Raw genomic sequence first — 87149 nt, forward strand, 5'->3', positions numbered from 1 at the left:
CGGTTGGGGCACGGTCGAGCAGATCACCGACCCCGAGTACTCCACCACCGCCTTCCTCAAGGGCCTCAAGCAGGTCGACGGCTGGCGCGACATGCCCCTGACCAAGGCCGCCCAGACCGTCCAGGTGTCCGCTTACCCGGACCACTACGCCCAGTGGGAGCAGCAGGCCGCCGACCTGGTGGCCGAGCACTGGAACAGCTGACCCGGCGGTGACCGGGGTCACGACGAACGAGCGGAAGAACCGTGACCCCGGTACCGTTGTGCAGAGCGTCGGTGTGTCCAGTGTCCCCGGGCCTCACCTAAATTGCCTTCGCGGAATACCGTTCGGCTGGAGCCGCGTCGCGCCACTCGCCGAGAGGCGACATGCACACCGACGCCCAGAGCCGCCCCGGCCATCCGGCCGGGGCGGCTCTGTCTGTGGGCTCGAGTCGCACGCCCCGGACCGCTGGCCTAGGGTTACAGGCAGAGGTGAGCCGTTCTCGACGGAGAGGGGGTGCGCGGATGGGTTTCAAGACGTTCATCCAGGGGTGGCCGGTCTACCGGCAACTCACCGGCACCGACCCGCTCGGTCGCGGCGCCGCCGCCCAGTCGGCCCGCTCCGCGGAGCTCACCCCCCGCACCGAGACCGCCGACGGCATGGCCCGCTCGGTCTGCCCGTACTGCGCGGTCGGCTGCGGGCAGCGCGTCTTCCACTCCGGCGGCAAGGTCACCCAGATCGAGGGCGACCCGGACAGCCCGATCTCGCGCGGCCGGCTCTGCCCGAAGGGCTCGGCCAGCAAGAGCCTGGTGACCAGCCCGCTGCGCCAGACCACTGTCCGCTACCGCCGGCCGTACGCGACCGAGTGGGAAGACCTCGACCTCGACGTCGCGCTCGACATGATCGCCGACCGGATCCTCGCCGCCCGCGCGGAGACCTGGGAGGACGTCGACGACGAGGGCCGCCCGCTGAACCGGACGCTGGGCATCTCCAGCCTCGGCGGCGCGACGCTGGACAACGAGGAGAACTACCTCATCAAGAAGCTGTTCACCGCGATGGGGGCACTCCAGATCGAGAACCAGGCCCGTATTTGACACTCCGCCACCGTCCCCGGTCTGGGGACCAGCTTCGGTCGCGGCGGCGCCACGGACTTCCAGCAGGATCTCGCCAACGCTGACGTCATCGTCATTCAGGGCTCGAACATGGCCGAGGCCCACCCGGTGGGCTTCCAGTGGGTGATGGAGGCGAAGAAGCGCGGCGCGAAGGTCTTCCACGTCGACCCGCGGTTCACGCGTACCAGCGCGCTCGCCGACACGTACCTGCCGATCCGTGCGGGCACTGACATCGCGCTGCTCGGCGGGGTGGTGCGTTACATCCTGGAGAACGAGCTGGACTTCCGGGAGTACGTGCTGGCGTACACCAACGCGGCGAACATCGTCAGCGAGCGGTTCGCCGACACCGAGGACCTGGACGGCCTGTTCTCCGGCTACAACCCGGACACCGGCTCGTACGACCACGCCAGCTGGCAGTACGAGGGCCACGAGGGCGACGCCAAGGTCCGGGGCACCGGCAAGGAACGCGACTCGGCCTCCGGGCTGGAGCACGAGTCACACGGCGAGCCGGTGCCGGCGCAGGCCCCGCGGGACGAGACGTTGCAGCACCCGCGTTGCGTCTACCAGATCCTGAAGCGGCACTTCGCCCGCTACACCCCGGAGATGGTGGCCCGGGTGTGCGGCATCCCGGAGGAGAAGTTCCTCGAGCTGGCGCGCGCCTGGACGGAGAACTCGGGCCGGGACCGCACCGGCGCGCTCGTCTACTCCGTGGGCTGGACGCAGCACAGCGTCGGCGTGCAGTACATCCGGACCGGCTCGATCATCCAGACGCTGCTGGGCAACATGGGCCGACCGGGCGGCGGCATCCTGGCGCTGCGCGGGCACGCCAGCATCCAGGGCTCCACCGACATCCCGACGCTGTTCAACCTGCTGCCCGGGTACCTGCCGATGCCGCACCACGCCGACCACGCGACGTTCGACGATTGGGTGAACAGCATCCGGCACCCGGGCCAGAAGGGCTTCTGGGGCGACTCGCGGGCCTTCGCGGCGAGCCTGCTCAAGGCGTACTGGGGTGACGCGGCGACACCGGAGAACGACTTCTGCTACGGCTACATGCCCCGGATGACCGGCGACCACGGCACGTACCAGCAGGTCCTGAACATGATCGACGGCAAGGTGAAGGGCTACTTCCTGCTCGGCCAGAACCCGGCGGTCGGCTCCGCGCACGGCCGGGCCCAGCGCCTCGGCATGGCCAACCTGGACTGGCTCGTGGTCCGCGACCTGTTCATGATCGAGAGCGCCACGTTCTGGAAGAACGGCCCGGAGGTCGCCACCGGTGAGATCGTGCCCGAGGAGTGCCGCACCGAGGTGTTCTTCCTGCCGGCGGCCTCGCACGTGGAGAAGGAGGGCACCTTCACCCAGACGCAGCGGCTGCTGCAGTGGCGGGAGAAGGCCGTCGACCCGCCGGGCGACGCCCGCTCCGAGCTGTGGTTCTTCTACCACCTCGGCCGGGTGCTGCGGGACAAGCTGGCCGGCTCCACCGAGCGCCGCGACCGCGCGCTGCTGGACCTGGCCTGGGACTATCCCACGCACGGTCCGCACGCGGAGCCGAGCGCCGAGGCGGTGCTCAGGGAGATCAACGGGTACGAGGTGGCGACCGGCCGCCCGCTCAGCGCCTTCGGCGAGGCCCGCGACGACGGCTCGACGGCGATCGGCTGCTGGATCTACTCCGGCGTCTACGCCGACGGGGTGAACCAGGCGGCCCGCCGCCGGTCCCGCCACGAGCAGGACTGGGTGGCCGCCGAGTGGGGCTGGGCGTGGCCGGCGAACCGCCGCACGCTCTACAACCGCGCCTCCGCCGACCCGGAGGGCCGGCCGTGGAGCGAGCGCAAGAAGTACGTCTGGTGGGATCCGGACGCCGGCGAGTGGACCGGGTACGACGTGCCGGACTTCGAGAAGACGAAGCCGCCGTCGTACCGGCCGCCGGACGGCGCCTCCGGCCCGGCCGCGCTCGCCGGTGACGACCCGTTCGTCATGCAGGGCGACGGCAAGGCGTGGCTGTACGCGCCGAGCGGCGTGCTGGACGGCCCGCTGCCGACGCACTACGAGCCGGCCGAGTCGCCGATGCGTAACCCGCTCTACGGTCAGCAGGCCAACCCGACCCGCAAGATCTACGAGCACCCGATCAACCGGATGAACCCGAGTCCGCCGGAGCCGCACAGCCAGGTCTTCCCGTACGTGTTCACGGTCAGCCGCCTCACCGAGCACCACACGGCCGGTGGGATGAGCCGTACCGTGCCGCGCCTGGCCGAGCTGCAACCGGAGATGTTCGTCGAGGTGTCCCCGGAACTGGCCGGCGAGATCGGGCTGGCGCACCTGGGCTGGGCGCACCTGATCAGCGGCCGCGCGGTGATCGAGGCGCGGGTGCTGGTCACCGACCGGCTCACCCCGCTGCGGGTGGACGGCCGGATCATCCACCAGGTCTGGCTGCCGTACCACTTCGGCACCGAGGGTCTGGTCACCGGCGACTCGGCCAACGACCTGTTCGGCATCACGCTGGACCCGAACGTCCTCATCCAGGAGAGCAAGGTCGGCACCTGCGACATCCGGCCCGGGCGGCGGCCCACCGGCCCGCCGCTGCTCGACCTGGTCGGCGACTACCAGCGGCGGGCCGGGATGACGCCGGACCGCAAGGTGCCGGTGGTGACCACCGACGCCGCAGGCGGGGACGACGCCGCCGGGAGCACCGACGAGCAGTCGGCCGCCGCGCACCAGGACGGGGATCGGGATGCCTGACGCCAACAGCCTGTACGGCCCGCTCGACCCGGCCCCGGACGCGGGCTGGGTCTCCGCGCCGCCCCGGATGGGCTTCTTCACCGACACCAGCGTGTGCATCGGCTGCAAGGCGTGCGAGGTGGCCTGCAAGGAGTGGAACGGCGTCCCCGACTCGGGTTTCGACCTGCTCGGCATGTCGTACGACAACACCGGCGCGCTCACTGCTAACTCGTGGCGGCACGTCGCGTTCATCGAGCAGCCCCGCCCGGCCGGGCACCGCACGCCGCCGTTCGCCGGCGACCCGACCGGCCCGGCGATCAGCCCGGCGTCGGCGGCGGCCGGCGCGGTCACGGCCCCCGACACGGGTACGAATCCCGGCCTGCCGCCGGGGCAGCCGGAGGCGGCGGCGCGGATGGCGGGCGGTCCGGAGTTCCTCGGCATGCCCGGCACCCAGCCGCCCGGGCGGGACACCGGCCCGGAGAGCCGCACCGACTTCCGCTGGCTGATGATGTCCGACGTGTGCAAGCACTGCACGCACGCGGCCTGCCTGGACGTGTGCCCGACCGGTTCGCTGTTCCGCACCGAGTTCGGCACCGTCGTGGTGCAGGAGGACATCTGCAACGGCTGCGGCTACTGCATCTCCGCCTGCCCGTACGGCGTGATCGACCAGCGGAAGGGCGACGGCCGGGCGTGGAAGTGCACGCTGTGCTACGACCGGATCGGCGCGGGCATGACGCCCGCCTGCGCGCAGGCGTGCCCGACCGAGTCGATCCAGTACGGCCCGCTCGACGAACTGCGGGAACGGGCCGCCAAGCGGGTCACCGCGCTGCACGAGCGCGGTGTGCCGGAGGCACGCCTGTACGGCCACGACCCGACCGACGGCGTCGGCGGCGACGGCGCGTTCTTCCTGCTGCTGGACGAGCCCGAGGTGTACGGGCTGCCGCCGGACCCGGTGGTCACCACCCGGGACCTGCCGAAGATGTGGAAGCGGGCCGGGTACGCCGCCCTGGCCATGGCGGCGGCTGCCGTCGCCGCGTTCGTCGGAGGATCGTCGTGAGCCCGGACCGCCCGGTCGGTGACCTGTTCCGCCGCTTCCGCGAGCGCCTGTCCGCCGAACCGGAGAACGGTGGCGCCGCCGCACGGGAGAACGGCAGCCGGGCCACCGCCGCCGGTCCCGGTGTGGGCCGCACCGACGCGGGCTCCCGCGACGCCGGCCTGGCCCCGCACCCGCCCCGCGACGCGGAACCACGCCGACGCCGCGGCAGGGGCGGCAGGGGCGGCGGGGAGCAGCTCAACGTCCCGCCGGCCGAGTTCACCTCCTACTACGGCCGGCCCATCCTCAAGCCGCCGGTGTGGCGGTGGGACATCGCCGCGTACCTGTTCACCGGTGGTCTCGCCGCCGGTTCGTCGCTGCTGGCGGCTGGCGGGCAGCTCACCGGCCGCCCGGCGCTGCGCCGCGCCGGCCGGGTCACCGCGCTCGCGGCGGTGGGCGCGAGCACGTACTTCCTGGTGAACGACCTGGGCCGGCCGTCCCGGTTCCACCACATGCTGCGGGTGGCGAAGGTGACCTCGCCGATGTCGGTGGGCACCTGGATCCTCAGCGTGTTCGGCCCGGCCGCCGGCGTCGCGGCGATCGCCGAGGCGGCCCCGCTGCTGCCCGAACGCGGCGTGCTGGGGCTCGGCCGCCGGCTGCTGCCGCCGGCCGGGCACGCCGCCGGTGTGGTCGCCGCCGTCACCGCGCCGGCGCTCGCCACGTACACCGGGGTGCTGCTGGCGGACACGGCGGTGCCGTCGTGGCACGAGGCGTACCCGGAACTGCCCGCCATCTTCGCGGGCAGCGCCCTGGCCAGCGGCGCCGGTGTCGGGCTGGTGGCCGCGCCCGGCGCGCAGGCCGGTCCGGCGCGGCGCCTCGCGGTCGCGGGCGCGGCGATGGAGCTGTGGGGGTCGCACCGGGTGGAGAACCGGCTCGGCCTGCTCAGCGAGCCCTACACGCGGGGCACGCCGGGGAAGCTGCTGCGCGCGGGCCGCGCGCTGACCGCCGCCGGTGTGGTCGGCGCGCTGGTCGGCCGGCGCAGCCGGGTGCTGTCCGCGCTGTCCGGCGGCGCGCTGATCGCCGCGTCGGTGTGCACCCGGTTCGGCATCTTCCACGGCGGGGTCGCCTCGGCACGCGACCCGCGGTACACGGTCGTGCCGCAGCGCGAACGCGCCGACCGGCGGGCCGCCGACCAGGTCTGACACCTCCCCGGGCGGCCTCCCGTCCGCTGTGGTTGACTGCTGTGTGGAGGCGTTCAGGCGGCTGGTGCCCCTCCCGGTCTTCAAAACCGGTGTGGTCCGGGATCCGGGCCAGGCGGGTTCGATTCCCGTCCGTCTCCGCCAAGAACCGTTCCCGGGAGAGCGCGATGCGTGAGGTCGACCCGCGACGGCGGGTGCCGCGCACCGACGCGCTGCTCGCCGATCCCGCGCTGGCCGCCGCCGCCGCGACGCTCGGCCGCGACCGGGTCAAGGCCGCGATCGTCAGCGCGCAGGCCCGCGCGCGACGCGGCGAGCTGACCCCCGAGCAGGTACGCGATGCGGCGCTGGCCGGCCTGCCCGGCCGTACGCCCCGCCCGGTGCTCAACGCCACCGGCGTCGTGCTGCACACCAACCTGGGACGCGCCCCGCTCGCCCCGGCCGCGGTGGACGCGCTCGTGGCCGCCGCCGGGCACACCGACGTGGAGCTGGACCTGCGGACCGGCCGGCGGGCGCGGCGCGGCCGGGAGGCGCTGGACGCGCTCGCCGCGGCGGTGCCCGACGCGGGGGCGGTGCACGTGGTGAACAACGGCGCGGCGGCGCTGGTGCTGGCCGCGACCGCGCTGGCCGCCGGCCGGGAGATCGTGGTGAGCCGTGGCGAGCTGGTCGAGATCGGCGACGGGTTCCGCCTGCCCGACCTGCTGGCCAGCACCGGCGCGCGGCTGCGCGAGGTGGGCACCACCAACCGCACCACGCGCGCCGACTACGAAGCCGCGATCGGCGAGCGCACCGGGTTCGTGCTGAAGGTGCATCCGTCGAACTTCGTGGTCACCGGCTTCACCTCGGCGGTGCCGGTGGCCGAACTGGCCACGCTCGGCGTGCCGGTGGTGGCCGACATCGGGTCGGGGCTGCTCGCGCCGGACCCGCTGCTGCCCGCCGAGCCGGACGCGGCCACCACGCTGCGCGCGGGCGCGCACCTGGTCACCGCCAGCGGCGACAAGCTGCTCGGCGGCCCGCAGGCGGGTCTGCTGCTCGGCGACGCCGACCTGGTGCAGCGGCTACGCCGGCACCCGCTCGCCCGGGCGCTGCGGGTCGACAAGCTCACCCTCGCCGCGCTCGCCGCCACCCTGTACGCACCGTCCACGCCCACCCGGGACGCGCTGCACGCCGACCCGGCCCGGCTGCGGGAGCGGCTGGAGCGGCTACGTGACCGGATCGCTGAGGACGGCTGCAAGGCCGAGGTGGTACCCAGCGTCGCTGTCGTCGGCGGCGGCGGGGCACCCGGCGTGGAACTGGACTCGTGGGCGCTGAGCCTGCCCGAGCGGTACGCCGAGCCGCTGCGCAGCGGCGACCCGGCGATCCTCGGCCGGGTGCTGCACGGCCGGCTCCTGCTCGATCTGCGCGCCGTGCCGGAGGGCGCCGACGAGCGGGTCCGCGCCGCGGTGCTGAGCGTGGGGGACTGACCGGCATGTTCGTGGTGGCGACCGCCGGGCACGTCGACCACGGCAAGTCGACGCTGGTGCGGGCGCTGACCGGGATGGAACCGGACCGGTGGGCGGAGGAACGCCGCCGCGGCATGACCATCGACCTGGGTTTCGCCTGGACCACGCTGCCGTCGGGCGGCACCATCGCGTTCGTCGACGTACCCGGGCACGAGCGGTTCGTGCCGAACATGCTCGCCGGTGTCGGGCCGGTCCCGGCCGCGCTGATCGTGGTGGCCGCCGACGAGGGCTGGATGCCGCAGTCCGCCGAGCACCTGGCCGCGCTGGACGCGCTGGGTGTGTCGTACGGGCTGCTCGCGGTGACCCGCGCGGACCTGGCCGATCCCGGGCCGGCGGCGGCGCGGGCCCGCACGGAGATCGCCGCGACGTCGCTGGGCGCTGTGGAGGCGGTGCCGGTCTCCGCAGTCACCGGCGTGGGGCTGCCCGAGCTGCGTGCCGCGCTCGATCGTCTGACCGCCCGGCTGCCCGACCCGGCCCGGGACGCTCCGGTGCGGCTCTGGGTGGACCGCGCGTTCACCGTGCGCGGCAGCGGAACCGTGGTCACCGGCACGCTCGGTGGTGGCCGGTTGCGCGTCGGCGACGAGCTGGAACTGGCCGCCACCGGCGAGGCGGTGCGGGTACGCGGACTGCACTCGCTCGGCGTCGCGCACACCGACGTCGAGGCGGTGGCCCGGGTCGCGGTGAACCTGCGCGGCCTGCCCCGGGACCGGGTCGGGCGCGGCGACGCGCTCCTCACACCCGGCCGGTTCGGGCGTACCGACCTGCTCGACGTGCGGCTGTCCGGCGACCCGGCCGCCGACCTGCCGGCCACGCTCACCCTGCACGTGGGCGCGGCGGCGGTGCCCGCCCGGGTCCGGCCGCTGGGCCCGGACACGGCACGGCTGCGTCTGGTCCGTCCGCTGCCGCTGCTGATCGGGGACCGGGCGCTGCTGCGCGACCCCGGCCGGCACCACGTCGCGGGCGGGGTGACGGTGCTGGACGTGGATCCGCCGCCGCTGCGCCGCCGGGGTGCGGCGGCCGCCCGCGCGGCGGTGCTGGCCGGCCTGGACGGGCGGCCGGACCTACCAGGCGAGCTGCGCCGGCGACGGCTCGTCCGGGCCGGTGACCTGACCCGGATGGGCGTGGCGCCGGCCGCGACGCCGGTGGCCGGGCAGTGGCTGGCCGACCCGGAACACTGGCGGGACCTGGGCCGCCGCCTCACCGAGGAGGTGACCCGGTACGCCGCCGAGCATCCGCTCGCCGCCGGCGTACCCGTCGACGTGCTGCGGCACCGGCTCGACCTGCCCGACCGCGCCCTGGTGACGGCGCTGCTACGTCCGCCGCTGCGGCTGCGCGACGGCCTGGTCACCGCCGCCGGGCAGGGGACGCTGCCGGACCCGGTGGCCCGGGCGGTGGACCGGGTCCGGGCCGAGTACGGCGACCGCCCGTTCCAGGCCCCCGAGGCGCACCACCTGGCCGACCTCGGGCTCGGGCCCCGCGAGATCGGCGCCGCGGTACGCGCCGGCGCGCTGCTGAAGCTCGCCGAGAACGTGGTGCTGCTCCCCGGCGCCCCGGACGACGCGGTACGCGTGCTCGCCGGGCTGCCGCAGCCGTTCACGCTCAGCGCCGCCCGGCAGGCGCTCGGCACCACCCGCCGGGTGGCGGTGCCGCTGCTGGAGCTGCTGGACCGGCGCGGCGCCACCCGCCGGCTGCCCGACGACGCCCGCGAGGTGGTCCACCCGCCCGGGTGAGCCAACAGGCGTCGCCCGCCCGCCCCGGTCACCTACCGTGACGCCATGGACCCTTCCGCGGTCTGGCGGGACAAGAACCACAAGTGGCGGATCGAGGCGTACCGGGCACCGGACCTGCGGTTCGCCATCTACGCCACGAACGGCCCCACCGAGTCGGCACCGCTGTGGCTGTTCGGGATGGCCGCGCTGGCCCGTTGGCTGATGACCCACGCGATCTCCCTGGACGACCTGGAGACCGACTGATGGGCGTGCAGATCGCGCTGGTGCTGGTCCTCATCCTGATCAACGCGGCCCTGTCCGGCAGCGAGATGGCCCTGGTGAGCCTGCGGGAGGGGCAGCTGCGCCGGCTGGCGCGCTCCGGGCGGGCCGGGGCGCGGCTGAGCCGCCTCACCCGCGAACCGAACCGCTACCTGGCCACCATCCAGCTCGGCATCACGCTCGCCGGGTTCCTCGCCTCGGCCGCCGCCGCGGTGACGCTCGCCGAGCCGCTGGTCGGACCGCTGGGATACCTCGGCGGTGCCGCCCGCCCGGTCGCGGTGTTCGTGGTGACGCTGCTGCTGACGTTCCTCACGCTCGTGGTGGGCGAGCTGGCGCCCAAGCGGCTGGCCATGCAGACGGCGGAACGGTGGGCGCTGATCAGCGCCGGGCCGCTGGACCTGCTGGCCCGGCTGTCCCGGCCGGCGGTGTGGCTGCTCGGCCGTTCCACCGACCTGCTGGTCCGGCTCGCCGGCGGCGACCCGCGCGCCAGCCGGGCGGAGGTGACCGAGGAGGAGCTGCGGGAGATGCTGGTCAGCCAGCGGGGCCTGTCCGCCCAGCAGCGGGAGATCCTCGCCGGGGCGTTCGACATCGCCGGCCGTACCCTGCGGGAGATCCTCGTCGCGCGCCGCGACGTGACCACGTTGCCCGCCGGCCTGCCGGCGGCCGAGGCGATGCGGCGTCTGGCCGCCACCGGCCGGTCCCGGGCGCCGGTGATCGGCCCCGGCGGGCTCGACGACGTCCGCGGCACCGTGCACATCCGCGACCTGGTGGACGCCGGCGGCGCGCTCGTCGGCGACCGGGCCCGCCCGCCGGTACTGCTGCCCGGCACGCTGCCGGTGGCCGACGCGATGCGGCAGCTGCGCCAGCGGCACGAGCAGCTCGCGCTGGTGGTCGACGAGTACGGCGGCGTGGACGGCCTGGTCACCATGGAGGACCTGCTCGAGGAGGTCGTCGGCGAGCTGTACGACGAGACCGACCGGGACGTGCGCCGCGCCGTGCGGGAGCCGGACGGCGCGCTGCTGCTGCCGGGCGACTTCCCGCTGCACGACCTGCCCGACGTGGGCGTCCGGGTGACGTTCCCGCTGTCCCGGGAGTACACCACGGTGGCCGGGCTGGTGCTGGCCGGGCTCGGCCGGCTGCCCGAGGGCCCGGGGGAGCGGGTGCGGCTGCCCGGCCTCACCGTCGAGGTGGTCGAGGTGGCCGGACGGGCGATCCGCCGGGTCCGGCTGCGCGGCCCCGCCGTCGGCCGCAGCCCGGACTGACACCCGGACGGGGGACAACCGCCCGATCCCCGTCCCGCGCCCGGCCGCCGGTCGTACGGTGCGGGCGTGAAGGACCGAGGACTGCGTACGTTCATCACCGTGCTGGCCGGACTGGCCGTGATCTACTTCGGCTTCACCGGAAGCCGCGGCAGCGGCGAGGAGGGCATCTCCGGCGGCGTGGTGCTGCTCGCGCTGCTCGCCTCGCTGCTGGCCTGGAACCTGACCAAGCCCGGCCCGGCCAAGTAGCCCTCAGTGGGCCGTGGCGGCGCTGCGGCTCACCTCGCCCGCCGACTCCTCGCCCAGGGCGACCCGCACCAGCGCCGACGCCAGCCGGCCGAAGTCGGCCTCGCCGACCAGCCCGACCAGGTCACCCGGGCTCGCCGGCAGGCCCAGCCGCTTCGCCCCGGCGAGCGTGCGCCGGTCGGCGTACGGGCGCACGTCCGGCCACACCGACTGCGCCTCGCGCAGGAAGATGTCCGCTCCGGTGGGGCCGATGCCGGGGAACTCGGTGAGCAGCCGGCGCAGCACGGCCCGGTCGGCGCCGGCCTCCTTGTGCAGCCGGCGCAGGTCGCCGTGCCAGCGGTCCAGGCACAGCCGGGCGCCGGTGCCGAGCATGGTGGCGGTCCGCTCGTCGTAGCGCCGGTAGTGGCCCCGGCCCAGCGCGTCGACCCGGTCCTGCCAGGTCGCCGCCTCCATCGCCTGCGGGGTGCGGTACCCGGCCGCGAACAGCTCCCGGGCGGCGGCCACCGCCACCGAGGCCCGGATCCGGGTGCTCAGCAGCGTGGTGAGCACCAGCAGTTGGTAGAGCGGGCCGGGCCGGTCCGCGAGGGCGATGCCGGCCTCCTCCGCGTACGTGCGGGACTGCCGGTCCAGCAGGGCCCGTGCGACGTTGCGATCGTCTGGCATCCACCCGGGTTACCCGCCCCGGCCCCGGCCAGACCCCCGGGCCGATCCGGAATGCGCCGGGCGGCGGCGGGTACGCCGGTCGGGTGCGCGGTCGACGGCCGTGCGCCCCACCGGGAAGGAGAGACCCGTGGTCAAGCCGCAGCAGGAGGAACTGCGCCGGAACGACCTCGGCGCCACCAGCCAGGACAGCCGCAAGACGGCCACCCAGGCGGGCGGCCGTTCGCGCAGCCGGGGCACGTCGAACGCGGACGCGGGGCGGCCCGTCCCCAGGGGACAGGTGTCGCCGTACGGCCCGGCCGGTGAGCCGGTGGCCGACGACGAGAGCTAACCGCGAGCCGACGTCGGCCGCAGCCGCCGCCAGGTGGCTGCGGCCGACAGCCCGTACGCCAGGTGCGGGATCAGGTCGGAGACCCAGTCGCTGCGCCGCCAGGTGCGCGGGTCGGTCACGCCGAGCGCTGTCATCGAGCCGTCCGAGGTGGCCATCACCCCACCGCCGAGCAGCACCGTGGCCAGTGGCAACGGCATCCGCCGCCGCGCGGCGAGCAGGCCGAACGCGGCGCCCGCGGCGATGCCTGTGGCGTAGCCGAGTAACGGCCCCAGACCGGAGCGACGGTTCTCCGCCTCGTCACCGGGGCCCAGGTCGACGTGCGTGACGTCGGCCAGCCGTCCGGCGACGGATTCGGGGGTGCTGCTGGCCGGCCGGGCCCGCAGCGCCATGTCGAGGTACGAGACCGCGTTGAGGACGGCGCTGCCGACGGCGCCCGCGATGGCGCCGTCGACAACCGCTGCCGTCCTCACTTCGGGTCACCCGGTTCCCGGTTGCCCTTGGGGCCGTAGGTCCGTTCGCCCCGGACCACACCGCGTTGCCCTCTGTCGTCCTGGAGGATCCGGTTGGCGACCTGGTTCGCCTCCTTGTCGGACGCCCGTCCGGACTGCTCGACGAGGTCGCGAAGGCGTGCCCGCTGCTTGTCGTACGCGTTGCTGCCCGGCCGTGGTCCTGGCATCTCTGCCTCCTGCGGATCGCTGTCGGCTGACCGTAGGCGTCTACCCGCCCGGGCCGGGACCAACCGTTGCCGGGCGGATCCCCGCCCGGCCTGACCGCTGCTCAGCCGGGGCTGGGGGCTGCTCAGTCGGCGGCGCGGACCACAGCCACCGGGCAGGCGGAGCGGTGCAGGATCCCCTGGCTCACCGATCCGAGCAGCAGCCCGCCCAGCTCGCCCCGGCCCTGCCGGCCCACCACGACGAGCTGGGCCTCGGCCGACGCGGCGGTCAGCGCCGTGACCGGTTTGGCGCGTACCGCCTCGGCGTGCACCGGTAGGTCCGGCCAGCGGTCGCCGATCCCGGCGAGCGCCTCGGTGAGCACCCGCTCCTCCTCGGCGTCGTCCCGGCCGTGCGGGCGGGCGTGCACCACGCGCAGCGCGGCGCCGCGTGCGGACGCGGTCTCGGCGGCGAACTCGACAGCGGCGCGCGACAGCGTCGAGCCGTCCACGCCGGCCACGACCGGGCCGCCGTCGGTGGCGGTGCCGCGCGCGATCAGCACCGGGCAGTCGGCGTACGAGGCGACCTGCACCGCCACCGACCCGATCACGAGCGCGGCGAAGCCACCCAGGCCGCGATCGCCGAGCACGACCAGGGCGGCGGTGGGGGACTCGCCGAGCAGCACCGCTGCCGCCTCCCCGTCGATGATCTCGCCGGTGATGCGCAGCCCCGGCGACTCGGCCTCGGCCACCGCCACCGCGTCGCTGACCAGTTGCTCGGCCTGGTTGCGCAGCCCGGCGCCGGGTGGCGAGCCGGCCGGCGCGGAGACCGGTACGCGCAGCAGCGGCCAGATGAACCCGTGGACGACCCGCAGCGGGCGGTTGCGCAGCCGCGCCTCGCGGGCCGCCAGGCGGACCGCCCGGGTGGCCGGTTCGGAGCCGTCCACCCCGACCACCACCGCGGCCCCGTTCGCCGAGTTCACCAGTACCTCCTCGTGGCCGGCGCTCCCGCGGCCAGTATCGCGGTCCGGACGGCCGGCCCGGGGCGATACCGCCGGGGTCGCCCGGTGGGTACGCTGGCGTGCAGCGCCCAGGGGAGGGAGCCCCGTCGATGGATCAGCCGGACGGACCGAGCACCGCCCGCATGATCGACTATTGGCTCGGCGGCCGGCACCACCGCCCGGTGGACGTCGCCGCGGCCGCCGCGTTCGAGGCGGCGTACGGGCCCTGCGCGGAGATCTTCCGGTCGCTGCGCGGATTCCTCGGCCGCACCGTGCGGGCGATGGCGGCCGACGGGATCGACGGCTTCCTGGTCTTCGGCGCGGGCGTGCCCACCTGCGGCAACGTGCACGAGGTCGCGCCGGAGGCGACGGTCCTCTACACCGACGTGGACCCGGAGACGGTCCGGCTGGGCCGGAGCCTGCTCGACGGCAGCGACCGGGCCGGGTACGGCTACGGCGACGCCACCGACATCGGGACCGTCGACCGGGCGCAGCTGCACCGGTTCGTGCCGGGCTGGGGGAGACGGCCGGTGGGTGTGGTCTTCCTCGGGCTGGCGGCGTTCCTGGACGACGACACGTTAGCCCGTACGCTCGACGAGCTGTACCAGGCGGTGGCGCCGGGCAGCCGGCTGGCGATCGACTTCGACACCGAGGAACTGGCCGGGCACCCGGAGGCGCTGGCCATGATGGGTCCGGCGTTCCGGATGCGGGCGCCGGAGCGGTTCGCGCCGCTGCTGGGCCGCTGGCAGCCGACCGGCGACGGCATCGTGCCGGTGGCGCGGTGGCGGCCTGCCGGTGAGCCCGAGCCGGTGCCGGACGCGTTCCACGGCGCGCTGGCGGTGCGCCCGGCCGGCTGAGCCGGTCCCCGTCACGCCCGGCCGAGGCGGGGCGTTCGCCGTCGGGGGGCCTTCGTATGATGTTTGCTCTGTAGCAATAGTCGTCATCGGAGGATGAGCATGCCGGAGGCGTCCGGATCGGTGTCGCGTGCCCTGCGCACGGCGCCACCCGACCAGCTGGCGGAGACCGCGGACGCGGTGCTGCGCCAGACGCTCGGGGCCGCGCGGGCGGAGGTGTTCGTCGCCGACTACCGCGCCAGCGGACTCTGGCCGGTGCTCGACCCGGACGTACCCGACGGCGGCCCGCTGCTGGCCCACAGCGTCGCGCAGCGCTGTTTCAGCAGTCAGGAGCCGGTGCTGGACATCGTCGAGGAGGGCCGCTGCCGCGCCTACCTGCCGCTGTCGGTGTGGGGGGAGCGGCTCGGCGTGCTGATGGTGGAGCTGCCCGGCGACCCGGACGCGGCCACTGTGGAGGCCGCCCGCGACGCCGCCGGTGAGCTGGCCGTGGCGATCCGCGCGGCGGACCGGGAGACCGACCGCTACCGGCGGGCCCGGCGGCGGGAGCGGCTGAGCATGGCCGCCGAGATGCAGTGGGACCTGTTGCCGGGCCGCAGCGTACGGCTCGGTGACGCGCTGCTCGCCGGGCAGCTCGAACCGGCGTACACGGTGGGCGGCGACCACTTCGACTGGTCGGTGGACGGCGACCGCCTCACCCTCACCGTGCTCAACGGCACCGGCAGCGGGCTGGCCGCGTCGATGCTCACGGCGATGACGGTGAACGCGATGCGCAACGCCCGGCGTTCCGGCGGCAGCCTGGTCGAGCAGGCGGAGCTGGCCTCGGACACCATCTACTACCAGCACCGGGGGAGCCGGCACGTGGCCACGCTGCTGCTGGAGCTGGACAGCCGCCGGGGCGTGATGCGCGCGGTCGACGCCGGTTCGCCGCAACTGCTGCGGCTGCGCGGGGGACGCGTCACACCGATCGCGCTGGAGCAGCAACTGCCGCTGGGCATGTTCGCCGAGACGCGCTACGACGTGCAGGAGTTCACTCTGGAGCCGGGCGATCGCCTCTTCGTGGTCAGCGACGGCGTGTACGCGGCGGAGCCCGACGAGCAGGAGCCGTACGGTGTCCGGGCGATGGCGCGCGCGATGCGGTCGACTCGGCTGCAGCCGGCGACCGAGGCAGTTGGTACGGTGATGCGCGAACTGCATGCGTACCATGCCGACTCGGATCTCCGTGACGACGCGGTCGTCGTCTGCCTGGACTGGCGCGGCTCCAGCCGGTCCGACGACGTGACGGGGCGGTGAGCGGGCCGGCGGAGCGAACACGAGCGGGACGATCGCAGGGGACAGCGAGTGGAGCGACCTCCGAATCTTGCCGCGGCCATCGAGTCGGCTGCGGAGGCGCTCATCGGTGTGCTCGACTCCGCGACCTCCCGGCACACCGTCAGCGTCTCGCCCACCCAGTTGCGGGTGCTGTCGCTGATCGTGTCGCATCCGGACACCAACGTGAACCGGCTGGCGGAGCTGCTGGACGTGGTCCCGTCGTCGGCGAGCCGGCTCTGCGACCGCCTGGAGGCGGTCGGCCTGCTGCGCCGGGTGGCCGACCCGCGCGACCGGCGGGAGGTGCGGCTGATCCCGACCGCCGCCGCCGACACGCTGCTGCGCGACCTTCAGGAGAGACGGCACCGGGCGGTGCAGGCCGTACTCGACCGGATGCCCAACCGGGTGCAGCACGAACTGCTGCTGGCGCTGGTGGCGTTCAGCCAGGCCGCGACGGCCACCGCCCCGCAGGCCGGCTCGGACTCGACCGCCCGTACCGCCTGACCTCTCGCACCGCCGTCCGCCCCTCCTTCCACCGCTCCACTAGTGTCCTAGGATGCCTTAGCGGTTGTGACGGTCGACACCGTGACACCACTGAGCAACGGCGCAGCGGGCAACCGGGGGAGAAGGGCGAGCCCGATATAGTGGCAGCGCAACTGGGCGGCCCGTGATCACCACGAGGACGGGCCGCGTCGGGGAGGTCCCAGCCCGGGATCACAGAGGGCGCCGGCGTCTGACCGGCCGGCAACGCGCACGTCCCTCCAGCGGCCGTTCATCCGGCTGCCGGACCGTGCTGCGAAGGGAGGGTTCGGTGTCGCGTCGGCCGGCTCCAGCGGAGCAACCGGATTCCGGGACCGCCACGGTGGTGGGAGACCGCGTCCTCACGCTGCCCAACCTGATCAGCTTCGTCCGGCTCGTCGGCGTGCCGATCTTCCTCTACCTGTTCCTCGTGGTCCGGGCCGACGTCGCCGCCATCGCGGTGCTCGCCGTGGGCGGCACCAGCGACTGGGTGGACGGCTGGATCGCCCGCCGCCTGGGCCAGGTGAGCCGGCTCGGTGAGCTGCTCGACCCGCTCGCCGACCGCCTCTACATCCTCGCCACGCTGCTCGCCTTCACCGCCCGCGAGGTGGTGCCCTGGCAGTTCACCGGGGCGCTGCTGGCCCGGGAACTGCTGCTGCTGGTGTCCCTCGGGGTGCTGCGCCGCTACGGCTACGGCCCGCCGCCGGTGCACTACGTCGGCAAGACCGCGACGTTCCTGCTGCTCGCGGCGTTCCCGATCCTGCTGCTCGCAGACGCCGTGCCGGACGCCGGCACCGCGGCCGGCGCGATCGGCTGGGGGCTGGCCTGGTGGGGCCTGGTCCTCTACTGGGTCGCCGGCGCGATGTACGTGGTGCAGGCGAGCCGTCTCGTGCGAGCCATGCGGGCCCGGCGTACGGAGGCACCGGCATGACCACCTCGCCGCCACGGGACGGGCAGAACGAACGCGACCCCTCGAACCGGGTGTACGCGCCCGACTTCCTGACCGAACTGTTCCGCAATCCGCTGGACCCGGGGTACGGGGACGCGGCGGCGCGCCGGGCGACGGGCCCGATGTCGCGGGTGCGGGAGGTACTCGGCCGGCCGGTGAGCCTGCTGGTGCTGGCGCTGATCGGGTTCCTGTTCGCGGTGGCGTACCGGGAGACGATGGCGGAGGAGCCGAGCCGCGCGACGGCGCGGGCGGGCCTGGTCGCGGAGATCAAGGGGCGTGAGGCGGAGACGGACCGGTTGACCGAGCGCGCCGAGCAGTTGCGCGAGGATGTCAGCCGGCAGCGGGACGCGACGTTGAGCGGTTCGCAGGCGTCCCGGTTGCGCACGCTGGAGGCGGGCACCGGCCTGGCCCGGGTGCGCGGGGACGGCGTGGTGGTGCGGCTGGCCGACGCGGCGGCGGACCAGGACGGTGTGACGAACGGGGACGCGGGTCCGTCGCGGGTGCTGTATTCGGATCTGCAGAAGGTCGCGAACGCGTTGTGGGCGGCGGGTGCCGAGGCGGTGGCGGTGAACGGCCAGCGGTTGACGGCGACGTCGACGATCCGTTCGGCGGGTGAGGCGATCCTGGTGGACTACCGGCCGGTGACGGGCCCGTACGAGGTGCAGGCGATCGGGCCGCGGTCGATGCGGGACCGGTTCGACGAGAGCCGGGCGGCGGCGTTGATGCGTGAGGTGGCGCGGAAGACGGGTCTGTCGTTCGGGGTGAAGCGGGTGGGTGACCTCACCCTGCCGGCGGCGCCGCAGCCGCGGCTACGCTACGCCGAGCCTCCGGCGACCCCGGGTCCGAGCGCGAGTGCGGGTGCGGGTGCGCGCCCGTCGGGTTCGGGTGCCGCCGGTTCGCCGAGTCCCGGGTCGTCCGGCCCGGGTGGTTCTTCCAGCCCTTCGGGAGGTGGCCGATGATCGCGGTGCTGGCGTTGCTCGCCGGTGTGGTGCTCGGGGTGTATCTGGACCCCACGGTGCCGGCGGCGTTGCAGCCGTATCTGCCGATCGCTGTGGTGGCCGCGTTGGACGCGGTGTTCGGCGGGGTGCGGGCGAAGCTGGACCGGATCTTCGACGACAAGCAGTTCGTGGTGTCGTTCATCTCGAACGTGCTGGTGGCGGGTCTGATCGTGTACCTGGGTGACCAGTTGGGCGTGGGCGGTCAGTTGTCCACGGGTGTGGTGGTCGTGCTGGGGGTGCGCATCTTCGGAAACGTGGCGGCGATCCGCCGGCACCTGTTCCGGGCGTAGGTTTGTGGCGATGAGCGAGGAACACAGGGAGACGGGTACCGGGTGGCCACGGCCGGGGGAGCCGGCGCGGCCGTCGGGTCCGGCGGGTGAGCCGGATCCGCGCCCGGACGCGCCCGATCCGGACGAGTTGAGCCCGTTGGCGCCGGCGGAGCCGGTGCCGGACGAGGCGGTGGAGCCCGCAGAGCGGGAGGCGGTGCCGGAGTCCGAGCCGGAGCCGGGTGCGGCGGCGGGTGGGCCGTCGGTGGCGCGGCGGTTCTCGTCGGCGGGCGCGATGATCGCGGTGTTGCTGGCGTTGCTGGGTTTCACGCTGGTGGTGCAGTTCAAGACGACGTCGACGGATCCGACGCTCGCGGCGGCGCGGGAGGAGGACCTGGTGCGGATCTCGTCGGATCTGGATTCGCGGGAGCGGCGGCTGCGCCAGGAGATCGAGTTGCTGGAGGAGAGCCAGCGGCAGCTGCGGTCGGGTGAGCAGGGCCGGCAGGCGGCGCTGGAGGAGGCGACGCGGCGGGCGGACGAGCTGGGCATTCTGGCGGGGACGTTGCCGGCGGTGGGTCCGGGTCTTGAGGTGCGGTTCTCGGGGCCGGCCGAGGCGGTGTCGTCGGCGGGGATCCTGGATGCGGTGCAGGAGCTGCGGGGTGCGGGCGCGGAGGCGATGCAGATCCAGGGCGCGGACGGTACGGCGGCGCGGATCATCGCGTCGACGTATTTCGTGGACGGGCCGGACGGTGCGCTGGTGGTGGACGGGCGGCGGTTGACGGGTCCGTTCACGATCATGGTGATCGGTGATCCGGCGACGATGCGTACGGCGTTGAACATTCCCGGCGGGGTGGTCGCATCGGTGGGGAAGGCCGGCGGTAACGTGACCTCCGAGGATCGTGAGGTTGTGGAGGTTTCGCAGCTGCACGCGCCGATCAAGCTGGACCACGCCCGGCCGGTCTCGTGACCGGTCGCGGCCGCGCCGGTTTCTCCGGTGCACCGATGACGAAGGACGCAGTTGGTGATTCCTGAGGATCTGCGGTACACCGCCGAGCACGAGTGGGTGGTCGGTGGTGACGGTGGTGTCGTCCGCGTCGGTATCACGCACTTCGCGCAGGACGCCCTGGGTGACATCGTGTTCGTGCAGCTGCCGGACGCCGGTGCGGTGGTGGCGGCTGGTGAGTCGCTGGGCGAGATCGAGTCGACGAAGAGCGTGTCGGAGATCTACGCGCCGCTGAGTGGCACGGTGACGGCGCGCAACGAGGCGTTGGCCGACACCCCTGAGGTGATCAACACGGATCCGTACGGTGCGGGGTGGTTGGTGGAGATCACTCCGGACGATCCGGCGGCGGTCGAGGGTCTGCTGACCGCTGATGCGTACCGCGAGCTCACCGAGAGCTGAGTTCGTGCTGTTCCGGGCGGCGGCGTGGTTCCGCGCGTCCGGTTGCCCTGCATTTCGGCGCTGGCTAGGCTCGCCCAGTCGACCGAGAACCAATAGTTTGAGCGTTGCGGAATGCGCCTTCCCGGGCACGGGGAGCCAGCCGCCGGGTGTGGTGTTGCCCGGCGGCCAGACCCGCCATTCCCTGACGCCGACCGAACAGATCCGTGAGGTGGTCCCATGACGCGCCCAGACGACGAGTTCCCCCCGCTCGACGTCACTTCGACGCTCAATCTCGGCTCGCTCGACGAAGTGCTGGAGGGCCCGGACACCGATGTGGTGCCGAGCCGGATGTCCGGTTCGTTGCCGCCGGGTATGGCGTTGCTGGTGGTTCGCCGGGGTCCGAATGCGGGTGCCCGGTTCCTGTTGGACCACGATGTGACGACGAGTGGGCGGCACCCGGACAGTGACATCTTCCTGGACGACGTGACGGTGTCGCGGCGGCACGCGGAGTTCCACCGTGACGGTGGGACGTTCACGGTGCGGGATGTGGGCAGCCTGAACGGCACGTACGTGAATCGTGAGCGGGTCGAGGCGGCGACGTTGAGCAACGGTGACGAGGTGCAGATCGGCAAGTTCCGGGTGGTGTTCATCGCCGGTCCGCGCCCGGAGGAGGAGGCCGGCCGGGGGTGAACGAGCCTGCGGCTTCGACGCCGTCCGGGGCGGCGCGGGCGCCTGCGCTGATGAGTATCGGCGAGGTGCTGGCGCAGTTGCGGCCGGAGTTTCCGGACGTCACGATCTCGAAGTTGCGGTTCCTGGAGGCCGAGGGCCTGGTGGAGCCGCAGCGGACGCCGGCGGGTTATCGGAAGTACGGCTGGGACGATGTGGCGCGGTTGCGGTTCGTGTTGACCGCGCAGCGGGATCAGTACCTGCCGTTGCGGGTGATCCGGGAGCAGTTGGCCCAGTGGGACGGGTCTGGTCCGTCGCCGGGGCGGGGGCGGCCGAATCTGGTGGCTGTGGGTCCGGGTGGTGAGGTTCCGGGCCGGGAGCCGGTGGAGTCGGTCGAGTCGTCGGAGGTGCGGCTGGACCGGGCGGGTCTGATCGCTCGTAGTGGTGTGGACGAGTCGACGCTCGCGGAGTTGGAGCGGCTGGGTGTGCTGGTGTCGGATCCGCCGGGGTGGTACGACGCGGATGCGTTGATCATCGCGAGTGCGGTGGCGGGTCTGGCGGCGTATGGGCTGGAGCCTCGGCATCTGCGGGCGTACCGGTCGGCGGCGGATCGTGAGGTCGGGTTGTTCGCGCAGTTGGTGGCGCCGTTGGCGCGGCAGAGCGATCCGGCGGCGCGGGCTCGGGCGGCGGAGACGGCGCGGGAGCTGGTGGCGTTGTCGCAGCGGTTGCACGCGGCGTTGGTGCGGGTGGGGCTGCGGTCGACGTTGGGCCGGTGAGGTCGGTGCGAGGGGCCGGGTGCGTGTGCGCCCGGCTCTTCGTCGTGTGTGGGCGCGGAAAGATCTGGTGCGCGGAGCGTGTCGTAGGCTTGCCGGGGTATGCCCGTCCGGCGAGGCGTGGTGCACGTAGCGCGTGGGACTCCCGTGTCCTGGTCCGTGTACCGTGCAGGGAAGGGCGCGGTGCAAGGTGACGACGACACGGAGGCGGCGGTGCGCGAGCTGAGCGTGGTCGGAGTTCGGGTGGAGTTGCCCAGCAACCAGCCGATCGTCCTGCTGCGGGAGGTCGAGGGGGACCGCTATCTGCCGATCTGGATCGGCGCGGTCGAGGCGACGGCGATCGCTTACGAGCAGCAGGGGGTCAAGCCGGCCCGGCCGTTGACGCACGATCTTCTGCGGGATGTGCTGACGGCGTTGCAGGCGCCGTTGCGGGCGGTGGAGATCACTGAGTTGAAGGAGAACGTGTTCTACGCGGATCTGCTGCTCGGTGACGGTGTGCGGGTGTCGGCGCGGCCGAGTGACTCCATCGCGTTGGCGTTGCGGGTGGGTGCTCCGATTCGTTGTGCGGAGCAGGTCCTCAGTGAGGCGGGGATCGTGATCCCGGACGAGCAGGAGGACGAGGTCGAGAAGTTCCGGGAGTTCCTGGATCAGGTGCGTCCGGAGGACTTCGCGGGTTGAGGTGTCCCGCCCGGGTGGTGGCGCGGCGTGTCGCGGTGTCTCCTGCGGGTGAAGTGCGGGGGGCGGCGTTAGGGTTGCCGTGTCGAGTGGTGCGCGTACGGGGAATCGACGCGGCACCGCCACGGGCGCGGGGAGGTTGGTCCGATGCACGAGCCGCGGGATCCTGGTCCGGGTGTGGAACAGCAGGCGGGTGTGGGGCCCGATCCGGCCGGTGACGGCGAGGTCGGCTACCGGGGTGTGACCGCGTGTTCGGCGGTGGGGATCAGTTACCGGCAGCTCGACTACTGGGCGCGTACGGCGCTGGTGGTGCCGAGTGTGCGTGATGCGTCGGGTTCGGGGACGTCACGGTTGTACTCGTTCCGCGATCTGGTGGTGTTGAAGGTCGTGAAGCGGCTGCTGGACGCCGGGGTGTCGTTGCAGAACATCCGTAAGGCGATCGAGGCGTTGCGGTCGCGTGGGGTGGACGATCTGGCGGGCATCACGTTGATCTCCGACGGGACGACTGTGTACGAGTGCCGGTCGCCGGAGGAGGTGGTCGATCTGTTGCAGGGCGGCCAGGGCGTGTTCGGCATCGCGATCGGTGGTGCGTTCAAGGAGATTCAGGGTTCGTTGTCGCATCTGCCGGCGGAGCCGGTGGGTGGGCAGGAGCCGGCCGTGCCGGCGGTGGAGCCGGAGTCGGACTCGGAGTCGGTGGGTGACGAGCTGGCGGCGCGCCGGGCGCGGCGCCGGGCCGGGTGACCTGCGTCGCGTCTCGTTGACGGGATCGCGCCGCGCCCGAAAAGGGTGTGGCGCGATTCGTGTTTTGGTGACGGGGTGTGGTCTTTTCCCGCGGACGGGGGCGGGTGGACGGTGCCGACCGGGGCGGGTGTGAGTCGCCGCAGGTCACGGCATGTGCGCGCGGGATGTCCGATAAGGACGGTACGTCGTCCACGTTGACTGCTCGTGTCCGGCTGGCTGCGGTGCGTCCACCGATTCGCACGGCGTCGTTCACTGTCCGTGATTGACAGTTCTCGGGATCGGCACAGGGTGGTCGTGAAGTGTGCTCGCGGGCGCGCTATGGTCCGTTCCGGTCGTCGGTGTGTCGACGTCACGGTGGAACGCTGTGTGACGCCGCGCCGGACGGCGAGCCCCTGCCGCGGCGCTGCCCGCGGGCCCCTGGTGGAAGGACCGAGCATGACGGTGACGAGCGAGACCACCCCGATCTCCCACTACGAACGCATCGGCGGCGCGGCCGCGGTGAAGGCCGCGGTGGAGCTGTTCTACGACAAGGTGCTGGCCGATCCGGATCTGGCCGGCTACTTCGCCGGCGTGGACATGGTGGAGCAGCGGCGGCACCTGGCGCTCATGCTGGCGGTGGTGCTCGGCGGCCCGAACGAGTACGCGGGCCGTGGCCTGGACGAGGCGCACCAGCCGCTGAACATCACCGGTGAGCACTACGCGAAGGTCGGTGAGCACCTGACCGCGACGCTGGTGGAGCTGGGTGTGCCGGCGGACGTGATCGCCGACGTGCAGGTCGTGCTCGGGCAGGTGCGGGAGCAGGTCGTGTCGGCGGGGGACGCCTGAGCGTGGACGTCGCACGGCTCAAGCAGAGCTGGTCCCTGGTCGCCGCGCACGGCGACCAGGTGCCGCTCTACTTCTATTCGACGCTGTTCCTGGCGCATCCGGAGACCCGGCAGATGTTCCCCACGAACATGGCCGGGCAGCGGGACCGTCTGGTGGCCGCGCTGGGGCATGTGGTGTCCCACGTGGACCAGGTGGACCGGCTGGTCGGGTTCCTGCGGGACCTCGGCGCGGATCACCGGAAGTTCGCGGTGCGCGCCGAGCACTACCCGGCGGTCGGTGAGGCGCTGCTGGCGACGTTGCGGCACTTCTGCGGCGACGCGTGGACCGAGGAGCTGGCCGCCGACTGGGCCGCCGCGTACGGGCTGGTGGCGCAGGTGATGACCGAGGGCGCGCAGGCCGCGGAGTCGAAGTCGCCGCCGTGGTGGGTGGCGGAGGTGCTGACGCACGAGCAGCGCACGTTCGACGTGGCGGTGCTGACCGTACGCCCGCAGTATCTGCTGCCGTTCACGCCTGGCCAGTCGATCGGGGTGTCGCATCCGGCGGTGCGGTCGTGGCGGTACTACTCGCCGGCGAACGCGCCGCGGCCGGACGGCACGGTGGAGCTGCATGTGCGGGCCGCGCCGGGTGGTGTGGTGTCGTCGCGTCTGGTGTACGGGTGCGCGGCCGGTGACCAGATCCACCTGGCGTCGCCGGTGGGGGACCGGTTGACGTTGTGGCAGGCCGGGGCGTCGGATCTGCTGCTGCTCGCCGGTGGTACCGGCTGGGCGCCGGTGAAGGCGCTGGTGGAGCAGGTCGCGGCGGAGGGTTCGGGGCGGCGGGTGGACCTGTACGTGGGTGCCCGGTCGCGCACGGAGTTCTACGACAGCGAGGCGATCGACAAGCTGGCGGCGACGCATCCGTGGCTGCGGGTGTCGTACGTGGCCGCTGCGGATCCGGCCCGGCCGGGTGAGTCGGTGCGTATCGCCGACCGGGTGCTGGCCGACGGGGACTGGCGGTCGCGGCACGTGTACGTGTGCGGCTCGGACGAGATGGTGGGTCATTCGGTGGCGGCGTTGACCGGCGCCGGGTTCCAGCCGGGTCAGGTGCATCACGAGGGTTACGGCAAGCACTGGTACGGCCCGGCGTGGCGGACGATGACGGGGGCTGACGAGTCGGAGGTGAACCGGTGAGCGCGGGTCCGATCAGCAGTTACGACGCGCAGCAGGTGTCCGGTCCGGTGCAGGTGCGGTTGACCTCGGACCGGGTGCGGCGGTGGGAGTTCGGGTCGGCGGCGTTCACCCGCCGCGGCTACGACCAGACCGATGTGGACCGGTTCCGGTTGCAGGTGGCCGACGAGCTGGATCTGCTGGCGGCGCAGGTGGCGAACCTGCGGGCGGAGAACGAGCGGCTCAACGACCATCTGGAGCTGCACCGGCACGGGGTGATCCCGAGCACGGAGGCGGCGGTGGCGCCGGCGGCGAAGGAGGTCAACCTGTTGTCGGCGGCGCAGCGGGAGGCCGAGCAGATCATCGCGCAGGCCCACGACTACGCGCGCCGGGTCGCCGAGTACGCCCGTACCCAGTATGAGAGTTACATGCGGGCGGCGGCGGAGGAGGCGAAGCGGGAGGCCGAGCGGGCGGTGACGGAGTATCGCAGCGCGGCCGGGAGCGGCTTCGACGACTCGGTGGCGACGCGGGAGGCGTTGCGGATCTTCGGCGAGATGATGATCTCGCACATGCAGGCGGCGGCCCGGCACCTCGACGACGGCAGTGAGCAGTTGTCGCGCACGATGGAGCGCATCGCGCGGGAGTTGCCGCAGGGCGGCGGGGCCGCGCCGCAGCCGGCGTTGTCGCGGCACCAGCGTTGAGTGGTGTCCCGGCCCGCGTGTGATCGCGGGCCGGGACGCGCCGGCCGGGTGTCAGGCGGTGACGGCGGCGATCGCGTCGGCGATGGGGGTGTCCCCGCCGACGAGTTCCAGGGTGTGCCCGGCGGTGGCCGGGGCGTACAGCAGGGCGAGCAGCACCCGGGCCACGTCGGCGCGGCTGATCGCGCCGGGTTCGACGTGCCGGGCCAGGGTGATCCGGCCGCCGGGTTCGTCGTCGGTGAGGCGGCCGGGCCGCAGCACCGTCACGTCGAGGTCCCGCGCGGTGACGTCGTCCTCGGCGGCTTTCTTGGCCCGCAGGTACGCCGCCCACACGTCGTCGGTGCCCTCGGCCGGTGCGGCGTCCACGCCCATCGAGGAGACCAGCAGGTAGCGGCGTACTCCGGCGCGGGTGGCGGCGTCGGCGAGCAGTACGGCGGCGCCGCGGTCGACGGTGTCCTTGCGGCCGGCGCCGCTGCCGGGTCCGGCGCCGGCGGCGAACACGACAGCGTCGGCGCCGGCCAGGTGGGCGGCGAGGGTGCCGGCGTCGGTGTGTTCCAGGTCGCAGACGACCGGTTCGGCGCCGGCGGCGCGTAGCGCGGCGGCGTGGTCGGGGTTACGGATCAGCCCGAGCGCGGTGTCTCCGCGTCCGGCCAGTTCCCGCTCCAGCAGTTTGGCGATCTTTCCGTGCCCTCCGGCGATGACGACGCGCATGGGCTCAACCTAGCCCGGACCCGGCGGCCCCGCCGGGCGACCGGCCTCGTCGATCATGAGGTTGGCGGTGCGACACGCCGGGCCGGACCACCGCCAACCTCATGATCGACGGCATCGGTCGGGTGAGCGGGTGGGAGGTGCGGGGCCGGCGAGGGACCATGGACGGGTGAGTGAGGCGTTCGAGGAACTGGCGCGGCTGGTGGCCGCCGGGGACGTGGTGGTGCTCAGCGGCGCGGGCCTGTCCACCGAGTCGGGCATCCCGGACTACCGGGGGCCCAGCGGCGCGGCGCGCCGGCACACCCCGATGACGTACCAGGAGTTCACCCGTGATCCGCTGGCCCGGCGGCGGTACTGGGCGCGCAGCCACCTGGGCTGGCAGACCATCGCCCGGGCGGCGCCCAACGACGGGCACCGGGCGGTGGCGCGGCTGCAGGACGCCGGGCTGCTCGGCGGGATCATCACGCAGAACGTCGACGGACTGCACACCGCCGCCGGCGCCACCGGCGTGATCGAGCTGCACGGCCGCCTCGACGAGGTGACGTGCCTGGACTGCGGCAACGCCACGGGCCGCGACGAGCTGCACCGGCGCCTGTCCGAGGCGAATCCGGGTTTCGACGCCCGGGTGGCGCGCGTCAACCCCGACGGTGACGTGGATCTGCCCGACGAGGCGGTGACCGGGTTCCGCACCGTCGACTGCGCGCTCTGCGGCACCGGCATGCTGAAACCGGACGTGGTGTTCTTCGGCGAGACGGTCCCCGCGCCCCGGGTGGCCGACTGTTTCGCGCTCGTCGAGCGGGCCCGGGCGCTGCTGGTGCTCGGCTCGTCGTTGACGGTGATGTCGGGCCGGCGGTTCGTGCTGCGGGCGGCCCGCCACGGCATCCCGGTGGCGATCGTCAACCAGGGCGTCACCCGCGGCGACGGGTACGCGGCGCTGCGCCTGGACGCCCCGCTGGGCGCCACCCTGTGCGCGCTGGCCGACCGGGTGGCGGCGGCTCCGGCACCGGTGTGATCAACCCCCGGGACATGAGCCGGAAACACGCCCGCTGGTAGCGTTGGGGGTGCCGGTACCACCCACGTGGGAGAGACCGTCGACCCGACGGCGCCGAAGGGGCAGATTCTCCCCGGAACCTCTCAGGCAAAAGGACCACGTGGGCAGGCGCTGTGGAGCGCGTCAGCGCGACTCAGGGGGAGGCCGACCCGTCGACCTCGCCCCACCAAGGAGCGCAGCGCATGACCGCAGAGCAGTTCGCCGACCGGCACATCGGCCCCGGCCGCGACGACGAACGCCGGATGCTGGACACCGTCGGTTACGGCTCCGTCGACGAGCTGATGGACGCCGCGATCCCCGAGGTGATCCGCTGGCACGGCACCCTCGACCTGCCCGCCCCGGCGAGCGAGCGGGAGGCGATCGCCGAGCTGCGTGCCCTCGCCGCCCGTAACACCGTCGCCGTGTCCATGATCGGCCTGGGCTACCACGGCACGCACACCCCGGCGGTGATCCGCCGCAACGTGCTGGAGAGCCCCGCCTGGTACACCGCGTACACGCCGTACCAGCCGGAGATCAGCCAGGGCCGGCTGGAGGCGCTGCTGAACTTCCAGACCATGGTCACCGACCTGACCGGTCTTGCGACCGCGAACGCCTCCATGCTCGACGAGGGCACCGCCGCGGCCGAGGCGATGACGCTCGCCCGCCGCGCGTCCAAGAGCAAGAGCCCGGTGTACGTGGTCGACGCCGACGCGCTGCCGCAGACCGTCGCGGTGATCGCCGGCCGCGCCGAGCCGCTCGGCATCGAGGTGCGCGTGGTCGACGTCGAACGCGACGAGCTGCCGGCGGAGTTCTTCGGCCTGCACCTGCAGTACCCGGGCGCGTCCGGGGCGGTCCGCGACCACCGTGCGCTGGTCGAGGCGGCGCACGGCGTCGGCGCGCTCGTGACGGTCGCGGCGGACCTGCTGGCGTTGACGTTGCTGCGCCCGCCGGGCGAGATCGGCGCCGACATCGCCGCCGGCACCACCCAGCGCTTCGGCGTACCGATGGGCTTCGGCGGGCCGCACGCCGGTTACCTGGCGGTGCGCTCGGGCCTGGAGCGGATGCTGCCCGGCCGCCTCGTCGGGGTGTCCCGCGACGCCGACGGCAACCCGGCGTACCGGCTGGCGTTGCAGACCCGCGAGCAGCACATCCGCCGGGAGAAGGCGACAAGCAACATCTGCACCGCCCAGGTGCTGCTCGCGGTGATGGCCGGCATGTACGCCGTCTACCACGGCCCGGACGGGCTGCGGGCCATCGCCCGGCGTACCCACGAGGCGGCGGCGCGGCTCGCGGCCGGGCTGCGCGCCGGGGGCGTGCGGGTCGCGGACGTCGCGTTCTTCGACACCGTCACCGCGACCGTGCCGGGCCGGGCCGCGCAGGTGGTGGCCGCTGCCGCCGAGCGTAACGTGAACCTGCGGCTGGTCGACGCCGACCGGGTCGGCATCTCCTGCGACGAGACCACCACGCCCGCGCACCTGCAGGCGGTGTGGGCGGCGTTCGGTGTCGACGGGTTCGACGGCGACACCGATACGGCCCTGCCGGACGGGCTGGCCCGCACGTCGGACTTCCTCACCCACCCGGTGTTCCACAGCCACCACTCGGAGACGGCGATGCTGCGCTACCTGCGCCGCCTGGCCGACTTCGACTACGCGCTGGACCGCGGCATGATCCCGCTGGGGTCGTGCACGATGAAGCTCAACGCCACCACCGAGATGGAACCCATCACCTGGCCGGAGTTCGCGCACCTGCACCCGTTCGCGCCGGACGCGCAGACCGCCGGGTACCGGGAGCTGATCGCGCAGCTGGAGGGCTGGCTGGCCGAGGTCACCGGCTACGACGCGGTCAGCGTGCAACCGAACGCCGGATCGCAGGGTGAGCTGGCGGGGCTGCTGGCGATCCGCGGCTACCACCGGGAGCGCGGCGAGGCCCACCGCGACGTGTGCCTGATCCCGTCGTCGGCGCACGGCACCAACGCCGCGTCCGCCGTCATGGCCGGCATGCGGGTCGTGGTGGTCGGCTGCGACGCCGACGGCAACGTCGACCTGGTCGACCTCGACGCGAAGATCGACAAGCACCGGGACGCGCTCGCCGCGATCATGGTGACGTACCCGTCGACGCACGGCGTGTACGAGACCGGCATCGCCCAGCTGTGCGCGAAGGTCCACGACGCGGGCGGCCAGGTGTACGTCGACGGCGCGAACCTCAACGCGCTGGTCGGGTTCGCCAAGCCGGGCCGGTTCGGGGCGGACGTGTCGCACCTGAACCTGCACAAGACGTTCTGCATCCCGCACGGCGGCGGCGGCCCCGGCGTCGGGCCGGTGGCGGTGCGTTCGCACCTGGCGCCGTTCCTGCCCGGTGACCCGCTCGGCGCGCGCGCCGACGGGCGGCCGGCGATCTCGGCGGCGAACCACGGGTCGGCGGGGATCCTGCCGATCCCGTGGGCGTACCTGCGGATGATGGGCGCCGACGGGCTGGCCCGCGCCACCGGCGTGGCCGTCCTGGCCGCGAACTACGTGGCGGCGCGGCTGCGCAACCACTTCCCGGTGCTGTACGCCGGTAACAAGGGCCTGGTCGCGCACGAGTGCATCCTGGACCTGCGTCCGCTGACCAAGGCCACCGGCGTGAGCGTCGACGACGTGGCGAAGCGGCTGATCGACTACGGCTTCCACGCGCCGACGATGTCGTTCCCGGTGGCCGGGACGCTGATGGTGGAGCCGACCGAGAGCGAGGACCTGGCCGAGCTGGACCGCTTCTGCGACGCGATGATCGCGATCCGGGCGGAGATCGACAAGGTCGGCTCGGGGGAGTGGCCGGCGGGGGACAACCCGCTGTCGAACGCGCCGCACACGGCGGCGATGGTGTCGGCCGACGAGTGGCCGCACCCGTACCCGCGGTCGGTGGGTGCCTACCCGGCGGGTGTGGACCGGGCGGGCCGGTACTGGCCTCCGGTGCGGCGCATCGACGGCGCGTATGGCGACCGGAACCTGGTCTGCTCGTGTCCCGCGCCGGAGGCGTTCGAGGACTGAGCGGCTGACGCCGGGGCGGTGGGCTCTCGCCGCCCCGGCCGGTGCGCCGGACGGTCATGACCGGCGCGTACGCTCACTGACGCTGCGTGATCGCTCAGGCGACGAGGGCGTGGCGGGCCGGACCCCGGTGCGGGGCGATGGTGCGCCCGTCGGGGAGCAGCTCACCGGTGTCCTCGAAGACGATGACACCGTTGCAGAGCAGGCTCCAGCCCTGCTCAGGGAAGCAGGCGAGGACGCGGGCGGCCTCTCGGTCGGTCGCGTCGGCGGAGGGGCAGGTGGGCTGGTGCTGACACATCGGGTTCTCCGGACTGTGGGGGCACTGTGTCATGGTTCACATGACCAGTGACGCACAGTACCAAGCGAAACTGCGCGGCATCGAGCAAGGATGCGTCTTGTTCACCCAGAATGGGCTGAACGGATGACCCGTAACGGCCCGGACGTCGTGGAAGCGCTCCCACAGGTGGAGGTCGATGCACCCGGCGCCCCGCCCGGATGCCGCCGCCGAATCGTCGAGACCGCCCGGCTGCACTGGTCGATCGGCGACGGCGGCGACCCCGCCGACCTGGCACAACGCTTCCTCGCCGCACACGGCATCGACCGCGCCGACCTCACCCGGCCCGGCCGCCACGACCCCGGCACCGGCGTGTGCGGCGCCGCGCTGTACCTGTCCGCCGCCGCCGGCGCGTACGCCATCGGCGTGTCGCCCGGCGCGCCCAGCCCCGCGCCGGCGCTGCCCGACCTGGTCGTGGTCGTCTACCACCACACCGACCATCCGGCGGCACCCCGGCCACCGGCGCCGGCGGGGTGGCGGCTCGGCCCGTGGCGGGACAGCTGGACCCCTGCTGCGCACGCCGACGCCGTCGGCGCGGTCCGCGCCGCCATCGCCCGCGGCGACGTCTACCAGGTCAACATCGTCGGCCACGCCGCCGCCCCGTACAGCGGCGATCCGCTGCCCGCGCTGGCCCGCCTCGCCGCGCTGCCCGGTGCCCGCTACGGCGGCACCCTGCACGGCCCCGGCTGGGCACTCGGCTGCGCCTCCCCGGAGACCCTCATCGCCGTCGAACACGGCCGGCTGGTCACCCGCCCCATCAAGGGCACCCGCCCCGCCACCCCCGCCGGACGCCGCGACCTGCTCGCCTCGGCCAAGGAACGCGCCGAACACGTCATGATCGTCGACCTGGAACGCAACGACCTCGCCCGCATCGCCCGCACCGGCTCGGTGCGCGTCGACGAGCTGTTCGCCGTACGCCGCTGGTGTGACCTGTGGCAGGCCGAGTCGACGGTGTCGGCGGCGCCCGCCGACGGCCTCGGCCTGGCCGACCTGCTGCGCGCCGTCTGCCCCGGCGGGTCGGTCACCGGCGCACCCAAACACGCCGCCCTGACGCACATCGGCGCGCTGGAGCCGGTCGGACGCGGCGCGAGCATGGGCGCGCTCGGCTGGGTCGGCCCCGACCGCCTCGACCTGGGCCTGACCATCCGCACCGCCGCCGCCGACGGGAACCTGCTGCACCTGTGGGCCGGGGGAGGCATCACCTGGGACAGCGACCCGGCCGCCGAGGTCGCCGAAGCCGCCGCCAAGGCCGCCCCGATCCGCGCCCTGCTCGCCGGCTGACGAGCCGGCGCCGGCGGCCCGGCCTTCTCGCGTCGGCCCGGCCTTCTCGCGGCGGCTCCGCGGGCCGGTAGCGGCCGTGCGCGGCGCGCTCAGCCGGCGGCGGCGAACTCGTCGAGGGCGGCGACGACCCGCTCGCCGATGCCGTGCCCGCCGCCGTGCCCGCCGGACTCCACGATCTCCAGCCGCGCGTCCGGCCAGTCCCGGGTCAACTGCCACGCGATGTCCGGCGGGCCACTGACGTCCAGCCGGCCCTGCACCAGCACCCCCGGAATGCCCGCCAGCCGGCCCGCGTCGCGCAGCACCTGCCCGTCCGGCTGGAAACCCCGGTTCGCGAAGTAGTGCGTCACCAGCCGCGTGAACCCGTACCGGAACACCGGATCGCCGAACCGCGGATCCGGCGCGAACCCGCCCGCGAGCGACACGTGCACGTCCTCCCAGTCACACCAGTCCCGTGCCGCCCGCTCCCGCACCGCCGGGTCCGGGTCGTTGACCAGCCGCGCGTACGCCGCCGACAGGTCACCGTCACGGTCCGCCTCGGGCACCCCGTCACGGAACCGCGCCCACTCCTGCGGGAACACCCGGCCCATGTCCCGGGTCACCCACTCGATCTCCCGGTTCGTGTTGGCGACCACGCTGAACAACACCAGCGCGCTCACCCGACCCGGGTGCCGCTGCGCGTACGCCAGCGCCAGCGACGACCCCCACGACGCGCCGCACAGCAGCCACCTGTCGACCCCCAGATGCGCGCGCAGCACCTCCATGTCGGCCAGCAGATGCCCGGTGGTGTTCACCGACAGGTCGGTGGACGGATCCGACGCCGGGGGAGTGCTGCGCCCACAACCACGCTGGTCGAACAACACGATCCGGTACGCGGCCGGGTCGAACAGCCGCCGCCACGACGCGCCCGCGCCCGAACCCGGCCCGCCGTGCACCACCAGCGCCGGCCGGCCGTCCGGGTTGCCGCACGTCTCCCAGTACACGCGCTGCCCGTCACCGACGTCCAGCATCCCCTGCGCGTACGGCTCGATCGGCGGATACATGCGGCGGCCTCCCTGCGACGGTGTCCGCACACCCTACGAGCCCCGCCGTCTCGGCGGGTGCCCCCCGCGCAGAGGTAAGCAACGGATAGCCTTCCGGGCATGACTATGCGCCCGATCCGGATCATCGGCGACCCCGTGCTGCGCACCCCCAGCGAACCCGTCACCAGCTTCGACGCCGAACTGCGCGCCCTCGTCACCGACCTGATGGACACGCTGCTCGGCGCACCCGGCCGAGCCGGCGTCGCCGCACCCCAGATCGGCGTCAACGCCCAGGTGTTCGTCTACGAAGCCGACGGCCGGCGCGGCCACATGATCAACCCCACGCTGGAGTTGTCCGACGAACTCCAGGACGACGAGGAGGGCTGCCTGTCCATCCCCGGCCTGTACTTCCCGACCCCCCGCGCGCTGCACGCCACCGCACACGGCTACGACCAGCACGGCGAACCGCTCACCATCACCGGCAGCGGCTTCCTCGCCCGCGCCCTGCAACACGAGACCGACCACCTGCGCGGACGCCTCTACGTCGACACCCTGCGCGGCGACACCCGCCGCCGCGCCCTGCGCGAGATCCGCGCCGGCCGGTTCGACTCACCCAGCCGCGGCCGCTGACGTCAACGCGCACTCGGTGAACCCGGCCACCCGGGAGAACCCCAGCCGCTCGTACAACCGCACCGCCGCCGCGTTGTCCGCCCGCACGTTCAACGTCACATGATCCACCGACGTGCGCAGCCGGGCGCACAACGCCGCCACCACACCCGCACCCAGACCACGACCCCGCACGTCCGGATGCGTCGTCACATTCCCCAGCGCCGCGACCCGCCACCGCGGCGAGAACACGTGCACCCCCGCCACCGCCACCAGCCGGCCGTGCTCCCGCACCCCCACGTACTGGCCCGTGTCCAGCATCCGCGGATCGAACCAGTTCCCCGGATACGCCACCGCGTACAACCCGGCCAGCTCCGCCGCGTCCGCCGGCCCCAACGGCTCACCCACCGCCAGCACCGCCGCAAGCCGCCCCGGATCCGTCAACGCCATCCGGTGATGCGCCACCGCCTCCGACACCACGAACCAGCGGCCCACCGCCGCCTCCAGACCGGGGGACAGGTGCGCCCACATCCGCGCCGGCAACACCGGCGCCGCCTCCGCCAGCAACCCCGCCAGATCCGGCACCCGATCCGGCGCCGCGAACGCCAGCAACGTCGGCAACTCCACCCCGTGATACAGCAACACCACCTGGTCGCCACGCCGGAACCACGACGTGTACGGCCAGAAGAAATCGTCCAGATCACCCAACTGGTACGCGTGCAACACCGGATCCCGGCCCAGCAGACCCGCCAGCACCGCCCGGTCGTGCTCCGCCCGCACCGCCACCGCGATCAGCCCGCCATCCACTGGTCGTAACCCAACCGGGCCACCAGCGCCAGCACCACCACCAGCAGCACCACCCGCACGAACCCGGCACCCCGCCGCAACGCCATCCGCGCGCCCACCGCCGCCCCCACCACGTTGCACACCGCCATCGCCGCACCCAACGCCCACCACACGTGCCCTGTCAACCCGAACACCACGAGCGCACCCAGATTCGTGCCCGCGTTGACCACCTTCGCCATCGCCGACGCGTGCACGAAATCCGAACCCAGAATCGCCGTGAACGCCAACACCAGGAACGTCCCCGTACCCGGCCCGATCAACCCGTCGTACAGGGCGATGCCCAGACCGGCCACCGCCACCGCCACCACCACCCGCCGAGGGGTCCGCCGCTGCGGCGACGCCACCACACCCAACGACGGCCGCGCCAGCACGAACACCGCCACCGCCACCAGCACCACGAGCACCACCGGCCGATACGCGCTACCCGGCACCGCACCCGCCAACGCCGCACCCAACCCCGCCGTCAGCACCGCCAACCCGGCCGCCGGACCCGCCACCGCCCAATCCAGCTTCGTCCGCCGCGCATACGTCACCGCCGCCGTCGACGTACCGAAGATCGCCGCCAGCTTGTTCGTGCCCAACGCCGTCGCCACCGGCACACCCGGCGCCGCCACCAGCAACGCCGGCAACAACAACAGACCACCGCCACCCACCACCGCGTCCACCCACCCGGCGAGAAGGGCAGCGGTCAGCAACGTCGTCAACGACAGGGCATCCACCGCCGCATTCTGCCCACGCCACCACCAGCGACAAGGCCCCCTGTGGCCAGCCTCACCGCCCCCGGCGACGCCGCAACCACACCCCGACCGACCCCACCGCCACGAACACCAGCATCGAACAGCACAACAGTTTCAGCACCCGGCAAGACTCCCACGACGACGTAGGGTGTCCAGGTGCGCCTGGCCACCTTCAACCTGCTGCACGGCCGATCCCTCACCGACGGGCTCGTCGACCCCGACCGGCTCACCGCCGCCGTCACCGACCTCGACGCCGACGTCCTCGCCCTCCAGGAAGTCGACCGCGACCAGACCCGCAGCGGCAGACTCGACCTCACCGCCGTGGCCGCCCGCGCCCTGCACGCCGACCACCACCGCTTCGCCGCCGCCGTCGTCGGCACCCCCGGCGAACAGTTCCGCCCCCTCACCCACGACGACGACGGCCACGGCGAACCCCTCTACGGCATCGGCCTGATCAGCCGCCACCCCGTCCGCTCCTGGCAGGTCACCCGCCTGCGCGCCGCACCCGTCCGCTCACCCATCTACGCACCCGGCCCCGGCGGCGGACTCGTCCTGCTCCGCGACGAACCCCGCGTCGTCCTCGCCGCCGTCCTCGACACCCCCCACGGCCCCCTCACCGTCGCCGCCACCCACCTGTCCTTCGTCCCCGGCTGGAACGTCTGGCAACTACGCCGCGTCGTCCGCGTCCTGCGCACCCTGCCCGCACCCCGGATCCTGCTCGGCGACCTCAACCTGCCCGCCGGACCCGCCGCCGCGCTCACCCGCTGGCAGCCCCTCGCACGGCGCCCCACCTACCCGGCCGGACAACCCCGCGTCCAACTCGACCACATCCTCGCCGACCGGCACGGCCTCGACCGGCTCCCACCCGTCACCGCCGTCCACACACCGCTGGCCACCATCTCCGACCACCGGCCCCTCGTCGTCGACCTCGGCTGACGCTCAGCCCAGCCCGCTCTGCCGCCGCGCCGCGTCCACCGCGTTACGGAACAACATCGCCACCGTCGTCGGACCCACCCCGCCCACACGCGGCGTGATCGCACCCGCCACCTCGGCACACGACTCGTCCACGTCCGGCAGCAACCGCCGCCCCTCGTACCGCACCCCGCCACCGACCACCACCGCACCCGGACGCACATGCTCCGGCTGCACGATCCCCGGCACCCCCGCCGCCGCGATCAGGATCTCCGCCCGCCGCGTGTACCGCGGCCAGTCCGCCACCCCCGTGTGCACCACAGTCACCGCCGCGTTCGCCGTCGGCCGCTTCTGCGCCAGCAACATCGCAAGCGGCCGCCCCAACGTCGCACCCCGGCCCAGGATCACCACCTCCCGGCCCGCCACCGGCACACCGTGGAACGCCAGCAACGCCTCGATCCCCGCCGGCGTACACGGCAACGGACCCGGCAACCCCAACGCCAGCCGGCCCATGTTCACCGGATGCATCCCGTCCACGTCCTTGTCCGGATCCAGCTCCGCCAACGCCCGGTCGTAGTCCAGACGACCCGGAATCGGATACTGCACAAGCACCCCGTGCACCGACTTGTCCGCGTTGAAATCCGCCAGCACCGCGTGCAGATCCGCCTGCGACGCCGACGCCAGCAGATGCACGTGCGGCGACACGAAACCCAGCTCCGCCGCCTGGCGTTGCTTGATCCGGATATAACCCGCGCTCGCGTCGTCGTCACCCACCAGCACCGTCGCCAGCGCCGGCGTCACCCCCGCCGCACGCAGCTCCGCCACCGACGCGGCGACCTCCGACAACACCCGCTCCGCCACCGGGGCACCCGGCAGCAACCGCGCAGAAGACATACGACACCTCGCCCGCGGAGGCCCAGGCGGTCGACCCCCGCGACGAGCTCCCCGATGGTTCACCCATCCCCGTGCCGCCAGTCGCGTTCCCCCTCAGCCTGCCACAGCCTCCACCGCCACCGCATCCACCACCGCCTGCCACCCCGGCAACGCCGCCAGCAAACCGTCCGCCCGCCGCCGCCGATCCGCCGTCGACGCCACATCCAGATCCGCCAGGACCGACCCGAACGCCCGCTCCCGCTCCGGCGCCACCTGGCCCAACACCACGTGACACCGCGCGTACGTCACCAGCACCCAGAACATCGCCTCCCGATGCCGCCCCGCCTCGATCAGCTCAGCCGCACCGTCGAACACCACCGGACGCCCCGCCGCACCCAGATCCGCCCCGAACGCGAACCCCTCCCGCGGCAACCGCGACGCCTCGTCGAACACCACCGCCAACCCGGCCAGATGCTCCCGCACCCGCGCCGCATCCACACCCACACCGCCACCGTCGAGCGTGTCCAGCAGGCTCCCGTACCGATCCGCGAACCCGAACCGCGACAACACCCGCTCCGCCCGCACATACCGCCGCCGCACCGTCGGATCCGCCAGCCCCGCCACCGCCGGCCACACCGCCAGCAACGACGTGGGAAACACCCACGCCAGCACCTGCTCCGCGGCCGACGATTCGGCGTCGACCGCCCGCAGGCCGGCCTCGATGCGCCGCCGCACACCGGCGCACCGCGCCCGCACCCACACCGGATCCGCGAACCCCGCCGTCACCCGCTCCCGCACCGCGGCGAGCCGCCCCGACGGATCCGCGATCACCCCATCGGTACGGAACATCGGCGCGAACACCCACGACCCCAGCACATCCTCCGGGCCGCCCAACTCCGCCCACGTGACAGTGCTGACCTCCAGCAACACCCCCCGGTGCACGAACTTACCCACCTTCACACCCGGCTCCCGGCGCACCAGCAGCACGTCCACGTCCGACCACACCGGCAGCACCGCGTCGTCCGGCAACCCCACAGTCGACCCGCTGAACAACGCGCCCTCGATCGACGGATCGACGCGCATCCGCTCCCGCACCCACCCGAGCGCCACCGCCCGCGCCGCACCCACCCGCATCCGCCCGATCCTGCCAGCCCGACAGCGCACCGACAGACCCATTCTGGATACGTACGGTTGTCGATCGGACACACGACGTGGAATATCGACGTAAGTGACTGTCGTCGACATCGTGTGGGGCGATACGAATGACGGGCTACCACCCGATCCTCAAAGGACGCCAAGCCGAACTCCAGGCCGTCAGCCACATCCCCGACGAACTCGCACCACACATCCTCCCGATCTTCGACCTGCCACCCTCCAAGCACGGTCCGATCACCGACGCATGCACCTTCAGCCAACGCGCACAGGACAGCATCCCGCGTGACATGGCCATCGCCGTCGACGTGCGCCACCTCCCCGAGCCCACCACCGGCACCCGCCGGCCACTCCGCGACATCGCCGATGACCTGCACCCGTGGGGGATCCCCGCGCTGCCCGTCGCCCACCTGAACGACACCCCCGCACAACTGGCCGACGTCCGTTACGCCGCCGCGCCCTACGGTGGCGTTCTCCGGCTCCCCGCCCACCACACCGAACCGGACGACGCCGAACCGACGCACGACTGAGCCACGTCCTGTCCGCCACCGAACTGCGACCCGAGAACTGCACCCTCGTCATCGACGTTGCCGAGGTGGCATCCGACCGGCACCTCACGACAGCCGAACCCCTCGTTCGCAAACACCTCGTATGGGCCGGACGCCACCCCTGGAAGGCGGTCGTCGTCGCCGCCGGAGCGATGCCCGCCACGATCTCCCACGTACCAGCCGGCACCGCCATCCCGCTCCGCAGGCGGGACTTCGACCTCTGGCAGCGACTCAAGGACCATGACATCCAGTTCGCCGACTACGGCGTCACTCACCCCGGCGCCGGCTCGGGACGCCGAGGGCCAGCACCCAACATCCGCTACACCCACCAGGACGCCTGGTGGACCTACCGTGCGCCCAGCGACGGCATGGACAACGGAAACACCGGCATCTACGACATCTGCCAGGCCCTTGTATCCGCCGACCACTGGCCGCCCACCGGGCGTCACTTCTCCTGGGGCGACGAGCAGATCGCCCTGCGCGCCGCCCACCACGCCGGCCCCGGCACCGCCACCCAATGGATAGCCTGGGCAACCTCACACCACCTGTCGTACGTCGCCGCCCAACTCGGCCTGACAGCTATCGCTTGACCAACCCCGACAACGCCCGGTTGGTACGGTTCGCCGCCACCGCCGCCCGCTGCTGACCCGCCGTCACCTCGATGTACGTCTGCGACGACGCCAACGACGCATGCCCCAGCAACCGCATGATCTCCGCCGCGCTCGCCCCGTCCTCCGCCAGCCGCGTCGCGAACGTGTGCCGCAACGCGTGCAACCGCGCACCCCGCGGCACCCGGTCACCGATGCCCGCCCGCCGGTAACACGACTCCACCAGGTACTGCAGCCCACCCCGACGCAACGCCTCACCCTGCCGATCCACCAGGAACGGAGAATCCGGCCGCACGCTGCGCGACCCGAACCGGTACCGCCGGCTGTCCAGGTAACCCACAAGCGCCCGGTCGACGCCGTCCTCGATCGGCACCGTACGCGGCCGTCCGCCCTTACCCGCCACGTCCACCCGCCGCTCACCGTCGCGCCCGGCCACCGACGACACCCGCAGCGCCAGCAGTTCCGAAAGCCGCAACCCCGCGCACAACGCCAGCGCCAGCACCGCCAGGTCGCGCTCCGGCCACGGGTCACGCTGCCGGCCCTCCGCCCGGGCCACCGCCGCCAGCAACTCCTCCGGGGTGTCCTCGCCCCGCAGCGGCTTGGGCCGGGGGAGAGGCGCGCGGGGCCGCCCCACCGCCGGCATCGGATTCCCCGGTACGACACCCTCCGCGACCAGGAACGTGAAGAAGCTGTTCCACGTCGACCAGGCACGATGGACCGACGCGGCGGCCCGGGGAGCGGCGAACCGCGCGAACGCCGCGCGCATCACCTTGGGGGAGAGGGAGCTGACGGGCGCGTGCAGGGGAGAGGCGTCACCGTCGGTGGCGACCAGCTCGGCCACCGTGGTCAGATCCCTCCGGTACGCGGCCAGGGTGTGGGGGGAGGGCTTACGGGTGGCCCGGGCGGTCAGGAACTCTTCGATCAGAGCGCCTACCGTTTCGTCCGGTTTGTCATGCATAAGGGATATTATGCATGATTCTCGCGTTCCCGCCAGGAGGCCCACATCAGGGGAGCAGGAGCGACCAACGCCTTGATCACCTCCATCTCGCCGAGATGGAGGTGACCCCAGTGCTCCGATGCAGCCACATCGGCGAACTGGCGGCAGCTCAGGCGATCATGAGGTTGACCGGGAGTGCTGTCTGATCTGTCGCCGCCAGCTTCATGATCGGCGGACGGTGGGTCGAGTGAGGTGGGATTCGGCGGGGGACGCTCGGGTCGCCCGGTGGGTGGGCCGGCCCGGTCATCGGTGCCTGGACGCAACGGCGGCGACATCGTGTATGGAGGCGTGAGCCGGCTCGCGGCGAGCTCGCTGCCGCTGCCAACGCTCGCCAGGTTGAGCACACGGCCCGGCGGCACGACAGCGGTGACTGCGTGACACTCCGGCGCCCCCGAAGGCCCGCAAAGGCGGTCACTTGCCTCGCGCGGGCCCTCGGGGAGCTCCCGCCTCAGCGTTACTTGACATAATGTGCATTATCGAATCGCATCACGAGGGAACTCAGACCGGCTGCGGGTCGCGGTGTTCGGCCTCGCCCGCCTCCATGTCCTCGACGGACCGCAGATCCGGCATGGCGCGCACCGCGGGCGCGAGCACGGCGACGCCGGCGAGCGCCAGCATGACGGCGGCGAAGCTGCCGAACACCACCGGGGCCGGCACCCGGTCGATCAGCAGACCGGACAACGCCGGGCCGAACGGCGCCACGACCAGCGCGATGAAGCTGGTGGCGGCGTTCGCCCTCCCCTGGAGGTCGCCGGGGGTCAGCAGCGTCTGCAGGGTCAGCATGCTGATGTTCGCAGCCGGTACGACCAGGACGCAGGCACCGGCCAGCGCGCCCAGGACCAGCCCGTTGTCGGTGGTGGCCATGACGGCGGTCAGCACGCCGCAGGCCCAGATGACCGCGAGGATCAGCCAGCGGGTGGGTACCCGGGCGGTCAGCCAGGACGCGACGAGTGACCCGGCGACGGCGCCGAGCCCGACGCAGGCCATGACGGTTCCGGCGGACAGGCCGGAGGCGCCGTTGCGGACCGGCACGACGATGATCGCCAGCAGGACACCGGCGAACGCGAAGTTCAGGACGGCGCCGCTGAGCAGCGTGAACCGCAGTGCGGGGTGGCGCCACAGGAACCGGATGCCGGCTACCGCCTGCCGGGGCAGCGACTCCCCCGGCTTGGTCAGGGTCCGGCCGAGCGGGCCGCGCAGCAGGGCCACGGCGGCCAGGGAGACGGCGTACGAGACCGCGTCGACGAGGAACGGCAGCGCCGGGGCGAGGCCGAACAGGAAGCCGCCGAGCGGCGGGCCGGCCAGGTGGACGACGCCGTTGCGGGTCTCGTTGAACACGGTGGCCGTACGCAGGTCGCGGGCCGGGACGACGGCGCGGGTGGCCGCCGCGGCCGCGGGTTGCAGCGCGGCGCCGAGGCCGGCGTTGGCGGCGGCGAGGAGCGCGATCAGCAGGACGGGGGCGTCTCCGACGACGGCGAGCACGGTGACGCCGGTGACGGCGAGCAGCGCGCCGCCGTCGCAGCAGAGCATGAGGAGGCGCCGGTCGCGGCGGTCGGCGAGCAGGCCGGCGGGCAGGAGTACGAGGACGAGTGCCATGCCCTCGGCGAAGGCGACGAGGCCGGCGTCGGTGGCGGAGCCGGTTGTCATCAGGACGAGTAGCGGTGTGGCGACGGCGGTGACCTGGGTGCCGAGTTTGGAGGCGGTCCGGGCGACGGCGATCAGGAGGAAGTCGCGGTTGTGTCGCAGGCCGGTGGGCGGCATGGGGGGCTCCGTGGGCGTGGTGGCGGGCGGGAGGTCGGCTCCACCGGGTGGGTAGACGACGGACCCGGGCGGGCGGGGTGCCGCCCGCCCGGGTCGCCAGGCGGATCAGGTGTGGCCGGGGCCGGTGGCCCTGTCGCCACTGCCGTCTCAGCCGTTGCAGCAGGCGATGCTGATGCTGCTGGACTGCGGCGGGATCGCGTGGCGGGTGCCGTTCTGCGTGGCCATGGCCTGCAGGTTGAGGAGCTTCGTCATGGGGGTTCACCTCCTTCGTGGGTGTGGTGGTCGGGCCTCCGGTGTGTCCCGGAGGGCCGTCGGTGGGTGCCGACGGGGTCTGTGGGTGCCGGCTGGTTCAGCTCGCGGCGAGGAGGTGGCCGGTGGTCGCGACGTGGGTGGGCGCGTCGAGGAAGGGCAGTGTGACCCCGGTGTGGTGCAGCGCGGCGTGCATGGCGGAGAGGATTCCGGCGCCGCCGGCGGCGAGGTCGGTGGAGATTCGCAGCAGGGTGTCGCCGGGGAACGCGAGCCGGCCGTCGAGGGCGTACGCGTGCCAGGCGAGCCGGGTCAGGTGCGCCGGGTGGTGGCGGGACGCGTCGTCGCGGACGAGGCTGACGGGCCGGTACGGGGCCGGTGGTGGGTCGTCGGCGATCCGCGCGGTGGCCGCCGGAGAGGCGTGGCTGGATCCCGCCGTCGCCCGGCGGCTGCTCGACGACCTCGCCGCCCGGCCCGACCCGGGGCTGCCCACACCGGTGCAGATGCGCGGGCTCACCCCGAGGGAGCGCGAGGTGCTGGTGCTCATGGCGTACGGGATGTCGAACCGGGAGATCGCCGAGCATCTCGTGCTCGGCGACGCGACGGTCAAGACCCACGTCAGCCGGGTCCTGACGAAGTTGGGGATGCGGGACCGGACACACGCGGTGGTGGCCGCGTACCAGTGCGGCCTGGTGGAACCCGGCACGGCGCCGCCGGCCCGGATGGCCGGCCTGTCCCGCTGAGGCCCGCGGCGCGGCCGGGAGCCTCAGCGGGTACGGCGGTCAGGCGCCGACGTAGTCGGCCAGGTGCTCGCCGGTGAGCGTCGACCGGGCTGCCACCAGATCCGCCGGGGTGCCTTCGTACACGATCCGGCCGCCGTCGTGTCCGGCGCCCGGGCCGAGGTCGATGATCCAGTCGGCGTGCGCCATGACGGCCTGGTGGTGCTCGATCACGATGACGGACTTCCCGGCGTCGACGAGCCGGTCGAGCAGGCCGAGCAGTTGGGCGACGTCGGCCAGGTGCAGGCCGGTGGTGGGTTCGTCCAGGACGTACACCCCGCCCTTGTCCCCCATCCGGGTGGCGAGCTTGAGCCGCTGCCGCTCCCCTCCGGACAGGGTGGTGAGGGGTTGACCGAGCGTGAGGTAGCCGAGGCCGACGTCGGCGAGCCGGTCGAGGATGGTGTGGGCGGCCGGGGTGCGGGCGTCGCCGTCGCTGAAGAAGGTCTCGGCTTCGTCGACGGACATGGCGAGGACCTCGCTGATGTCGCGGCCGCCGAGGTGGTAGTCGAGGACGGCGGGCTGGAACCGCTTGCCTTCGCAGTCCTCGCAGGTGCTGGCGACGCCGGCCATCATGCCGAGGTCGGTGTAGATGACGCCGGCGCCGTTGCAGGTCGGGCAGGCGCCTTCGGAGTTGGCGCTGAACAGGGCGGGTTTGACGCCGTTGGCCTTGGCGAAGGCCTTGCGGATGGGGTCGAGCAGGCCGGTGTAGGTGGCGGGGTTGCTGCGGCGGGAGCCGCGGATGGCGGTCTGGTCGATGCTGACGACGTCCTCACGTTTGGCCAGTGAGCCGTGGATGAGGCTGCTCTTGCCGGAGCCGGCGACGCCGGTGACGACGACCAGGACGCCGAGGGGGATGTCGACGTCGACGTCGCGCAGGTTGTGGGTGCGGGCGCCGCGGATCGGCAGGGAGCCGGTGGGCGTACGCAGCTTCTCCTTGAGGGTGGCGCGGTCGTCGAGGTGGCGGCCGGTGGTGGTGTCGCTGGCGCGCAGGCCGGCGAGTGTGCCTTCGTAGCAGATGGTGCCGCCGGCGGTGCCGGCGCCGGGGCCGAGGTCGACGACGTGGTCGGCGATGGCGATGGTCTCGGGTTTGTGTTCGACGACGAGGACGGTGTTGCCCTTGTCGCGGAGTTGGAGCAGGAGGTTGTTCATGCGGGCGATGTCGTGCGGGTGCAGGCCGATGGTGGGTTCGTCGAAGACGTAGGTGACGTCGGTGAGGGACGAGCCGAGGTGGCGGATCATCTTGGTGCGCTGGGCCTCGCCGCCGGAGAGGGTGCCGGCGGGGCGGTCGAGGCTGAGGTAGCCGAGGCCGATCTCGACGAAGGAGTCGAGGGTGTCCCCCAGTGCCTTGAGCAGCGGGCCGACGGAGGGTTCGCGCAGGTCGCGTACCCAGGTGGCGAGGTCGCTGATCTGCATGGCGCAGGCGTCGGCGATGTTGATGCCGTTGATCTTCGAGGAGCGGGCTTCGGGGGCCAGCCGGGTGCCGTCGCAGTCGGGGCAGGCGGTGAACGTGATGGCGCGTTCGACGAAGGCGCGGATGTGGGGCTGCATGGCGTCGACGTCCTTGGCGAGCATCGACTTGGTGATGGTGGGGATGATGCCGGTGTAGGTGAGGTTGATGCCGTCGACCTTGATCTTCGTGGGTTCCTTGTGGAGCAGGTCGTCGAGTTCGCGTCTGGTGTAGTCGCGGATGGGCTTGTCGGGGTCGAACAGGCCGCTGGAGCGGAAGATGCGGCCGAACCAGCCGTCCATGCTGTAGCCGGGGATGGTGATGGCGCCCTCGTTGAGGGAGAGCTTCTCGTCGTAGAGGACGGTGAGGTCGAAGTCGGTGACGGTGCCGCGGCCCTCGCAGCGGGGGCACATGCCGCCGAGGCGGTTGAAGGTGCCCTTCTTGGTCTGGGTCTTGCCGGGGCCGCGGTCGACGGTGATGGCGCCGGCGGCGCGGACGGAGGGGACGTTGAAGGAGTAGGCGTTGGGCGGGCCGATGTGAGGGTCGCCGAGGCGGCTGAACAGGATGCGGAGCATGGCGTTGACGTCGGTGGCGGTACCGACGGTGGAGCGGGGGTCGGCGCCCATGCGTTCCTGGTCGACGATGATGGCGGTGGTGAGGCCTTCGAGGACGTCGACTTCGGGGCGGGACAGGGTGGGCATGAAGCCCTGGACGAAGGCGCTGTAGGTCTCGTTGATGAGGCGCTGGGACTCGGCGGCGATGGTGCCGAAGACCAGTGAGCTCTTGCCGGAGCCGGAGACGCCGGTGAAGACGGTGAGGCGGCGTTTGGGTATCTCCACGTCGACGTTGCGCAGGTTGTTCTCGCGGGCGCCGTGGACGCGGATGACGTCGTGGCTGTCGGCGTGGTGCAGGCCGGTGGTGGCCTTGCTCATGGTGCTCTCCGTCCGGTGGTGCGGGTGTCAGTCGAGCCAGTTGCCGTCGCGCATCAGGGTGCGGCCGGGTAGTTCGTCGGCTTCGCGCCATGCCTGGATGCGGTGTGGGGTGATGCGGTACCAGCGGTAGGGCGTGGTCAGGGTACGGGGCGCGTCGGTCATGGGGTGGGGTCAGCGCCGCTCGTTGATGCGGATGAGGTTGCCGGTGGGGTCGCGGAAGGCGCAGTCGCGGACGCCGTAGGGCTGTTCGGTGGGTTCCTGGACGACGTCGGCGCCGGCTGCTTGGAGGCGGTCGAACAGGCCGTCGAGGTCGTCGGTGGCGAGGGTGAGTGCGCCGTAGCTGCCCTTGGCGATGAGTTCGAGGATGGTGCGGCGTTCGTCGTCGCTGATGCCGGGGTCGACGGCTGGCGGGTGCAGGACGATGCCGGTCTCGGGCTGGTCGGGTGGGCCGACGGTGAGCCAGCGCATGGTGTCGCCCTGGCCGACGTCGTTGCGGAGTTCGAAGCCGAGGGTGTCGCGGTAGAAGGCGATGGCGGCGTCGGCGTCGGTGTGGGGCAGGAACGCGTAGTGAATGGTGATCGTCATGGTGGTCACGCTAGTGGTGGTCGGCCGGTGCGGGCTTCTCGATTCCTGATCGGTCGGGTGGCTTGTTTGGTGAGGCAGGGTGGTGGTTCGGCGGTGTCGGGGGCGTGGCGGGCGCGGTAGGCGCTGGGTGGTTCGCCGACGAGTTCGGTGAAGCGGGTGCTGAAGGTGCCCAGGGACTGGCAGCCGACGGCGAAGCAGACGTCGGTGACGCTGAGGTCGCCGCGGCGCAGCAGGGCCATGGCGCGTTCGATGCGGCGGGTCATGAGGTACGCGTACGGGGATTCGCCGTAGGTCTGGCGGAACTGGCGGCTGAGGTGGCCGGCGGACATGTGTTCGCCGCGGGCGAGGGCTTCGACGTCGAGGGGTTTGGCGTATTCGCGGTCGATGCGGTCGCGGACGCGGCGTAGCCGGGTGAGGTCGCGCAGGCGTTGGGCGAACGCGGGGTCGTCGGTTGCCGGGTGCGGTGGCACGTCCGCATCCTGCCTGGTGGGCGGTGGGGTCGTCCACCTGTTCGAGCGGCGAGTCGCGGCGCGGATGCACCCGCCGCGCGGGTGCACCCGCGCTGGCGGTCAGCGCAGCCGGCGGGCGGTGAAGCGGGTGGGTGGGTCGGCGATGGCGTCCTGGGTGGCGACGATCTGCAGTTCGCGGGTGCCGGCTTCGAGGGTGGCCTCGAGTACGGCGTAGATCGAGTTGGTGGTGCGTTCCAGGGCGGTCTGGGGTGAGCCGGTGGTGGCGAGGTGGGCGAGGTAGAGGGCGGCGGTGACGTCGCCGCCGCCGTTGGGGGCGATCGGCAGCAGCGGGGTGGTGACGGCCCAGGCGCCGTCGTCGGAGACGGCGACGACTTCCAGGTGGCCGGCGGGCAGGTCGCCGTGCAGGACGCTGGTGACCAGGACGTGCCGGGGGCCGGTGGCGCGGACGGCGTCGACGGCGGCGAGCAGGTCGTCGATGGTGTCGGTGGTGCGGCCGGCGAGGAATTCCAGCTCGAACTGGTTGGGGGTGACGATGTCGGCGCGTGGGACGACGGTGTCGCGGAGGTATTCGGGGATGCCGGGGCGGACGAACATGCCGCGGCCGACGTCGCCCATGACCGGGTCGCAGCAGTAGAGGGCGGCCGGGTTGGCGGCCTTGACGCGGGCGACGGCGTCGAGGATGACGGCGCCGACGGCGGGGTCGCCCTGGTAGCCGGAGAGGACGGCGTCGGCGGTGCCGAGCACGCCTCGGTCCTCGATGCCGGCGATGACGTCGGCGACGTCGGTGGGGGCGAGCAGGGGGCCGCGCCAGGCGCCGTAGCCGGTGTGGTTGGAGAAGTGCACGGTCAGGACCGGCCAGACCTCGTGCCGGAGGCGTTGCAGCGGGAACACGGCGGCGGAGTTGCCGACGTGGCCGTAGGCGACCGACGACTGGATGGACAGGATCTTCACCTGGTCATCGTCGCATCTCCGGCCGGGGATGACTGCTGGTGGTGGGGTGATGACGGGCCGGGGCGGGGTTGACCGTTCGGCTCAGGGTTTCGACCGCCGGGCGCGTGGCGGGTTTGGGCGCAGCGTGGGGTGGGGGCATGAACCGGGGTGTTCTCGCCATCTGGACGGAGGAAGCGCTGATGCTTTCCGCACTCGATCGTCGGCACACCGTCGCGCCGCCGGGGTACAGCCGCTGGCTGATTCCTCCGGCGGCGCTGGCGATCCATCTGTGTATCGGGCAGGTCTACGCCACGAGCGTGTACAAGAACTCCCTGATCGCGCATTTCGACACCGGTCAGACGGCGATCGGGGTGATCTTCAGCATCGCGATCGTGATGCTGGGGTTGTCGGCCGCGGTGGCCGGTACGTGGGTGGAGGCGAACGGGCCGCGTAAGGCGATGTTCGTCTCGGCGTGTTTCTGGGCGGCGGGGTTCCTGGTGGGGGCGCTGGGTATCGCGACCGGGCAGTTGTGGTTGCTGTATCTGGGGTACGGGGTGCTGGGCGGGATCGGTCTGGGGATCGGGTACATCTCCCCCGTCTCCACGTTGATCAAGTGGTTCCCGGACCGGCCCGGTCTGGCGACCGGTCTGGCGATCATGGGGTTCGGTGGTGGGGCGATGGTGGCCTCTCCCCTGTCCCGGCAGCTGCTGTCGTTCTTCGACCCGGGGTACGACCCGGCGAACAGCGGTTCCACGGCGTCGGGGTCGGCGCTGGTGTGGTTGTTCGTGACGCTCGGCGTCGGCTACTTCGTGATCATGATGTTCGGGGTGTTCAACGTGCGGGTGCCGGCGCCGGACTGGCGGCCGGCCGGGTTCGACCCGGCGAAGGTGACGGAGAAGCCGCTGGTGACGACGGCGAACGTGTCGGCGGCGAACGCGGTGAGGACGCGGTCGTTCTGGCTGCTGTGGGTGGTGTTGTTCTGCAACGTGACGGCGGGTATCGGCATCCTGGAGCAGGCCAGCCCGATGATCCAGGACTTCTTCCGCGACAACGGCACCTCGGCGGTGTCGGTGGCGGCCGCAGGCGGGTTCGTGGGAGTGCTGTCGCTGTTCAACATGGCGGGCCGGTTCGTGTGGTCGTCCACGTCGGACGTGATCGGCCGGAAGCCGATCTACGTGGTGTACCTGGGTGTGGGCATGGTGCTGTATCTGCTGCTGGCGCTGGTGGGGCAGACCTCGACGGCGTTGTTCGTGCTGCTGGCGGCCGTGATCCTGTCGTTCTACGGTGGCGGGTTCGCGACCGTTCCGGCGTACCTGCGGGACATGTTCGGCACGTTCGAGGTGGGTGCGATCCACGGCCGGTTGCTGACCGCGTGGTCGGCGGCGGGCGTGGCCGGGCCGCTGATCGTCAACGCGTTCCTCGACGCGCAGGGCGAGCCGGGCACGCTGACGGCGGCGGCGTACCGGCCGGCGTTGTTCACGATGGTCGGGGTGCTGGCGGTGGGTCTGGTGGCGAACCTGCTGGTGCGGCCGGTGCCGCAGCGCTACCACGAGCCCGCGTCGGGGCGGGACGAGTCGGTGCAGGGGACCACGGAGAGGAGCGGATCGTGAACGAGCGCAGCGGAGGCGGGCAGCAGGTCCGCCTGGTGGTGTCGTGGCTTGTGGTGTCGGTGCTGCTGGGCTACGGGGTGGTGCAGACGCTGATCACGGCGGCGAAGCTGTTCACCCGGTAGGAGACGCGGCGCGGCGGCCCGGGGGTGGGGATCCCCCGGGCCGCCGCCGGGTCAGAGACCGCCGCCGACGCGCAGGACCGCACCCGTGGTGTACGAGGCGTCCGGGCCGAGCAGGTACGCGATCGCGCCGGCGACCTCCTCGGGTTCGCCTGCGCGGCCCATCGGGATCCGGCTCGCGGCGGTGTCGGGGCGGTCGGGTGCGCCGGAGCGGGCGTGGATGGTGGTGCGGATGATGCCGGGGGCGACGGCGTTGACGCGGACGCCGTGCGGCGCGAGTTCCTTCGCGAGCCCGACGGTGAGGGTGTCGGTGGCGGCCTTGACGGCGGCGTAGTGGACGTACTCGCCGGGTGAGCCGAGTGTGGCGGCCACGGAGGAGACGTTGACGATGGCGCCGCCGCGGGTGAGCCGGCGGGCCGCCTGCTGGGCGCACAGCACGTACCCGATGAGGTTGACGTCGACGACCTCGCGCAGGTCGTCGACGCGCAGGTCGGTGAACGGGCCGATCGGGCTGGTGACGCCGGCGTTGTTGACCAGGCCGGTGAGCGGGCCGAGCCGGTCGGCGGCGTCGAAGATGCGGCGTACCTGGTCGGGGTCGGTGGTGTCGGCGGCGACGGTGACCGCGCGGCGGCTGGCGGCGCGCACGTCGGCGGCCACCGCATCGGCGGCGGTGTGGTCGGCGCGGTAGCCGATGACCAGGTCATGGCCGTCGGCGGCGAGCCGTCGGGCGGTGGCCGCGCCGATGCCGCGTCCTCCCCCGGTGACGATGGTGACGGAGGTCAATGCCCTTCTCCCCTGTCGTGCGGTGGGGGCGACGTTACCGTGGGCGGGACCATCCGGGGTGGAGAGGACTGTCACATGGGGCGCGCGTTGGTGCTGGGTGGCGGCGGGGTGACCGGGGTGGCCTGGGAGCTGGGTCTGCTGGCCGGGCTGGCCGGGCACGGCCTGCCGCTGGACGAGGCGGATCTGGTGGTGGGTACGTCGGCCGGGTCGGTGGTCGGGGCGCAGGTGCGTTCGGGTACGCCCCTGGCGGAGATGTACGAGGCGCAGCTGCGGCCGCCCCGCGAGGAGGTGCCGGCGCGGCTCGGTACGGGTGTGCTGTTGCGCTGGGCGTGGGCCGGTGGGCGGGGCCGGGACGCGGCGCGGGCCCGGGCACGTATCGGCGCGATGGCGTTGTCGGCGCGTACCCCGTCGGAGCAGTCACGGCGGGCGGTGATCGCGGCGCGGTTGCCGTCGCCGGAGTGGCCGGCGGCGCGGCTGCTGGTCACCGCCGTGGACGCGGCCTCCGGTGAGTTCGTGGTGTTCGACGCGGACAGCGGGGTGCCGCTGGTGGACGCGGTCGGCGCGAGTTGCGCGGTACCGGGGGTGTGGCCGCCGGTGACAGTCGGCGGGCGGCGCTACGTCGACGGCGGGGTCCGCTCGCCGGTGAACGCGGACCTGGCGGCCGGGTGCGGGCAGGTGGTGGTGCTGGCGCCGACGCGCGCGGCGGTGGGGCCGATGCCTCGGCTGTCGGCGCAGGTGGCGGCGTTGCGGGAGGCGGGAGCGCGGGTGGCGGTGGTGTCGCCGGACCGGGCGGCGCGGACGGCGATCGGCCGCAACGTGCTGGACCCGGCGCGGCGGGCGGCGTCGGCGCGGGCCGGGTTCGCCCAGGCCGACGCGGTGGCCGACGAGGTGGCGGCGGTGTGGCGGTGACCGCCGCCGCACGGATCAGGAGACGCCGGTCAGGCGCGCCAGGCGCCGGTTGAGGTAGCGCTGTTCGGGCAGGCTGCCGGTGAGCCGGGCGGCCAGCCGGTAGTGCTCGGCGGCGGCCTGCGGGTCGCCGTGGAGTTCCAGCAGGTGCGCGCGGACGGCGTGCAACCGGTGGTGGCCGCGCATCGCCGGGTCGGCCAGCAGCGGGTCGAGCAGGGCCAGCCCGACGGCGGGGCCGTGCGCCATGGCCACCGCGACGGCCTGGTTGAGCGTGACGAACGGGCTGGGGGCGACCCGGCTCAGCATGTCGTAGAGGACGCTGATCTGCAGCCAGTCGGTGTCCGGGAAGGCCGGCGCCTCGGCGTGGACGGCGGCGATGGCCGCCTGGAGCTGGTAGCGGCCCACCGGGCCGTGGGGCAGGGCCCGGCCGAGCAGCGTGACGCCCTCGTCGATGAGGTCGCCGCGCCAGCGGGAGCGGTCCTGGCCGGCCAGCGGTACGAGGTCACCGGCGGCGTCGGTGCGGGCCGGCGATCGGGCGTGGGTGAGCAGCATCAGCGCCAGCGCGCCGGTGACCTCGTGGTGGCCGGGCAGCGCGGCGTGGACCTGCCGGGTGAGCCGGATCGCCTCCTCGGCGAGTTCCACGTCGACGAGCTGGTCACCGGAGGTGCGGGTGTAGCCCTCGCTGAACACCAGGTGGCACACGTCCAGCACGGCGGCTACCCGGTCGGGCAGCGCGTCCGGCGGCGGCATGGTGAACCGGGCGTCCGCCTCGCGCAGCGTCGCGCGGGCCCGGCTCAGCCGCTGCGTCATGGTCCGGGCCGGTACCAGGTAGGCGGCGGCGATCTGCTCCACGCGCAGTCCCGCGACCGCGCGCAGGGTCAGCGCGACCTGGGAGGGGCGGCTCAGCGCCGGGTGGCAGCACAGGAACAGCAGCCGGAGCGTGTCGTCGTCCCCGGTCACGGGGGTGTCGTCGACGGGCGGTACGCGGCCTGCGCCGGGTTGCCGGACCGCGTCGAGCCGCTCGCGGCGGGCACGGGCCTCGTCGGCGCGCATCCGGTCGATCAGCCGTCGCGAGGCGACCCGGATGAGCCAGGCCCGTGGTTCGCCGGGCACACCGGTGAGCGGCCAGCGTGCGGCGGCCACCTCCGCCGCGTCCTGGAGGGCGTCCTCGCAGGCGTCGGGTTGCCCGTAGCGGCGCAGCAGCGCGGCGCGGACGTGCGGCGCCTCCCGGCGCCACACGTCCGCGAGGGGCAGGGCGTTACTGATCGGACCCGCCCGGCCACATCAGGGGCCGCAGCTCGACGGTCTCCCCCGGGCCGGCGAACGTCGCGGCGACGGCCTCGGCGCGGGCGAGGTCCTCGACGTCGATGAGGAAGAAACCGGCGAGGTGTTCCTTGGCCTCGGAGTACGGGCCGTCGGTCACCAGCGGCGTGCCGTCGCGCCACCGGTAGAGCCGGGCGGTGCGGGGGTCGGCGAGCGCCTCCCCGACGACCAGCTCACCGTTGGCGTGCAGCTCGGTCATCACCTGCTCGAAGTCGGCGTTGAGCCGTTCGCGTACCTCGGCGGGCAGTTCCTGGTGGGCGGCGAGGTATTCGGAGGTGGGGTGGCCCCACGGCTCCGGGTTGGAGTGGATCATGATCACGTACTTCACTGTCGGTCCTTCGCGTCGTGCGGCGGTGCCTCCCCGCCGCTCGCCGGGTACGACGGAGCGGGATCGCCGATGTCTACATATCCTCGCGTCATGAGTGACGCGGTGGGTGTCGGTGACCTGGTCGAGGATTTCACGCTGCCGGACGAGACGGGCACGCCACGGCGGCTGTCGGAGTTCCTGGCCGCCGGTCCGGTGGTGCTGTTCTTCTACCCGGCGGCGATGACGCGGGGCTGCACGGCACAGAGCTGCCACTTCCGGGATCTGGCGGCGGAGTTCGCGGCGGTGGGCGCGTCTCGGGTGGGGATCAGCCGGGATCCGGTGCAGCGGCAGGCGGAGTTCTCCCGCCGGCACGGGTTCGACTATCCGCTGCTGTCCGACGTCGACGGCGAGGTCGCGCGGGCGTTCGGGGTGCGGCGGCGGTTGCCGCTGGGCGCGCTGAGCACGCGGCGGATGACGTTCGTGATCGGCACGGACCGGCGGGTACTCGCGGTGGTGCACAGCGAGCTGAGCATGAACGAGCACGCCGACGCGGCGCTGCGGGCCCTCGGGGGCTGATCATCGCGGTGTCGCAGCCGGCTGGTATCAAGGCTGCGTCAAACAGGTGTACGGAAGAGGGCGTGATGGCGGGTCAGGGTTTGTCCACTGACGAGATTCAGGGAATCCGGGAGGCCCTTGCGGCGGGCCGCAAGCCCCGGGTGGTGTTCACCGAGGCGGCCGGGCAGATGGCCGGGCAGCTCGGGCAGGTGGTGGAGCTGACCGACCCGGCGGCGTCGGAGGAGTTCGTGGTGGTGCGGTTCGGCCGCGACGAGCTGCCCTTCTCCCCCGCCGACGTGGCGATCGCCCCGAAGGGTGCCGGGCGGCGTCCGGCCGCCGAGGCGAAGCCGGAACCGGAGCAGCCGCCGGCCGCGCCGGAGCCGGAGTTCGTGCTGGACACCCCGCGGGTGCCGGCGCCGCGGCGGGAGGAGCCGAAGACCGAGCAGCCGCAGTCGGAGCCGAAGCCGGCGAAGCGGGCGGTGAAGGCCGCGAAGCCGAAGACCCCGCCGGGGCTGACCGTGACGCTCGCGTACGCCGACGGTGAGTGGACGGTGGCCGCGCAGCAGGGCACGAAGGCGCTGGCCCGGCCGTACGTGGTGAAGCCGGCCGAGGCGCTGCGGATGGTGGCGCTCGTCGACGTGCCGGGGGTGCAGGAGGCGGTGGAGCAGATCCTGGCTGCGGAGCGGGCCGAGGCCGAGCAGCAGGCGGAGAAGCTGCGTGCCGAGCTGGCCGAGATCGAGGCGCGGCTGGCGGAGCTGCGCGAGGCGCGCTGACCCCGCAACGCCCCGCGGGGCCGGTGCGACCCCCTCGCACCGGCCCCGCGCCCCTGCGCCCACAGGTCGATCAGTGTTGCGGGATGTTCTGTACCCCGATCCGGCGGCGGAACACCCAGTACGTCCAACCCTGGTACGCGAGCACGATCGGCGTGAACACCACAGCCACCCAGGTCATGATCTTCAAGGTGTACGGGGTGGACGCGGCGTTGGTGGCGGTGAGCGTGCCGGCCGCGTCGAGGGTGGACGGCATCACGTTCGGGAACAGCGCGGCGAACAGCGTCGCCACGGCCAGCGCGATCGCCACGGCGGTGCCGGTGAACGCCCAGCCCTCCCGGCGTACCTTGGCCGCGGCCAGACCGCCGAGCAGGGCGAGGGCGGCGCCGACGGCGAGCACGACGGCGGCGGCGCTGGAGCGGATGCTCAGCGACCAGCTCAGGAACGCCACGGCCGCGACGGCGGTGCCGACGCCGAGCTTGACGGCGAGGGCGCCGGCGCGTTCCCGGATGTCACCGGTGGTCTTGAGCGCCAGGAACACCGCGCCGTGGGTGAGGAACAGCCCCAGCGTGGTCAGGCCGCCGAGCAGCGCGTACGGGTTGAGCAGGTCGAGCAGGCCACCGACGTACTCGTGGTCGGCGTCCAGCGGCACGCCGCGGAAGATGTTGGCGAACGCCACGCCCCACAGCACGGCCGGGATCGCCGAGCCCCAGAAGATGGCCTGGTCCCAGCGGCGTTTCCAGGACGCCTCGGGCCGCTTGTGGCGGTACTCGAAGGCGACGCCGCGGGCGATCAGGGCCAGCAGGATGAGCAGCAGCGGCAGGTAGAAGCCGGAGAACAGGGTGGCGTACCACTCGGGGAAGGCGGCGAACATGGCGCCGCCGGCGGTGATCAGCCACACCTCGTTGCCGTCCCAGACCGGGCCGATGGTGTTGATCAGGACGCGGCGTTGCCGGTCGTCGCGGCCGAGCACCGGCAGCAGCATCCCGACGCCGAAGTCGAAGCCTTCGAGGATGAAGTAGCCGGTGAAGAGCACGGCTACGAGGAGAAACCAGACGGTCGTCAGTTCCACGGTGGGGCTCCGGGGTGTCAGTAGGCGAACGCCAGCGGGCGCTCGGCGTCGTCGGTGTCGTCGTCGTCGGTCTGCGGGGTGACGTCCGGTACGCCGGCGCGGGCGTAGCGGACCAGCAGTTTGAACTCGACCACCGCGAGGACGGCGTAGATGAGGGTGAACGCGGTGAACGAGGTGAGCACCTCGGTCAGGGAGACGCTGCGGGACACGCCGTCACGGGTGAGCATCTCGCCGAAGACGATCCAGGGCTGGCGGCCCATCTCGGTGAAGATCCAGCCGAAGGAGTTGGCGAGCAGCGGCAGCACCGGCATGACCAGGCCGGCGCGCAGCAGCCACTTGCTGGTGGGGGTGCGGCCCTTGCGCTGGCTCCACAGCACCAGCAGCGCGATCGCGGCGGCGGCCAGCCCGAAGCCGATCATGAAGCGGAAGCTCCAGTAGGTGACCGGGATGATCGGGGCGTAGTTGCCGGGGCCGTACTGGCTGGCGTACTGGGCCTGGAGGTCGTTGATGCCCTGCACGGTGCCGTTGGGGTCGCCGGTGCCGAGGAACGACAGCAGGTACGGGATCTTGACGGCGAACAGCTCGCGGCTGCCGTCGAGGCTGCCGACGGTGAGCACGGAGAACGAGGCGGGGCTCTCGGTGGTGTAGAGGCCCTCGGCAGCGGCCATCTTCATCGGCTGCACCTCGGTCATGATCTTGCCCTGGATGTCGCCGGTGAGGATGACCAGCGCCGAGGAGATCAGGACGACCCAGGAACCGAGCTTGGTGGCGAAGCGGTACGCGCCGGTGTCGGCGCTGTCGCGGTTGCGCATCACGTGCCACAGGCCGACGGTGACCATCAGCGACCCGGCGACCAGGAAAGCGCCGGCCAGGGTGTGCGGGAAGGTGACCAGGGCGACCTTGTTGGTGAGCACGGCGACGAAGTCCGTCAGCTCGGCGCGGCCGCTGTCCGGGTTGATCCGGAAGCCGACCGGGTTCTGCATGAACGAGTTCGCGGCGAGGATGAAGTACGCCGACAGGTTGGTGCCGATCGCGGCGGCCCAGATCGCGGCCAGGTGCAGGCGTTTGGGCAGCCGGTCCCAGCCGAAGATCCACAGCCCGATGAACGTGGACTCCAGGAAGAACGCCACCAGGGCCTCGATGGCCAGCGGCGCACCGAAGATGTCACCGACGAAGCGGGAGTAGTCACTCCAGTTCATGCCGAACTGGAACTCCTGCACGATGCCGGTGACCACACCCATCGCGAAGTTGATCAGAAAGAGCTTGCCGTAGAACTTGGTGAGTTTGAGGTACCGCTCGTTGCCGGTGCGGTGCCACATGGTCTGGAGGATCGCCACCAGCACGGACAGGCCGATGGTCAACGGTACGAACAAGAAGTGGTAGACGGTGGTGACACCGAACTGCCAGCGGGCGACGTCCAACGCGTCCACCTGAAACCCCCAGCTGCGCATACTACGAGACGTAGTAGATACTACTCGGCGTCGTAGCGAAAGCAGCAGGGCCGCAGGTCCCCACCCGGCCCGGGACCAATGACCCTGATCACCCTTGCCGGAGGACCTGCGGTCCCGGGATCACCCTTGCCGGAGGACCCCACCGGCTCCCCCCGCCGTGCCCGCACGTGGGACCATCCAGCACTGATGAACAGCATCCCCTGGCGTGCGCCGCTGCTGTGGCGGGGCGCGCAGACGCTCGCCCGCGCCGTCGTCGGGCTGGTCGGCCGGCTGGAGGTCACCGGCGACGTGCCCGAAGCGCTGCGCCACGGCCCGCTGGTCCTGGCCGCCAACCACATCAGCCCGTTCGACCCCGTGGTGCTCGCCGCCGCCTGCCGGGTCCGGCGTGTCGCGCCCCGGATCATGGCCACCGGCGGCCTGTTCCGCGCCCCGCTGATCGGCTCGCTGATGCGCCGCGCCGGGCACATCCGCGTCGACCGGGGCACCGCCGCGGTGCACCGCTCGCTGGAGGTCGCCGCCCACGCGGTGGCCGGCGGTTCGGTGGTGCTCGTCTACCCCGAGGGACGTATCGGGCTCGACCCCGGCATGTGGCCCGAGCGGGGCAAGACCGGCACGGCCCGGCTCGCCTTCGCCAGCGGCGCCGCCGTCGTACCGGTCGCCCAGTGGGGCTCGCACGAGGTGCTGCCCTACCGGGCACCCAAGGGGATGCTGGGCGCGGTGGCCCGGGCGGTCCTCCGCCGGCCCGCCATCCGGGTGCACTTCGGCGCGCCGGTGCCGCTGGACGACCTGCGGCCGGGCTCCCCCGGCGCGGCCCGGCAGGCCACCGACCGGATCATCGACGCGATCACCGAAGACCTCGTGCCGCTGCGTCCCGACGAGCCCGATCGGCCCCGGCACGTCGACCCCGGCCGCCCGGTGGACGACAGCCGCGCGCACCGCCGCCGTACCGGCTGAGGCATCCCGGGCGCGGTGGCGGGTATCAAGCCGCGCATCCCGTACGCGGAGAGGACCCGGTCATGACCGCTGTTCGAGCACTCGTTCTCAACTGCACCCTGAAGCGCTCCCCGGCGACGTCCAGTTCACAGGTGCTCGGCCAGGAGGTGCTCGACGCGCTGGCCGAGCAGGGCGTCGACGGCGAGATCGTCCGGGTGGTCGACCACGACGTGCGCTTCGGGGTCTCCGTCGACGAGGGCGACGGCGACGGCTGGCCCGCCATCCGCGCCAAGCTGCTCGCCGCCCAGATCCTGATCATCGCCACGCCGATCTGGCTCGGTCAGCCCTCGTCGGTGACCAAGATGGTCCTCGAACGGTTGGACGCCGAGCTGTCCGAGACCGACGACCAGGGCCGCCTGTGCACCTACGGCAAGGTCGGCGGGGTGGCAGTGGTCGGCAACGAGGACGGCGCGCACCACACCATCGCCGAGGTGCAGCAGGCCCTCAACGAGGTGGGGTTCACCTGCCCGGCCGCCGGGGCCACCTACTGGGTCGGGGAGGCGCTGCACAAGACCGACTACATCGACGCCCGCCCCAAGCCCGACACGACCGGCCGCACCACCGCCGCGCTGGCGCTCAACAGCGCCCACCTGGCCCGACTGCTCGCGGAGAGCCCCTACCCGCCCCCCGGAAGCCGCAACGCGGCCACCGGCCCCAGCAGCCGGCCCGGCTGACCCGACGCCCCTACCCGCTCCGGCTGGCCGGCGAGGGCCGCAAGTGCACCATCAGCGAGGCGAGGGCGGGCCGGGTGGGTCAGGGGGTGGCGCGCAGGCGTTCGTCGAGGGCGGCCAGGTCCGGCACGAACCACACCTGGTCGTGCCGGTTCGACTCGGCCACCAGCGCGCGCAGCGCGCCACTGCGCTCCAGGTGCGCGGAGATGTCACCGACGATCGCCAGGCGCAGCCGGTAGTTGACGAACTTCTGCATCACCTCGCCGGCGAAGCGCGTGCCGAGCGTGAAGAAGCCGGGGTCGAGCCGCTCGGCCGGCACCGCCACCACTGTCGCGCCGAGGAACGCCGCGCCGATCAGATCCAGCGCGTCGGCCTCGGTGGCGATCGGCGGGCCGTCCGGGTCGCAGACCAGCACCGGTACGCCGGCGCGCTCCTGCATCTGGTCAGTCACGGCCGCGCTCCCCGCCGCCGAGCAGGCCGTTGCCGCCGTCGAGCACCCCGTCGAGCAGGCGCAGCAGGTCGGCGGTGGCGGTGAGATCGCCCAGGATCACGATGGTCATGCGGTGCCGCTCCTCGTCGTGGACCGTCTGCACCCGCAGCGGGCGGTCCGGGTCGTGGTGGGTGTTCACGCCGGCGAGCACCAGCGTGGCGAGCCGGTCGACGGCGGCCCGGTCGACGCCGTCGAGACGCACGACGCTGGACACCTCCGCCCCCGGTGCCGAGGCGGCGGCTGCGGGCCGGCCGGTCAGCGCGTCCAGGTCCGCGCGGGCGATCCGGTACTGCTTGCCGATCCGCGTGGCCCGCAGCCGCCCCGAGCGGATGTAGCCGCGCACCGTGCGCACGTGCAGGCCGAGCAGGTCAGCAACCTGCTCCACCGAGTACATGTCATTACTCATCGCACCCTACTTTAGCGAAGATAGGGAACGATAGGTAATTTCACCGCCCGGCCATGTGCGCGCCACCCGGGCCGGGCATACTGCCCGCGTGCAGCCCCGTCACGGCTACCTCGACGCGCCCGGGCCGCTGGCGTTCGCCCACCGTGGCGGCGCGGCCGACGGCGACGAGAACACCGCCGCCGCGTTCGCCCGTGCCGTCGCCCTGGGTTACCGGTACGTGGAGACCGACGTGCACGCCACCGCGGACGGCGTACCCGTGGTCTTCCACGACCCGACGCTGCGCCGCGTCACCGGGGAACCGGGACGCATCGCGGACCTGCGCTGGGCCGACCTGTCCTCGGTGCGCGTCGGCGGCGCCGCCCTGGTGCCCCGACTGGACGACGTGCTCGGCGCCTGGCCGCGGGTGCGGTTCAACATCGACGTGAAGTCCGACGGCGGCGTGGCGCCCACCGTCTCCACGGTCACCCGGGCCGGCGCCGGCGAGCGGGTGCTGCTCGCCTCGTTCAGCGACGCCCGGCTCGCCCGGCTGCGGGCGCTGGCCGGGCCGAAGGTCGCCACCAGCCTCGGCATGCGCGGCGTGGCCCGGCTGCGGCTGGCCTCGCTGCACGGACGGCCGCTACGGCTGCCCCCGTCGGTGGTGGCCGCGCAGGTGCCCGTCGCCTTCGGACGGGTGCCGGTGGCCGACCGGCGGTTCCTCGCGTACTGCCACCGGATCGGGTTGCAGGTGCACGTCTGGACGATCGACGATCCCGCCCAGATGCACCACTTACTTGATCTTGGTGTGGATGGCATCATGACCGATCACGTCAGCGTGCTCCGTGACGTCTATCGCAGTCGCGGCCACTGGGCCGCCTGAGCCCCCGAGGACGACCCCCGATGGCCGATACGGTCACCCCCGCCGTCGCCGACCCCGCCGGACCGGGCAGCACCCGCCGCGAGCGCACCGGCTGGTACTTCTACGACTGGGCGAACTCCGCGTTCCAGACCACGGTCATCACGGTCTTCCTCGGGCCCTTCCTCACCACGGTCACCGAACTCGCCGCCGGTTGCGAGCTGGGCGCGGACAGCTGCGACGGCGCGGTGTACCCGCTGGGCATCAAGGTCGCCGCCGGCTCGTTCTACCCGTACCTGATCTCGCTGTCGGTCTTCCTCACCGTGTTCGTGCTGCCGGTGGTCGGCGCGATCGCCGACCGGTCGGCGCACAAGAAGCGGCTGCTCGCCGCCGCGGCGTTCACCGGCGCCGGCGCGACCATCGCGTTCGCGTTCGTCACCGGCGAGCGCTACCTGCTCGGCGGCGCGCTGTTCCTGATCGCGAACATCTCCTTCGGCGCCGCCGTGGTCGTCTACAACTCGTTCCTGCCGCAACTCGGCGGCCCGGACGAGCGCGACGGCATCTCCAGCCGCGGCTGGGCCATCGGCTACCTCGGCGGCGGCCTGCTGCTCGCGCTGAACCTGGTCGCGGTCACCATGCTCAGCGAGGAGGGCAACGCCCAGCGCACGCTGGACCTGGCCCGCTGGTCGATCGTGTCGGCAGGGGTGTGGTGGGCCGCGTTCACCCTGGTCCCGCTGCGCTGGCTGCGCGAGCACCCCACCGCCGCCGCCCTGCAGGCGGGCGGCAACGTGCTCACCGACGGGTTCCGGCAGCTCGGGCGCACCCTGCGGGAACTGAAGACGTACCCGCTGACGCTGTTCTTCCTGCTCGCGTTCCTGGTCTTCAACGATGGCATCCAGACCGTCATCACCCTGGCCAGCCAGTACGGCACCGAGGAACTGCGGCTGGAGCAGAGCACCCTGATCGTGACCATCCTGCTGGTGCAGTTCCTCGCCTTCGGCGGCGCGCTCGCCCTCGGCGCGCTCGCCAAGCGCATCGGCGCCTGGAAGACCGTGCTGCTGTCACTGGTGCTCTGGACCGGTGTGATCATCGCCGCGTTCCGGCTGCCCGCCGAGGCGCCCGTACCGTTCATGATCCTCGGCGGCTGCATCGGCCTGGTGCTCGGCGGCAGCCAGGCGCTGAGCCGATCGCTGTTCAGCCAGCTCATCCCGGCCGGCAAGGAGGGCGAGTACTACGGCTTCTACGAGATCAGCGACAAGGGCACCAGCTGGCTCGGCCCGCTGGCGTTCGGGCTGGTCTTCCAGCTGACCTCGTCGTACCGGGTGGGCCTGGTGTCGCTGCTGATCTTCTTCGTGGTCGGCTTCGCGCTGCTGGCCGCCGTGCCGATGCGCCGGGCCATCATCGCCGCCGGGAACACCCCGCCCCGGGTGCTCTGACCCGCCGTGCCACCCGATCATCGGGGGCCTGATCGGGTGGTGTCGATGGACTAGGCTGCCCCGACGTGACAGACGACGCCGCCCAGACCTGCCTGGCCCGCCCCCTGCCGGGGCCCGGCGACGACCGGGCCGTCGGCTGCGCCGCCGCCCGCGGCGTCGACGGCCGGCCGTTGCACGCCGCCGCGCTGAAGTTCTTCTGGGGGCCGATGGACTGCGGCAAGTCCACCATGGCGTTGCAGATGAACCACAACCACGCCCGGCAGGGCCGCCGCGGCCTGGTCACCACCCGCATCGACCGCTCACTGGGCCCGCAGGTCACCACCCGCATCGGCCTGGCCCACGAGGCCGTCGAGGTCACCGACGACCTCGACCTGCGCGCCCTGGTCCGCGACGCGTGGGCCGAGGGGGTACGCGTCGACTACCTGATCTGCGACGAGGCGTCGTTCTACAACCTCGAACACATCGAGCAGATGGCCGAGCTGGTCGACCGGTTCGACGTCGACGTCTACGCCTTCGGCCTGGCCACCGACTTCCGCTCCTGCCTGTTCCCGGCCGCGCAGCGGCTGTTCGAGCTGGCCGACGAGGTGGCCCGCATCCAGGTCGAGGTGCTCTGCTGGTGCGGCCGGGAAGGGCTGCTCAACGCCCGCGTGGTCGACGGCCGGGTGGTGCGCGAGGGCGCGCAGGTCGTCATCGGCGACACGGTCGACACCGCCGACGTGCGCTACCAGGTGCTGTGCCGCCGCCACTACCGCTCCGGCGACCTCGGCCCGCGCGGCTGAGCCTCAGAACGGGTCTCCGCACACCCGCCAGCCGCCACCCTCCGGCACCACAGGCAACTCCCGCTCCTCGCTGCCGCCGCCGTCCCGGTTGATCCGCACGAGCACCGTCCCCGTCGGTTTGCCGGACCGGGTCGCCACCGACACGTCGACGATCTCGTAGCCGCTGACCTGCGGTGGCGTCCGCACCCAACTGCCGAAGCCCGACTTGCTCCACCTGCCCCGGGCCTCGGCGCACAGCCGCTCGTACGCCGCGTCGGTGTCCCCGGACGCGACGTCGCGGAAGAACCCGTCGGCGGTCTCCCGTACCGGCCCGTCGGCCTGGAGCACCACCTGCGCGTTCCACACCGCCAGACCGGCCACCCCGATCAGGCAGGTGCCCATGCCGAGACCGGCGATCAGCACACCCGCGCGGAGCGGGCGGCGACGCCGGGCCGTGTGGTGCCACTCCCGCTGCCTGCCCATCACCGTCGACGGTAGGCAACCGGAACGCGCCGCGCAGCCGGTTGCGACGCGCGCCCGCGCCGGGCCGACGATGTCAGGCCCCGGCGGCAGACTGTCGGCATGACAGTCAATGCCGACATCGCCATGATCAGTCTCGACAGCTCCGACCCGGCCGCGCACGCGGCCTTCTACTCCACCGCGCTGGGATGGGAGATCACCCACAGCGAGGCCGAGTACGCCATGATCGTCAAGGACGGCACGTCGATCGGCTTCGGCCTGGTGCCCGGATACACACCGCCCGCCTGGCCCGACGAGAGCGGCGGCAAGCGCTACCACCTCGACCTCTACGTCGACGACGTGGCGGCCGCGGAGAAGGAGCTGGTGGCGGCCGGCGCGACCCGGCCGGAGTTCCAGCCCGGCGGCGAGCGGTGGACCGTGCTGCTCGACCCGATCGGGCAGCCGTTCTGCCTCTGCCCCCGCCCGCAGAGCTGACCGGCCGGCGCAGCGGGCCGCGGAGCACCGCGGCCGGGGCGGGTGCGACGGGTTCAGCCGCGCCGGCGGGCCCGCGCCGCCCAGATCGCGTACGCCGGATCGCGGTCCAGGTTGTGCCGGTCCCGGTCGTAGCGGCGGGTGGTACGCGGGTCCGCGTGCCCCATCGCGTCCTGCACGTCCTCCAGCGGCACCCCCTCGGAGCGGGCCGTGGTGGCGAACGCGTGACGCAGCGAGTGCGGCGACAGCTTCGCCCAGGCGGCGATCCCGGCCCGCTGCGCGAGGCGGCGCACCAGCCGGAACACGGCGTGCCGGTCCAACCGGCCGCCGGTGGCGGTGACCAGCAGCGGACCGGTCAGCTCCGGCACGGTGACACCCTGCGCGGCGGCCCGCGCGGCCAGGTAGGCGTCGACCGCGTACGCGGTGCCCGGGGTGAGCGCGCGCCGGCGTACCTTGCCGCCCTTGCCGACGAAGCGGACGCTGCGGTGACCGCGCTCCGTGCCCAGGTCGGACACGTCCAGCGCGACCAGTTCCCCCACCCGCAGCCCCAGGTCGGCAAGCAGTGCGACGGCGGCCCGGTTGCGGGCGGCGGCCGGGCCGGTGTCGGCCTCGGCGGCGGCGATCAGCGCGTCGACCTCCTCCGGGGTCAGGCCGACGGTGGCGGAGTGGTCCCGGTCGACGCGCGGCCGGTCCGCCGCCGACACCGGGTTGGCGGGCACCGCGCCCAGCTTGACCAGGAAGTCGTACCAGCTCGACAGCGCGGACAGGCGGCGCGCGACGGTGGCCGGGGTGAGCGGGCGGCCGGCCCGGCCGCGGGGTGTGGACTCCAGTTCGCGGCCGTAGGTGTTGACGTCGAGGAAGGTGGCTCGCAGCGGGTCGACGCCGCGTTCGGCGCACCAGGTCAGCCAGCCGGTGACGTCGCGGCGGTACGCGTCGCGGGTGTGCTCGGACAGCCGCCGGTTGCGCAGCCACGCCTCGGTGACGTCGGCCGGGCCGGCGGGCAGGGCGGCGGTACGGGCGCGGGGCAGCACCTCGGGGCGAAGCATGTGAGAAAGGTTCTCAGTCGGCGGGTGGTTTCGCGATCAGGCGCGCCCGGCCCGATGTGCCGTGTCGGCCCGCCGGTACGCCGACGCGCGGGGTCGGCCGGTGGCCCGGTCTCCCCCGCGCGTCGGCGAGACGTGCTCAGGCAGTGGTGAGCTGACGGTGGCCGTTGCTCTCGGCGGGCGTGCTCACCGAGATCCGGCGCGGCTTGGCGCGCTCGGCGATCGGGATGCGCAGCGTCAGCACCCCGTTGTCGTATCCGGCCTCCAGCCGGTCGGTGTCGAGCGTGTCACCCAGGAACAGCTGCCGGGTGAACGTGCCCATCGGACGCTCGGCGGCGACCAGCTCGACGTTCTCGCCGGTGGGCCGGCGCCGCTCGGCGCGGACGGTCAGCACGTTGCGCTCGACGGTGCAGTCGATGCTGTCCGGGTCCACGCCGGGCAGGTCGAACGCCGCGTAGAAGTGGTCACCGTCGCGGTACGCGTCGAGGTGCATCACGGCGGGCCGGGCGGTGGTGCCGAAGAACTGCTCGGCGATCCGGTCGATCTCGCGGAACGGGTCGGTACGCATCAACATGGTTCTTGCCTCCTCGGTTCTCCTGGCCCAAGGTCTCAAGTTGAGTCTGTGTGACTCAAGTTCCTGGTTCTGTTTTAGCGCGCCCGCGCCGCCTCGTCAACTCGTCCCGCAAGCGTCTTCTCGAACCAGTGCTGCGCGTACGCCTCGATCGCGGCGATCAGCGCCGCCCCACCCCCGGCACCCCGGTGCTCGGGGCGCACGTACACCCGGGTCAGCTCGGCCCAGTCCGGCTGCCACCTCACCGGGCCGCTCCGGGCGGCCGTACCAGCGGCGCACCATCTCCGCCATGTACTCGCGCAGCAGCAGCGCCGCGTCCGGCTCGTCCGGGTGCACGACCCGCGTGCTCCAGCCGGTCACGGGCCGGTCCGCCAGTAGACGCCCTGCTCGCGGGTGAGCAGCATGTCGTCGATCAGGTAGCGGCGCAGCGTCACGTGGTCGGCCTCGCCGCCCTCGCACCACCGGCGCAGCGCGTCGTCCACCTCCCGCTCCGGGTAGCGCCGCCCGGGTTCGAAGGTGCGTTCGGTGATGTGCTCCAGCAGCACGCGGCGGCGCCCCCGCTGCGCGGGCAGCCGGGTCAGCGCGCCGTCGCGCAGGAACGTGCGCAGGATCGTCTCGCGCGGGTTCGCGGCCGGCACCGCCGGGGACGCCGCACCAGCCCGGGCGAACTCGCGCAGCCGCTCGGCGTCGACCCGCAACCCGCCCTCGTCGCCGGCGAGCACCCCGGCATCGGTGAGACGGCGGACTGCCACTGCGGCGTCACGGGCGGGCAGGCCGGTACGGGCCACCACGGCCGGCACGTCCCGGGCGCCGAGCACGATCGCGGCGAACACGGTCCGGCGGCGCTCGTCGGCGAGCGCCCCGGCGAGGGCTTGAGCGGTCATGGCGGGCAGCCTGTCAGCAACCCGCCGGATCCGGCGAGGCGTTTTCCCGCCGCCGCGCTCACAGCCGCCGGTGCATCACGTGCAGCCCGACCCGCCCCCGCTCCGGGTGCGCGAACGCCTCCGGCACGGTCCCGACCACCGTGAAGCCGAGCCGCCGGTACAGCTCCACCGCCACCGTGTTGGTCTCCACCACGGCGTTGAACTGCATCGCGGCGAAACCCCGCCGCCGGGCCCAGTCCAGCGCCTCCTCGCACAGCGCCCGGCCCACACCCCGGCCGCGGGCGTCCGCCGCGACCATGAAACTCGCCGTCGCCACGTGCGACCCCGGCCCGGGTCGGTTCGGGCCCATCTTCGCGGTGCCGCGCACCGCGCCGTCGCGGTCCACCGCGACCGAGGTACGCCCCGGCGGGCGCTCCACCCACACCTCCCGCACCGTTTCCGGCGGCCACTGCGGGTCGTACGGGAACGTGTCGGCGGCGGTGATGACATCGGCGAGGATCGGCCGGACCTGGGCCCAGTCGTCGTCGGTGTAGTCACGAATCAGCATCGGCGCGCACGCTAGCCGCCGCCCCGGCCGTCCGGCCACCGGTTTCCGCCCACCCGGCCGAGGGCGGCGGGGCATCGGCGGACCGCTCGCCGGGGCCATCATGGACGGGTGGCCGAATCAGTCGCCGACATCGATCGGAGCGAGGCCGCCGCACCCGGTGGCCCGCCGCCCGCCGGTCCGCGTACCGCCGGGCCTCTGGTGGTCGGCGCGGTCCTCACCGTCGTGCTGCTGTCGCTGGCCGGCCGCTACGGCTACCACCGCGACGAGCTGTACTTCCTGCTGTGCGGCCGGCATCTGGACTGGGGCTACGTCGACCAGGGGCCCCTCGTGCCGGCGCTGGCGCGGCTGGCCGACACGATCGCGCCGGGCAACCTGGTGGTGCTGCGTACCCCGTCGGCGTTCATCGGCGGCGCGGCGGTGGTCCTGGTCGCCGCGATCGCCCGGCAGTTCGGCGCCGGCCGCGTCGCCCAGACGGCCGCCGCGGTGCTCGCCGCCGCCTCGGGCATCGTGCTGGCCGGCGGCCACCTGCTCAGCACCACGAGCGTCGACCTGCTGGTGTGGCTGGCCGCCGCGCTGTGCGTGGTGCGGATGCTGCGCACCGGCGACACCCGGTGGGCGCTCGGCGCCGGGCTCGCGCTCGGCGTCGGCCTGCTCAACAAGCCGCTGCCCGCGCTGCTCGGCGTCGGCCTGGCCGCCGGGTTGCTGATCGCCGGGCCGCGCCGGCTGCTACGCGACCGGTGGGTGCTCGCCGGCGCGGGAATCGCCGCGCTGCTCGCCGTGCCGTACGCGGCGTGGCAGGCCGCGCACGGCTTCCCGCAGCTCGACGTCGCCGCGTCGATCGCCGACGGGGACAGCTCCTACAGCGGCCGGATCGACGCGGTGGTGCTCCAGTTCCTGATCATCAGCCCGTTCGCGGTCCCGGTGTGGGTCGCCGGGCTGGTCGCGCTGCTGCGCCGGCCGTCCTGGGCGGCGTACCGGTCACTGGCCTGGGCGTGGCTGGTGGTGGTCGCGATCGTGGTGGTGGCCAGCGGCAAGGGCTACTACGACGCGCCGCTGCTGCTGGTGCTCACCGCCGCCGGGGTGGTGCCGGTCGTCGCGTGGGCACGGCGGGGCGCGGCACGGGTCCGGCAGGCGGTGCTGGTCAGCGTCGCCGTGCTGATGGCCGCGAGCAGCGCGGTGCTGCTGCTGCCCACGCTGCCGGCCGACCGGCTGCCCGGGTTCGTGGTCGCTGTCAACTACGACGCGGGCGAGACCATCGGCTGGCCCGAGTTCGCCGACTCGGTGGCCGCCGTGCACCGCGCGCTGCCGCCGGCCGGGCGCGACCGGGCGGTGGTGCTGACCGGCAACTACGGCGAGGCCGGCGCGCTGGCCCGGTACGGTCCGGCCCGGGGACTGCCCCGCGCGTACTCCGGGCACAACAGCATGGCCACGTTCGGCCGGCCGCCCGACGACGCCGACGTGGTGATCGTCGTCGGCTGGTCCCGCCCGGAGCCGCTGCGCGCCTGGTTCACCGAGGTCACCGAGGCGGGCCGGGTCGACCAGTGGGTCGACGTCGACAACGACGAGAACGGCGAGCCGATCTTCGTCGCCCGGGGCCTGCGGCGTCCGTGGTCACAGATCTGGGACACCGAGGTACGCCACGGTTCCTGAGATACTTGCCGCCATGCTCTGGGGAGTCAGCGGGCCGATCTTCCTCCTCGACTACCTCGGCGCGGTCGCCGTGGCAGTCGTGATCGCCGTGGCGGTACGCGAACTGACCGGCCGCCGTACCCGTGGTGCGACACCCGACCGGGTCGAGCTGGCGTACCTGACCGACCGGGCGCTGCTGGCCTGCCAGGTCGGGGTGGCCGCGCTGCGCCGCGCGGGCGGGGTCGACGTCGGCGAACTCGCCACCCTGCACGCGCAGGGACCGCCCCCGGCCGGTTCGCCCGCGCTGGTGCGCGCCCTGCACAGCGCGTTGCGCCGCCCGCAGACCTGGGCGGCGGTGCTCGCCGACCCGGCGGTGGGCCGGGCGCTGCGCCGTACGGTCGGGCGGCTGGTCCGCGACGGCTGGCTGCTCACCCCCGGGCAGCGGCGGCGGATCGCGCTGGGCACGGTGCCGCTGTTCGCGGTCGCCGCGGTCGGGCTGACCCGGCTCGTGGACAGCGCGGTCGAGGGGCGCTCGGCGGGTGGTCCGGCCTCGGTCGCCGGGCTGCTGCTGTGCTGCCTGGCGACCGCGCTCGGTGGCTGGTGGCTGACCGAGGTGCCGGAGACCGGCGCCGCCGCGCGCGGGCTGCTGCGGCGGTTGCGGCGCGAGCACGCCGACCTGGACCCGGAGCGCCGTCCGAGCTGGGCGGGCCGGGACACCGACACGCTGCTGACCGGGATGGCACTGTTCGGCCCCCGGCCGCTGCTCGCCGTGGATCCGGCGTTCGCCGTGCAGGTGGGCGTCGACCCGGAACGGGACCGTCCTCGCCCCGACCGCAAACCCGCCCGCCGCTGACCGAACCCGCCATTTCGCGTCGATCATGAGGTTGACGGTGTCCGGCGCCCGTTTTGTCCGGTACAACTTCATGATCGACGCGGGTAGGGCCAGGCCGTCGGCGAGAGGCGGTTTCCTTGTCTTGAGCGCCGGGAAGGCTCGGGCATGGCCGAGACATTCGTGAGCGAAGACCTGAAGACACTGCAGGCGATTGCGCGCGGGGCCGGGATACAGGAGGTCGACCGCCTGTCGCCGGACCAGCTGGTCGAGGCGCTGCGCCGCGCCGGGGTGACGAACGGTACGCAGGACCAGTGGCCGCCCCAGCCGATCGAGGATCCGGCGCACCTGGCCGGGCTGCCCCGCAGCTCGCTGACGCAGGGCGACGAGAGCACCGGCGGCCGGGCCGCCGAGGAGGCGATCGGCGCCATGCCCGGCGAGTCCGGCACCGAGATCAACGATCGCACCGAACGCTGACCGTACGCGAGGAAGGGCCGCCCCCGGTGTTGCCGGGGGCGGCCCTTCACGCTCGACCGGCCTCAGTGCATCCCGGCGGCTGCCGCCGCCTCCTCGCGGGCCCGGCGCTCGTCGCCGCTGAGCGTGTTCAGCGGCTTCTCCTTGATGAACAGCACGACGATCAGGGCGAGCAGCGCGAACGGCGCACCGATGAGGAACATCTCCGACGTGGCGATGCCGTAGACGTCCTGCACGATCCGCAGCACCGGCTCCGGCAGGGCGGACAGGTCCGGCACCTCGGCCGATCCGCCGCCGGCCGCGACCGGGCCCAGCCGCTCGACGGTCAGCGAGGTCACCCGGTTCGCCAGGACCGCGCCGAGCGCGCTGACCCCGACCGCGCCGCCCATGCTGCGGAAGAACGTCAGCACCGAGGTGGCCGCGCCGAGTTCGGCGGCCGGTACGTCGTTCTGCGCGGCCAGCACCAGGTTCTGCAGGAGCATGCCGACGCCGACACCCAGCACCGCCATGTACACCGACAGCACCGGCACGCTCGTGTTCGCGTCGATGGTGCTCAGCAGCAGCATGCCGACCGTCATCACCGCGGCACCGGCGACCAGGAACATCTTCCAGCGGCCGTACTTGGTGATCAGCTGGCCCGCCACCGTCGAGGAGACCAGCAGACCGAGGACCATCGGCAGGCTCATCAGGCCGGCCACCGTCGGCGACTTGCCCAGAGAGGTCTGGAAGTACTGCGACAGGAACACGGTGCCGCCGAACATCGCCACGCCCACGAGGATGCTCGCGATCGTGGTGAGGCTGACGGTGCGGTTACGGAAGATGCCGAGCGGGATGATCGGCTCCTCGGTGCGGGACTCGACGAACACGGCGAGCGCGAGCAGCGCCAGCCCGCCGCCGACCAGCAGCGCGGTCCAGCCGGACGCCCAGTCGAACTTGTTACCCGCCAGCGACGACCAGATCAGCAGCGTGGACACGCCCGAGGTGATGAGCAGAGCGCCGAGCCAGTCGATGCGGACCTTGCGGCGCACCACCGGCAGGTGCAGCGTCTTCTGCAGCAGCGCGATGGACAGCAGGCTGAACGGCACACCGATCAGGAAGCACCAGCGCCAGCCGAGCCAGGACGTGTCGACCAGGACGCCGCCGATCAGCGGGCCGGCGATGGTGCCGACACCGAACACGGCGCCGAAGATGCCGGCGTACCGGCCCAGCTCACGCGGCGGGATCATGGCGGCCATGACGATCGTGGCGAGCGCGGTCATGCCGCCCGCGCCGATGCCCTGGATGACCCGGCTGAGCAGCAGCACCTCGACGTTCGGGGTGAACCCGGCGACGAGCGAACCGGCCACGAACAGGCCGAGGGACAGCTGAATGAGCAGCTTCTTGCTGTAGAGGTCGGCCATCTTGCCCCACAGCGGCACCGTCGCGGTCATCGCGAGCAGCTCGCTGGTGACGATCCAGGTGTAGACGGTCTGGCTGCCGTCGAGGTCGGCGATGATCCGGGGCAGCGCGTTCGCCACCACCGTCGAGGCGAGGATCGCCACGAACATGCCGACCATCAGGCCGGACAACGCCTGGAGAACCTCCCGGCGTGACATCCGCGTACCCGTCTCGGCGGGCGGAACAGTGGCGGTGGTCATCGAACTCCTTGTCGTGTGCACGGGCGAGCGGCCGCGCGACGGCGGCGGCCGCTCGGAAGGCTCAGGCCGAGGCGTACGGATCGGGCAGGCCGGCGGCGACGGCGGCGAACGCCCCGGCGGTCAGCTCGCGCAGCGTCGTCGTGCCGGGTCGCTCGACCCACTGCATGAGGGCCGTGCGGAAGACCGCGCCGGCGACTGTGGTGACGAGCGTCGGGTGCCCGTGGCACGGGTCGAGGCCCAGCCGCGCGGCCACCGCCGCGACGATCACCTGCTCGGTCTCGGTGTTGCCGCTGATCAGGCGCGGAAGAAGCGACGGGTTCGCCGCGATCACCCGCAGGCGCAGCAGCCACACGTCCCGATCCGCCTCGATGGCCTCGACCACGTCGTCGAAGGCCTGCCGCAGCGCGTCGAACGCGGACAGCTCCGGCGGGGCGGCGACGATGCGGGCGGCAAGCACCTCGCGGTCGGTCGGCTGGTCGCCGAGCAGCGCCTCGTCCTTGCTGGGGAAGTAGTTGAAGAAGGTGCGGGCCGAAACGTAGGCGGCCTCGCTGATCTCCTCGACCGTCACCTGGTCCAGGCCGCGTTCGGCGACCAGGCGCAGCGCGGCGGCGCTGAGGGCGGCGCGGGTCTGGCGCTTCTTGCGGTCACGCAGGCCGGGGCGGCTCTGATCCGGGGTCACGCGACGACACTACGAGCGATCTTGCAGCCAATGCAAACTTTTAGAGAGTGAAGTGATGGGCGCCGCATCGCAGCGGCGCCGGAAAACGGGTTGAGAGCGGTTCCGGACGTCCCGTACGTTTCCCGCACTCCTGTCGCAGCGAAGAAGGACGACTCCGCGTGACCCCTCCTGCTCTGTAGAACCTGACACGTTCCCCACGCCTGTAGCCGGCCGTCGCGCGCCGGCTCCCCGGGCTGCCCTCGCGCGCCCGGCCACAGCGTCCGAGGCCGCGCGTAATCGGCCTCGCGTCAGGTCTTCAGAGATCAGGTCTCCATGTCATCCCCACCGCACATCGTGCTGCCCTGGGTCGTACGCCGGACCCGCCTTCCGCTGCTGTCGCTGCGCTGCGCCGTCTGCCGGGCCGAGTCGGCCACCGCCGCCAAGGGCCGGTTCCGCGTCAACGCCAACGGCAAGCTGCTGGACGTGTGGCTGCTCGTCCGGTGCGTGTCCTGCGACCGCACCGTCAAGCTCACCGTCCGCGAGCGGGCGACCGTCAGTTCGTTCGATCCCGCCGAGCTGCACGGCCACCACGTCAACGACCCCGCCCTGGTGGCGGCCACACTGCTGGACCCGGCGTTCGCCCGGCGCTGCCGCTTCACCCTGGACTGGACGGACGCGTGGACGCTCGATGCGCCCACGGTGCCGCTGGACCGGTGGCCCGTCCAGGTGGACGTCACCTTCGCCGACCCGGTGCCGGTACGCCCGGACCGGCTCATCGCCCGCCGGTTCGGCCTCACCCGGTCCGAGGTGCTGCGCCGGGTCAAGTGCGACATCCCGCTCAAGCGTCCGACGAGCACCGGATTCACCTTCACCGTGCTGACGGAGGACTGACCGGGGCGTGGTCGCGGAGGCGCCCGGCCGCCGCGACCACGCCTCACCCGCCGCTCGCGGCGCCGCCCCGTACCGCGGCGAGTTCGGCCTCGATCAGATCGGCGGCCCGGTCGGCGCCGCCGGCGGCGCGAGCCTGCCGCTTGAGTTCCGCGCTGCGGGCCGCCACGGCCGGGTCCGAGGTGAGGGCGAGCAGCGTCTCGCGCAGTTCCGCGGCGGTGACGGTGGCCGAGTCGACGACCCGGGCGACGCCGAGGGATGCCAGTTGCTCGGCGTTCGCGAACTGGTCGGCCGCCTGCGGTACGGCGATCATCGGCGTCCCGCAGTAGATACCCTCGCTGCTGCCGCCCATGCCGGCGTGGGTGACGAAGGCGTCCGCCTGCTCCAGTACGGCCAGCTGCGGCACCCACCGGTGCACCTCGACACCGTCCGGGACGGGACCGACTTCGGCGGGTTCGACGTGCTTGCCGATCTGGAGAACGGTGTGCCAGCCGGGCAGGTCACCGAACGCGGCGACGCAGCGGCGGTAGAACTCGGGCTGCCGGGTGAAGGCGGAGCCGAGGGAGACGAGCAGCACCTTCTCGGCGCGCTCCGGTCGTACCCAGGAGCCCTGGCCGGAGCGGTCGCCCAGCACCGGGCCGACGAAGCTGTAGACCGACCGGTCCACCCGGTCGGCGTTCGGCTGGAGCGCCTCCGGTGGCAGGACGAGACTGCGCACCGGCCGCCCCTGGAACGCCATGCTGTCGGTGACCGACGAACCCTCGGCGGTCAGCCATTCCGTGAACCGCCGGTAGTAGTCGGCGCCGCGCGGATCGGCACGCATCGCCTCCACGGCGGGCGCCATCTCCTGCTCGTAGCCGTCCCAGGCGACGAACGTCGAGGAGAGCTGGACGGCCGGGATCCCCCACTGCTCGCCGAGCAGCCGCGCCGGCGCGCCGGCGATGTCGTAGAGGAACAGGTCCGGCCGGTCGTCGGCGTACGCGGCCCGTAGCTGCGGCAGCATGGCGACGGCATCGTCGAGGAAGAGCGTGAGCTGCGCGATCGGGTCGTCGATGCCGGCGCCGCCGTCGGCGGGCAGCGTCGACGTGTACGGCGTCAGCTCCGCCCCGGTGGCCCGGACGACCTCGGCGAACGCGGGATCGTTGGCGTAGGTGACCCGGTGGCCGCGCCGCACGAGGGTGCTGATGATCTCCAGGCTCGGGTTGACGTGGCCGTGGAACGGGATGCTGACCATGGCGATGTGCGGCACGTGCTCTCCTGATCTCCACTGAGACGAGACGTCCCGTCTCGCTTGCGGACTAGCAGAGCACGGCGCGGCTGCGCCCGTCAAGACGGTACGTCTCGTCTCGTTGTAGGCTGTCGCTGTGACCCCGCAGCCCACCCGCCGCAACGAGCAGTCCCGCCGCGCGATCCTCGCCGCCGCGCTGGAGCTGCTGACCGAGACCGGCTACCCGGCCCTGACCGTCGAGGCGATCGCCGCCCGCGCCGGGGTCGGCAAGCAGACCATCTACCGCTGGTGGCGCGGCAAGGGCGCGGTCATCCTGGACGCGCTCGCCGACGACATGCCGGAGGTCATCGCCCTGCCCGACACCGGTGACCTGCGGGCCGATCTGCGTCAGGTGCTCCGGGCCACCGTCGCCGAGTTCGCCGATCCCCGGCTGTCCGCCACCACCCGTGCCATCACCATCGAGACACTCGCGGACGAGGATCTGGGCGGCCAGGCGCGCGACCGGCTGCTCCGCCCCCAGCTCAACGCGGTCCGCGACCGCCTGGAGGCCGCCCGCGAGGCCGGCCAGGTCCGCCCCGACGCCGCCCTGGACCAGGTGGTGGAGTTGCTGTTCGGCCCGCTCTACCACCGCTGGCTGCTGCGCAACGGCCCACTGACCGACGACTACGCCGATGGCATCGTCGACCTGGTCGTCGCCGCCGTCACCCCGTCAACACGCACCAGCGGCTAGCCAGTCGTCGAAGCTGGTCGGCGCGATCCGCGCGCCGTCGCCCGGCAGCAGCACGTTGCCGGACATCGACGTGCCGAACAGGCCCGACCACGTCGGCACCAGCCTGACCCGGCGACCCCGCGCCTCATTGGTACGCCGGGCCATGTCGACGAGATCCTCCGTCGCGGGTCCGGCGATGTCGGCGTGGTGTCCCCGCGGTCCGCCGACGGCGACCTCGGCGAGGATGTCGGCGACGTCCCGGGGTGCGATCGGCTGCAGCAGCAGCGGTGCGACGGTGGCCACGCCGTCGCGTTCGGTCCAGCCGGTGACCATGGCGGCGAAGTCGTGGAACTGGGTGGCCGGGACGATCGTCCACGGCACCGGGCCGCCTTCGACCAGTCGCTCCTGTTCCCGCTTGCCCGCGTAGTGGGCGTTGTCGTCGACCCGGTGGATGCCGACGATCGACAGCAGCACGTGGTGCCGTACGCCGGCGCGCCGCTCGGCCGCCAGCAGGTTTCGGGTGAGACCGCCGAGGTACGCCACCGTCTCGGAACGATCGCCGGCCGGCACGTTCGTCGTGTCGACGACCGCCTCCACGCCGGTGAGCGCCTCGTCCAGCCCGTCGCCCGTCGTCAGATCCACGCCCGCCGAGCGGCTGATGCGTACGACGTCGTGGCCCTGCCGCTCCAACGCGGCGACGGTCAGTGCCCCGATCCGGCCCGTCGCTCCCGCAACCGCGATCCGCATCGCCATCGGCCTCCTCTCGTGTTGAGTGACACGGAAGTGTCAGTGAAAATGACACGCGAGTGTCAGTGCTCTTAGTCCGCCCTCGGAGCCGTTACACCGACCGGCAAGCGTGCAGCGCCGGCAGGGACCCCTGTCTGCCGGGAGCAAGCCCAGGTGCGGCACCGGGTGTGGGGCGGGGTCATCGACTGGCAGCGGTGAGCGCCTGGCGGGGACCTGAAGGTCGCAACGCCGTCGTATCATCCGCCGCGTGAGGATAGGGCGGTTAGTCGTGCTGCGCCGCGCGTGCGATCGATTCCAGCCTGCGCCTGACGAGGCCACCGGCAGTGACGCGTCCGAGGGCCGTCGCTGACCGGCGCCCGCCGGTTCAGGTCATGACCGTGAACAGCGCCGCCGGGCGGGCGGCTCGGCCCGGCGGACCTCCGTGCGTCTGATGCTCTGGTGGTCGTCCGGGACGAGCCGGCGCCAGTTTTGATACTGGACTGGCCGGCACAGCCGCCCCCTACGGTCGGACCACCACACCCGTTCGATGCAGCGTGGCCCGACTGCGTCCGGTCCGCTCGCAGAGCACCGGCCACCGAGCATGTGGAGCCCTGGAGCGACCGGGACTATGGGGTGGTGGTGAAAGCGAGCTCCAACGCCCGGTAGGTGTAGTAGCCCGGTGCGGCGGTGACGCCTTCATGTTCCCGGGCCCGGGTCAGGAAGTTCTGGAAGGCCTCGGTGCGCGCCGGCCCCAGGTGGGCAGTCTGGTTCCACAAGTCGACGGCGATGGTCTCCATCAGGTTCGCGGTCCGGCACTGGTAGTTCTCGACCCAGGCGGTGAGCGCTGCGCTGAGGATATCGAGGGTCAGGAACGGGGCGTGCTTGACGAGAAGTTGTCCTACCTGTTCTCCCACCCGCCAGGCACCGGCCTGCGTCAGATAGCCCGGGATCAGCTCGGCGAAGTACCGGTCCGGGTGCGCTGCGGCGACCGTCATCTGGTCCCACCAGCTGTGGGCGAGAAAGTGGGCCTCCAGCTTGGGCAGCCGTTCCCGTACAAGCGGGCTGCGCACGAGCGCCAAGGGTGTGATCGCCTGCACCGCGGTCAACTGTCCGGGTGCGCTGACGGGGACCTGCACGACCAGGTCCTGCAGCCGGTTGGCCAGCCCTTCGTCGACGAGGTCCCAAAAGTAATCCGCGTCGGCGAACCGGATGAGCGCCCGCGTCTGGGCCGGGCCGTCGATGGTGCGGAATCTGTCACGCTGGCCGGTCACGGCTTCTCGGACGAGGGCCCGGTTGCGGGCAGCGAACGCCTCAAGCGCGACGGCCATCCGGTCGGCGTGCTCAATCGCCGGCAGCCGACCACCCGGATCCAGCTCCAGCAGGGCGCTCTTGGCGGCGAGCTGGATGATGCGGCGTTGGGCGGCGGAGCGCACGCGGTCGAAGAATGCTGCCTGCAGGTGCGCCGGTGTCGGGGAGAAGCTGGAATCGCAGATGTAGCTCTTGAACTCTTCGAGTGCCCGGCTGCCCTGCGTCGGTGGATGGGTGAGCAGGGCGGTGAGCGCGACGACGAGATGCCCGCGGGCCACTTCCGCGTGGGGCTCGTAGGTGCCGCCGTGCAGCCGCAGGGACGGGTGCACGCAGAGGTTGCGGTCCTCCTGGATGCGGCTGAGTTCGTGGGCGTCGATCGCGTCGATCAGTTCGAACTTCTCCGCGTTGGTGATCAGGTCGGCCTCGATGGCCTGCATGGCTTTGACGCCTTCGCGGTTGAGCCCGTGCGCCTGGGCGTTCGTGACGGCCGTGCGGAACGGGATCGCGGTCGAGTCGCCGTCGTCGGCGAGCCCGATCAGCTTCGTGATGATGTCGGCGGTGACGGCGGTCCACGTCGCGGCGATGCTGGCCCGGAACGCGCCCGCGTTGTAGCAACGCAGCGCCTCCCCGGCCAGGCGCCGGGTCTCCGGGTTCCATACCTGATTGACCAGGGTGTCCAGGTCCGCCATCAACTGCCTCCGCCGCCTGCCAAACCGAGAATGCCATCTCACCATCTCCCGCACTCGCTGTCGGTGTGGGGGCGATGACTGCCGCCGTTCGTCTTGTGGACCTTCGACGCCATGCGCCTTGCAGCCGGTTGTGACGCCTGCACACGTTAAAGCTCCCGCCAACTGGTAAGCGAAGCTCCACGCCACCCGGAGGCCGCGTCTACCTGCCGGGTCGGCGTCGGGTCCGTGGGGGTCTCTCAGTTCAGGCTTCCGCCAAGGTACTGACGGGTGATCCGGACGCGGGTCGAGCGCGGGGAACCAAGACCCTCGGTCAAGGACCAGGAGATCCTCATGGCGAAGGCGATCTCGGCGTTGACGATCGCCGAGCGGTCAACCAACTCGTCGCCCCATTGGTCGGTATCGACCACGGAAGCGTTGTACTCACCGTTCAGGACGCCGTTGAACCGGGCGGTCAGACGGCCATTCCGGCGCCGCAGGTCACTGAAGTCTAGGCTGGTGTGCACCAGGTCGGTGGTGACGGGGCCAATGTCGCCGGTCTCTCCGCGATACTTCTCGATCGTTTCTTCGACGGCGGTCTCGACGTCGCTGGTCAACTGGCGCAGACCGTCGGCGAGCGCGTCGGGCAGCGAGCAGCCGAAGAGGGTCTCGATAATGGCCTGCGCGGTGCGGCCGCTGGTGTCGAGAGCGAGGGCCACGGGCATGAACGCGCCGCCGCCCAGGTGGTGGTCGAAGTAACGCGGCGTCCAGTAGTCGACCCGGTTCTCGTCGAGCAGGGCCAGAGTCTGCACGATCGCCGGCGCGTGTTCCAGGAACTCCTGGCGGGCTTGTGGCCCGGTCAGGTCCGCGGTTGCGGCGTCGATGAGCCCGCTGCCGATCGTGACGGTCGTCTTGTGGTCCTGCACGCGCCGGACGACTTTCGGCGCGCGCTGTTGGGCGTCGACCAGCTTCGCGTGCACGACAGGCGCCTCGAGGTAGTCGCCGTCGCGTTTCTCGTTGTTGCAGGAGGCGCAGATCGGGCCGAGGTTGGCGGGCGCGTGCAGGTCGAAGTCAGCGGGTAGATGGTGCAGCACGATCAGTTCCGCGAGCCGGGCCGAGGTCACGCTGCGCGGGATGATGTGGTCGATCTGTGCGGTGGAGAAGGTCAGCAGCTCGCCACGCCAGTAGCAGCGCCATCCCCACTCCTCCAGCAGCGCCAGCCGCAGCAGCCGGTCGTCGGCGCCGCCATAGCGGACCCGGACCGGGGTACGGCGGCGGGCGGTCACTGGGCGGCTCCGCCGCGAGCTACGGTGAAGCCGCCGTCAGTGAGGGCGGCAAGCAGACCCTCGTACCGGCGGTCGGCATCCGGCTTCACCTCCCCGCTCCAGGTAGACCAGCGACCCATGTGGATCGAGTGCCCCACGGGCGAATACCTGCCGATCGCGTCCCCAGCGCAGAAACAGCGCGTGCCGGTCTGCGCACGAACTGGCCCGGTCCCCGCCGAAGGTTTCTGCTTGTCCATAGCCGCGACCGTACCTGGCACCCCGACATGGCCGAGTAGAAGCAATCAGAGCCGACGGGCGCCCCGGTCGTCACAGGCCGACGTCGGTGAGCGCGTTGTCCTCCCACTGGTCGGCGTCCTCGATGTAGCCGGCGAGGGTGGCGGAGCCGTCCTTCCACCCTCCATGCCGAGCGATCCGCAGCGGGTTCTTGCCCTGCCGGTGGGTTTCGGTGGCGAATCCACGGCGCAGGGAGTGTCCGGAGAACGCCGAGGCGGCGTCCAGGCCGGCGCGTAGTGCGGTGCGGCGGACGATGATGGCCACGGCCTGGCCTGTGATGCGACCGCTGGTTTCTCCGCGGCCGTGCGGTGCCCGGCCGAGGTTGCCGTGCCGGTCGATGCGTCGGAACACTGGTCCGGACGTCTCCCCGCGGGCGGCCAGGGCGTCCAGCCATGCCTGCATCGTGCGCACGGGGCAGGTGGCGGGTCGGGAGGTGTAGGGAAGGGCGGTGGTGCGGCCCACGGATTCCTTGTCGGTCTTCGAGCGGCGGATGGTGACCTGCAGGCCGTCGTCGGTGAAGGTGAGGTCGGCGATGTTGAGCGCCGCGAGTTCGCTGCGCCGGGCGCCGAGCGCGAAGCCGACCACGATGAGTGCCCGGTCGCGCACCCCTGCGATGGTGGAGATGTCGAGGGTGTCGACCATCGCCCGTAGCGCCGTGATGGTCATAGCCTTGGCCTTGCGCGCTCCCCGTCCGGCCTCGGCGAGTTCGGCGCGGTGCCGGCGCAGGACAGCGCGGGCCGCTCTGGTGTTGGGTGGCGGGAGATCGGAGCTGGCGTGGGCGACGGTGATGGCCGCCATGGCGCGTTCGATGGTGGACGACGCCTTGCCCTCGTCGGCCAGATGTGAGACGTACTCGGCCAAGGTGGCCGCGGTGGTCGGCAGGCGTGATCGTTGTCTTTCAATGCACCAAAGGGTGAACCGGCTCCAGTCGCCTGAGTACGCACGCCGTGTGGATGCCGGCACGGACTCGCGGATGCGCCGCCGGGCGGATTCCGAGAGTTGCTCGTTCGGATCGATCGAATCGACTTGGTGGGCACTCCCCCGCGCCTCAATCTCATTCACGAGAAGCAACCTTATCGTGAATGAGCGACAGAGGGGCTCATGTGGATGGTCTGCGGCGCGTCAGCTTGCGCCAGTATCCGGACCGCCTTCCGGCTCTCGTCTAGCTGCGGCCCGTCGACATGACGCAGTGACGCACCGACCCGCCAGCGCGGTGGGCGCCACCGACACCACGACGTTCCATGGTTTGCCGCCGGCGAAGGGCCACCCACCCGGCGCTCCCATGATCACCTTCGGATGAGTCGGTGGACCGGCCCGCGATCGACGTGCGCCCACGGGGCGGCCGGCTCTGGCAGTGGACGGTTCGGCGCGCCCCGATCGGCAATCTCGTCGCCGGGTGGAGTAACCGCGACGGCCGGCCGCCGCCAACGGCCCCGCAGCTGGCCGTTCGCCGGGCCGGCCCGGGCCACCGAGCACCAGCCGTGACACCTCGCGCTCGTCAGGTGCCACGGCTCACTAGCATGGATCGGTTGCCCGCGGCGTGCAGCCACCGGCGGGCGACGAGGCCGGACTGAAGGACGGGGATGGCGAGATCTGAGGTGTCGCGCTTCGCCACGCTGCGCACGTGGGAGGGCGAGCAGAGCCGGGCGTTCGAGGAACTGTCGTACCAGCTGCTCAAGGACCAGGTGCCGGCGGGGACGCAGGCGATCCGTACTGGCAACCCGGACGGCGGGGTCGAGTGGTACGCCGTCCTGCCCAGCGGCGAGGAACACGGCTGGCAGGCCAAGCACGTGCAGGGTATCGACCCGCTGCTGACGGCGATGACCGAGTCGGTCACCCGAGTTGCCAAGGAGCGCCCCACCCTGCGCACGCTGACGTTCGTCATCTCCTGGAACCTTGCTACCAGCAAGCAGGTCAGAAACGGCAGGCAGCTCAAGTCGCAGCGGGAGAAGTACCTCGACAAGGTCGCGACCTGGCAGCGGACGATCCCCGGCGCCGACAAGATCACCTTCGAGCTGGTCCAGGGCAGCGACCTGCTCGACGAGCTGGCCAAGCCGCAGCACGAGGGCCGCCGCTGGTTCTGGTGGGGCGATCTCGTCTTCGGCCCCGACTGGCTGCGGTCGCACTACGAGCGCCAGGCCGGCGCGGCGGGCGAGAAGTACCGCCCCGATCTGCAGGTGGATATCCCGATCCAGCAGGACCTACTGGCGATCGGGTTCGACCACACGATGGTGGAGCAACTGCGGCGGCTGCTGCGCGGGATCGCCGTCGCTGTCGCCGATCAGGACGTCTGGCCACGGGATCCGGACCCCACCGGCGGGCCGTTGTTCGACGCCGTGAAGGACGCCGCGCTCGCTCTCGCCGAGCAGGTCGGCGCGCTCGAGCTGCAGGCCGGTGATTCCCCGGCCGTCCTGCAGGACCTAGTCGCGCTGCTGGCGGCGGCACAAGACGCGGTGGACGCGGTGGTTGGCTACGAGCACGCCGCCGAGGCCGCGCGCCGTGAGCTTCCGGCCGACGACCCGCGCAAACAGCAGCACGGGGCGTCGTACCGGCGCAGCGACACCTTCTACAGCCTGGTCGCGGCGATGCGGGAGGCGTCGGCGTGGCTGGCGTCGTCGCCGGGCCGGGCACTGCGGCGGCGGGCGTACTTCCTGACCGGACAGGCTGGTTCGGGCAAGACGCACCTGTTGCTCGACGCCACCGGCCGCGCGCTCGACAGTGGTCGGCCTGCGGTGTTCCTGGCCGGTGCGCAGCTCGGGCAGGGCAACCTGTGGGCGAGTATCGCCGACCAGTTGGGGCTGCCGGCCGTCGGTGCCGATGTTCTGCTGCTAGCGATGGACGCCGCCGGTGAGGCCGCAACGACCGTCGGCAGCCGATTTCTGATCGTCCTCGACGCGCTGAACGAGACCGTGCCAGCGGACTTCTGGCGCGTTCACCTGCCCGCCCTGCGGTCGGCGGTCGCCCAGTATCCGCACGTCGCGCTCGTGGTGTCCTGCCGCGACACCTACCGGGACCTGGTTTTGGAGGGGGCTGAGAGCAGCCACTTCCTGCAGCGGGCCCATCCCGGCTTTGCCGACCGGGAGGTCGAGGCGACGCACACCTACTTCGCCCACTACGGGCTGCAGGCCCCGAAGATTCCGCTGCTGACGCCCGAGTTCACTCTGCCGCTGTTCTTGCGGATGTACTGCGAGAGCCTCGCCCGCTCGGGCGCCGACACTAGCCACGAGGGGCATCAAGGCCGGGTGACGATCTTCGAGCGGTACCTGACGGCGAAGACCACGACAGTCGCCCGCCGGCTCACCCCAGCCGCCACCTCCGGCTGGGAGCTCGACGCGGCGCGAACCCAGGTCACCAGCGTGCTGGACGCGCTGCTGGACGAGATGGCCCGGCAAGGCCGCGAGGGGCTGACCAGCGCCGTCGCCGAGACCGTCACCCGCCAGGCCCTTGAGGGCAGTGGGCTGAACCCCGTCCGGGTACTCGGGTTGCTGCAGGAGGAGGGCGTGCTCACCCGGGAGCGGCTCTACTTCGGCGATAACACCTTCGGTGAAGGGGTCCGGGTCGTCTTCCAGGCCTTCGCCGACTTCCTGCTGCTCAAGCGCCGGCTCGCTGCCTGCGCCGACCCGCTGCACGATCCGGCGCTAATCGCGTGGCTGGCCGAGGAGTGCAGCTGGGGCATCATCGAGGCGGCGACCGTGCTGTTCCCCGAGGTGCACGGCATCGAGCTGCCCGACCTGCTGCACACCACGCTCCCTCGGCCAGCGAGAAGCCGCGACAACCGCGACGGCTGGACGAAGCACAACCGGATCCGGCAGCTCTACCGGTCGCTGGTGCAGATGCTGCCTTACCGCGCCTCCGCGGCGATCACCGAACGCAGCGTCGAGCTGCTCAACGCCGCGCTGCCCGTGCTGTCCGACAGCGAGGTCTTTCGGACCCGGTTCATCCTGGCTCCGCAGCCGGGCAACCGGCTCAACGCCGAGCGGCTGCACCGCAACCTCTCCCGGATGGCGATGCCCGTGCGCGATAGCAGCTTCGGCTTCGCGACCTACCACGAGATCTTCGACGACTCCAGCCCCGCGACCCGGCTGGCCCGATGGGCCGCGGCCGGACCGTACCCGGGCTACGACCCGAAGGTCGTCGAGCTGGCCTGTATCCCGTTGTGCTGGCTGCTGTCCTCACCCAACCGGTTCATGCGCGACTGGATCACCAAGGCACTCGTGCAGCTGCTGCACGGCCATCTCGACGTCATGCGCGCCTTGGTGGAGCGCTTCTGGAGCGTGGACGACCCTTACGTGGTGCAACGCGTCGTCGCTATCGCCTACGGGTGTCTGCTGCGCAGCTCGCCCAAGCAAGCCGACCAGGCGGCCGCGCTGGCTGAGGCCGTACACACGATGGTTTTCACCCCACCCGTACGCGCGGACGAACTGCTGTTGGACGCCGCCCGCGGCATCACCCGCTGGGCGGTGGACCACAGCCTGCTGTCCGACGAGGCCCGCGCGGCAGCAGCACGCCCGTACGGCATCGCCGCTCCGAGCGCACCGCCGACCAAGGAGACGATCGACGCAAAGTACGGCGACTGGCGGGAGACACCCGACGACCAGAACTATTTGTCGATCTTCGTTTCGGTCCTCAACCTCGGCGACTTCGGCCGGTACGTGGTCGAGTCCGGCATGCGCCACTTCTCCCGCCACCGCATCGGGCAGCCGTTCCCCGACCGCACGGGCCACCGGACCCCGCGGTTCGTCAAGTCTCGCTGGCACGCGTTCGTCGCTTCCCTGCGCCCGGAGCAGAAGGAGGCGTTCGCTGGCTGGCTACGCGATCCCGACCCGCACAGCATGGGTCGGCTTAGATACCTGCGCCCGGGCGCGCAGGATCCGTTCACCGACGCTCAGCGAGACCTGCTAGACGCGGTCTGGACGTATCCGAAGGTGCCTGATGACGGCTATCCGGTCGATCGTGCCCGGCGGTGGGTGTTCCGCCGGACGCTGAGCCTGGGCTGGACGCCGGGGCGATTCGCCGCCGAAGATCGCAAACTTGGGCATTCGCGGGGCCGTAGCGGCCATAAGGCCGAACGGTGGGGCAAGAAATACCAGTGGATGGCCTACCACGAACTGCTGGCCCGGGTCGCCGACAACTACCACAGCGCCCGCCGCTACGACGATGAGCAACCGTACGACGGCTTGCACCAGATGGTCGGTGAGCGGGAGATCGATCCCAGCCTCCCGCCGATCGACTTCCGGGCCCTCAGTGACGATAAGGGCACCGGCGCGTCCGCCTGGAAACCGGCGCTAATTCGACTCACCTCATGGCCCCCGGCCAACCTGGACTTCCGCCGCTACCGCGGTGACATCCAGCGACTGCTGGCCGAAACCGCGACCGAACCAACTCCCGCCACATCGCTGTTCCTGCGCGACCGCGAGGGCAACGACTGGGTGGTGCTGGAAAGTTACATCAAGAAGATCGATCCCGCCGCGCACAAGAGCTGGCGGGGCCTGCAGGAGACATCCACCGTCGACACTCTGCTCATCGCGGCCAGCCAGGCACCCGAGTTCCTGGCCGCGCTCGCCGGCTGCAGCCGCAACACCATCCACGACCTACTCGACACTCACGGCCACATCGACTGCTGCTACGTCGGTGAGGTCGGTCGCACTGGGCCTGCCTGCTACCACCGGCACGCCGAGTTCGAGACCATCGAGGTGGCGGACCGGTCCTTCAACGTCGGCCGGACCGTCGAACCCTACACCTGGGAAGGCAACATCTTTGACTGCTCGATCGGGGAGAACGCCAGCAGCGTGCTGCCCTCGACCCTGCTGCAGCAGGAGGCTGGGCTGAGCTTCGACATGCGCGGACCGAGCTGGCTCGACGCCGACGGGTCACCGATCTTCGCCCACCATTCGCAACCTGGAGACGACAGCCGCGCCCTGCTGGTACGCGCCTCCTACCTGCGCGACTACCTAGCTGAACGGCAGCTCGAACTCGTCGTGCTGCACTGGTTCGAGCGCATGGAACTGACCGGCTCGCACGACGGCCCGTTCCCGTCCGTAAGCGTGAGTGTGGCGGGGCGCATGGGCGCCGACCTGGCTCTGCACGAGGGCCAGCCCCGCCGCGACGAGCGGATCTTTCCTGACCGTGTCGAGATCCTTGGCGGCTCCTCAGGCCGCGAGCGACTCGAAGAACGCGACGAAAGGTGCGGGTCGGCCCGGGCCTAGCCGGGCCGGGGTCGAGTCGTCCTCGCGCATGGCGTAGACCGGCTCGGTGGCCGGGAGAAGGCCGAGGAACCACGCTCGAAAGCGCGTAGCGACTCCACCGTGACCGGTGACATGCCCAGCAAGCGCCGTGTTCCGTCTGCCTGGCGAACTGCCGCGGCAGCGTCAGGCACCGCTGCCCGGTGCTCAGCCAGCGTAGCGGGCGGCAAGCCGGTCAAAGAAGGCGTCAAGCCGGCGGGCCGTTGCCGGGCCATCGGCGAGCTCGGCGCCACCAAAGCGGTAGACCTCATAGCCGGCCAGGCGCAGCTCGCGGTCCTCGGCCATCATCTCGGCGTACAGGCGCGGGTTGGCGTACCGGCGCTTGTTCGCCAGCACCTGGTCATCGGCGTAATGCTGCACGCCGTCGCACTCGATCACGATCCGGACCCGGTGCGGCAGCAGCATCAGGAAGTCCATCCGCTGGCGTGGCAACGGCGCCGTGCCGGGCGAGTAGTAGCTGCGCACGTGCGGGTCGTAGTGCAGGTAGACCTGTGGGATCAGCGCCGGGATGTCCGGGCCAAGGCGTAGGGACCGGTCGATGTAGGCGCGCAGGACCCGCCGTTCGGCGTCGTTGTCGCCCAGCGACCGGTCCAGCCGCCTGCACAAGCTGAGGAAGATCTCCCGCGCCGGGGCGCCGATCATGCCTTCCCGATCGGCCCACCACCCGGTCAGTTCGGTCCAGGTGAGCCCGTGCGCGGGCAGCGGCCGGTCGTACATCAGGCAGTTCTGCTCGTTACGAGTGATGCGCAGGTCGTTGTTGACCGCGTCGACGAGCACGATTTCGGGCTTGGCGCCGATCGCGGCGAAGATCAGGTTCTTCATGGTGCCGCGAACGCCAGAGCCGATCCGGCGCGGGGCGAACAGTGGGGCGCCGCTGATGTCGTCGACCTGGATCAGCTCGTAGCCGTCGTGCACAAGCAGACCGTTGAGGAACTCGCGCAGCCGTTCGACCTCTGCCGGGTCAGTCCGCACGGCAGGGTGCATCATCTCGGCGAGGAAGCGCAGCAGCTTGTCGTCACTGTCGGCAAGGCCGAACCTTGGGTCCTCGAAGATCCAGTCGTCGTCCCAGTCCTCGTTCATCACACGGTGTTGGACGATGTCCTGAAACGCGGTGGTGTACCGGGAATCGTGGCTGGGCAGTTCGTCGAGCTTATAGAGCCGGGCGAGAAAGTCGGTCTCCGGGAGGGCGCCGCTCCAGAAGGTGTGCGCCGGAGTTAGGAACTCCCGGAACCCGTTCGGCACACCGCCACGCAGCCAGCCGAGGCCCTCGAGGATGCGGCGTCGGGTGACCTCGGTGATGTACCCGGTGATCAGGGCCTCCGGTGAGAGTCTCGAAGCGGGAGGTCGCCGGTGGGCGGCCCTGTAGGTGTCTTACCGCCGGTGCCGGTTGGTGTCCACCCCCGACCCTGGCGTCTCCAGGCCTTGGCGGAGGCGTGTCGGAGCCGTCTCTTACAGTGACAGCCATGTCAATCGCCGGACCCGCCTCCGACCGGTTCTGGAGTCAGCAGCGGACCACCCTGTCGGAACTGCTGCTGCGCGTGGGCAACCAGCGCGCAGCGCGACTGCTATCGCTCGTGCCGGCTGCGGAACTCGGCGATGGAGACCCGTGGGACCCGGTTCAAGTGGTGCTGTTGGTACGGCCCATCTTCCTGGACCTGTTCCGTCCGGCAGACCTGAGAGCGATCGCCGGGCAGATGAACGAACTCAAGAGCTGGGACTCCAGCACTGGCCACCATGTCACCGTGGCGCCACTACTGGCAGATCCGTTCACCCGTGCCCCGCTGGGCAGCACCGGGACCAGCGCTATGCAGTTGCGCGACGCGATTGCCGAGGCGCTGTACGCCGTTAAGTCGTACGACCTGCCCGAGGTCTGCCGGGCCTTCGGGCTCGCTGACGGTGATGTCGATGAGGCCCACGCGAGCAAGCGCAGTTACGTGCGCAGTCAGATCCAGGACTACAGCGAGGATCAGTTGCTCGAACTCGGCGGCCGGGTGGTGGAGGAGCACTACCTTCCAGAGTTGTGGGGGCTATTGCAGGTGCTTGGAGCCCGCCGAGGTGGGGTGCGTACCCCCTTCCGGAATCTGATCTTCGCCTCTGACGGTCCGAAACCCGAGCTGGTGCTCGCCGACGCGGTCAGCAACACCATCGAGATCGTCAAGAATGAGGATTTCTGCCTGGTGTTCGACCGGCCTCTCGGTGAGGCTGGGCTCACTTGGGCAGAAGTCGTCGCCTGGTGGGCCGAGACTCATGCGCCCGCGGCTGGGGGCGAGCGTGCCGCCGCGAACCAGTTGCATGCCCGTCTTCTTCGGTCGCTTGATGCTGGCCGCCAGGTGTCGGCGGAGCCCGGCCCGGAACGGCAGATGTTCCTGGCTTACACAGAGTTACTCAAGCGGCACGGCTTCCAACTGCCAGCGTTGATCCCGCAGGTTTATCTGCACTACGACCCTTATAGCCGCCGATACCGTCGCGCTGCAGGACCGTTGCCGCGCCAACGTATGGACTTTCTGATGCTGCTGCGCGGGCGCCGCCGGCTCGTGATCGAGATCGATGGGAAGCAGCACTTTGCCGAAGGCGATCGGGCGAGCCCGCGGCTGTATGCGGAGATGGTGCGCGAGGACCGGGCGCTCCGCTTGGACGGCTACGAGGTCTACCGGTTCGGGGGCGACGAGTTCCGAGACGTGCAGCAGGCCCGGATCGAAATGCGCGCCTTCTTTGGTCGCATCCTAGCCAGCCACGGCTACCTCGAGGAAGCCTCCGTATAACGACCAAGGCGTCTTTGCGGAGGACTTCTCCTCCCTACCTGCGAGGGCCGGAAGCCACAAGCCTTCCTT

Annotated in this window: 90 protein-coding genes, 1 tRNA gene, 1 pseudogene and 2 riboswitches; of the genes and pseudogenes, 52 read left to right on the forward strand and 40 right to left on the reverse strand. The window is 72.3% G+C overall.

What is annotated here, in order from left to right:
• The 10 genes and pseudogenes from ACPCK6_RS10040 to ACPCK6_RS10085 form a co-directional block, all read left to right on the forward strand.
• Window positions 1-202: pseudogene (locus ACPCK6_RS10040) on the forward strand (hypothetical protein); the annotation flags it as partial.
• A gap of 299 nt (window positions 203-501) precedes the next feature.
• A complete protein-coding gene (gene fdh, locus ACPCK6_RS10045; protein ID WP_423480946.1) occupies window positions 502-3825 on the forward strand; it encodes a formate dehydrogenase in 3324 nt (1107 codons plus the stop codon).
• Entirely contained in the window at window positions 3818-4861 is a 1044-nt protein-coding gene (locus tag ACPCK6_RS10050) for a 4Fe-4S dicluster domain-containing protein (protein WP_423480947.1), read from the forward strand. The genes fdh and ACPCK6_RS10050 overlap by 8 nt, the downstream gene beginning before the upstream one ends.
• Entirely contained in the window at window positions 4858-6039 is a 1182-nt protein-coding gene (gene nrfD / locus ACPCK6_RS10055; protein ID WP_423480948.1) for an NrfD/PsrC family molybdoenzyme membrane anchor subunit, read from the forward strand. The genes ACPCK6_RS10050 and nrfD overlap by 4 nt, the downstream gene beginning before the upstream one ends.
• Before the next feature lie 45 nt (window positions 6040-6084).
• Window positions 6085-6180, forward strand: a tRNA-Sec gene (locus ACPCK6_RS10060).
• Between the two features lie 23 nt (window positions 6181-6203).
• The gene (gene selA / locus ACPCK6_RS10065) at window positions 6204-7496 is read left to right on the forward strand and encodes an L-seryl-tRNA(Sec) selenium transferase (protein ID WP_423480949.1); all 1293 of its coding nucleotides are present in this window, start codon (window positions 6204-6206) and stop codon (window positions 7494-7496) included.
• Window positions 7497-7501: 5 nt separating this feature from the next.
• Window positions 7502-9265: a selenocysteine-specific translation elongation factor gene (selB, locus tag ACPCK6_RS10070; protein WP_423480950.1), complete on the forward strand. Its 1764-nt coding sequence runs from the start codon at window positions 7502-7504 to the stop codon at window positions 9263-9265.
• Window positions 9266-9310: 45 nt separating this feature from the next.
• Window positions 9311-9508: a hypothetical protein gene (locus ACPCK6_RS10075; protein ID WP_030503909.1), complete on the forward strand. Its 198-nt coding sequence runs from the start codon at window positions 9311-9313 to the stop codon at window positions 9506-9508.
• A complete protein-coding gene (locus ACPCK6_RS10080) occupies window positions 9508-10785 on the forward strand; it encodes a hemolysin family protein (RefSeq protein ID WP_423480951.1) in 1278 nt (425 codons plus the stop codon). Before ACPCK6_RS10075 ends, ACPCK6_RS10080 begins: the two co-directional genes overlap by 1 nt.
• A 66-nt stretch (window positions 10786-10851) precedes the next feature.
• Window positions 10852-11031: a hypothetical protein gene (locus ACPCK6_RS10085; protein ID WP_396884086.1), complete on the forward strand. Its 180-nt coding sequence runs from the start codon at window positions 10852-10854 to the stop codon at window positions 11029-11031.
• Window positions 11032-11034: 3 nt separating this feature from the next.
• Here the strand turns inward: ACPCK6_RS10085 and ACPCK6_RS10090 are convergent, their stop codons facing one another.
• Window positions 11035-11691 (reverse strand): hypothetical protein, encoded by a 657-nt coding sequence (locus ACPCK6_RS10090; RefSeq protein WP_396884085.1) that lies wholly within the window; start codon window positions 11689-11691, stop codon window positions 11035-11037.
• Window positions 11692-11818: 127 nt separating this feature from the next.
• Here ACPCK6_RS10090 and ACPCK6_RS10095 point away from each other — a divergent pair, with 127 nt between their 5' ends.
• Window positions 11819-12019, forward strand: coding sequence for a hypothetical protein (locus tag ACPCK6_RS10095; RefSeq protein WP_269697006.1), 201 nt, complete (start codon window positions 11819-11821; stop codon window positions 12017-12019).
• Here the strand turns inward: ACPCK6_RS10095 and ACPCK6_RS10100 are convergent.
• From ACPCK6_RS10100 to ACPCK6_RS10110, 3 genes are all read right to left on the reverse strand, one after another.
• Complete coding sequence (locus tag ACPCK6_RS10100; protein ID WP_423480952.1) at window positions 12016-12489, reverse strand: hypothetical protein; 474 nt, start codon at window positions 12487-12489, stop codon at window positions 12016-12018. The genes ACPCK6_RS10095 and ACPCK6_RS10100 overlap by 4 nt on opposite strands.
• On the reverse strand, window positions 12486-12695 hold the full coding sequence (locus tag ACPCK6_RS10105) for a hypothetical protein (protein WP_013286381.1): 210 nt from the start codon (window positions 12693-12695) through the stop codon (window positions 12486-12488). Before ACPCK6_RS10105 ends, ACPCK6_RS10100 begins: the two co-directional genes overlap by 4 nt.
• 122 nt (window positions 12696-12817) lie before the next feature.
• Entirely contained in the window at window positions 12818-13651 is an 834-nt protein-coding gene (locus ACPCK6_RS10110; RefSeq protein ID WP_423480953.1) for a universal stress protein, read from the reverse strand.
• 128 nt (window positions 13652-13779) lie between these two features.
• Here ACPCK6_RS10110 and ACPCK6_RS10115 point away from each other — a divergent pair, with 128 nt between their 5' ends.
• The 15 genes from ACPCK6_RS10115 to ACPCK6_RS10185 all read left to right on the forward strand — a co-directional run bounded on the left by ACPCK6_RS10115 (window position 13780) and on the right by ACPCK6_RS10185 (window position 25467).
• Window positions 13780-14526 (forward strand): SAM-dependent methyltransferase, encoded by a 747-nt coding sequence (locus ACPCK6_RS10115; protein WP_396884082.1) that lies wholly within the window; start codon window positions 13780-13782, stop codon window positions 14524-14526.
• Between the two features lie 99 nt (window positions 14527-14625).
• Window positions 14626-15813: a PP2C family protein-serine/threonine phosphatase gene (locus ACPCK6_RS10120; protein ID WP_396884081.1), complete on the forward strand. Its 1188-nt coding sequence runs from the start codon at window positions 14626-14628 to the stop codon at window positions 15811-15813.
• Between the two features lie 48 nt (window positions 15814-15861).
• Window positions 15862-16332 carry a MarR family transcriptional regulator gene (locus tag ACPCK6_RS10125; protein ID WP_194803349.1) on the forward strand — a complete coding sequence of 157 codons (471 nt, stop codon included), beginning with the start codon at window positions 15862-15864 and terminating at the stop codon, window positions 16330-16332.
• A 307-nt stretch (window positions 16333-16639) separates the two neighbouring features.
• On the forward strand, window positions 16640-17278 hold the full coding sequence (clsA, locus tag ACPCK6_RS10130) for a cardiolipin synthase ClsA (protein ID WP_402806276.1): 639 nt from the start codon (window positions 16640-16642) through the stop codon (window positions 17276-17278).
• Window positions 17275-18255: a DUF881 domain-containing protein gene (locus ACPCK6_RS10135; RefSeq protein WP_423480954.1), complete on the forward strand. Its 981-nt coding sequence runs from the start codon at window positions 17275-17277 to the stop codon at window positions 18253-18255. The genes clsA and ACPCK6_RS10135 overlap by 4 nt, the downstream gene beginning before the upstream one ends.
• Window positions 18252-18584: a small basic family protein gene (locus tag ACPCK6_RS10140; protein WP_007071104.1), complete on the forward strand. Its 333-nt coding sequence runs from the start codon at window positions 18252-18254 to the stop codon at window positions 18582-18584. Before ACPCK6_RS10135 ends, ACPCK6_RS10140 begins: the two co-directional genes overlap by 4 nt.
• A gap of 10 nt (window positions 18585-18594) precedes the next feature.
• Window positions 18595-19527, forward strand: coding sequence for a DUF881 domain-containing protein (locus ACPCK6_RS10145; protein ID WP_423480955.1), 933 nt, complete (start codon window positions 18595-18597; stop codon window positions 19525-19527).
• A 54-nt stretch (window positions 19528-19581) separates the two neighbouring features.
• Window positions 19582-19962, forward strand: coding sequence for a glycine cleavage system protein GcvH (gene gcvH / locus ACPCK6_RS10150; protein ID WP_135240202.1), 381 nt, complete (start codon window positions 19582-19584; stop codon window positions 19960-19962).
• Between the two features lie 216 nt (window positions 19963-20178).
• A complete protein-coding gene (gene odhI / locus ACPCK6_RS10155; protein ID WP_007071101.1) occupies window positions 20179-20631 on the forward strand; it encodes an oxoglutarate dehydrogenase inhibitor Odhl in 453 nt (150 codons plus the stop codon).
• A gap of 50 nt (window positions 20632-20681) precedes the next feature.
• The gene (gene ftsR, locus ACPCK6_RS10160; RefSeq protein ID WP_318334098.1) at window positions 20682-21383 is read left to right on the forward strand and encodes a transcriptional regulator FtsR; all 702 of its coding nucleotides are present in this window, start codon (window positions 20682-20684) and stop codon (window positions 21381-21383) included.
• A 210-nt stretch (window positions 21384-21593) separates the two neighbouring features.
• Entirely contained in the window at window positions 21594-22058 is a 465-nt protein-coding gene (locus ACPCK6_RS10165) for a bifunctional nuclease family protein (RefSeq protein ID WP_174527870.1), read from the forward strand.
• 144 nt (window positions 22059-22202) lie between these two features.
• On the forward strand, window positions 22203-22796 hold the full coding sequence (locus ACPCK6_RS10170) for a MerR family transcriptional regulator (RefSeq protein ID WP_318334097.1): 594 nt from the start codon (window positions 22203-22205) through the stop codon (window positions 22794-22796).
• A gap of 435 nt (window positions 22797-23231) precedes the next feature.
• The gene (locus ACPCK6_RS10175) at window positions 23232-23621 is read left to right on the forward strand and encodes a group I truncated hemoglobin (protein ID WP_366623516.1); all 390 of its coding nucleotides are present in this window, start codon (window positions 23232-23234) and stop codon (window positions 23619-23621) included.
• 2 nt (window positions 23622-23623) lie between these two features.
• Window positions 23624-24790 carry a globin domain-containing protein gene (locus tag ACPCK6_RS10180; protein WP_423480956.1) on the forward strand — a complete coding sequence of 389 codons (1167 nt, stop codon included), beginning with the start codon at window positions 23624-23626 and terminating at the stop codon, window positions 24788-24790.
• Window positions 24787-25467, forward strand: coding sequence for a DivIVA domain-containing protein (locus ACPCK6_RS10185; protein WP_135240198.1), 681 nt, complete (start codon window positions 24787-24789; stop codon window positions 25465-25467). Before ACPCK6_RS10180 ends, ACPCK6_RS10185 begins: the two co-directional genes overlap by 4 nt.
• 51 nt (window positions 25468-25518) lie before the next feature.
• Here the strand turns inward: ACPCK6_RS10185 and ACPCK6_RS10190 are convergent, their stop codons facing one another.
• Window positions 25519-26175: an SDR family oxidoreductase gene (locus ACPCK6_RS10190; RefSeq protein WP_396884076.1), complete on the reverse strand. Its 657-nt coding sequence runs from the start codon at window positions 26173-26175 to the stop codon at window positions 25519-25521.
• Between the two features lie 166 nt (window positions 26176-26341).
• Between ACPCK6_RS10190 and ACPCK6_RS10195 the strand changes: the two genes are divergently transcribed.
• Both ACPCK6_RS10195 and gcvP read left to right on the forward strand, forming a co-directional pair.
• Window positions 26342-27184, forward strand: coding sequence for an NAD-dependent protein deacetylase (locus ACPCK6_RS10195; RefSeq protein WP_396884075.1), 843 nt, complete (start codon window positions 26342-26344; stop codon window positions 27182-27184).
• A 57-nt stretch (window positions 27185-27241) separates the two neighbouring features.
• Window positions 27242-27332: riboswitch (glycine riboswitch) on the forward strand.
• 73 nt (window positions 27333-27405) lie between these two features.
• The gene (gcvP, locus tag ACPCK6_RS10200) at window positions 27406-30228 is read left to right on the forward strand and encodes an aminomethyl-transferring glycine dehydrogenase (RefSeq protein ID WP_423480957.1); all 2823 of its coding nucleotides are present in this window, start codon (window positions 27406-27408) and stop codon (window positions 30226-30228) included.
• A 94-nt stretch (window positions 30229-30322) separates the two neighbouring features.
• On the opposite strand, the gene ACPCK6_RS10205 is transcribed toward gcvP, so the two are convergent.
• A complete protein-coding gene (locus ACPCK6_RS10205; RefSeq protein ID WP_013286363.1) occupies window positions 30323-30523 on the reverse strand; it encodes a DUF5999 family protein in 201 nt (66 codons plus the stop codon).
• Between the two features lie 123 nt (window positions 30524-30646).
• On the opposite strand from ACPCK6_RS10205, the gene ACPCK6_RS10210 reads away from it, so the two are divergent.
• A complete protein-coding gene (locus ACPCK6_RS10210) occupies window positions 30647-31840 on the forward strand; it encodes a chorismate-binding protein (protein WP_423480958.1) in 1194 nt (397 codons plus the stop codon).
• A gap of 89 nt (window positions 31841-31929) precedes the next feature.
• Here the strand turns inward: ACPCK6_RS10210 and pip are convergent, their stop codons facing one another.
• Window positions 31930-32880, reverse strand: a complete 951-nt coding sequence (gene pip, locus ACPCK6_RS10215; RefSeq protein WP_396884072.1) for a prolyl aminopeptidase — start codon at window positions 32878-32880, stop codon at window positions 31930-31932.
• Window positions 32881-32979: 99 nt separating this feature from the next.
• On the opposite strand from pip, the gene def reads away from it, so the two are divergent.
• Window positions 32980-33489, forward strand: a complete 510-nt coding sequence (def, locus tag ACPCK6_RS10220; RefSeq protein WP_396884071.1) for a peptide deformylase — start codon at window positions 32980-32982, stop codon at window positions 33487-33489.
• On the opposite strand, the gene ACPCK6_RS10225 is transcribed toward def, so the two are convergent.
• Together ACPCK6_RS10225 and ACPCK6_RS10230 are read right to left on the reverse strand one after the other, a co-directional pair.
• On the reverse strand, window positions 33469-34272 hold the full coding sequence (locus tag ACPCK6_RS10225) for a GNAT family N-acetyltransferase (protein WP_423480959.1): 804 nt from the start codon (window positions 34270-34272) through the stop codon (window positions 33469-33471). The genes def and ACPCK6_RS10225 overlap by 21 nt on opposite strands.
• Complete coding sequence (locus ACPCK6_RS10230) at window positions 34257-35030, reverse strand: sulfite exporter TauE/SafE family protein (RefSeq protein WP_209310289.1); 774 nt, start codon at window positions 35028-35030, stop codon at window positions 34257-34259. The genes ACPCK6_RS10225 and ACPCK6_RS10230 overlap by 16 nt, the downstream gene beginning before the upstream one ends.
• A 174-nt stretch (window positions 35031-35204) precedes the next feature.
• On the opposite strand from ACPCK6_RS10230, the gene ACPCK6_RS10235 reads away from it, so the two are divergent.
• Window positions 35205-35984, forward strand: a complete 780-nt coding sequence (locus tag ACPCK6_RS10235; RefSeq protein ID WP_396884069.1) for an endonuclease/exonuclease/phosphatase family protein — start codon at window positions 35205-35207, stop codon at window positions 35982-35984.
• 3 nt (window positions 35985-35987) lie between these two features.
• Here the strand turns inward: ACPCK6_RS10235 and ACPCK6_RS10240 are convergent, their stop codons facing one another.
• Both ACPCK6_RS10240 and ACPCK6_RS10245 read right to left on the reverse strand, forming a co-directional pair.
• Complete coding sequence (locus ACPCK6_RS10240; protein ID WP_423480960.1) at window positions 35988-36854, reverse strand: bifunctional 5,10-methylenetetrahydrofolate dehydrogenase/5,10-methenyltetrahydrofolate cyclohydrolase; 867 nt, start codon at window positions 36852-36854, stop codon at window positions 35988-35990.
• Window positions 36855-36867: 13 nt separating this feature from the next.
• Window positions 36868-36942, reverse strand: a riboswitch (ZMP/ZTP riboswitch).
• 5 nt (window positions 36943-36947) lie between these two features.
• Window positions 36948-38078, reverse strand: coding sequence for a hypothetical protein (locus tag ACPCK6_RS10245; RefSeq protein ID WP_423480961.1), 1131 nt, complete (start codon window positions 38076-38078; stop codon window positions 36948-36950).
• Window positions 38079-38095: 17 nt separating this feature from the next.
• Here ACPCK6_RS10245 and ACPCK6_RS10250 point away from each other — a divergent pair, with 17 nt between their 5' ends.
• Both ACPCK6_RS10250 and ACPCK6_RS10255 read left to right on the forward strand, forming a co-directional pair.
• Window positions 38096-38515: a beta family protein gene (locus tag ACPCK6_RS10250; RefSeq protein WP_423480962.1), complete on the forward strand. Its 420-nt coding sequence runs from the start codon at window positions 38096-38098 to the stop codon at window positions 38513-38515.
• A 23-nt stretch (window positions 38516-38538) separates the two neighbouring features.
• Entirely contained in the window at window positions 38539-39123 is a 585-nt protein-coding gene (locus ACPCK6_RS10255) for a beta family protein (RefSeq protein ID WP_423480986.1), read from the forward strand.
• Here the strand turns inward: ACPCK6_RS10255 and ACPCK6_RS10260 are convergent.
• The 3 genes from ACPCK6_RS10260 to ACPCK6_RS10270 all read right to left on the reverse strand — a co-directional run bounded on the left by ACPCK6_RS10260 (window position 39113) and on the right by ACPCK6_RS10270 (window position 42692).
• Window positions 39113-40099 carry a tyrosine-type recombinase/integrase gene (locus tag ACPCK6_RS10260; RefSeq protein ID WP_423480963.1) on the reverse strand — a complete coding sequence of 329 codons (987 nt, stop codon included), beginning with the start codon at window positions 40097-40099 and terminating at the stop codon, window positions 39113-39115. The genes ACPCK6_RS10255 and ACPCK6_RS10260 overlap by 11 nt on opposite strands.
• A 537-nt stretch (window positions 40100-40636) precedes the next feature.
• Window positions 40637-41899 carry an MFS transporter gene (locus ACPCK6_RS10265; protein ID WP_423480964.1) on the reverse strand — a complete coding sequence of 421 codons (1263 nt, stop codon included), beginning with the start codon at window positions 41897-41899 and terminating at the stop codon, window positions 40637-40639.
• 349 nt (window positions 41900-42248) lie between these two features.
• Window positions 42249-42692 (reverse strand): hypothetical protein, encoded by a 444-nt coding sequence (locus tag ACPCK6_RS10270; RefSeq protein ID WP_423480965.1) that lies wholly within the window; start codon window positions 42690-42692, stop codon window positions 42249-42251.
• On the opposite strand from ACPCK6_RS10270, the gene ACPCK6_RS10275 reads away from it, so the two are divergent.
• The gene (locus ACPCK6_RS10275; protein ID WP_423480966.1) at window positions 42679-42888 is read left to right on the forward strand and encodes a response regulator transcription factor; all 210 of its coding nucleotides are present in this window, start codon (window positions 42679-42681) and stop codon (window positions 42886-42888) included. The two genes, ACPCK6_RS10270 and ACPCK6_RS10275, sit on opposite strands and share 14 nt — an antisense overlap.
• A gap of 39 nt (window positions 42889-42927) precedes the next feature.
• Here the strand turns inward: ACPCK6_RS10275 and ACPCK6_RS10280 are convergent, their stop codons facing one another.
• From ACPCK6_RS10280 to pdxY, 5 genes are all read right to left on the reverse strand, one after another.
• Window positions 42928-45303, reverse strand: coding sequence for an ATP-binding cassette domain-containing protein (locus ACPCK6_RS10280; RefSeq protein ID WP_423480967.1), 2376 nt, complete (start codon window positions 45301-45303; stop codon window positions 42928-42930).
• A gap of 27 nt (window positions 45304-45330) precedes the next feature.
• Window positions 45331-45465 (reverse strand): hypothetical protein, encoded by a 135-nt coding sequence (locus ACPCK6_RS10285; protein ID WP_396884058.1) that lies wholly within the window; start codon window positions 45463-45465, stop codon window positions 45331-45333.
• Between the two features lie 9 nt (window positions 45466-45474).
• Entirely contained in the window at window positions 45475-45888 is a 414-nt protein-coding gene (locus tag ACPCK6_RS10290) for a VOC family protein (RefSeq protein ID WP_318334081.1), read from the reverse strand.
• 5 nt (window positions 45889-45893) lie between these two features.
• Window positions 45894-46358, reverse strand: coding sequence for a helix-turn-helix transcriptional regulator (locus ACPCK6_RS10295; protein WP_013286348.1), 465 nt, complete (start codon window positions 46356-46358; stop codon window positions 45894-45896).
• A 99-nt stretch (window positions 46359-46457) separates the two neighbouring features.
• Window positions 46458-47309, reverse strand: a complete 852-nt coding sequence (gene pdxY / locus ACPCK6_RS10300; RefSeq protein ID WP_396884057.1) for a pyridoxal kinase PdxY — start codon at window positions 47307-47309, stop codon at window positions 46458-46460.
• 179 nt (window positions 47310-47488) lie between these two features.
• On the opposite strand from pdxY, the gene ACPCK6_RS10305 reads away from it, so the two are divergent.
• Together ACPCK6_RS10305 and ACPCK6_RS10310 are read left to right on the forward strand one after the other, a co-directional pair.
• Complete coding sequence (locus tag ACPCK6_RS10305; RefSeq protein WP_423480968.1) at window positions 47489-48898, forward strand: OFA family MFS transporter; 1410 nt, start codon at window positions 47489-47491, stop codon at window positions 48896-48898.
• Window positions 48895-49020 (forward strand): MFS transporter small subunit, encoded by a 126-nt coding sequence (locus tag ACPCK6_RS10310; protein WP_255533244.1) that lies wholly within the window; start codon window positions 48895-48897, stop codon window positions 49018-49020. Before ACPCK6_RS10305 ends, ACPCK6_RS10310 begins: the two co-directional genes overlap by 4 nt.
• A 51-nt stretch (window positions 49021-49071) precedes the next feature.
• Here the strand turns inward: ACPCK6_RS10310 and ACPCK6_RS10315 are convergent, their stop codons facing one another.
• Window positions 49072-49800 carry an SDR family NAD(P)-dependent oxidoreductase gene (locus ACPCK6_RS10315; protein WP_423480969.1) on the reverse strand — a complete coding sequence of 243 codons (729 nt, stop codon included), beginning with the start codon at window positions 49798-49800 and terminating at the stop codon, window positions 49072-49074.
• Between the two features lie 75 nt (window positions 49801-49875).
• Here ACPCK6_RS10315 and ACPCK6_RS10320 point away from each other — a divergent pair, with 75 nt between their 5' ends.
• Window positions 49876-50709 (forward strand): patatin-like phospholipase family protein, encoded by an 834-nt coding sequence (locus ACPCK6_RS10320; protein ID WP_423480970.1) that lies wholly within the window; start codon window positions 49876-49878, stop codon window positions 50707-50709.
• A gap of 15 nt (window positions 50710-50724) precedes the next feature.
• Here ACPCK6_RS10320 and ACPCK6_RS10325 read toward each other — a convergent pair whose 3' ends face one another.
• Both ACPCK6_RS10325 and ACPCK6_RS10330 read right to left on the reverse strand, forming a co-directional pair.
• Entirely contained in the window at window positions 50725-51945 is a 1221-nt protein-coding gene (locus ACPCK6_RS10325; protein ID WP_423480971.1) for an RNA polymerase sigma factor, read from the reverse strand.
• A gap of 19 nt (window positions 51946-51964) precedes the next feature.
• The gene (locus ACPCK6_RS10330) at window positions 51965-52357 is read right to left on the reverse strand and encodes a YciI family protein (protein WP_423480972.1); all 393 of its coding nucleotides are present in this window, start codon (window positions 52355-52357) and stop codon (window positions 51965-51967) included.
• Window positions 52358-52447: 90 nt separating this feature from the next.
• Between ACPCK6_RS10330 and ACPCK6_RS10335 the strand changes: the two genes are divergently transcribed.
• Both ACPCK6_RS10335 and ACPCK6_RS10340 read left to right on the forward strand, forming a co-directional pair.
• Entirely contained in the window at window positions 52448-52912 is a 465-nt protein-coding gene (locus ACPCK6_RS10335; protein ID WP_018784320.1) for a peroxiredoxin, read from the forward strand.
• Window positions 52913-52977: 65 nt separating this feature from the next.
• Window positions 52978-53664: a DUF6319 family protein gene (locus ACPCK6_RS10340; protein ID WP_396882960.1), complete on the forward strand. Its 687-nt coding sequence runs from the start codon at window positions 52978-52980 to the stop codon at window positions 53662-53664.
• Window positions 53665-53734: 70 nt separating this feature from the next.
• On the opposite strand, the gene cydB is transcribed toward ACPCK6_RS10340, so the two are convergent.
• Window positions 53735-54733, reverse strand: a complete 999-nt coding sequence (gene cydB, locus ACPCK6_RS10345; RefSeq protein ID WP_013286337.1) for a cytochrome d ubiquinol oxidase subunit II — start codon at window positions 54731-54733, stop codon at window positions 53735-53737.
• Between the two features lie 17 nt (window positions 54734-54750).
• Window positions 54751-56163: a cytochrome ubiquinol oxidase subunit I gene (locus tag ACPCK6_RS10350; protein WP_396882963.1), complete on the reverse strand. Its 1413-nt coding sequence runs from the start codon at window positions 56161-56163 to the stop codon at window positions 54751-54753.
• Window positions 56164-56370: 207 nt separating this feature from the next.
• On the opposite strand from ACPCK6_RS10350, the gene ACPCK6_RS10355 reads away from it, so the two are divergent.
• Together ACPCK6_RS10355 and ACPCK6_RS10360 are read left to right on the forward strand one after the other, a co-directional pair.
• Window positions 56371-57138 carry a lysophospholipid acyltransferase family protein gene (locus ACPCK6_RS10355; protein ID WP_396882964.1) on the forward strand — a complete coding sequence of 256 codons (768 nt, stop codon included), beginning with the start codon at window positions 56371-56373 and terminating at the stop codon, window positions 57136-57138.
• Between the two features lie 62 nt (window positions 57139-57200).
• The gene (locus tag ACPCK6_RS10360) at window positions 57201-57851 is read left to right on the forward strand and encodes a flavodoxin family protein (protein WP_396882965.1); all 651 of its coding nucleotides are present in this window, start codon (window positions 57201-57203) and stop codon (window positions 57849-57851) included.
• Window positions 57852-57930: 79 nt separating this feature from the next.
• Here the strand turns inward: ACPCK6_RS10360 and ACPCK6_RS10365 are convergent, their stop codons facing one another.
• Window positions 57931-58299 (reverse strand): DUF4180 domain-containing protein, encoded by a 369-nt coding sequence (locus tag ACPCK6_RS10365; protein ID WP_396882966.1) that lies wholly within the window; start codon window positions 58297-58299, stop codon window positions 57931-57933.
• Window positions 58292-58744, reverse strand: a complete 453-nt coding sequence (locus tag ACPCK6_RS10370; protein WP_396882967.1) for a helix-turn-helix domain-containing protein — start codon at window positions 58742-58744, stop codon at window positions 58292-58294. The genes ACPCK6_RS10365 and ACPCK6_RS10370 overlap by 8 nt, the downstream gene beginning before the upstream one ends.
• Window positions 58745-58832: 88 nt before the next feature.
• Here ACPCK6_RS10370 and ACPCK6_RS10375 point away from each other — a divergent pair, with 88 nt between their 5' ends.
• From ACPCK6_RS10375 to ACPCK6_RS10385, 3 genes are all read left to right on the forward strand, one after another.
• The gene (locus ACPCK6_RS10375; protein ID WP_396882968.1) at window positions 58833-59600 is read left to right on the forward strand and encodes a glycerophosphodiester phosphodiesterase family protein; all 768 of its coding nucleotides are present in this window, start codon (window positions 58833-58835) and stop codon (window positions 59598-59600) included.
• A 20-nt stretch (window positions 59601-59620) separates the two neighbouring features.
• Complete coding sequence (locus tag ACPCK6_RS10380; protein ID WP_396882969.1) at window positions 59621-61012, forward strand: MFS transporter; 1392 nt, start codon at window positions 59621-59623, stop codon at window positions 61010-61012.
• A 92-nt stretch (window positions 61013-61104) separates the two neighbouring features.
• Window positions 61105-61791, forward strand: a complete 687-nt coding sequence (locus ACPCK6_RS10385) for a thymidine kinase (protein WP_423480987.1) — start codon at window positions 61105-61107, stop codon at window positions 61789-61791.
• Between the two features lie 3 nt (window positions 61792-61794).
• On the opposite strand, the gene ACPCK6_RS10390 is transcribed toward ACPCK6_RS10385, so the two are convergent.
• Window positions 61795-62253 carry an Rv0361 family membrane protein gene (locus tag ACPCK6_RS10390; RefSeq protein ID WP_423480973.1) on the reverse strand — a complete coding sequence of 153 codons (459 nt, stop codon included), beginning with the start codon at window positions 62251-62253 and terminating at the stop codon, window positions 61795-61797.
• A gap of 99 nt (window positions 62254-62352) precedes the next feature.
• Between ACPCK6_RS10390 and ACPCK6_RS10395 the strand changes: the two genes are divergently transcribed.
• Complete coding sequence (locus tag ACPCK6_RS10395) at window positions 62353-62724, forward strand: VOC family protein (protein WP_396882971.1); 372 nt, start codon at window positions 62353-62355, stop codon at window positions 62722-62724.
• Between the two features lie 53 nt (window positions 62725-62777).
• On the opposite strand, the gene ACPCK6_RS10400 is transcribed toward ACPCK6_RS10395, so the two are convergent.
• From ACPCK6_RS10400 to ACPCK6_RS10420, 5 genes are all read right to left on the reverse strand, one after another.
• Window positions 62778-63767, reverse strand: a complete 990-nt coding sequence (locus ACPCK6_RS10400; RefSeq protein ID WP_423480974.1) for a tyrosine-type recombinase/integrase — start codon at window positions 63765-63767, stop codon at window positions 62778-62780.
• Window positions 63768-63903: 136 nt separating this feature from the next.
• Entirely contained in the window at window positions 63904-64338 is a 435-nt protein-coding gene (locus ACPCK6_RS10405; RefSeq protein ID WP_396882973.1) for an Hsp20/alpha crystallin family protein, read from the reverse strand.
• A gap of 74 nt (window positions 64339-64412) precedes the next feature.
• On the reverse strand, window positions 64413-64580 hold the full coding sequence (locus ACPCK6_RS10410) for a GNAT family N-acetyltransferase (RefSeq protein WP_423480975.1): 168 nt from the start codon (window positions 64578-64580) through the stop codon (window positions 64413-64415).
• 111 nt (window positions 64581-64691) lie between these two features.
• Window positions 64692-65219: a DUF2087 domain-containing protein gene (locus tag ACPCK6_RS10415; protein WP_423480976.1), complete on the reverse strand. Its 528-nt coding sequence runs from the start codon at window positions 65217-65219 to the stop codon at window positions 64692-64694.
• Window positions 65220-65277: 58 nt separating this feature from the next.
• Window positions 65278-65766, reverse strand: a complete 489-nt coding sequence (locus ACPCK6_RS10420) for a GNAT family N-acetyltransferase (protein WP_423480977.1) — start codon at window positions 65764-65766, stop codon at window positions 65278-65280.
• Window positions 65767-65874: 108 nt separating this feature from the next.
• Between ACPCK6_RS10420 and ACPCK6_RS10425 the strand changes: the two genes are divergently transcribed.
• The 3 genes from ACPCK6_RS10425 to ACPCK6_RS10435 all read left to right on the forward strand — a co-directional run bounded on the left by ACPCK6_RS10425 (window position 65875) and on the right by ACPCK6_RS10435 (window position 68701).
• Window positions 65875-67416, forward strand: coding sequence for an ArnT family glycosyltransferase (locus ACPCK6_RS10425; protein WP_423480978.1), 1542 nt, complete (start codon window positions 65875-65877; stop codon window positions 67414-67416).
• A gap of 13 nt (window positions 67417-67429) precedes the next feature.
• Complete coding sequence (locus tag ACPCK6_RS10430; RefSeq protein ID WP_396882978.1) at window positions 67430-68248, forward strand: TIGR04222 domain-containing membrane protein; 819 nt, start codon at window positions 67430-67432, stop codon at window positions 68246-68248.
• 144 nt (window positions 68249-68392) lie between these two features.
• A complete protein-coding gene (locus ACPCK6_RS10435) occupies window positions 68393-68701 on the forward strand; it encodes a hypothetical protein (protein ID WP_194802546.1) in 309 nt (102 codons plus the stop codon).
• A 62-nt stretch (window positions 68702-68763) separates the two neighbouring features.
• Here the strand turns inward: ACPCK6_RS10435 and ACPCK6_RS10440 are convergent, their stop codons facing one another.
• On the reverse strand, window positions 68764-70335 hold the full coding sequence (locus ACPCK6_RS10440; protein WP_396882979.1) for an MDR family MFS transporter: 1572 nt from the start codon (window positions 70333-70335) through the stop codon (window positions 68764-68766).
• Between the two features lie 61 nt (window positions 70336-70396).
• Window positions 70397-71014 (reverse strand): acyl-CoA-like ligand-binding transcription factor, encoded by a 618-nt coding sequence (locus tag ACPCK6_RS10445; protein ID WP_423480979.1) that lies wholly within the window; start codon window positions 71012-71014, stop codon window positions 70397-70399.
• Window positions 71015-71326: 312 nt separating this feature from the next.
• Between ACPCK6_RS10445 and ACPCK6_RS10450 the strand changes: the two genes are divergently transcribed.
• Complete coding sequence (locus ACPCK6_RS10450) at window positions 71327-71884, forward strand: DUF1062 domain-containing protein (RefSeq protein WP_423480980.1); 558 nt, start codon at window positions 71327-71329, stop codon at window positions 71882-71884.
• A gap of 43 nt (window positions 71885-71927) precedes the next feature.
• Here ACPCK6_RS10450 and ACPCK6_RS10455 read toward each other — a convergent pair whose 3' ends face one another.
• On the reverse strand, window positions 71928-73115 hold the full coding sequence (locus ACPCK6_RS10455) for a macrolide family glycosyltransferase (protein ID WP_423480988.1): 1188 nt from the start codon (window positions 73113-73115) through the stop codon (window positions 71928-71930).
• 130 nt (window positions 73116-73245) lie between these two features.
• Between ACPCK6_RS10455 and ACPCK6_RS10460 the strand changes: the two genes are divergently transcribed.
• A complete protein-coding gene (locus tag ACPCK6_RS10460; protein WP_396882982.1) occupies window positions 73246-73839 on the forward strand; it encodes a TetR/AcrR family transcriptional regulator in 594 nt (197 codons plus the stop codon).
• On the opposite strand, the gene ACPCK6_RS10465 is transcribed toward ACPCK6_RS10460, so the two are convergent.
• The 4 genes from ACPCK6_RS10465 to ACPCK6_RS10480 form a co-directional block, all read right to left on the reverse strand.
• Window positions 73819-74565 carry an SDR family oxidoreductase gene (locus ACPCK6_RS10465; protein ID WP_396883145.1) on the reverse strand — a complete coding sequence of 249 codons (747 nt, stop codon included), beginning with the start codon at window positions 74563-74565 and terminating at the stop codon, window positions 73819-73821. The genes ACPCK6_RS10460 and ACPCK6_RS10465 overlap by 21 nt on opposite strands.
• Window positions 74566-75170: 605 nt before the next feature.
• Window positions 75171-76541 carry a hypothetical protein gene (locus ACPCK6_RS10470; protein WP_423480981.1) on the reverse strand — a complete coding sequence of 457 codons (1371 nt, stop codon included), beginning with the start codon at window positions 76539-76541 and terminating at the stop codon, window positions 75171-75173.
• A 236-nt stretch (window positions 76542-76777) separates the two neighbouring features.
• Window positions 76778-77803 carry an HNH endonuclease gene (locus tag ACPCK6_RS10475; RefSeq protein WP_423480982.1) on the reverse strand — a complete coding sequence of 342 codons (1026 nt, stop codon included), beginning with the start codon at window positions 77801-77803 and terminating at the stop codon, window positions 76778-76780.
• Window positions 77804-78109: 306 nt separating this feature from the next.
• Window positions 78110-79138 (reverse strand): tyrosine-type recombinase/integrase, encoded by a 1029-nt coding sequence (locus tag ACPCK6_RS10480; protein ID WP_423480983.1) that lies wholly within the window; start codon window positions 79136-79138, stop codon window positions 78110-78112.
• A gap of 536 nt (window positions 79139-79674) precedes the next feature.
• Between ACPCK6_RS10480 and ACPCK6_RS10485 the strand changes: the two genes are divergently transcribed.
• Window positions 79675-84282 carry an NACHT domain-containing protein gene (locus ACPCK6_RS10485; protein ID WP_423480984.1) on the forward strand — a complete coding sequence of 1536 codons (4608 nt, stop codon included), beginning with the start codon at window positions 79675-79677 and terminating at the stop codon, window positions 84280-84282.
• A gap of 183 nt (window positions 84283-84465) precedes the next feature.
• On the opposite strand, the gene ACPCK6_RS10490 is transcribed toward ACPCK6_RS10485, so the two are convergent.
• On the reverse strand, window positions 84466-85632 hold the full coding sequence (locus ACPCK6_RS10490) for an AbiJ-related protein (protein WP_423480989.1): 1167 nt from the start codon (window positions 85630-85632) through the stop codon (window positions 84466-84468).
• 149 nt (window positions 85633-85781) lie between these two features.
• Here ACPCK6_RS10490 and ACPCK6_RS10495 point away from each other — a divergent pair, with 149 nt between their 5' ends.
• Window positions 85782-87080 (forward strand): putative endonuclease domain-containing protein, encoded by a 1299-nt coding sequence (locus ACPCK6_RS10495; RefSeq protein WP_423480985.1) that lies wholly within the window; start codon window positions 85782-85784, stop codon window positions 87078-87080.
• Window positions 87081-87149: the final 69 nt, after the last annotated feature.

Source organism: Micromonospora sp. AB353, assembly GCF_049538395.1.
Taxonomy (GTDB): Bacteria; Actinomycetota; Actinomycetes; order Mycobacteriales; family Micromonosporaceae; genus Micromonospora; species Micromonospora aurantiaca.

Coding starts and splice junctions, on each gene's coding strand:
- ACPCK6_RS10050 (WP_423480947.1), top strand. CDS start 3,818: ATGCCTGACGCCAACAGCCTGTACGGCCCGCTCGACCCGGCCCCGGAC.
- selA (WP_423480949.1), top strand. CDS start 6,204: ATGCGTGAGGTCGACCCGCGACGGCGGGTGCCGCGCACCGACGCGCTG.
- selB (WP_423480950.1), top strand. CDS start 7,502: ATGTTCGTGGTGGCGACCGCCGGGCACGTCGACCACGGCAAGTCGACG.
- ACPCK6_RS10075 (WP_030503909.1), top strand. CDS start 9,311: ATGGACCCTTCCGCGGTCTGGCGGGACAAGAACCACAAGTGGCGGATC.
- ACPCK6_RS10080 (WP_423480951.1), top strand. CDS start 9,508: ATGGGCGTGCAGATCGCGCTGGTGCTGGTCCTCATCCTGATCAACGCG.
- ACPCK6_RS10090 (WP_396884085.1), bottom strand. CDS start 11,691: ATGCCAGACGATCGCAACGTCGCACGGGCCCTGCTGGACCGGCAGTCC.
- ACPCK6_RS10105 (WP_013286381.1), bottom strand. CDS start 12,695: ATGCCAGGACCACGGCCGGGCAGCAACGCGTACGACAAGCAGCGGGCA.
- ACPCK6_RS10115 (WP_396884082.1), top strand. CDS start 13,780: ATGGATCAGCCGGACGGACCGAGCACCGCCCGCATGATCGACTATTGG.
- ACPCK6_RS10120 (WP_396884081.1), top strand. CDS start 14,626: ATGCCGGAGGCGTCCGGATCGGTGTCGCGTGCCCTGCGCACGGCGCCA.
- ACPCK6_RS10135 (WP_423480954.1), top strand. CDS start 17,275: ATGACCACCTCGCCGCCACGGGACGGGCAGAACGAACGCGACCCCTCG.
- ACPCK6_RS10140 (WP_007071104.1), top strand. CDS start 18,252: ATGATCGCGGTGCTGGCGTTGCTCGCCGGTGTGGTGCTCGGGGTGTAT.
- ACPCK6_RS10145 (WP_423480955.1), top strand. CDS start 18,595: ATGAGCGAGGAACACAGGGAGACGGGTACCGGGTGGCCACGGCCGGGG.
- odhI (WP_007071101.1), top strand. CDS start 20,179: ATGACGCGCCCAGACGACGAGTTCCCCCCGCTCGACGTCACTTCGACG.
- ftsR (WP_318334098.1), top strand. CDS start 20,682: ATGAGTATCGGCGAGGTGCTGGCGCAGTTGCGGCCGGAGTTTCCGGAC.
- ACPCK6_RS10170 (WP_318334097.1), top strand. CDS start 22,203: ATGCACGAGCCGCGGGATCCTGGTCCGGGTGTGGAACAGCAGGCGGGT.
- ACPCK6_RS10175 (WP_366623516.1), top strand. CDS start 23,232: ATGACGGTGACGAGCGAGACCACCCCGATCTCCCACTACGAACGCATC.
- ACPCK6_RS10190 (WP_396884076.1), bottom strand. CDS start 26,175: ATGCGCGTCGTCATCGCCGGAGGGCACGGAAAGATCGCCAAACTGCTG.
- gcvP (WP_423480957.1), top strand. CDS start 27,406: ATGACCGCAGAGCAGTTCGCCGACCGGCACATCGGCCCCGGCCGCGAC.
- ACPCK6_RS10205 (WP_013286363.1), bottom strand. CDS start 30,523: ATGTGTCAGCACCAGCCCACCTGCCCCTCCGCCGACGCGACCGACCGA.
- ACPCK6_RS10210 (WP_423480958.1), top strand. CDS start 30,647: ATGACCCGTAACGGCCCGGACGTCGTGGAAGCGCTCCCACAGGTGGAG.
- pip (WP_396884072.1), bottom strand. CDS start 32,880: ATGTATCCGCCGATCGAGCCGTACGCGCAGGGGATGCTGGACGTCGGT.
- def (WP_396884071.1), top strand. CDS start 32,980: ATGACTATGCGCCCGATCCGGATCATCGGCGACCCCGTGCTGCGCACC.
- ACPCK6_RS10240 (WP_423480960.1), bottom strand. CDS start 36,854: ATGTCTTCTGCGCGGTTGCTGCCGGGTGCCCCGGTGGCGGAGCGGGTG.
- ACPCK6_RS10245 (WP_423480961.1), bottom strand. CDS start 38,078: ATGTCGACGACAGTCACTTACGTCGATATTCCACGTCGTGTGTCCGAT.
- ACPCK6_RS10250 (WP_423480962.1), top strand. CDS start 38,096: ATGACGGGCTACCACCCGATCCTCAAAGGACGCCAAGCCGAACTCCAG.
- ACPCK6_RS10260 (WP_423480963.1), bottom strand. CDS start 40,099: ATGCATGACAAACCGGACGAAACGGTAGGCGCTCTGATCGAAGAGTTC.
- ACPCK6_RS10265 (WP_423480964.1), bottom strand. CDS start 41,899: ATGCCGCCCACCGGCCTGCGACACAACCGCGACTTCCTCCTGATCGCC.
- ACPCK6_RS10270 (WP_423480965.1), bottom strand. CDS start 42,692: ATGAGCACCAGCACCTCGCGCTCCCTCGGGGTGAGCCCGCGCATCTGC.
- ACPCK6_RS10280 (WP_423480967.1), bottom strand. CDS start 45,303: ATGAGCAAGGCCACCACCGGCCTGCACCACGCCGACAGCCACGACGTC.
- ACPCK6_RS10285 (WP_396884058.1), bottom strand. CDS start 45,465: ATGACCGACGCGCCCCGTACCCTGACCACGCCCTACCGCTGGTACCGC.
- ACPCK6_RS10290 (WP_318334081.1), bottom strand. CDS start 45,888: ATGACGATCACCATTCACTACGCGTTCCTGCCCCACACCGACGCCGAC.
- ACPCK6_RS10305 (WP_423480968.1), top strand. CDS start 47,489: ATGCTTTCCGCACTCGATCGTCGGCACACCGTCGCGCCGCCGGGGTAC.
- ACPCK6_RS10320 (WP_423480970.1), top strand. CDS start 49,876: ATGGGGCGCGCGTTGGTGCTGGGTGGCGGCGGGGTGACCGGGGTGGCC.
- ACPCK6_RS10335 (WP_018784320.1), top strand. CDS start 52,448: ATGAGTGACGCGGTGGGTGTCGGTGACCTGGTCGAGGATTTCACGCTG.
- ACPCK6_RS10340 (WP_396882960.1), top strand. CDS start 52,978: ATGGCGGGTCAGGGTTTGTCCACTGACGAGATTCAGGGAATCCGGGAG.
- ACPCK6_RS10355 (WP_396882964.1), top strand. CDS start 56,371: ATGAACAGCATCCCCTGGCGTGCGCCGCTGCTGTGGCGGGGCGCGCAG.
- ACPCK6_RS10360 (WP_396882965.1), top strand. CDS start 57,201: ATGACCGCTGTTCGAGCACTCGTTCTCAACTGCACCCTGAAGCGCTCC.
- ACPCK6_RS10370 (WP_396882967.1), bottom strand. CDS start 58,744: ATGAGTAATGACATGTACTCGGTGGAGCAGGTTGCTGACCTGCTCGGC.
- ACPCK6_RS10380 (WP_396882969.1), top strand. CDS start 59,621: ATGGCCGATACGGTCACCCCCGCCGTCGCCGACCCCGCCGGACCGGGC.
- ACPCK6_RS10390 (WP_423480973.1), bottom strand. CDS start 62,253: ATGGGCAGGCAGCGGGAGTGGCACCACACGGCCCGGCGTCGCCGCCCG.
- ACPCK6_RS10395 (WP_396882971.1), top strand. CDS start 62,353: ATGACAGTCAATGCCGACATCGCCATGATCAGTCTCGACAGCTCCGAC.
- ACPCK6_RS10400 (WP_423480974.1), bottom strand. CDS start 63,767: ATGCTTCGCCCCGAGGTGCTGCCCCGCGCCCGTACCGCCGCCCTGCCC.
- ACPCK6_RS10405 (WP_396882973.1), bottom strand. CDS start 64,338: ATGTTGATGCGTACCGACCCGTTCCGCGAGATCGACCGGATCGCCGAG.
- ACPCK6_RS10415 (WP_423480976.1), bottom strand. CDS start 65,219: ATGACCGCTCAAGCCCTCGCCGGGGCGCTCGCCGACGAGCGCCGCCGG.
- ACPCK6_RS10420 (WP_423480977.1), bottom strand. CDS start 65,766: ATGCTGATTCGTGACTACACCGACGACGACTGGGCCCAGGTCCGGCCG.
- ACPCK6_RS10430 (WP_396882978.1), top strand. CDS start 67,430: ATGCTCTGGGGAGTCAGCGGGCCGATCTTCCTCCTCGACTACCTCGGC.
- ACPCK6_RS10435 (WP_194802546.1), top strand. CDS start 68,393: ATGGCCGAGACATTCGTGAGCGAAGACCTGAAGACACTGCAGGCGATT.
- ACPCK6_RS10440 (WP_396882979.1), bottom strand. CDS start 70,335: ATGACCACCGCCACTGTTCCGCCCGCCGAGACGGGTACGCGGATGTCA.
- ACPCK6_RS10450 (WP_423480980.1), top strand. CDS start 71,327: ATGTCATCCCCACCGCACATCGTGCTGCCCTGGGTCGTACGCCGGACC.
- ACPCK6_RS10455 (WP_423480988.1), bottom strand. CDS start 73,115: ATGGTCAGCATCCCGTTCCACGGCCACGTCAACCCGAGCCTGGAGATC.
- ACPCK6_RS10465 (WP_396883145.1), bottom strand. CDS start 74,565: ATGCGGATCGCGGTTGCGGGAGCGACGGGCCGGATCGGGGCACTGACC.
- ACPCK6_RS10470 (WP_423480981.1), bottom strand. CDS start 76,541: ATGGCGGACCTGGACACCCTGGTCAATCAGGTATGGAACCCGGAGACC.
- ACPCK6_RS10495 (WP_423480985.1), top strand. CDS start 85,782: ATGTCAATCGCCGGACCCGCCTCCGACCGGTTCTGGAGTCAGCAGCGG.